This window comes from Maribacter corallii (assembly GCF_047345415.1).
Lineage (GTDB): Bacteria > Bacteroidota > Bacteroidia > Flavobacteriales > Flavobacteriaceae > Maribacter_C.
In genome coordinates, this window is the sequence record NZ_JBLFEP010000001.1 from 251,672 (window position 1) to 367,014 (window position 115,343).

113 protein-coding genes and 2 tRNA genes (2 of these 115 running past the window's edge) are annotated in these 115,343 nt (G+C 42.6%); 50 read left to right on the forward strand and 65 right to left on the reverse strand.

Going from position 1 to position 115,343, the window contains the following annotated elements:
• The 3 genes from rpsI to tsf form a co-directional block, all read left to right on the forward strand.
• Positions 1-297, forward strand: partial view of a 30S ribosomal protein S9 gene (gene rpsI / locus ACKWCA_RS01105; RefSeq protein ID WP_413976288.1) — the 3' portion only. Its footprint begins 90 nt before the window's first position; the window shows 297 of its 387 coding nt (coding positions 91-387); its start codon lies beyond the left edge, outside the window; it ends in the stop codon at positions 295-297.
• Positions 298-511: 214 nt separating this feature from the next.
• The gene (rpsB, locus tag ACKWCA_RS01110) at positions 512-1,687 is read left to right on the forward strand and encodes a 30S ribosomal protein S2 (RefSeq protein WP_413976289.1); all 1,176 of its coding nucleotides are present in this window, start codon (positions 512-514) and stop codon (positions 1,685-1,687) included.
• Between the two features lie 77 nt (positions 1,688-1,764).
• The gene (tsf, locus tag ACKWCA_RS01115; RefSeq protein ID WP_413976290.1) at positions 1,765-2,589 is read left to right on the forward strand and encodes a translation elongation factor Ts; all 825 of its coding nucleotides are present in this window, start codon (positions 1,765-1,767) and stop codon (positions 2,587-2,589) included.
• 57 nt (positions 2,590-2,646) lie between these two features.
• Here tsf and ACKWCA_RS01120 read toward each other — a convergent pair whose 3' ends face one another.
• The 6 genes from ACKWCA_RS01120 to ACKWCA_RS01145 form a co-directional block, all read right to left on the reverse strand.
• On the reverse strand, positions 2,647-4,092 hold the full coding sequence (locus tag ACKWCA_RS01120; protein ID WP_413976291.1) for a serine hydrolase domain-containing protein: 1,446 nt from the start codon (positions 4,090-4,092) through the stop codon (positions 2,647-2,649).
• Between the two features lie 92 nt (positions 4,093-4,184).
• Positions 4,185-5,000, reverse strand: a complete 816-nt coding sequence (locus ACKWCA_RS01125; protein ID WP_413976292.1) for a DUF4097 family beta strand repeat-containing protein — start codon at positions 4,998-5,000, stop codon at positions 4,185-4,187.
• Between the two features lie 70 nt (positions 5,001-5,070).
• The gene (locus ACKWCA_RS01130; RefSeq protein ID WP_413976293.1) at positions 5,071-5,940 is read right to left on the reverse strand and encodes a DUF4097 family beta strand repeat-containing protein; all 870 of its coding nucleotides are present in this window, start codon (positions 5,938-5,940) and stop codon (positions 5,071-5,073) included.
• 54 nt (positions 5,941-5,994) lie between these two features.
• Positions 5,995-6,804, reverse strand: coding sequence for a hypothetical protein (locus ACKWCA_RS01135; protein ID WP_413976294.1), 810 nt, complete (start codon positions 6,802-6,804; stop codon positions 5,995-5,997).
• A gap of 3 nt (positions 6,805-6,807) precedes the next feature.
• Positions 6,808-7,362: an RNA polymerase sigma factor gene (locus tag ACKWCA_RS01140; protein ID WP_413976295.1), complete on the reverse strand. Its 555-nt coding sequence runs from the start codon at positions 7,360-7,362 to the stop codon at positions 6,808-6,810.
• Positions 7,363-7,494: 132 nt separating this feature from the next.
• Positions 7,495-9,366: a M61 family metallopeptidase gene (locus tag ACKWCA_RS01145; protein WP_413976296.1), complete on the reverse strand. Its 1,872-nt coding sequence runs from the start codon at positions 9,364-9,366 to the stop codon at positions 7,495-7,497.
• Positions 9,367-9,540: 174 nt separating this feature from the next.
• Between ACKWCA_RS01145 and pyrH the strand changes: the two genes are divergently transcribed.
• The 6 genes from pyrH (at position 9,541) to ACKWCA_RS01175 (ending at position 17,201) form a co-directional block, all read left to right on the forward strand.
• On the forward strand, positions 9,541-10,248 hold the full coding sequence (gene pyrH, locus ACKWCA_RS01150) for a UMP kinase (RefSeq protein WP_413976297.1): 708 nt from the start codon (positions 9,541-9,543) through the stop codon (positions 10,246-10,248).
• Between the two features lie 62 nt (positions 10,249-10,310).
• Complete coding sequence (frr, locus tag ACKWCA_RS01155; RefSeq protein WP_413976298.1) at positions 10,311-10,865, forward strand: ribosome recycling factor; 555 nt, start codon at positions 10,311-10,313, stop codon at positions 10,863-10,865.
• Between the two features lie 147 nt (positions 10,866-11,012).
• Positions 11,013-13,418 carry an efflux RND transporter permease subunit gene (locus ACKWCA_RS01160; RefSeq protein ID WP_413976299.1) on the forward strand — a complete coding sequence of 802 codons (2,406 nt, stop codon included), beginning with the start codon at positions 11,013-11,015 and terminating at the stop codon, positions 13,416-13,418.
• 243 nt (positions 13,419-13,661) lie between these two features.
• Positions 13,662-15,095: an asparagine--tRNA ligase gene (gene asnS, locus ACKWCA_RS01165; RefSeq protein WP_413976300.1), complete on the forward strand. Its 1,434-nt coding sequence runs from the start codon at positions 13,662-13,664 to the stop codon at positions 15,093-15,095.
• Positions 15,096-15,138: 43 nt separating this feature from the next.
• Entirely contained in the window at positions 15,139-16,596 is a 1,458-nt protein-coding gene (gene rpoN / locus ACKWCA_RS01170) for an RNA polymerase factor sigma-54 (RefSeq protein WP_413976301.1), read from the forward strand.
• Entirely contained in the window at positions 16,593-17,201 is a 609-nt protein-coding gene (locus ACKWCA_RS01175) for a hypothetical protein (RefSeq protein WP_413976302.1), read from the forward strand. The genes rpoN and ACKWCA_RS01175 overlap by 4 nt, the downstream gene beginning before the upstream one ends.
• A gap of 31 nt (positions 17,202-17,232) precedes the next feature.
• On the opposite strand, the gene ACKWCA_RS01180 is transcribed toward ACKWCA_RS01175, so the two are convergent.
• The 10 genes from ACKWCA_RS01180 to ACKWCA_RS01225 all read right to left on the reverse strand — a co-directional run bounded on the left by ACKWCA_RS01180 (position 17,233) and on the right by ACKWCA_RS01225 (position 23,770).
• The gene (locus tag ACKWCA_RS01180) at positions 17,233-17,712 is read right to left on the reverse strand and encodes an ExbD/TolR family protein (protein ID WP_413977107.1); all 480 of its coding nucleotides are present in this window, start codon (positions 17,710-17,712) and stop codon (positions 17,233-17,235) included.
• Between the two features lie 12 nt (positions 17,713-17,724).
• Positions 17,725-18,336 carry an ExbD/TolR family protein gene (locus ACKWCA_RS01185; RefSeq protein WP_413976303.1) on the reverse strand — a complete coding sequence of 204 codons (612 nt, stop codon included), beginning with the start codon at positions 18,334-18,336 and terminating at the stop codon, positions 17,725-17,727.
• A 198-nt stretch (positions 18,337-18,534) separates the two neighbouring features.
• Positions 18,535-19,233, reverse strand: coding sequence for a porin family protein (locus ACKWCA_RS01190; protein ID WP_413976304.1), 699 nt, complete (start codon positions 19,231-19,233; stop codon positions 18,535-18,537).
• A gap of 77 nt (positions 19,234-19,310) precedes the next feature.
• The gene (locus ACKWCA_RS01195; RefSeq protein ID WP_413976305.1) at positions 19,311-19,793 is read right to left on the reverse strand and encodes an ExbD/TolR family protein; all 483 of its coding nucleotides are present in this window, start codon (positions 19,791-19,793) and stop codon (positions 19,311-19,313) included.
• Between the two features lie 26 nt (positions 19,794-19,819).
• Positions 19,820-20,425, reverse strand: coding sequence for an ExbD/TolR family protein (locus ACKWCA_RS01200; protein ID WP_413976306.1), 606 nt, complete (start codon positions 20,423-20,425; stop codon positions 19,820-19,822).
• A 13-nt stretch (positions 20,426-20,438) separates the two neighbouring features.
• The gene (locus ACKWCA_RS01205; RefSeq protein ID WP_413976307.1) at positions 20,439-20,882 is read right to left on the reverse strand and encodes a hypothetical protein; all 444 of its coding nucleotides are present in this window, start codon (positions 20,880-20,882) and stop codon (positions 20,439-20,441) included.
• Between the two features lie 25 nt (positions 20,883-20,907).
• Positions 20,908-21,693 (reverse strand): MotA/TolQ/ExbB proton channel family protein, encoded by a 786-nt coding sequence (locus ACKWCA_RS01210; RefSeq protein ID WP_413976308.1) that lies wholly within the window; start codon positions 21,691-21,693, stop codon positions 20,908-20,910.
• Positions 21,694-21,774: 81 nt separating this feature from the next.
• Positions 21,775-21,862, reverse strand: a tRNA-Ser gene (locus tag ACKWCA_RS01215).
• 67 nt (positions 21,863-21,929) lie between these two features.
• Entirely contained in the window at positions 21,930-22,967 is a 1,038-nt protein-coding gene (locus ACKWCA_RS01220; RefSeq protein ID WP_413976309.1) for an asparaginase, read from the reverse strand.
• 35 nt (positions 22,968-23,002) lie between these two features.
• The gene (locus tag ACKWCA_RS01225) at positions 23,003-23,770 is read right to left on the reverse strand and encodes a TatD family hydrolase (RefSeq protein WP_413976310.1); all 768 of its coding nucleotides are present in this window, start codon (positions 23,768-23,770) and stop codon (positions 23,003-23,005) included.
• Positions 23,771-23,806: 36 nt separating this feature from the next.
• On the opposite strand from ACKWCA_RS01225, the gene ACKWCA_RS01230 reads away from it, so the two are divergent.
• Complete coding sequence (locus tag ACKWCA_RS01230; RefSeq protein ID WP_413976311.1) at positions 23,807-24,250, forward strand: retropepsin-like aspartic protease family protein; 444 nt, start codon at positions 23,807-23,809, stop codon at positions 24,248-24,250.
• 97 nt (positions 24,251-24,347) lie between these two features.
• Positions 24,348-25,703: a cytochrome-c peroxidase gene (locus ACKWCA_RS01235; protein WP_413976312.1), complete on the forward strand. Its 1,356-nt coding sequence runs from the start codon at positions 24,348-24,350 to the stop codon at positions 25,701-25,703.
• Between the two features lie 151 nt (positions 25,704-25,854).
• Here ACKWCA_RS01235 and odhB read toward each other — a convergent pair whose 3' ends face one another.
• Both odhB and ACKWCA_RS01245 read right to left on the reverse strand, forming a co-directional pair.
• A complete protein-coding gene (gene odhB, locus ACKWCA_RS01240) occupies positions 25,855-27,069 on the reverse strand; it encodes a 2-oxoglutarate dehydrogenase complex dihydrolipoyllysine-residue succinyltransferase (protein WP_413976313.1) in 1,215 nt (404 codons plus the stop codon).
• A gap of 21 nt (positions 27,070-27,090) precedes the next feature.
• On the reverse strand, positions 27,091-29,877 hold the full coding sequence (locus ACKWCA_RS01245) for a 2-oxoglutarate dehydrogenase E1 component (protein WP_413976314.1): 2,787 nt from the start codon (positions 29,875-29,877) through the stop codon (positions 27,091-27,093).
• Between the two features lie 100 nt (positions 29,878-29,977).
• Between ACKWCA_RS01245 and ACKWCA_RS01250 the strand changes: the two genes are divergently transcribed.
• Complete coding sequence (locus ACKWCA_RS01250; protein WP_413976315.1) at positions 29,978-30,514, forward strand: alpha-ketoglutarate decarboxylase; 537 nt, start codon at positions 29,978-29,980, stop codon at positions 30,512-30,514.
• Here ACKWCA_RS01250 and ACKWCA_RS01255 read toward each other — a convergent pair.
• The 4 genes from ACKWCA_RS01255 to ACKWCA_RS01270 all read right to left on the reverse strand — a co-directional run bounded on the left by ACKWCA_RS01255 (position 30,511) and on the right by ACKWCA_RS01270 (position 34,471).
• Complete coding sequence (locus tag ACKWCA_RS01255; RefSeq protein ID WP_413976316.1) at positions 30,511-30,864, reverse strand: hypothetical protein; 354 nt, start codon at positions 30,862-30,864, stop codon at positions 30,511-30,513. The genes ACKWCA_RS01250 and ACKWCA_RS01255 overlap by 4 nt on opposite strands.
• Before the next feature lie 3 nt (positions 30,865-30,867).
• A complete protein-coding gene (locus ACKWCA_RS01260) occupies positions 30,868-32,142 on the reverse strand; it encodes a metal-dependent hydrolase family protein (protein WP_413976317.1) in 1,275 nt (424 codons plus the stop codon).
• 100 nt (positions 32,143-32,242) lie between these two features.
• Positions 32,243-33,259: a UDP-glucose 4-epimerase GalE gene (gene galE, locus ACKWCA_RS01265; RefSeq protein WP_413976318.1), complete on the reverse strand. Its 1,017-nt coding sequence runs from the start codon at positions 33,257-33,259 to the stop codon at positions 32,243-32,245.
• Positions 33,260-33,316: 57 nt separating this feature from the next.
• Positions 33,317-34,471: a DegT/DnrJ/EryC1/StrS family aminotransferase gene (locus tag ACKWCA_RS01270; RefSeq protein ID WP_413976319.1), complete on the reverse strand. Its 1,155-nt coding sequence runs from the start codon at positions 34,469-34,471 to the stop codon at positions 33,317-33,319.
• 16 nt (positions 34,472-34,487) lie between these two features.
• On the opposite strand from ACKWCA_RS01270, the gene ACKWCA_RS01275 reads away from it, so the two are divergent.
• From ACKWCA_RS01275 to ACKWCA_RS01290, 4 genes are all read left to right on the forward strand, one after another.
• The gene (locus tag ACKWCA_RS01275) at positions 34,488-35,813 is read left to right on the forward strand and encodes a 3-deoxy-D-manno-octulosonic acid transferase (protein ID WP_413976320.1); all 1,326 of its coding nucleotides are present in this window, start codon (positions 34,488-34,490) and stop codon (positions 35,811-35,813) included.
• A gap of 18 nt (positions 35,814-35,831) precedes the next feature.
• Positions 35,832-36,086 carry a hypothetical protein gene (locus tag ACKWCA_RS01280; RefSeq protein WP_413976321.1) on the forward strand — a complete coding sequence of 85 codons (255 nt, stop codon included), beginning with the start codon at positions 35,832-35,834 and terminating at the stop codon, positions 36,084-36,086.
• A 60-nt stretch (positions 36,087-36,146) separates the two neighbouring features.
• On the forward strand, positions 36,147-37,481 hold the full coding sequence (locus ACKWCA_RS01285; protein WP_413976322.1) for a sugar porter family MFS transporter: 1,335 nt from the start codon (positions 36,147-36,149) through the stop codon (positions 37,479-37,481).
• 138 nt (positions 37,482-37,619) lie between these two features.
• Positions 37,620-37,748, forward strand: coding sequence for a hypothetical protein (locus ACKWCA_RS01290; protein ID WP_413976323.1), 129 nt, complete (start codon positions 37,620-37,622; stop codon positions 37,746-37,748).
• A 174-nt stretch (positions 37,749-37,922) separates the two neighbouring features.
• Here the strand turns inward: ACKWCA_RS01290 and ACKWCA_RS01295 are convergent, their stop codons facing one another.
• The 3 genes from ACKWCA_RS01295 to ACKWCA_RS01305 all read right to left on the reverse strand — a co-directional run bounded on the left by ACKWCA_RS01295 (position 37,923) and on the right by ACKWCA_RS01305 (position 43,862).
• Positions 37,923-38,099, reverse strand: a complete 177-nt coding sequence (locus ACKWCA_RS01295; RefSeq protein WP_413976324.1) for a hypothetical protein — start codon at positions 38,097-38,099, stop codon at positions 37,923-37,925.
• Positions 38,100-38,864: 765 nt separating this feature from the next.
• The gene (locus ACKWCA_RS01300; RefSeq protein WP_413976325.1) at positions 38,865-42,953 is read right to left on the reverse strand and encodes a two-component regulator propeller domain-containing protein; all 4,089 of its coding nucleotides are present in this window, start codon (positions 42,951-42,953) and stop codon (positions 38,865-38,867) included.
• Between the two features lie 216 nt (positions 42,954-43,169).
• Positions 43,170-43,862 (reverse strand): T9SS type B sorting domain-containing protein, encoded by a 693-nt coding sequence (locus ACKWCA_RS01305; protein WP_413976326.1) that lies wholly within the window; start codon positions 43,860-43,862, stop codon positions 43,170-43,172.
• A gap of 701 nt (positions 43,863-44,563) precedes the next feature.
• Here ACKWCA_RS01305 and ACKWCA_RS01310 point away from each other — a divergent pair.
• The 3 genes from ACKWCA_RS01310 to ACKWCA_RS01320 all read left to right on the forward strand — a co-directional run bounded on the left by ACKWCA_RS01310 (position 44,564) and on the right by ACKWCA_RS01320 (position 48,086).
• On the forward strand, positions 44,564-46,330 hold the full coding sequence (locus tag ACKWCA_RS01310; RefSeq protein ID WP_413976327.1) for a serine hydrolase: 1,767 nt from the start codon (positions 44,564-44,566) through the stop codon (positions 46,328-46,330).
• Between the two features lie 5 nt (positions 46,331-46,335).
• Positions 46,336-47,541 carry a serine hydrolase domain-containing protein gene (locus ACKWCA_RS01315; protein WP_413976328.1) on the forward strand — a complete coding sequence of 402 codons (1,206 nt, stop codon included), beginning with the start codon at positions 46,336-46,338 and terminating at the stop codon, positions 47,539-47,541.
• Positions 47,542-47,702: 161 nt separating this feature from the next.
• Positions 47,703-48,086 (forward strand): DUF6597 domain-containing transcriptional factor, encoded by a 384-nt coding sequence (locus tag ACKWCA_RS01320; protein ID WP_413976329.1) that lies wholly within the window; start codon positions 47,703-47,705, stop codon positions 48,084-48,086.
• A 39-nt stretch (positions 48,087-48,125) separates the two neighbouring features.
• Here ACKWCA_RS01320 and ACKWCA_RS01325 read toward each other — a convergent pair whose 3' ends face one another.
• The 4 genes from ACKWCA_RS01325 to ACKWCA_RS01340 form a co-directional block, all read right to left on the reverse strand.
• Positions 48,126-49,217, reverse strand: a complete 1,092-nt coding sequence (locus tag ACKWCA_RS01325; protein WP_413976330.1) for a serine hydrolase domain-containing protein — start codon at positions 49,215-49,217, stop codon at positions 48,126-48,128.
• 142 nt (positions 49,218-49,359) lie between these two features.
• On the reverse strand, positions 49,360-50,286 hold the full coding sequence (locus tag ACKWCA_RS01330) for a YybH family protein (protein ID WP_413976331.1): 927 nt from the start codon (positions 50,284-50,286) through the stop codon (positions 49,360-49,362).
• A gap of 67 nt (positions 50,287-50,353) precedes the next feature.
• Complete coding sequence (locus ACKWCA_RS01335; RefSeq protein WP_413976332.1) at positions 50,354-50,953, reverse strand: hypothetical protein; 600 nt, start codon at positions 50,951-50,953, stop codon at positions 50,354-50,356.
• Positions 50,950-51,435: a Cif family virulence factor gene (locus ACKWCA_RS01340; protein WP_413976333.1), complete on the reverse strand. Its 486-nt coding sequence runs from the start codon at positions 51,433-51,435 to the stop codon at positions 50,950-50,952. The genes ACKWCA_RS01335 and ACKWCA_RS01340 overlap by 4 nt, the downstream gene beginning before the upstream one ends.
• A gap of 236 nt (positions 51,436-51,671) precedes the next feature.
• Here ACKWCA_RS01340 and ACKWCA_RS01345 point away from each other — a divergent pair, with 236 nt between their 5' ends.
• From ACKWCA_RS01345 to ACKWCA_RS01365, 5 genes are all read left to right on the forward strand, one after another.
• Positions 51,672-52,784: a sensor histidine kinase gene (locus ACKWCA_RS01345; RefSeq protein ID WP_413976334.1), complete on the forward strand. Its 1,113-nt coding sequence runs from the start codon at positions 51,672-51,674 to the stop codon at positions 52,782-52,784.
• A gap of 5 nt (positions 52,785-52,789) precedes the next feature.
• Positions 52,790-53,512, forward strand: a complete 723-nt coding sequence (locus ACKWCA_RS01350) for a LytR/AlgR family response regulator transcription factor (RefSeq protein WP_413976335.1) — start codon at positions 52,790-52,792, stop codon at positions 53,510-53,512.
• Between the two features lie 201 nt (positions 53,513-53,713).
• A complete protein-coding gene (locus tag ACKWCA_RS01355; RefSeq protein ID WP_413976336.1) occupies positions 53,714-54,733 on the forward strand; it encodes a helix-turn-helix domain-containing protein in 1,020 nt (339 codons plus the stop codon).
• A gap of 111 nt (positions 54,734-54,844) precedes the next feature.
• The gene (locus ACKWCA_RS01360; RefSeq protein WP_413976337.1) at positions 54,845-55,768 is read left to right on the forward strand and encodes an alpha/beta hydrolase; all 924 of its coding nucleotides are present in this window, start codon (positions 54,845-54,847) and stop codon (positions 55,766-55,768) included.
• Between the two features lie 24 nt (positions 55,769-55,792).
• The gene (locus tag ACKWCA_RS01365) at positions 55,793-56,584 is read left to right on the forward strand and encodes a cupin domain-containing protein (protein WP_413976338.1); all 792 of its coding nucleotides are present in this window, start codon (positions 55,793-55,795) and stop codon (positions 56,582-56,584) included.
• A 92-nt stretch (positions 56,585-56,676) separates the two neighbouring features.
• Here ACKWCA_RS01365 and ACKWCA_RS01370 read toward each other — a convergent pair whose 3' ends face one another.
• On the reverse strand, positions 56,677-57,159 hold the full coding sequence (locus ACKWCA_RS01370) for a hypothetical protein (protein WP_413976339.1): 483 nt from the start codon (positions 57,157-57,159) through the stop codon (positions 56,677-56,679).
• Position 57,160: 1 nt separating this feature from the next.
• A complete protein-coding gene (locus tag ACKWCA_RS01375; RefSeq protein ID WP_413976340.1) occupies positions 57,161-57,733 on the reverse strand; it encodes an RNA polymerase sigma factor in 573 nt (190 codons plus the stop codon).
• A 124-nt stretch (positions 57,734-57,857) separates the two neighbouring features.
• Between ACKWCA_RS01375 and ACKWCA_RS01380 the strand changes: the two genes are divergently transcribed.
• On the forward strand, positions 57,858-58,193 hold the full coding sequence (locus tag ACKWCA_RS01380; RefSeq protein WP_413976341.1) for a DUF6249 domain-containing protein: 336 nt from the start codon (positions 57,858-57,860) through the stop codon (positions 58,191-58,193).
• Between the two features lie 335 nt (positions 58,194-58,528).
• A complete protein-coding gene (locus tag ACKWCA_RS01385) occupies positions 58,529-60,247 on the forward strand; it encodes a serine hydrolase (protein ID WP_413976342.1) in 1,719 nt (572 codons plus the stop codon).
• A 277-nt stretch (positions 60,248-60,524) separates the two neighbouring features.
• Here ACKWCA_RS01385 and ACKWCA_RS01390 read toward each other — a convergent pair.
• Positions 60,525-60,606, reverse strand: a tRNA-Leu gene (locus ACKWCA_RS01390).
• A 168-nt stretch (positions 60,607-60,774) separates the two neighbouring features.
• Here ACKWCA_RS01390 and ACKWCA_RS01395 point away from each other — a divergent pair.
• Positions 60,775-62,166, forward strand: a complete 1,392-nt coding sequence (locus tag ACKWCA_RS01395) for a dipeptidase (RefSeq protein WP_413976343.1) — start codon at positions 60,775-60,777, stop codon at positions 62,164-62,166.
• 288 nt (positions 62,167-62,454) lie between these two features.
• Here the strand turns inward: ACKWCA_RS01395 and ACKWCA_RS01400 are convergent, their stop codons facing one another.
• Positions 62,455-63,033 carry a PhnA domain-containing protein gene (locus ACKWCA_RS01400; RefSeq protein ID WP_413976344.1) on the reverse strand — a complete coding sequence of 193 codons (579 nt, stop codon included), beginning with the start codon at positions 63,031-63,033 and terminating at the stop codon, positions 62,455-62,457.
• A 137-nt stretch (positions 63,034-63,170) separates the two neighbouring features.
• On the opposite strand from ACKWCA_RS01400, the gene ACKWCA_RS01405 reads away from it, so the two are divergent.
• The 4 genes from ACKWCA_RS01405 (at position 63,171) to ACKWCA_RS01420 (ending at position 67,676) form a co-directional block, all read left to right on the forward strand.
• Positions 63,171-63,716: a hypothetical protein gene (locus ACKWCA_RS01405; RefSeq protein ID WP_413976345.1), complete on the forward strand. Its 546-nt coding sequence runs from the start codon at positions 63,171-63,173 to the stop codon at positions 63,714-63,716.
• Between the two features lie 256 nt (positions 63,717-63,972).
• Positions 63,973-64,359 carry a BlaI/MecI/CopY family transcriptional regulator gene (locus ACKWCA_RS01410; RefSeq protein WP_413976346.1) on the forward strand — a complete coding sequence of 129 codons (387 nt, stop codon included), beginning with the start codon at positions 63,973-63,975 and terminating at the stop codon, positions 64,357-64,359.
• 2 nt (positions 64,360-64,361) lie between these two features.
• Positions 64,362-66,425, forward strand: a complete 2,064-nt coding sequence (locus ACKWCA_RS01415) for a M56 family metallopeptidase (RefSeq protein ID WP_413976347.1) — start codon at positions 64,362-64,364, stop codon at positions 66,423-66,425.
• A 150-nt stretch (positions 66,426-66,575) separates the two neighbouring features.
• Positions 66,576-67,676: a DUF4407 domain-containing protein gene (locus tag ACKWCA_RS01420; protein WP_413976348.1), complete on the forward strand. Its 1,101-nt coding sequence runs from the start codon at positions 66,576-66,578 to the stop codon at positions 67,674-67,676.
• A 107-nt stretch (positions 67,677-67,783) separates the two neighbouring features.
• On the opposite strand, the gene ACKWCA_RS01425 is transcribed toward ACKWCA_RS01420, so the two are convergent.
• Genes ACKWCA_RS01425 through ACKWCA_RS01445 form a run of 5 tightly spaced genes read right to left on the reverse strand, consistent with a single transcriptional unit; the run spans position 67,784 to position 73,226 of the window.
• Positions 67,784-69,598, reverse strand: coding sequence for a DUF5060 domain-containing protein (locus ACKWCA_RS01425; RefSeq protein ID WP_413976349.1), 1,815 nt, complete (start codon positions 69,596-69,598; stop codon positions 67,784-67,786).
• Positions 69,595-70,224, reverse strand: a complete 630-nt coding sequence (locus ACKWCA_RS01430) for a DUF998 domain-containing protein (RefSeq protein ID WP_413976350.1) — start codon at positions 70,222-70,224, stop codon at positions 69,595-69,597. The genes ACKWCA_RS01425 and ACKWCA_RS01430 overlap by 4 nt, the downstream gene beginning before the upstream one ends.
• Before the next feature lie 6 nt (positions 70,225-70,230).
• On the reverse strand, positions 70,231-71,232 hold the full coding sequence (locus ACKWCA_RS01435; protein ID WP_413976351.1) for a metal-dependent hydrolase: 1,002 nt from the start codon (positions 71,230-71,232) through the stop codon (positions 70,231-70,233).
• Between the two features lie 33 nt (positions 71,233-71,265).
• Entirely contained in the window at positions 71,266-72,357 is a 1,092-nt protein-coding gene (locus ACKWCA_RS01440) for a sialidase family protein (protein WP_413976352.1), read from the reverse strand.
• Positions 72,358-72,383: 26 nt separating this feature from the next.
• On the reverse strand, positions 72,384-73,226 hold the full coding sequence (locus ACKWCA_RS01445) for an AraC family transcriptional regulator (protein ID WP_413976353.1): 843 nt from the start codon (positions 73,224-73,226) through the stop codon (positions 72,384-72,386).
• 65 nt (positions 73,227-73,291) lie between these two features.
• Between ACKWCA_RS01445 and ACKWCA_RS01450 the strand changes: the two genes are divergently transcribed.
• Positions 73,292-74,287 (forward strand): dihydrodipicolinate synthase family protein, encoded by a 996-nt coding sequence (locus tag ACKWCA_RS01450; RefSeq protein ID WP_413976354.1) that lies wholly within the window; start codon positions 73,292-73,294, stop codon positions 74,285-74,287.
• Positions 74,284-75,759 (forward strand): sodium:solute symporter family transporter, encoded by a 1,476-nt coding sequence (locus tag ACKWCA_RS01455; protein ID WP_413976355.1) that lies wholly within the window; start codon positions 74,284-74,286, stop codon positions 75,757-75,759. Before ACKWCA_RS01450 ends, ACKWCA_RS01455 begins: the two co-directional genes overlap by 4 nt.
• Before the next feature lie 3 nt (positions 75,760-75,762).
• Here ACKWCA_RS01455 and ACKWCA_RS01460 read toward each other — a convergent pair whose 3' ends face one another.
• From ACKWCA_RS01460 to ACKWCA_RS01530, 15 genes are all read right to left on the reverse strand, one after another.
• Positions 75,763-77,535: a MutS-related protein gene (locus ACKWCA_RS01460; protein WP_413976356.1), complete on the reverse strand. Its 1,773-nt coding sequence runs from the start codon at positions 77,533-77,535 to the stop codon at positions 75,763-75,765.
• Between the two features lie 40 nt (positions 77,536-77,575).
• A complete protein-coding gene (locus ACKWCA_RS01465) occupies positions 77,576-78,052 on the reverse strand; it encodes a DinB family protein (protein ID WP_413976357.1) in 477 nt (158 codons plus the stop codon).
• Positions 78,049-78,405: an MmcQ/YjbR family DNA-binding protein gene (locus ACKWCA_RS01470; protein WP_413976358.1), complete on the reverse strand. Its 357-nt coding sequence runs from the start codon at positions 78,403-78,405 to the stop codon at positions 78,049-78,051. The genes ACKWCA_RS01465 and ACKWCA_RS01470 overlap by 4 nt, the downstream gene beginning before the upstream one ends.
• Complete coding sequence (locus ACKWCA_RS01475; RefSeq protein WP_413976359.1) at positions 78,402-78,944, reverse strand: GNAT family N-acetyltransferase; 543 nt, start codon at positions 78,942-78,944, stop codon at positions 78,402-78,404. The genes ACKWCA_RS01470 and ACKWCA_RS01475 overlap by 4 nt, the downstream gene beginning before the upstream one ends.
• Positions 78,945-78,947: 3 nt before the next feature.
• The gene (locus ACKWCA_RS01480; protein ID WP_413976360.1) at positions 78,948-79,271 is read right to left on the reverse strand and encodes a Dabb family protein; all 324 of its coding nucleotides are present in this window, start codon (positions 79,269-79,271) and stop codon (positions 78,948-78,950) included.
• Between the two features lie 82 nt (positions 79,272-79,353).
• Entirely contained in the window at positions 79,354-79,977 is a 624-nt protein-coding gene (locus ACKWCA_RS01485; RefSeq protein ID WP_413976361.1) for a DUF4230 domain-containing protein, read from the reverse strand.
• Positions 79,970-80,332, reverse strand: a complete 363-nt coding sequence (locus ACKWCA_RS01490) for a DUF4260 domain-containing protein (protein WP_413976362.1) — start codon at positions 80,330-80,332, stop codon at positions 79,970-79,972. Before ACKWCA_RS01490 ends, ACKWCA_RS01485 begins: the two co-directional genes overlap by 8 nt.
• Positions 80,332-81,069: a cyclase family protein gene (locus tag ACKWCA_RS01495; protein ID WP_413976363.1), complete on the reverse strand. Its 738-nt coding sequence runs from the start codon at positions 81,067-81,069 to the stop codon at positions 80,332-80,334. Before ACKWCA_RS01495 ends, ACKWCA_RS01490 begins: the two co-directional genes overlap by 1 nt.
• A 19-nt stretch (positions 81,070-81,088) precedes the next feature.
• Entirely contained in the window at positions 81,089-82,219 is a 1,131-nt protein-coding gene (gene hemW / locus ACKWCA_RS01500; protein ID WP_413976364.1) for a radical SAM family heme chaperone HemW, read from the reverse strand.
• A 141-nt stretch (positions 82,220-82,360) separates the two neighbouring features.
• On the reverse strand, positions 82,361-82,714 hold the full coding sequence (locus tag ACKWCA_RS01505; RefSeq protein ID WP_413976365.1) for a four helix bundle protein: 354 nt from the start codon (positions 82,712-82,714) through the stop codon (positions 82,361-82,363).
• Between the two features lie 82 nt (positions 82,715-82,796).
• The gene (gene ruvC, locus ACKWCA_RS01510) at positions 82,797-83,348 is read right to left on the reverse strand and encodes a crossover junction endodeoxyribonuclease RuvC (RefSeq protein WP_413977108.1); all 552 of its coding nucleotides are present in this window, start codon (positions 83,346-83,348) and stop codon (positions 82,797-82,799) included.
• Between the two features lie 5 nt (positions 83,349-83,353).
• Positions 83,354-83,833 carry an energy transducer TonB gene (locus tag ACKWCA_RS01515; RefSeq protein WP_413976366.1) on the reverse strand — a complete coding sequence of 160 codons (480 nt, stop codon included), beginning with the start codon at positions 83,831-83,833 and terminating at the stop codon, positions 83,354-83,356.
• 42 nt (positions 83,834-83,875) lie between these two features.
• Positions 83,876-85,036, reverse strand: coding sequence for a tetratricopeptide repeat protein (locus ACKWCA_RS01520; RefSeq protein ID WP_413976367.1), 1,161 nt, complete (start codon positions 85,034-85,036; stop codon positions 83,876-83,878).
• A complete protein-coding gene (locus ACKWCA_RS01525) occupies positions 85,033-87,039 on the reverse strand; it encodes a TonB family protein (RefSeq protein ID WP_413976368.1) in 2,007 nt (668 codons plus the stop codon). Before ACKWCA_RS01525 ends, ACKWCA_RS01520 begins: the two co-directional genes overlap by 4 nt.
• Complete coding sequence (locus tag ACKWCA_RS01530; protein ID WP_413976369.1) at positions 87,036-87,401, reverse strand: BlaI/MecI/CopY family transcriptional regulator; 366 nt, start codon at positions 87,399-87,401, stop codon at positions 87,036-87,038. The genes ACKWCA_RS01525 and ACKWCA_RS01530 overlap by 4 nt, the downstream gene beginning before the upstream one ends.
• Positions 87,402-87,523: 122 nt before the next feature.
• Here ACKWCA_RS01530 and ACKWCA_RS01535 point away from each other — a divergent pair, with 122 nt between their 5' ends.
• Entirely contained in the window at positions 87,524-88,036 is a 513-nt protein-coding gene (locus ACKWCA_RS01535) for a DUF456 domain-containing protein (RefSeq protein ID WP_413976370.1), read from the forward strand.
• Positions 88,037-88,047: 11 nt separating this feature from the next.
• On the opposite strand, the gene ACKWCA_RS01540 is transcribed toward ACKWCA_RS01535, so the two are convergent.
• The gene (locus ACKWCA_RS01540; RefSeq protein ID WP_413976371.1) at positions 88,048-88,602 is read right to left on the reverse strand and encodes a nitroreductase family protein; all 555 of its coding nucleotides are present in this window, start codon (positions 88,600-88,602) and stop codon (positions 88,048-88,050) included.
• A 40-nt stretch (positions 88,603-88,642) separates the two neighbouring features.
• On the reverse strand, positions 88,643-89,530 hold the full coding sequence (locus ACKWCA_RS01545) for a LysR family transcriptional regulator (RefSeq protein ID WP_413976372.1): 888 nt from the start codon (positions 89,528-89,530) through the stop codon (positions 88,643-88,645).
• A 79-nt stretch (positions 89,531-89,609) separates the two neighbouring features.
• Between ACKWCA_RS01545 and hutH the strand changes: the two genes are divergently transcribed.
• From hutH to ACKWCA_RS01560, 3 genes are all read left to right on the forward strand, one after another.
• The gene (gene hutH, locus ACKWCA_RS01550) at positions 89,610-91,190 is read left to right on the forward strand and encodes a histidine ammonia-lyase (protein ID WP_413976373.1); all 1,581 of its coding nucleotides are present in this window, start codon (positions 89,610-89,612) and stop codon (positions 91,188-91,190) included.
• Positions 91,191-91,228: 38 nt separating this feature from the next.
• Positions 91,229-92,467 carry an imidazolonepropionase gene (gene hutI, locus ACKWCA_RS01555; protein ID WP_413977109.1) on the forward strand — a complete coding sequence of 413 codons (1,239 nt, stop codon included), beginning with the start codon at positions 91,229-91,231 and terminating at the stop codon, positions 92,465-92,467.
• A gap of 166 nt (positions 92,468-92,633) precedes the next feature.
• Positions 92,634-94,634 carry a urocanate hydratase gene (locus ACKWCA_RS01560; RefSeq protein ID WP_413976374.1) on the forward strand — a complete coding sequence of 667 codons (2,001 nt, stop codon included), beginning with the start codon at positions 92,634-92,636 and terminating at the stop codon, positions 94,632-94,634.
• On the opposite strand, the gene ACKWCA_RS01565 is transcribed toward ACKWCA_RS01560, so the two are convergent.
• Both ACKWCA_RS01565 and ACKWCA_RS01570 read right to left on the reverse strand, forming a co-directional pair.
• Complete coding sequence (locus ACKWCA_RS01565) at positions 94,631-95,461, reverse strand: sugar phosphate isomerase/epimerase family protein (protein WP_413976375.1); 831 nt, start codon at positions 95,459-95,461, stop codon at positions 94,631-94,633. The genes ACKWCA_RS01560 and ACKWCA_RS01565 overlap by 4 nt on opposite strands.
• A gap of 1 nt (position 95,462) precedes the next feature.
• Complete coding sequence (locus ACKWCA_RS01570) at positions 95,463-96,185, reverse strand: phytanoyl-CoA dioxygenase family protein (protein WP_413976376.1); 723 nt, start codon at positions 96,183-96,185, stop codon at positions 95,463-95,465.
• Positions 96,186-96,274: 89 nt separating this feature from the next.
• Here ACKWCA_RS01570 and ACKWCA_RS01575 point away from each other — a divergent pair, with 89 nt between their 5' ends.
• Together ACKWCA_RS01575 and hutG are read left to right on the forward strand one after the other, a co-directional pair.
• Positions 96,275-97,162 carry an AraC family transcriptional regulator gene (locus tag ACKWCA_RS01575; RefSeq protein ID WP_413976377.1) on the forward strand — a complete coding sequence of 296 codons (888 nt, stop codon included), beginning with the start codon at positions 96,275-96,277 and terminating at the stop codon, positions 97,160-97,162.
• Positions 97,146-98,102, forward strand: coding sequence for a formimidoylglutamase (gene hutG / locus ACKWCA_RS01580; RefSeq protein WP_413976378.1), 957 nt, complete (start codon positions 97,146-97,148; stop codon positions 98,100-98,102). The genes ACKWCA_RS01575 and hutG overlap by 17 nt, the downstream gene beginning before the upstream one ends.
• A gap of 47 nt (positions 98,103-98,149) precedes the next feature.
• On the opposite strand, the gene ACKWCA_RS01585 is transcribed toward hutG, so the two are convergent.
• A complete protein-coding gene (locus ACKWCA_RS01585) occupies positions 98,150-99,307 on the reverse strand; it encodes a homogentisate 1,2-dioxygenase (RefSeq protein WP_413976379.1) in 1,158 nt (385 codons plus the stop codon).
• A 269-nt stretch (positions 99,308-99,576) separates the two neighbouring features.
• Entirely contained in the window at positions 99,577-100,854 is a 1,278-nt protein-coding gene (locus ACKWCA_RS01590; RefSeq protein WP_413976380.1) for an NAD(P)/FAD-dependent oxidoreductase, read from the reverse strand.
• A 65-nt stretch (positions 100,855-100,919) separates the two neighbouring features.
• On the opposite strand from ACKWCA_RS01590, the gene ACKWCA_RS01595 reads away from it, so the two are divergent.
• The 4 genes from ACKWCA_RS01595 (at position 100,920) to ACKWCA_RS01610 (ending at position 104,823) form a co-directional block, all read left to right on the forward strand.
• Positions 100,920-101,345, forward strand: coding sequence for a group III truncated hemoglobin (locus ACKWCA_RS01595; RefSeq protein ID WP_413976381.1), 426 nt, complete (start codon positions 100,920-100,922; stop codon positions 101,343-101,345).
• A 56-nt stretch (positions 101,346-101,401) separates the two neighbouring features.
• A complete protein-coding gene (locus tag ACKWCA_RS01600; protein WP_413976382.1) occupies positions 101,402-102,796 on the forward strand; it encodes a Gfo/Idh/MocA family protein in 1,395 nt (464 codons plus the stop codon).
• Positions 102,797-102,859: 63 nt separating this feature from the next.
• Positions 102,860-103,744: a nucleotidyltransferase family protein gene (locus ACKWCA_RS01605; protein ID WP_413976383.1), complete on the forward strand. Its 885-nt coding sequence runs from the start codon at positions 102,860-102,862 to the stop codon at positions 103,742-103,744.
• Positions 103,745-103,755: 11 nt separating this feature from the next.
• On the forward strand, positions 103,756-104,823 hold the full coding sequence (locus ACKWCA_RS01610; RefSeq protein ID WP_413976384.1) for a phosphotransferase enzyme family protein: 1,068 nt from the start codon (positions 103,756-103,758) through the stop codon (positions 104,821-104,823).
• 109 nt (positions 104,824-104,932) lie between these two features.
• Here the strand turns inward: ACKWCA_RS01610 and ACKWCA_RS01615 are convergent, their stop codons facing one another.
• The 3 genes from ACKWCA_RS01615 to ACKWCA_RS01625 form a co-directional block, all read right to left on the reverse strand.
• The gene (locus ACKWCA_RS01615) at positions 104,933-105,793 is read right to left on the reverse strand and encodes an ATP-grasp domain-containing protein (RefSeq protein WP_413976385.1); all 861 of its coding nucleotides are present in this window, start codon (positions 105,791-105,793) and stop codon (positions 104,933-104,935) included.
• 96 nt (positions 105,794-105,889) lie between these two features.
• A complete protein-coding gene (locus ACKWCA_RS01620) occupies positions 105,890-106,498 on the reverse strand; it encodes a hypothetical protein (RefSeq protein ID WP_413976386.1) in 609 nt (202 codons plus the stop codon).
• Between the two features lie 19 nt (positions 106,499-106,517).
• Positions 106,518-106,943, reverse strand: a complete 426-nt coding sequence (locus tag ACKWCA_RS01625) for an SRPBCC family protein (RefSeq protein ID WP_413976387.1) — start codon at positions 106,941-106,943, stop codon at positions 106,518-106,520.
• 381 nt (positions 106,944-107,324) lie between these two features.
• Here ACKWCA_RS01625 and ACKWCA_RS01630 point away from each other — a divergent pair, with 381 nt between their 5' ends.
• The 7 genes from ACKWCA_RS01630 to ACKWCA_RS01660 all read left to right on the forward strand — a co-directional run bounded on the left by ACKWCA_RS01630 (position 107,325) and on the right by ACKWCA_RS01660 (position 113,571).
• The gene (locus ACKWCA_RS01630; protein ID WP_413976388.1) at positions 107,325-107,735 is read left to right on the forward strand and encodes a response regulator; all 411 of its coding nucleotides are present in this window, start codon (positions 107,325-107,327) and stop codon (positions 107,733-107,735) included.
• Between the two features lie 23 nt (positions 107,736-107,758).
• Positions 107,759-108,178, forward strand: coding sequence for a response regulator (locus ACKWCA_RS01635; RefSeq protein WP_413976389.1), 420 nt, complete (start codon positions 107,759-107,761; stop codon positions 108,176-108,178).
• A 107-nt stretch (positions 108,179-108,285) separates the two neighbouring features.
• A complete protein-coding gene (locus ACKWCA_RS01640; RefSeq protein ID WP_413976390.1) occupies positions 108,286-110,385 on the forward strand; it encodes an ATP-binding protein in 2,100 nt (699 codons plus the stop codon).
• Positions 110,386-110,780: 395 nt separating this feature from the next.
• Complete coding sequence (locus tag ACKWCA_RS01645) at positions 110,781-111,608, forward strand: hypothetical protein (protein WP_413976391.1); 828 nt, start codon at positions 110,781-110,783, stop codon at positions 111,606-111,608.
• Between the two features lie 11 nt (positions 111,609-111,619).
• Complete coding sequence (locus tag ACKWCA_RS01650; RefSeq protein WP_413976392.1) at positions 111,620-112,528, forward strand: leucine-rich repeat domain-containing protein; 909 nt, start codon at positions 111,620-111,622, stop codon at positions 112,526-112,528.
• A 199-nt stretch (positions 112,529-112,727) separates the two neighbouring features.
• The gene (locus ACKWCA_RS01655) at positions 112,728-113,192 is read left to right on the forward strand and encodes a hypothetical protein (RefSeq protein ID WP_413976393.1); all 465 of its coding nucleotides are present in this window, start codon (positions 112,728-112,730) and stop codon (positions 113,190-113,192) included.
• Entirely contained in the window at positions 113,155-113,571 is a 417-nt protein-coding gene (locus ACKWCA_RS01660) for a response regulator (RefSeq protein ID WP_413976394.1), read from the forward strand. Before ACKWCA_RS01655 ends, ACKWCA_RS01660 begins: the two co-directional genes overlap by 38 nt.
• A 105-nt stretch (positions 113,572-113,676) precedes the next feature.
• On the opposite strand, the gene ACKWCA_RS01665 is transcribed toward ACKWCA_RS01660, so the two are convergent.
• The 3 genes from ACKWCA_RS01665 to ACKWCA_RS01675 form a co-directional block, all read right to left on the reverse strand.
• A complete protein-coding gene (locus ACKWCA_RS01665; protein ID WP_413976395.1) occupies positions 113,677-113,916 on the reverse strand; it encodes a hypothetical protein in 240 nt (79 codons plus the stop codon).
• A 371-nt stretch (positions 113,917-114,287) separates the two neighbouring features.
• A complete protein-coding gene (locus ACKWCA_RS01670; protein ID WP_413976396.1) occupies positions 114,288-114,647 on the reverse strand; it encodes a hypothetical protein in 360 nt (119 codons plus the stop codon).
• 62 nt (positions 114,648-114,709) lie between these two features.
• On the reverse strand, positions 114,710-115,343 hold the 3' portion of the coding sequence (locus ACKWCA_RS01675) for an alpha/beta hydrolase (RefSeq protein WP_413976397.1). The gene runs 176 nt beyond the window's last position; the window shows 634 of its 810 coding nt (coding positions 177-810); its start codon lies off the right edge, out of view; the stop codon is at positions 114,710-114,712.

Genomic DNA, 115,343 nt, shown 5'->3' on the forward strand with positions numbered 1-115,343 from the left:
CGTGACTTAAATGAATACTTCACCACGGCAACATTGCAATACAAGGTAAAACAGCCTTTTACTTTGACAGAGACCGATGGTGACTATGATGTTAATGTCAATGTATATGGTGGAGGAATCACCGGTCAGGCAGAAGCGGTTCGTTTGGCATTATCTAGGGTAATGTGTGAAATCAACGAAGAAAACAGATTGGTCTTAAAACCGGAAGGTCTATTGACAAGGGATCCAAGAATGGTAGAACGTAAAAAATTCGGCCAGAAGAAAGCCCGTAAGAAATTCCAGTTCTCTAAGCGTTAGAACAAGATTATCAGGTGTCTCTTCGAGGCACCTGTATTTATATATTAACAAGTTCATTGAAAGTTTTTCGCCATGCGGGAAACAATTAAAAATCCTTTGTGGTTTCTAAGCAGCAGAGGTAAATTAGTTTAGCATCTAAATGGTAGAGGCTATCGCACTAAGCGGTTACCACTCTGTCATTGCTAATTCATAAGAACGTAAACTAAATTCAAAAATGGCGAAAGTCGAAGTAAAACAATTATTAGAAGCAGGTGTGCATTTTGGACACCTTACAAGAAAGTGGAATCCGAATATGGCTCCTTACATCTACATGGAGCGTAACGGAATTCACGTCATCAACCTTTACAAAACCGTTGCAAAACTTGATGAGGCGAATGAAGCCCTCAGCAAGATTGCAGCTTCCGGTCGAAAAATTCTTTTCGTTGCCACCAAAAAACAAGCAAAAGACATTGTTGCCGAAAAGGTAGCGAATGTGAATATGCCTTACATTACTGAAAGATGGCCAGGTGGTATGTTGACCAACTTCGTCACTATTCGAAAAGCGGTCAAGAAAATGGCCATGATCGACCGAATGAAAAAGGATGGAACGTTTTTGACGCTTTCCAAAAAAGAACGCTTGCAAGTGGATCGCTTGCGTGCAAAGTTGGAAAAAAACCTAGGTTCGATTTCCGAAATGACCCGCTTGCCAGGCGCATTATTTGTAGTAGATACCATGCGTGAACACATTGCCGTGAAAGAAGCGCAAAAATTGAATATCCCTATTTTCGCTATGGTCGATACCAATTCGGACCCAAGACCTATCGATTACGTTGTGCCGGCGAATGACGATGCCTCTAAATCCATAGAGATTATCATGACCCAGGTGACCGATGCTATTGCAGCAGGTTTGGCCGAACGTAAGTCTGAAAAACAAGGAGAACGAGAAGGCAAGGATGAGGCAAAAGCGGCAACACCAAAAGCAGAGGCCCCTAAAGCTGAGCCAGTTGAAACAGAAGCTCCAAAGGCAGCCGTAAAGGCTGAGCCCGTAGTCGAAGAGGCACCAGCTGTGGAAAAAGCTGATGTCGCTGCAGAAGAGCCTACCAAAGCCGAAGCGCCGAAAGAAGAAAAGGCTGCACCTCAAAAGGCCAAAGCCGTCAAAGGTGACGATTTGACCAAAATCGAAGGTGTAGGACCCAAGGCCGCTGAAGCACTAAGCAATGCTGGTCTTGACACCTTTGCCAAGGTATCTGAAGCGGATGCCGATAAAATGAAGGAAATCTTGACTGAAGCGAGTTCTCGATTGGCTCATCTGGACACCAATTCATGGCCAAAACAGGCTAAAATGGCCGCCGATGAAAAATGGGATGAACTAAAAGCTTGGCAGGATAGCGTTAAAGGAGGCGTTGAATAACCCCTTTAAAAGAAAATAATACCACTAATTCTAGATTTTCCGAAGCTTCGGAAATGACATAAAATACAATTCAAATTATGGCAAAGATCACCGCCGCAGAAGTAAACAAATTGAGAAAGACCACTGGCGCAGGAATGATGGACTGCAAGAATGCATTGGTCGAAGCAGATGGGGATTTTGATAAAGCAATCGAAATTCTTCGTAAAAAAGGTCAAAAAGTGGCCGCTAAAAGAGCGGATAGGGAATCATCTGAAGGTGCGGCTATCGCAAAGGTCAATGATGCCAATACTGCAGGAGTTGTTATCTCTTTGAACTGCGAGACCGACTTCGTAGCAAAGAACGACAGCTTTGTTGCCCTAGCCAACGAAATGGCTGACTTGGCTTTAAACTATGATTCCAAAGATGCTTTTTTATCAGCTGATTTCAATGGGATTTCTGTACAAGAAAAACTAACGGAACAAACCGGTGTTATCGGTGAGAAAATCGAAATCGGCGGATTTGAAAAATTAAGTGCCGCTTTCGTGGGAAGTTATATTCACGCTGGCAACAAAATCGCCACCTTGGTAGGCCTTTCCGCCGCCGTTGATGGTTCTGCTGTTGTGGCCAAAGATGTCGCAATGCAAGCTGCCGCAATGAATCCGGTTGCCCTGAACGAAGAAGGTGTAGATCAGTCCGTAATCGATAAGGAAATCGAAATCGCTAAAGATCAGTTACGTCAAGAAGGCAAGCCCGAAGCAATGTTGGATAATATTGCCAAAGGAAAACTAAAGCGCTTCTTTAAAGACAATACTTTGGTGAACCAAGCATTCATTAAAGACAGTAAACAAAGTGTTGCCCAATATGTACAATCGGTTGATTCCGCCTTGGAAGTAACCGACTTCAAAAGGGTCGCTTTAGGATAAACCATATAGGCTAATTCGAAATGGAAACCGCTTCTCATAAAGAAGCGGTTTTTTTATTCATTTTTTTAATTGATCTATTTTATCCGTCATAAACGGATTATAGTTATACGCATTATCCGTATTGAGCTGGATGGCCTTTTCATAGAACTGGAGGGCCCTTGCCACATCACCTTTCTTTTCCAAACCTTCTGCATAACTCGCCAGCGCAACCCACCATTTTGAATTGACCTCGGCATTCAGTTGGTATACCGAGCATGCTTCTTCGATATCATCTGACCGAAGAAAGGTATTCCCAATACTGTTGATATTCCATCTTAGGTTATCGAAATCATAGCTCGGGTCTTGTAGCCTTATTTGGGCATACCTTGTTTTTGCATCCGCATACTTTTTTTCAAGAACCAATTTCATAACCTGTTGCTCAAGAAGGAGATCTGCATCTCCCTCCATTGGGAAAATGAGTTTTGAAAGATCATTGACAATGATATCATACCCCGGATGCTTATATCCGTTTGACAATACAATAATGGTGAGGTCATCAGCTACAAACTTTCTAAATGCGGAAAGATTACCCCCCGTAAATCCATAGGAGGTTTTACCACTGACCGCATAGCTGCCCCAACCATGTAGGAATTCATCTTCACTATTTGCGAATTGAAATGGGGTCCACATGTGTAACTTGGCCTTCTCCCGGATCAGCTCCCCATTATTCAAGCGCCTATTCCAGGCTACAAATTCATTCAGCGAAATATTTAATCCATTTCCAGGGTGCCCCCGTTTCCCTACATTTATGGTATCCTTACGAAATTCATTCTTACTGGCATCATAGTAGTATCGGGTGGCCCTATTATGAATTTCTTCTCTTGAATCAGAAGAGAAAAGCACCCCCTCCTTAGAAGCTGCAAACTGGTTTTTCAAGACATACGCATCAAAGGACAATCGCGTGGTTTTTTCGATTATTCGAGCAAGCAACCAATAATTGGTCTGGTTATAACGAAATTGATTCCCAGTTTGGAAATCCATTTTATCGTTGAACAATTCTTGCATCACTTCAGCATTGGATAGATGGCGCGGATATCTCAAATCAGGCAAGCCTGAAGAATGGGTCAATAAATGTTTAACTCGGACTTGCTCCCAAGCCTCTGGCAGACTGTCAAAGTGCTTGGAGATTTTATCCTCAAGTGAGATCTTCCCCTTTTCAACCAGTTGAAATATTCCGGTCGCCGTAATCAACTTGGTGGTGGAAAATACCCTGAAAATAGTTTTATTATCTACCGGCGACTCTTCTTCCAAAGTAGCGTTTCCTAGATAGTTCTCGTAAATGACATTTCCATCTTTTACCACCGCTACGGCCAATCCGGGAATATGATGGATCTCCATAGCTGAACGCACGTATTCATCAAGGCTATTTTTCTTTTCAATGGTGAGGTTCCCATTCCGTTTTCCAGTACATGAACCAACTATCAGCAGTAATGAGATCAGTATCCCTACGCTCTTTGTTTTCATTTTGCTTTGCTAAAAGGATATCATAGGATTCCAAGCGGATGAAGTCACATCCGCTATACAATTAAATCCGATATGATTGGTTATGAAAAGTTTTAGTTGGATCGAATGATGATATCACCGTTGAATGTCTTGAACAACATTTCAGGGCCACCACCATTGATTTTGCCACTCACCCACTGCTCTATTTCCACCTTGTAGGTACTCGACGATTTGTCGGTCTTGGCAATCGCCTTTTTCTTGTCGACCTGCATTTCGAAATCGGTGAAAATATCACCCTGTTCTGATTTCAGTTTCAAATCGGCCTTTGTTGAATTCGGAAAGGTGACATCAAGGTCGCCATTAAGGCTACTAAAAACCATGTTAGCATCATTGGTCACCGAAAGAAAATTAGCCTTGATATCTCCGTTGACCGTATCGGCCGAAGCGGATCCCCTGACATCTTCCATCGTAATCTCACCATTGACATTGCTGATCTCAAACTCCCCAGAAACTCCTTTAACATTGATATTACCTCTATTTACGGTCGCCAATTTAAGGGAGAACTCTTTCGGAACTTTTATCTCAAGGTTCGTGGTTTTATTCCACTGCTCATTAATGATTTGAACCACGTTGTTTTTTTCCTCACCGCCTATCTTCAAAGAACTATTTTGAATTCGTTTCAGCCCGTTCTTTTCCTTTTTATCATCTTTATAATGGGCCTTTCGATTTCCAAATGAAGCTTTGACAATAACTTCATTACCCTCATAAGAGATGACATCTATTGAACCCGCCAATTGCGATACGATCAGTTTGCCCGGCTCATTGGGGCTACTCAATGGTATCGAAAACAACTCGACACTTTCTTCTTGAGCCGTGTTCAGTAACGGCAATATTAGTAATAGGATACTTAGTAGTTTTGTATGTTTCATAATTCTTCTCTTTATTTTTTACCCCTGCCCAACGACAGTTATAGCGCAAAGGGTATTTTTTGTAAGGGTTTTATATTTTTTTAAGGATCACATTCCCGTTCAAGGTTTCAAAATCAAACGACAGGCCACCATTGCCAATTTGGACCACGGGTTTTGATTCATATTTGTACTTGGCATTTTTCTTTTGACCAGATTCGTTCTTCGTAGTTTTCGCATACTGTTTTGTAATATCAAAATCAGTAAACAACTCGCCGTTCATGCTTTTGAAAGCGATATCAGCCGACAGGTCTTTTTGATAGGTGATATTGATATCACCATTTAGCGAATAATACGTGGAAGTCGATGTCGGATTATCAGCATATGAAATGTTCACTTCCCCATTGATACAATGTACTTTTGTCTGTCCGGCAACTTCCAAGAGATCGATACCACCATTGATATTGTTTGCTTCGATATGACTGCCTCTCGTATTTTTGACCAACACCTCTCCATCATTGATAGCACCTACCTTCAGGTTGGTCCTTCTTGGCATTTTTACTTTAAAATTCAAGGTGTGTTCGTATGGGGATTCTTCCCAACGATTGCAATCAATGTTTGTGAATCGCCCATCCCTATAATGCATGTTTGGCACATCAGGATAAACAATAATCTTATCTCCTTGATTGATGACCTTTATTCCGATTTCCTTTTTACCAAGCTCCAGATTAGTGGTACTCCCTGCGCTAATGGTCTTTTCTACCGATACCAAAACCGTATTGCCCTCATAACCTTCTACCGTAATAGAACCGTTCAGGTTTTGAACTTCAAGCATTCGCTCTTCAACTGACCCTTCATAGGACAACTCTTTTTTAATGGTTTCCTTAAACTCTTTCCGTTGTGCGTTTGCACACTGTATCGCCAATGAACCGACCAATGCAATACATACTGCTACTCTTTTCATTTGATTTTGATTAATTGATTGATGAATAAACTCACCCTAAAAAGGGCTTACTGATTATATAATTGATTTAATCGATGTTTCTAGTTTTTGCTTTACCGAAGTGTCAAGCTCTTTGCTTCGCATTAAGGTCTTGAAGGGCTCGATAGACTTTTTTTCTTGCAGTGCTACCATCAGGTTCGCCAGGGTCACCTGTACGATAGGAGAATCTTGTTTTACGATAGACTGCACCAAACCTTCACGAACGGTCGGGTTTTCAAGGTAATTAGTAAGTGACTCAATAGCCGCTAAGCGTACATTGACATTGGTATCATTGTTAAGGGTCTGCAATAGCGCACCAATGACCTTATCATCTACTTTTTTGATTTTATTCACCTCACTGATACCCTGCAACCGTTTGTTGGCAGATGGTTGATCCAATAAGGTCAAGACCAATTGCTCCCTAACATTTTCCGTGTCCGAGTCACTGGCCATTTGCGTTTGGTTCACTGGATTCGGATTCGCAGTACCTTCATTAAAAAAATAACCTAGGCTCAACCCCATTACCAGCAACAACATTCCGTAAGCCACTTGGGGTCTCCATAAAATTTCGGCCAATGATGACAACCAACTGAGGGGTTTTCGCCCTGTACTTTCCTTTTTCTCTATTTCGCTATGTAGCATTGTAAAGAAGCGATCGTCCATTTTTTCAGAGGGTTCGGCCATATACATCCCATCCAATTGTCCCCAGGTTTCATTCAGTTTTTCAAACTGCTCTTTATACATCGGATGCTCATGGAGGAAATCTTCAAACTCCTTTCTTTCGACCTCCTCTAAACTGTCGGAGACATACTCCATCATCCAAATGTCGAACTGTTCTTGTTCCATAGTCTATTTTGTTTCCAATTGTAGAAAAATATTCCGTAAATCGTTTAATGCCCTATGGGCCTTCACTTTCGCTGCTCCTTCGCTGCACCCTAATATTTGACCTATCTCACTATATTTTATTCCCTTGTACTTACTTAGAATCAACACCTCTCTCTTTTCAGGAGACAAGTGCTTCATGGCCTGATTCAGTTGGGCAACTTCATCGTTCTTATTCATTTTAACATTTAATCCTGACTCATCTTCCAATTTGAACGCCACCGACGAAAGTTCTTTCTGATGAATTTCCCGCTTGTTTTTTTTGTAATAATCGTAATTCACGTTTCTAGCCGTACGGAACATCCATGCTGCAAAAGAACCTTCACCTGTAAACGTATGTCTATACTTCAACAAGCGCACGAACACATTCTGCACCAAGTCTTCACTTAGGGAAGCGTTGTGGTTCATATTGTAAAAGAAGCCAAACAATCGTTTTTTATGGCGTTCATACAGCAATCCAAGTTTATCAAGATCTCCTGATTTAACTTTTAGCATTAATACGTTGTCGGTCAGTTGGTGCATTTTCGCTTTCAGTGCTTCAATAGGGTTAACCGTGATTTTTGGGAAAGGTTACAAAAAAATTGAAATTTCTTTTAAGGTAAAAAAAAAACGCCGCCCAAGAGGCAGCGTTTATCTTAATGGATCTTGGTAGAATCACCCTCTCATCCAGGCTTCTCGTAGCTTCGCCTGTCCATCATTGGTGCCCTCCTTTACCATAATCGTTTGTGCATTCAAAAGTGGAGTTCCAACTTTTCCTTCGATAGCGATCTCCTTATCACCACGTTCTACGGTCATGTTGATTTCCGTTTCGGGGCTCCACCCAAAACTTTGTCCAATAATCGGTCGTATAGCTTCCAAATCGATGGTCGTACCGTTTATGGATTTGATGATATCGCCTCCTTGAACACCCAATTCGTTAAAAAAACTATTCAACTCAATGCCTTTTCGCACAAAAATAGCATTGTCATTTGCTTGGTCAACATCGATAAAGGGTACATCATCATCCAAAAAATAACCGGTCTGCTTTTCGACTGCCTTCGTTTCAAGGCCAACTTTACCCAAATAGGTATTGTAATCGATCGGAGTATCACCAATAACATGCGTATCAAAAAAAGCACGTATTTCAGGATAGGTCATCGCTACGATTTCGTCAATCAATTCATCGTCTTTGAACGGCGTCATATCGCCATACTTTTTGGAGAGCTCTTTCATTAGCCAAAGCACTCCCTTCTCACCACCACTCAATTCACGTAAGGCGATATCCAAGCACATATTGATCAGTGCACCTTTTTCATAAACGTTGGCATAGTTTTCTTTATATGGCTCTTCCAATATATTTTTACTCATGATCGTGAAAGACATCGCATCATCATAGCCTTTGGCGTTGTTGACCTTTCCCATAATACGCCCGTAGAATTCCGTCTCATCGATCAACCCCTGCTGAATTTGAAAAAGGTTGGCGAAGTACTCGGTCGTTCCCTCATACATCCAAAGATGCTGTGACATTTTCGGATCATTGAAATCAAAGTATTGCACTTCCTCCGAATGCACGTTCAAAGGTGTGACAATGTGAAAGAATTCATGTGAGACCACATCGACCATTGCCTGCTCCAAGGCTTCCTTTTCCATAACCTCTGGCAGCACTACTACCGTTGAAGTGTGATGTTCCAACGCTCCAAAACCGTTGGCATCGTCATCACCCATTTCCGATAAATACAATAGAATGTTATACTCTTTGGTTCCATCAATATCGCCTAAAAACGTTTTTTGGGCCCCCATCATTTTTTCCATACGCGCTCGAAGACTAGCGGCCGTATACGCTCCATTTGGTGAGTAGACACTCAGCGTCACTGAAATATCGTTGATCTGAAATGTTTCTCCATCGGTCTTAGCGTAAAGCATCGGATTATCTATTACTTCGAAATAACGATTGGCCAAAAAGGTCTCGGTAGTACGGTTTTCTTGCTCAACGGCCTTTTCTTTCAGTGAAGTAGTCGATTTTAAAGCCTCAGGCTTTGTTACAGTCAGCTCGTATGGCACCTCTTTCAGTCCCTCAAAATAACCGACGAATCCGTGAAGGTTCAATACGAAATTCTCACCGGCCAGAATATTGGTGCCCGCTGGCGAAAAAACAGCTTCGTCTTGTTCTCCTTCGCTATCATAGGTATCGTTGACCCAATAGGTAACTTTATCCAGACGTCTCGCATTGGTGATCTTCCACGTGTTGGCATCGGTCTTAGCAACCGCCAGATCATTACCCTCCGCATCAAGGGCCTTCAAGCCTTCGATATACTTTCCGTAGTCATCCGTGCTATATGTTCCCGGAACGGTTTTAGGAATTAAAAAAGAAATGTCTTCGGAAGTAAAAGCCCCCGGATTCACCGTGACCATTACTTTATCATCTTTCATATTGAGTAAATCGATTTGAACCAATACCGGGGCCTTTTCAGCCGTCAACAAAGCTTTATTGGAGCCGCAACCGTATATAAAGACACCTAGCACAAAAGCTACTACTATTTTTCTCATTACCATTCTTTTGTAGTTTATGAAACGCCCCATTTTAATTAGAGCCCTGCAAGATTATAAAATATTCAGAAGACCGCAGTACAAGTTAGGAAATAATTAAGGCCTGTACGCTAAGGAATTGAAAGGCGAATGCTAATAATTTTTGATTATTTTTGCCTCAAACTATCGCAAAATATGCAATACAAACGAATACTCTTGAAACTCAGTGGCGAAGCGCTTATGGGTGAAAAGCAATACGGAATAGACTCGAAAAGGCTTTCAGAATACGCAGAGGAAATAAAGCTAGTCGTTGATAAGGGTATTCAAGTTGCAATTGTTATTGGAGGGGGAAACATCTTCCGCGGCATGTCAGGAGTAGAAACGGGCGTCGATCGTGTTCAAGGAGACCATATGGGGATGCTGGCCACGGTAATCAACGGCTTGGCACTGCAAAGTGCGCTAGAATTAAAAGGTGTGGAGACCCGATTACAATCTGCAATAAAAATCAACGAGGTGGCCGAGCCTTTTATAAGACGGCGTGCTATTCGCCATCTTGAAAAAGGAAGGGTAGTCATTTTCGGCGGTGGTACGGGAAATCCATATTTCACCACTGATTCAGCTGCCGTTTTACGTGCTATTGAAATAGAGTCGGATGTCATTTTAAAAGGAACCCGCGTAGACGGCATTTATACTTCGGATCCCGAAAAAGACTCCAGTGCCACTAAATTTGACACCATCACTTTCAACGATGTCTTGCGAAAAGGATTGAAGGTAATGGATACCACAGCGTTCACCTTAAGTCAGGAAAACGAACTTCCTATTGTGGTCTTCGATATGAATAAAAAAGGAAATCTGCTGAAGATAGTAGACGGTCAAAATATAGGCACGGTAGTCAATCTCTAAGCCCGTTGGTTACTCTCCCGGTTTTGGTACGATTTATGTTCAAACTGTTTTAAATTAAAATTATGAACGAAGAAGTAAAATTCATTTTAGATGCGGCTAAAGAAAGTATGGATGCCGCGATTGTTCATTTGGAAAAAGAATTTATGAAAATACGTGCGGGCAAGGCCAGTCCGGCGATGCTTTCCAATGTAATGGTCGAATATTACGGTTCTCAGACACCTTTGTCGCAAGTAGCCAATATCAATACCCCTGACGCACGTACCATTTCGGTTCAGCCCTGGGAAAAGAATATGCTACAAGAAATAGAGAAGGCGATCATGATTGCCAACTTAGGCTTCAACCCTATGAATAATGGTGATTTCGTCATCATCAACGTACCCCCTTTGACAGAAGAAAGAAGAAGGGATCTGGTCAAGCAAGCAAAAAGTGAAGCGGAAGATGCAAAGGTCAGCGTGCGAACGGCACGGCAAGACGCCAATAAGGAGATTCGAGATTTGGACATTTCGGAGGATTTGGAAAAAAACGCGGAAACCGATGTACAGGAATTAACCGACGTTTATACCAAAAAAATAGACGCTTTCTTGGATAAGAAAGAGGTGGAAATCATGAAAGTATAAAAAACTATAGCCCTAGCTGAAAAAAGCGACCCTTTCGGTCGCTTTTTATTTGCGCAAATTTCAGCTGTCAGGGAAACATGGATTTCAAGACGGCATTCTTAGGAACACAAATGATCATTCTCTACCTTTGCCCACGATAAATTGAAAATGGCAAAAAAATTACCACAGGGTTTTTGGGCTATCACAGCCCGAATCATACTGCGCAATAGGGTACTTATCCTATTGCTTCTCGCTGCTTTTACCGTATTCTTGGGACTGCAATGGGAAAATATGCGATTTTCCAATTCGCAGGCGAATCTGCTTCCCGATGAACATCCGGTGAATTTAGAGTACCAGGCATTTCTTGAGCAATTTGGTGAAGAAGGCAATGCGGTGGTTTTTGCGGTAAAGGACGCCTCACTATTCACTCCGGAAAAACTTAATCGCTGGAACAAGTTCAGCAAACAATTGGTCGCCTTCCCTGAAGTAGATTTCGTTCTTTCCTTGGAAAACCTTTTAGAACTTAAGAAGGATAAAGAGAAACAAGAGTTCGTTTTAACACCCCTGATTCAATCCGAATTAAAAACGAAGGCGCAGATCGATAGTTTGACCCATCACCTGTTCAATGATTTGCCGTTTTATGAGGATTTGCTTTTCAACGCGGAAACAAGAACCGTCCGTACCGTTGCTAATTTGGATAAGGACATCGTAAACACCTCGGTGCGAAAAGACTTTATCCTAAAAGATTTGAGCACTTTAGTAGAGAGCTTTGAGGAAGAAACCGGTCTTGATGTTCGGGTATCGGGCATGCCCTATATACGGACCATGAACTCGCAAAATATCATCGACGAAATCGGGAAATTCATTCTAGCGGCCCTTGGGGTTACCTCGTTGTTGTTTTTCTTTTTCTTCCGCAGCTTCAGGGCTACTTTTATTTCGATGTGTGTCGTAATCATCGGGGTCATGTGGGCCTTTGGTATCCTTGGACTATTGCAGTATGAAATAACCGTTTTGACCGCACTCATTCCACCCTTGATTATCGTCATCGGAATTCCCAATTGTATATTTCTTATCAACAAGTACCAGCAAGAGGTCAAAAAGCATGGCAATCAGGCACTTTCACTCCAGCGCGTGATATCCAAAATAGGGAATGCCACCTTAATGACCAATGTTACTACGGCCTCAGGATTTGCCACTTTTATCGTAACAGACAGCAAGTTGTTAAAAGAGTTCGGTATAGTCGCCTCCATTAACATCATTGGTATTTTTATATTGTCGCTCTTGATCATCCCCATTGTGTACAGCTTTCTTTCAATGCCAAAGAACCGCCACTTAAGGCACCTGAACAAAAGATGGATCGATGCTTTTGTCAATTGGATGGAGCACATTGTTCGCAACAAGCGAATTGCGGTATATATCACCTCTATCGCACTGCTGGTATTTAGTATTATCGGAATTTATCAAATCAATATTTCCGGGAGCCCCATTGAAGACATGCCGAAAAAGGCCCAATTCTTTAAGGATATCCGGTTCTTTGAAGAAGAATTTGACGGAATCATGCCGGTAGAGATCGTCGTTGATACCAAACGTCCAAAAGGGGTATTAAAACCGGCTACCTTAAGGCGAATGGATCAATTGAGCACTTCGATCGAGGAAATTCCAGAACTATCCAAACCCGTTTCGGCAGTTAATCTGATCAAATATTCGAAGCAGGCTTTTTATAATGGGATACCGAAGTACTATCAATTGCCCACCTCCCAAGAGAATAACTTTATTATGAGCATGGCCAGTAAGTCTTCCGAAGACGGAAACTTATTGAAGAGCTTTGTCGACAGTACGGGTCAAACCGCACGAGTCTCCACCTTTATGAAGGATGTGAAAACCTCACGAATGGAAGAAATCGAGGCCAAACTTCAAGAGAATATTGACAAACTGTTCCCGTCGGATAAGTATAACGTCTATATGACCGGTAGCGCTTTATTGTTCTTAAAAGGAACCAAGTATTTGGTAAAAAATCTTGTTCTTTCATTGGCCCTTGCCATTGGACTCATTGCCTTGTTTATGGCATATTTGTTCCGGTCTTTCCGTATGATTCTGATTTCATTGATTCCGAATTTGCTTCCCTTGTTGATCACGGCCGGGGTAATGGGGTTTGTGGGCGTACCGATCAAACCATCTACGATTCTGGTATTCAGTATCGCCTTCGGTATTTCAGTGGACGATACCATTCACTTTTTAGCGAAATATCGACAAGAGCTAATGACCAATAAATGGCGTATTCAAAAATCGGTCTACGCGGCTTTGCGAGAAACGGGGGTGAGCATGTTCTACACCTCTATCGTATTGTTCTTCGGATTTTCCGTGTTCATCATCTCCAATTTCGGTGGCACGGTTGCCCTTGGGGCATTGGTATCGGCTACGTTAATGTTCGCCATGTTGGCCAACCTTATTTTGCTACCCTCACTACTACTTTCACTTGAAAGAAGTATCGCGAACAAGGAGGTCTTGAAAAAGCCTCAAATTGATATTCTGCCCAAAGATGAGGTCACTATCGAAAACAATACCGATGAATAACAACACTTTGAGCCCTCTTTAGGGCTTTTTTCTAGGAGTCGTGCCTATTCCGGTTTTGCACGATCACGCCTTTTGAAGCACTCTGTTATTTACTCTTTTTCAATGGCCTTTTCTTCGTGTTACGGCCTCAAAAGCGAAAAGGTAGGGATATGCATCAAAAAAACGCTTGTAAAAGAAAAACTCAAGACGAGTAAGGTGGCTACTTTTTGTCAAAAGGCTATCTTTGAAACTTAATTTTTTCTTATGCGATCCACTAGTATAAAAGAGATCCTATCTTCAGACCCTGCTTCACAAAACGTAGTGGTCAACGGATGGGTGAAAAGTTTTAGAAGTAATCGGTTTATAGCCTTGAACGACGGTTCTACCCTACACAATATTCAATGCGTGGTTGATTTCGAAAAGATAGACGAAGCCCTATTAAAGCAAATCAATACGGGCGCTGCGCTGAAAGTCACGGGGACTTTGGTGGAAAGTCAAGGAAGAGGACAAAAAGTCGAGATCCAGGTCAGCGAGGTTTTGGTTCACGGTGGTGCCGATCCGGAAGTTTATCCTATTCAGCCCAAAAAGCACTCCATGGAGTTCTTACGAGAACAAGCCCATCTGCGTGTACGCACCAATACCTTTAGTGCCGTAATGCGTGTTCGTTCTGCGCTTGCCTTTGCCATACACCAGTATTTTAGGGAAAACGGATTCTATTACTTCCATGCGCCTATAATCACTGGCTCAGATGCAGAGGGTGCAGGTGAAATGTTTCGCGTGACTACCTTAGATCAAAAAAAACCTCCCTTGAACGATGACGGTAGCGTGAATCACAAAGAGGACTTCTTCGGAAAGGAGACCAATTTAACGGTTTCCGGACAATTGGAAGCAGAGGCCTATGCCATGGGACTGGGCAAGGTGTATACTTTTGGTCCAACCTTTCGCGCAGAAAACTCGAATACCTCGAGGCATTTGGCCGAGTTCTGGATGATAGAGCCCGAAATGGCCTTTTACGATTTGAACGATAATATGGATTTGGCCGAGGATTTTATAAAGAGTGTTATAAAATACGTACTAACTCATTGTGAGGATGATCTGTCGTTTTTGGAAAAACGTTTGTTGGACGAAGAAAAAACCAAACCGCAAGCTGAAAGAAGTGAAATGGCCTTGATCGAGAAATTGAAATTTGTATCTGAAAACTCGTTCAAGCGTGTTACCTATACGGAAGCCATCCAGATATTACGCAATAGCAAGCCCAATAAAAAGAAAAAGTTTCAGTATCGCATTGATGAATGGGGTGCCGACTTACAAAGCGAGCATGAACGTTTCTTGGTGGAGAAGCACTTTAAGTGCCCGGTTATCCTTTTTGATTATCCTGCAAAAATCAAGGCATTCTATATGCGTTTGAACGAAGACGGAAAAACCGTACGTGCCATGGACATCCTATTTCCGGGTATCGGCGAAATTGTTGGTGGCTCTCAACGTGAGGAGCGCTTGGATGTATTAAAGGAAAAAATGGCCGCACTAGAGATTCCAGAAGAGGAATTATGGTGGTATCTCGACCTCCGTAAATTCGGTACGGCGGTACATAGTGGTTTTGGACTTGGTTTTGAACGCCTCGTGTTGTTTGCGACGGGAATGGGTAATATCAGAGATGTTATTCCTTTTCCCAGAACTCCTCAAAATGCCGAGTTTTAAATTGAATTCTTTAACTTTATAAGAAAGGTAGAATATAGCCCCAATGCTAAAACAATACTTACAGTTCAAACTATCGCAAAAACTCTCACCGCAGCAGATTCAGTTGATGAAATTGATTCAGTTGCCTACTCAAGCGTTTGAACAACGGTTAAAACAAGAGCTGGAGGAAAACCCTGCGCTTGAAGGAGGCAAAGAAGAACCCGATACGCTGACCGATGAATTTGATGACACTTATGAGAGCGAATTGGACAATGAAAGTATCAATGCGGAGGATATCAATATTGACGACTACCTAAGTGATGACGAAATTCCAGATTATCGCACCAAAGCTAATAATTACAGTGCCGATGATGATGAGAAAAGCATACCCTACGCGGCTGGAATATCTTTCAATCAGCACCTACTCAGCCAATTGAATACTTCATACCTCAGCGATGAGGAATGGACTATTGCAGAATTTCTAGTCGGCAGTGTGGATGAAAGTGGATATATCAGAAGGCCGATAGCGGATATTCTCGATGATCTGGCCTTTACCCAAAATACCTATACCGATGAAGAGACGATCGGAAAAGTACTGAGGGTTGTTCAGGAGTTAGACCCCCCTGGCGTTGGGGCCCGTTCATTAGAAGAGTGTTTAATCATTCAATTAAAGCGAAAAGAAGTCACGCCAAGTATTGAATTGGCCATCGCCATATTGGAAAAGTCATTTGATCAGTTTACCAAGAAGCACTACAAAAAACTATTACAAAAACATTCGATTTCAGAAGAGGAATTGAAAAGCGCGATTTCAGAGGTAGAAAAATTGAATCCGAAACCAGGAGGTTCATATGCCGGAAACAATCGTATTGTAGAACATGTAGTACCCGATTTTTCGATACGCATTGTAGAAGGTGAGCTAGAGCTCTCCCTGAATGGAAGAAATGCGCCTGAGCTTCATGTGTCAAAGGAATATAGTAATATGCTCAAAGGGTATAAGGATGCTAAGAAAAAATCGAAATCACAGAAAGACACCATAATGTTCATCAAGCAAAAGCTAGATGCCGCAAAGTGGTTCATAGATGCGATTCGACAGCGCCAACAGACCTTGTTTATAACCATGAACGCCATTATGCAATACCAAAAAGAATATTTTCTTACTGGTGACGAACGCAATCTACGGCCGATGATCCTTAAAGATATTGCAGATGAAATAGACATGGACGTATCAACGGTTTCACGAGTGGCCAATAGCAAGTATGTAGATACGCCCTATGGCACGCGTTTGATCAAAGATTACTTCTCGGAATCAATGAAGAATGACCAGGGCGAGGATGTCTCTACCAAGGAAATCAAAAAGATATTGGAAACCGTTATACGCGAAGAGGAAAAGAAAAAACCACTGACAGACGATAAGTTAGCCGCTATATTAAAGGAAAAAGGCTATCCGATAGCACGCAGAACCGTAGCCAAGTACAGAGAGCAGTTGGATATCCCCGTGGCGCGCTTGCGAAAACAAATATGATGAAGTTATTCCAACAGGTAATTTCATATGTTTTTCACCCCTTGTTCGTTCCTGTTGTGGGCACCATGACATACTTTCTAATCACACCAAAGTACAGCCCTATTGAAGAGCAAAGCGGTACTATTCTGCCCATATTCATTTTGACGGTCGTCATTCCCATGATATCCTATTTGATCTTAAAGAATGTCGGTCTTATACAGTCAGTATTCGCTCCCACGATAAAAGAGCGGAGGTATCCCTTTTATATTAGTCTGCTTTTACTGTTGACCGTAGTCTATAAGGTATTACCCAATAATTTCACACCTGAACTTCACTACTACTTCTTAGGGCTGATCGCAGCTACCTCCGCGTCGTTGTTCTTGTTATTTCTGAAATTCAAAAGCAGTATGCATTTAATGGGTATGAGTAGCTTGACCATGTATCTCACCTGCCTCAGTGTGCATTTTGAAATCAATATCACCATAGCCCTGGGCATACTGATTCTGCTCACAGGTTTGGTCGCCTCGTCGAGACTTTACCTCAAAGCCCACTCTAAAGCGGAATTGGTCATTGGCTTTTTGATAGGAGCCATCTCGCAACTGCTTACCGTAAAGTATTGGTTATAAACCTAACTTTTTCCAAACATGCCTAAACTACTCAACGGTTTAACAAGATTTCACCGTTTAATGTGGTATAATTGATTTTTAAGGCGTTCACTTTACGGAGTTCCTGCTTGACATCGGATATTAAGCCCATATTGGCATTTTTATCTACTTTCAGCGAGACGGTCGCATACGGCCTAATACCCTCTGGCATACTAGCAATGCGACCGAGGACGAACGAACCTACCTCCACTACATCAATAAACTTATCATCTACTTGTATTTTTGGTTCAGACCCTACAATGTCCTCCCATTTTTTTTGGGGCTTGCCGATATAAATCGTGATGATACGGTCTTTCTTTTCAAGCCGCTTCATCTCCGTGGCATTGGGCAGTTCATTGACTACCTTCAATGAATCATCTTTCATAACGGTTACCGTCATAAAAAAGAACAGTAACATAAACACAATATCGGGCAAAGAAGCGGTTGACACTTCCGGACTTTCCTCATTTCTACCTAGATTGAATTTTGACATCATAGTTCGTTTTTAGTTTCTTTCGGCTTCGGATAGGTTCAAAGGAAAAAGATCTTGAATATGCTTGATCTTAGGCTTCAGACCTTCTTTTACCGATACCGGTGTTTCAGGGCTTAGGTAAGCCTTCTCCATATCGGTATAGAGCCTTTTGTAGAGCCGTTGTGCTTCTCGATTTCTAAGGTCATTGTAAGCACCGACCAATTCATTTTGCACCGATATATAAGTGCCGTAACTCGTTTCTCTACTACTCAGAAGAGACACGACGGCTTCTGCTGGGCTATCCGATGATTTCGAGTCTCTTTCACCTCTACAGTAATCACAATACCTAGGGTCTTCCTGTGAAGCCCCACCATTATCCAAAAAGGCTATCGTAAGCTTTCGTAAATCTGCAAGATCTACTTGTTCGTCATCTACCAAAAGTGCTCCTTCGCCATTAATCAAAATAGGAAGAATGTTCTTCTCTGGAATGGGCAGTGGTGGTTTTGGATTAATTGCCGGTAACATTCTGGCCAAACCTGCGTCAGTTTCAATACTAGTGGTTACCAAAAAAAAGATCAATAATAAAAACGCAATATCCGCCATGGAACCTGCATTTACTTTGGGCACTTCATCTCTGTTAGTCATACATTACTTTTTTACGCCCATCGATCGACGAGCAAGTGAAACAAAATTTTATGCATAGCACAAAATTCGAGTTCAATCGAAGTTTTGAAATAGGGTGTGTTGGCGACTAGCCGAGAACGAAGTTGGTGGTACTATCAACACATCAAGATATGTGCCAAATCTTAAAGTAGTGTTAACAAAATTAAAGGAAAATCGTATTTAAAGAATGTAGAATATCAAACCCACGCGCAATGGCCTCATTCGAATGCTTTCTTGTTCGATAAAACTCGTATCATCTAAAAGATTCGTAAGGGAATAATAGACATGTGCATTAAAGCTATTGAATCCAAAATTGAAGGTAATACCATATTGTAATGTTCTGGCATCAGGATTACTAAAAGAATTCGTTACTTCTCCGGAATCGTCAGAGGGTACGAACTTGGATCTCATATCATAGACATAAGCGAACGTAATACCTGTATAGATCCGCCAAAACTTGTATTCCCTTGGGTTTGAATTTCGCCATCTGAACTCTATAGGTAATTCAATGGAATGGGTCTCCAACTTACTCCTCTTGTATGTCCTATTTGAATTGATAACAGCGTACTGAATACCGTCTGCCGTCTCCAATGCCTCCATATTGGTGTAATAGGTGTTCAAACCCAGACCAAGGCCTAGGCCCAGACCAATGGTTCGACTAGCGTTCAAAGGTATATCCTTGATCATACCTGCCCGAAGACCATAGGACAAATTCTGCTGTTTGACCTCCTCTGGTTTTTTCAGCAAGAAATTATAGGTAATTCCCAAATAGAATTGATCCTCGAAATACCTAGGGCTTACTTCAAGCGATTCACTGCCCGATTGGGCCTTGAGAACTGATGTTATCCCCAGAAGTGTTAAAATGAATAATCGCAACATCCCATCAAAGTTACATAAATAAAAAAGCTCCAAAAATCAATTTGGAGCCTTTTATAAGTTTGAAAATGTTCTAGTTACTACTCAAGATTAGTAAATGCATCACCACTTACTGTGGTGTAATTAACCTTTAAGGCATTTACTTTTCTCAGTTCTTCCTTAATATCGGATATAATACCCATGTTGGCATTCTTATCGACTTTAAGGGAGGTCGTCAATACATTTTGTAGTTCTTGGGCTTTTTTCGCTCTTTCCATTAAGATAAAATCCCCTACGTCGGAAGGGTCGGCAAACTTATCGTTCAACTGAATCTTAGATTCAGAGCCGAAGACCTTTGCGTACTCCGGTGTTGGCTTACCCACATAAATGGTAATAACTCTATCCTTCTTTTCGAGCTTTTTGATTTCGCTAGCACTGGGAAGGTTATTTTCCACTTTGAGCGAACTGTCTTTCATTACCGTTACGGTCATGAAGAAAAACAAAAGCATGAAAACGATATCAGGTAACGACGCCGTTGAAACCGCGGGTAAATCTCCGTCTTTTTTCTTTGCAAATTTTGACATAATCCTATAGTTATTTAAGACGTGTATTAATTAGATGAAGTCTCTGCTTCCGAAAGCTTCTGAGGGTACATCTCCTGTATCCTTTTCACCTTTTCCTTCAATTCATCCTTAAGGTCTTCATCGGTTTCCGGATTGAGGTAATCCGCTTCCAAGTCTACAAAAGGACGGTTGAACAAACGCATTGATTCTCTGTTCCGCAACTCGTTATACGCACCTACTAATTCATTCTGAACGGTGATGTAGGTACTGTACTTCGTTTCCCTATCATTTTTCAAAGAGATAATCGCCTTTGACGGATTATCCGATGACTCCGAATCTTTTGCGCCTTTGCAAAAACTACATGTGCCATCGCCATTATTGTCCAAAAAGGCTACCGCCTTGGCCCGTAAATCTTTAAGCTCGGTCAATTCATCATCGGCCAACAACTGATTGTTCTTGTTGATACTGACCTGAAAAATATTCTTCTGCTTAATGATAACATCAGTATCGGGCGGTTCGATTGGTGGCAACATACGATCCAAACCTGCATCTGTCTCAATGGTGGTGGTCACCAAGAAGAAGATAAGCAGTAAGAATGCGATATCTGCCATGGATCCTGCGTTTACTTCTGGTGCTCCTGCTCTTCTACCCATGATTTATCTATTTTTATTTACCTGTTGCCTTTTTGATAGCGCCCCAAGCGATTAGTCCTACAGCTACGACCAACATGATAAAAAACATGTTGATACCAGCTCCTACTTGCTTAATACCGCCTTCACTGGTCTCTATACCGGCCGAAGCCATTTTTTCGATCGACACATCCGTACCACTCGAAAGTCCATATGCTATACCTAAGAGTACCAAAAGACCTACAATTCCGAACAACGCCTTCTTCAACCCTCCTGGAGTAGAAACAACATTCTTCAGACCGAAAACTACAGTAGCAATTACAGCGATGGCCAAAAGAAGGTAGGCCAAGGCGAACATTACCGTAATTCCAGTGCTGCCCATTGCTTCACCCATTGGCATATCACTATCGGGCATCATGAAGAGCATAATAAATGCGATGATGCTGATGGCAATTAAACCGATTTTTACAATTTTATGCATTATACTTGATTTAAAGGTCCGACTATTATTTTTTGTGATCTACCAACATATCGATTAAAGAAATCGATGAATCTTCCATGTCATTTACAATGCTATCGATTTTAGCAATAATATAGTTGTAGAAAATCTGAAGTATAATCGCCGTAATAAGACCGAATACCGTTGTTAATAATGCCACCTGAATATCACCTGCAATAAGTGATGCACTCAAGTTACCGACCGCACTAATTTTCTCGAAGGCCTGAATCATACCGATTACCGTACCCATGAAACCAAGCATCGGCGCAATCGCGATAAACAGTGATAACCAGGAAACGTTTTTCTCTAACTGTCCCATTTGAACTCCTCCGTACGAAACAACCGCTTTCTCGGCAGCCTCAACACTTTCCCCTGCTCTATCGAGACCTTGGTAGTAAATTGAAGCAACGGGGCCTTTGGTGTTTCTACAAACTTCCTTAGCAGCCTCAACACCACCGGATGCTAACGCATCTTCGACCTGTTGTCTTAGTTTTGAAGTATTTGTACTAGCCAAGTTTAAATAAATGATTCTTTCAATAGCTACCGCCAAACCGAGTATCAAACAAATCAATACAAAGCTCATAAAGCCCGCACCACCCTTGATGAATTGCTCTTTAAGAACCTGTGTAAAACTTCTGTCCGCTGGAGCGGCATCATCTTGCACCAACATTGTAGTGGCTGCGATTGTTGTCAAATTTGATACAACCGATGAAGTGGTCGCTTTTGCATTTACCGTATTTGTACTTAATACAAATAACCCAGCTAGGGCCAGGATAGAGAATAATTTTTTCATTTTTTTCAAACTTAGGATTTCGATTAGTTAATTGTGTTAAAGATAAAAAAATTTAGTAATAATAAAAGTAAAATAAAAATGCAGAGAGGAAGGGATTCGAACCCTCGATACACTTTTGGTGTATACACACTTTCCAGGCGTGCGCCTTCGACCACTCGGCCACCTCTCTAGTTTAGCCTTAAAGGTTGCCCAAATAACAAAAAAAATATTAGTTGAGGAAATATAAGCCGTTATTTTTATTCCATCTCTCCCCGGATAGAAGTCTCAAAAATAGTTTTAAATGATGCCATGGAAACATCTTGTCCGAGCATATACATCAGTTTGGTTACGGCAGCCTCGGTGGTAATATCCTTGCCATTAATGATTTGCAATTTTTTTAAGTGCTGGCTCGTCTCATATTGACCCAATAGTACACTGCCCCCAGAACACTGTGTCACATTTACCAAAATCAATCCTTTTTGCAAGGCTTCTTTCAAGCTTTTTGTAAACCAATCATAGGTCGGCGCATTTCCTGCACCATAGGTTTCCATTATCAAAGCTCTTAATCCGTCGCATTGTAGTACATTTTTGAAAAAAGCTTCGGTAATACCGGGAAAGAGTTTTAAGACCCCTACTCTATTATCCATCACCTTATGAACGCGCAGTGACTTTGAGCGCCCCTTGGGGAGCAGATTCTCCTTATATATTTTAAGATGCACTCCAGACTCGGCTAAGGGCGGATAGTTTAAGGACTGAAAGGCCTCAAAGTGCTCCGCATTGATTTTAGTGGTCCGATTCGCCCTGTATAGTTTATATTCAAAATACACACAGACCTCCCTAATTATTGGACGACCTCTTTCTTGCGACGCCGCAATTTGTATTGAAGTAATCAGGTTCTCTTTGGCGTCAGTACGCAAATCACCTATAGGCAACTGTGAACCGGTAAATATCACCGGCTTTGACAAATGTTCCAGCATAAAACTCAATGCAGAAGCACTATAACTCATCGTATCACTGCCATGCAGTACAACGAAACCGTCGTGATCTTCGTAGCGGCCCTCAATAATCGAGGCGATATTGGCCCAGTGCCCTGGGTCCATATTGGAGGAGTCAATAGGGCAATCAAACGAAATGGTTTCGATAGCGCAATCGAGTTGATACAACTCTGGAATATTACTCTGCAGCTTATCAAAATCGAACGCCTTTAGGTTTCCAGTGGCGTAGTCCTTGACCATACCTATGGTACCGCCAGTGTAAATCAATAATATATTGGTCTTTCCAATAGTAGTGTTCATTGTTTTTTCGGTATTCAAAGCTTCGAGAGACACTTCTAAATCTTAAAAATATCCTTTGAGTTTTGTGTGGTTATCGTTGCGATTTCGGCCTCATCAACGCCATAAATGATACTCAACTTCGCAAGCACATTGATCAAATAAGCACTTTCATTCCGCTTTCCCCGATAGGGAACCGGAGCCAAGTATGGCGCATCGGTCTCCAGAACCAAATGCTTCAGGTCGATTTCCTTTAAAAAAGTATCGATTTTACCGTTCTTGAACGTGACTACACCTCCTATACCCAACTTCATATTATATGAGATGGCTCGTCTGGCCTGTTCAACGGTTCCTGTAAAGCAATGGAAAATACCATAAAGGCCAGGACCCTTTTCTTCTTCGAGCACTTCGAAAATCTGGTCAAAGGCCTCACGGCAGTGAATTACAATCGGTAGACCATGCTGCTTGGCCAACTGTATTTGAAACTTGAACGCCTCACGCTGCTGAGCGAAAAAGCTTTTGTCCCAATACAGGTCGATTCCTATTTCCCCTACCGCGACGAATACGTGTTCGTTCAACATTTGGGCTACATGAGCAAGTTCATCTTTGTAATTTCCTTTTACATGAGTGGGATGGAGCCCCATCATGAGAAATATATTGTCAGGATACTTTTCCTTCAAATCGAACATCGCCTCGGTATAAGAGGAATCAATGGCCGGAAGAAAAAAACGACGGATTCCTTTTGACATCGCATTCGCTATCACTTCGCTTCGGTCATCATCAAAGGCCTCACTATATAGATGGGTATGTGTGTCGGTTAAAACCATGTGGCAAAAATAGGTTTATCTTTGTCAAAAAAATCAATGTCGAGCTTGAAAAAATTCCTGAAAAAGAAAAAGTACATCAAGGTACCGTTGGTGCTCACCACGACCAATCACTTTGAAATAGTCGCCAAACTAAATGGTATTTCCGGAAGGTTTATCTTAGATACAGGCGCATCGAACACTTGTGTTGGATTCGACAAAATAGAATTTTTCAATCTCACCTCAAAAGAATCCAAAATCAAGGCAGCCGGGGCAGGCGCAACGAACATGGAAACCTTGGTTTCCACAAAAAACAAAATCAAAATCGGCGATTGGAGGAAAAACAAACTCAAAGTGGTCTTGTTCGACCTTGTACATGTGAATGAAGCACTGACCACTCATAAGGCACTACCGGTCGATGGCATCATCGGCGCCGATATTCTTAAAAAGGCAAGGGCAATTATCGATTATGACAAAAACTGTGTCTATTTGAAAGAAAAATAGCACTAAGGCCCAATTATCTACTGTTTGTCGACTTATTTTAAACTTCTCTACGTAACTGACTAAATTTGAGGCATATAACCCAACTATAACCTCATTTATGAATCTTTGGAAAAACCTAAAAAAACCGCTGTATTTATGTGGCGCACTGTTCATAGGCAGTTGTTCCGTGGATAGCGAGCTTCTGGACATTAAGGTCACAGCAGAAGACCTGGCTCTCAAAGAGCAACTTACCGAACTATCAGGTAGCCTAGACTTTTACATTTTACCGGAAAGTGATGATCTTGAAAACATTCCGGCGGACCCTAAAAATCCGCTGACCGCGGAAAAAGTGTTGCTTGGGCAATTGCTTTTTCATGAAACGGGCCTTGCGACCAATGCCAAACTTGAGGCGAACAAGGGCACGTATTCCTGTGCTAGTTGCCACCATAGAGCTGCCGGGTTTCAAAGCGGAATAAAGCAAGGCATAGGCGATGGCGGAAGCGGGTTCGGACTTTTCGGAGAAGCACGAAAGCTTACAGCCGATTATACTGCGGAAATGGCCGACGTACAACCCATAAAGTCACCAACGGTATTAAACGCAGCTTATCAAAAAGTCATGCTGTGGAATGGTCAATTCGGTGCTACGGGTCCGAACTTGGGAACGGAATCGAACTGGACACCTGACACACCCAAAGAGACCAACACCCTTGGATTCGAAGGTGTGGAAACCCAGGCCATAGCTGGCCTGACCGTACATAGAATGAGTGTTACAAAAGAATTTTTAGATGATAGCGGCTATACCTTCCTGTTCGATCAAGCCTTCCCTGATTTGCCCGAAGCCGAACGGTATACGCTGACTACGACAGGATTGGCCATCGCGGCATATGAAAGAACACTACTTGCCAATGAATCGAACTTTCAAAAATGGCTTAAGGGTTCATCAAACGCAATGTCCATTGAAGAAAAGAAAGGGGCGGCCTTATTTTTCGGAAAGGCCAATTGTTACGAATGCCATAGTGGTCCCGCGCTAAATTCAGAAGCATTCTATGCCCTTGGTTTAGGTGATCTCGCAGAACCTGCCGTGCCGATTTTAGTAGATGAAGCTACGAAAAAGGGGCGTGGAGGTTTTACTAAAAACCCATCTGATGACTATAAGTTCAAGGTACCACAACTCTACAATTTAAAAGATGTGAATTTCTTCGGACATGGAGGCAGCCTTCAATCGATAAAAGAGATCATCGTGTACAAAAACAGAGCTGTTAAGGAGAGTTTTGATGTCAGTGACGAACAGCTGGCAGATCAATTCATTCCTTTGAATTTAGACCTTGACGAAATCGAACAACTCACCCAATTTGTTGAAAACAGCCTTCAAGACAAAAATCTACAACGTTACGAGCCTTCTGGACTTCCAACAGAAAAGTGTTTTCCCAATGCCGATAGGCAATCAAAGGAAGATTTGAATTGTGACAATTAAGAAAGACCATCAAAAAATGACTGTTACCTTATCGTGGCAGGAGATCCAGTAGGAACCTCTCGGGTTCAATGACCCTGTCAATCAACGAAAAACGCGCTGTCATAGATTGTCTATGGCAGCGCGTTTCTTTCAAATGACCTTTCTGCGAAAGCTACATTTCCAGTGCTTTCTTAATATCATTGTCCATCAACAATTCTTCAGGACTTTCTAGGGCTTCTTTGACAGCAACCAAGAACCCAACGGATTCCTTACCATCGATAATGCGGTGATCATAGGACAAGGCCACATACATAATAGGGGCTATCGCTATGGCCCCATCTTTTGCTATGGGTCGCTCTACAATATTGTGCATCCCCAAAATCGCACTTTGAGGCGGGTTGATAATCGGTGTGGACAACATAGAACCAAAAACACCTCCATTGGTGATGGTAAAAGTACCCCCTGTCATCTCGTCAACTGTAATCTCTCCTTCCCTTGCACGAATCGCCAACCGCTTGACTTCGGATTCAATTCCTCTAAAAGTCAAGTTTTCGGCATTTCGGATGACCGGCACCATTAGGCCCTTAGGTCCTGAGACGGCTATGCTAATATCACAAAAGTCATAGCTGATCATTTCTTTACCATCGATCATCGAATTGACGGCCGGGTACATTTCAAGGGCGCGAACCACCGCTTTAGTAAAGAATGACATAAAACCAAGACTCACACCGTGTTTGGCTTTGAAGTCTTCTTTGTATTGCTTACGCAACTCGAAAATAGGTGACATATCAACCTCATTGAAGGTAGTCAACATTGCTGTTTCGTTCTTGGCCGAAACCAATCGTTCAGCTACTTTTCTTCGCAGCATGGAAAGTTTCGAGCGACGCTCTCCCCTACTACCGCCTGTTGGGGTTCCCATCGCAGGTACTGCCTTCACCGCATCTTCCTTCGTTATTCTTCCATCACGCCCTGAACCCTTTACGGTATTTGAAGCTATCCCCTTTTCATCTAAAATCTTTTTGGCTGCAGGTGAAGGTGTTCCCGAAGCATAGGTCTCCTTTTGGGTTATGGTAGCCACTTCCTTTTTCGGCTCTTCCTTAACCTCGGTTTTGGGTGCATCCTCCTTCTTTTCGCCTCCCTCGGGTTTGGCAGCACTAGTGTCGATCAAGCAAACTACGGCACCTACCTCAACAGCATCTCCAACCTCAGCTTTAAGGGTTATGATACCACTTTGTTCAGCTGGCAATTCCAAAGTTGCCTTATCAGAATCCACTTCAGCGATTGCCTGGTCTTTTTCTACGTAATCCCCATCTTCAACAAGCCATTCTGCAATCTCTACTTCGGTAATCGATTCTCCCGGAGACGGGACTTTCATTTCTAAAATCATAATACTCTATAATTTGCTCTATTATTTTTTCTTCGCTGGGCGCGTCATGTTGTCTTTGGTCTTATCGAACACAAAATCGATGACCTGTTGGTGCCTCATTTTCGAACGCACTGCACTACCGGCAGCTGGTGAGGCATAAAAGCGCCTTGACGCTACCCTGAACTTACTTGCATCTTTAAAATGCATCAGTAGATGACTCCATGCACCCATATTTCTTGGCTCTTCTTGAGCCCAAACCCAATCATTTGCGTTTTTATATTTTGCCATTACCGCCTTCATTTGGTCATAAGGCAAGGGGAACAATTGCTCCAAACGAACTAAGGCCACATCATCACGCTGTTGTTCTTCTTTAACGGCCAAAAGATCGTAATAAAATTTACCTGTACAAAAAACAAGGCTTTTTACTTTTTTCACATCGGCATTGACGTCATCGATCACTTCTTGAAAAGCTCCGGTCGCCAGCTCATCAACCGAAGAAACCGCCTTCGGATGTCTCAAGAGGCTTTTGGGTGTGAAAATAATCAATGGTTTTCTGAATTTCGCTTTCATTTGTCTTCTCAACAAATGGAATAGGTTTGCCGGCGTTGTGCAATCGGCGATGTACATATTATCGCGTGCACAAAGCTGTAAATAACGCTCCATGCGTGCAGAGGAATGTTCGGCTCCTTGCCCCTCATATCCATGGGGAAGTAGCATCACGAGCCCATTTTGCAACTTCCATTTATCCTCGGCAGCAGAGATATATTGATCGATCATGATCTGTGCGCCGTTGCTAAAATCACCAAACTGGGCTTCCCAAATGGTCAGCGTATTTGGGCTCGCCATCGCATAACCGTAATCAAAACCTACCACTCCATATTCAGATAAGAGGGAATTATAAATCTGAAAACTCCCTTGCTTGTCGGAAATGTGATTTAATAAGAGTACCTCTTCTTCGCTCTCCTCAACCTTCATTACTGCATGTCGATGCGAGAAGGTCCCTCGCTCCACATCCTGCCCTGAAATTCGAACACCATACCCTTCTTCCAATAGCGTTCCATACGCTAAGAGTTCACCCATGGCCCAGTCTAACCTATCGGTTTCAAAGAACATCTTTTTTCGATCCCCTACCAATCGTTCGACTTTTCTCAAGAACTTTTTATCGGTGGGAAGTTCCGTAATGACTTTCGCGATAGCACTCAATTTTTTCTTATCGAAAGTGGTATCGACCGCATCCAGCATTTCCCACTCTCTCACATTTTCAAAACCCTTCCATTCATCGGCCATAAAAGGCGTAATGACAGTTTTGTCTTCCTTACGCGAATCTTCCAACTCCTCTTCGAGTGACGATTTGTACTCTTCTTCTAATTTTTTCACGAATCCATCGTCAATAACCCCTTCCTCCAGTAAGCGTGCGGCATAGATATCCCTAGGGTTCTGATGTTTCGCAATGGCTTTATACAGTTTAGGTTGGGTAAAACGAGGTTCGTCCCCTTCATTATGGCCGTATTTTCTATATCCTAAAAGATCCAGAAAAACATCGCGATTAAATCGCATACGATATTCCAAAGCAAAAAGAGAAGCATGAACAACGGCTTCCGCATCATCTGAATTGACATGCAGTACAGGACTCAAAGTCACTTTGCCCACATCAGTACAATAGGTAGATGATCTGGCATCAAGATAATTAGTGGTGAAACCAATTTGATTGTTCACTACGATATGTATGGTACCGTTTGTTCTATAACCATCTAACTGCGCCATTTGCACGACCTCATAAATCAGGCCTTGCCCTGCTATTGCGGCATCACCATGCACGACTATCGGTAGTACTTTTGAAAAATCATCCGCATAATGGGCATCTTGTTTCGCTCTTGCAATACCCTCGACCACTGCTCCCACAGTTTCCAAATGCGATGGATTCGGCGCAATGTTCATCTTAATCTTGTTGCCATTATCCGATTTTCGATCTGATGTCCATCCCAAATGGTATTTGACGTCACCGTCGAAGATTTCCTGTTCGTAGTCCTTACCATCGAATTCACTGAAAATATCTTTCGCCGCCTTTCCGAAAATATTGGTGAGTACATTCAACCGTCCTCTGTGTGCCATTCCCATGACAAATTGCTCTACCCCCATTTCGGCAGCACGTTCGACCACAGCATCCAAAGCAGGTATCAAAGATTCGTTTCCTTCAAGGGAGAAGCGTTTTTGCCCAACATATTTGGTATGTAAAAAGCTTTCGAAAGATACGGCCTGATTCAACTTCTTAAGGATATGCCTTTTTCGCTTCTCATCGAAATTGGGATGATTGTCATTGACATTGATCCAATTTTGAATCCACAAAACACGTTCAGGTTTTCTGATGTACATGTATTCTACACCAATGGCACTACAATAGATGTTGGTCAGATGCTTGACGATATTTCTTAAACTACTCGACCCGAGACCCAATATCTCACCTGCGGTAAAAACCGTATCCAAATCGGAACTTTCCAAACCGAAATTCTCGAGTTCCAGGGTCGGTATATACTTGCGGCGCTCGCGCACCGGATTGGTCTTTGTAAATAGATGCCCCCTACTGCGATAGCCATCGATCAGTTTCAATACACGGAATTCTTTTTGAAGCGACTGCGGAACGGCAACGAGGCCATCACCTGTCATTGCATCCAAGTCAAGTTCATCAAGCGAGCTTTCCATGCCGAAATCATAGCCTTGAAAAAAAGCACGCCAACTAGGTTCAATGCTATCGGGACTTGTCAAATACCGATCATACAATTCTGAAAAGAAAGACGTATGTGCGGCATTTAAGAAGGAATATTTATCCATAAAACAGTTCTATGTGAACGATATAAAAGTTCATCAAAAATACAACATTTACCATATCTAGTAGTATCTTAGGGATGTAAATACCAGTCAAAGTCGAACAATGATGATTTTTGTAAAGCCCCTTAATCGCAAAACGTTCTTTTTAGGTCTTTTCTTGCTTTTTTCCATAGGTTTTTGTTTTTCCCAAAATCCACAGGGCAACGGCAATTTTTGGGACAAGATCCGTTTTGGTGGAGGTATCGGACTGAATTTTTCAAATGGTGGGTTCAATGGTGCCCTATCTCCAAGCGCCATTTATCAGTTCAACGAAATTTTCGCAGCAGGGATCGGGGCCAACGTCAATTTTTTCAAATTCAACGACCAGCAATTATGGGCATATGGACCGAGCGCAATTGTGCTCGTCAACCCCATACCAGAAATTCAACTTTCGGGCGAGTTCGAACAACTTAGGGTAAACACTTCGATACGTACTCTAGGGAGCACTGTTGAAGAAGACTATTGGTCCCCTGGTCTATTTCTCGGAGCAGGATACTCGACTAACTTTGCAACTTTCGGCATTCGATACAATGTCTTGCACGATAGTGAGGATAGTATCTATTTAAATGCTTGGGTACCTTTTATTCGGTTTTACTTTTAGGGGGTATACTTTTTCTTGTACCACACTTTCTGAAGTTCGCGTCGCAAGATGAGCAAGGTCATTTGTTCAGCGACCTCGACCACGTCGGTCATATGGATATGTTTGAAAGCCTTCTCCGGCACGTCAATCACATAGAGCAGCTGCAAGTATTCAAATTTTTCCAGAATCAAGTAATACACTTTTTCATGGATAAGAGACGATAGCGCCTTAGAATCGAGGCTATTCGGAATTTCAATAGGAATATTGGCCAATCCGAAATCTTTTCTCAATTGCGCCACTAACTTCGGAAAGAGCTGTTCACGAAGAGCAGCCTCAAGAAGCACATCGCTATTTGGGTAATCGAAAGTCATGCTTCATTCTTTGTAGACTACCCCTTCCTTCATTACGAAAATGGCTTTTTCAAGGGTAGCTACATTCTTTGTAGGGTCTTCATCAACGGCGACGATATCCGCTAAAAAACCAGCCTTTAATTGTCCTAATTCATTTTTCATTCCCAAAAGTTCGGCATTTGTGGTGGTAGCAGCCTGTATGGTCTTCATAATCGGCATTCCAGCTTCATGCATGAAGCCGAATTCCTTTCCGTTTTCCCCATGTGGAGAAACACCGGCATCGGTTCCAAAAGCGATGGGAACCCCTTTTTTAAAAGCCTTCCCGAAAGTCACTTGACTTACCGGCCCTATTTCGCGGGCCTTTTTTGCCACTACCGGCGGTAGGTATCCCGGAATATCGGCCATTTTAGCCGCTGCCTTACCCGCTGAAATGGTCGGTACCAGATAGGTATTATGTTGCACCATTAAATCCATGGTTTCCTCACTCATCAAGGTACCATGTTCAATGGTTTTTATGCCTCCTAAAACCGCCCTTCGCATGCCTTCGTCACCATGGGCATGGGCCGCGGTAAGAAATCCGTAGTCTTTGGCCGTTGCGGTAATCGCCTTGATCTCTTCAATAGTGAACTGTGGATTTTGACCGTTTTTAGCTACACTCATTACACCGCCGGTAGCAGTTATTTTTATACAATCCGAACCATCTTTGTAACGTTGTCGAACTGCTTTTTTGGCATCTTCGGGTGAGTTGACCACACCTTCTTTTGGGCCCGGGTCTCCCCGTAAATCTTCTCGCATTCCGTTCGTAGGGTCTCCATGACCTCCGGTGGAGGCAATCGTCTTACCGGCCGTGAAAATTCGAGGCCCTTTTACGATTCCTTTGTTGATGGCATTTCTCAAAGCGATATTCACGCCTGAGCCACCCAGATCCCTGACGGTAGTAAAGCCGGCCATAAGGGTACGTTCAGCATATACGGTAGCCTGTAACGCAACATCCGCAGGGTTTTTGGTAAAACGCTCTAAGTATCTACTGGGGCTTGATTCGCCTTCAATGTGCACATGCATGTCAATGAAACCGGGCAACACGGTTTTGCTCTTCAAATCGATGACCTGATCATCTCCAGAGCCCGAAGTGAATCCGTTTTGAATACTTTTGATCTTGTTTCCGGATACAACTATGGTCTTTTCCCTTAAGACCTTTCCGGTCTCGGTATCCACAATATTGCCGCACTGCAGATAAAGGTCTTGAGCGGAACTAATTGTCAACTGAAAAATAGCAATAAGGAACAGTATTCTTTTCATATCAGGGTTGGTTTTAAACAAAAATGCGAAGAAATATACAACTATTTCTTCGCACTCGCTTCTTAACTCGCCCTACAACTAAAATTATTTCAGTCTTTAATCAGTTTCTTATTTTTTGCTCCCAATCCCAAGCCGATTTCATCGCCTCGTCAAGGGTTGATTTGGCTTTCCATCCTAGAATATTATTGGCTTTTGTGGTATCGGCATAGGCAGATATAACGTCCCCTTGCCGACGGTCTACAATCTTGTAATTCAATTTATTTCCGGACACCTTCTCAAAACTATTGATGACCTCTAGTACTGAACTTCCCTTTCCGGTACCCAAATTATAAACCTCATAATTTGATTCGTTCGCTCGATTCAAAAGTCGCTGAAGTGCCACTACATGAGCCTTTGCAAGATCCACGACATGAATATAATCTCGAATACAGGTACCGTCGGGAGTTGGATAATCATCTCCGAAAACAGATAATTCTTTTCGCAATCCTATACCGGTTTGAGTAATAAACGGAACGAGGTTTTGAGGCACTCCTTTAGGAAGCTCCCCAATTTCAACGCTTGGGTGTGCTCCCATTGGGTTAAAATACCGAAGTGAAATCGCCTGTAAGCCCGTCGTGACCTTGCAGGTATCGGCAATAATCTCCTCACCCATCTGCTTGGTATTCCCATAGGGTGATTCGGCAGTTTTTACAGGCGCATTTTCGGTAATCGGCAACTCATCGGCTTGGCCATAAACCGTACACGAAGAGCTAAAAATAAAATTCGCCTGCGCTTTCTTTGACAGTTCGTTTAAAATATAGACCAAGGTGCCGATATTATTCTCGTAATACAATAGGGGCTTCTCAACACTCTCACCAACTGCTTTCGATGCTGCAAAATGAATGACTCCCTCAATATCATGATGTCTTTTAAAGAAGTCGACCACCTTATCTTTTTCTTTTAAGTCAAGCTTTTCAAATAGGGGCTTCTTACCGGTAATGGCCACGATACCATCGAGAACGTCTTCAGACGAATTGGAGCAGTCATCAATAATGACCACTTCGTAGCCCTCATTCTGCAATTCCACTACGGTATGCGATCCAATGAATCCTAAACCTCCTGTAACCAAAATCTTCATGTATTCGTTTTAAAGTGGGTATTTCTTTTGGGGGTCAAAACTAGCGATAAAAAAACATTAGCCGTTCACAAAATCGATTACGGTTGCAGTAATATAGTTAATCTGTTCGTCGTCAAGCTCGGTATGCATGGGCAGTGATATAACCTCCTTCACCAATTGATTGGTGACCGGAAAATCCGCTTCCTCATACCTGTCGTTCAGATACGCTTTTTGTCGGTGTAAGGGAATCGGATAGTATACCCCACACGGGATTCCCTTTTCAGCAAAGTGTTCCACTAGGGCATCTCGTTTTCCATTGGTAATCTTCAAGGTATATTGATGGAATACATGACAATCGCATGTATCGCATATGCCCTCACAGCCATTGACCGTCTTGGGGGTTACAATATGCATCTGAGCTGCAAAGGCTTCGTTGTATTTGCGGGCTGCATCTCTTCGCGCACTACAGTATTCATCTAGTTTTGGAAGCTTTGCTCTCAACACTGCCGCCTGTATGGAATCGAGCCGTGAATTGACCCCGACGACATCATGATGGTATCTTTTATACATTCCGTGATTGACCATACCCCTTAAGGTGTGGGCCAATTCATCATCATTCGTGAAAATCGCCCCTCCATCGCCATAACATCCTAAGTTCTTGGAAGGAAAGAAGGAAGTCGATCCCACGTGACCGATAGTGCCTGCTTTTTGTTTTTCACCATTGGTAGCCGTATAATTGGCTCCAATAGCCTGGGCATTGTCTTCGATGACATACAAATTGTGCTTTTCGGCCAGGGCTAAAATCGCATCCATATTCGCGCATTGGCCAAAGAGATGTACTGGCACAATGGCCTTTGTTTTTGGACCGATAGCACGTTCAATGGCCGCAACGTCGATATTGAACGTATCTGGTTCTACATCCACCAGTACAGGTGTCAATTGCAGTAAAGCGATAACTTCAACCGTAGCGGCAAAGGTAAAGTCCGCCGTTATTACCTCATCACCCGGTTTCAGGCCAAGACCCATCATAGCGATCTGAAGTGCATCGGTACCGTTCGCACATGGAATGACATGTTTTACGCCCAAATACTGCTCTAATTCCGTTTGAAAAGCTTTCACGTCCGGCCCGTTGATGAAGGCCGAGTTTTCTAAAATAGTGGAAAGGGATGAATTTACTTTTTCTTTTATGGCTTGATATTGACCGTTGAGATCCACCATTTGGATTTTCTTCATGGAGCTGTTCAATTAAATGGAAAGTCTTATTTCTCACAAAAATACGAAACGGACTTCAATCGGTTTTCATGGAAAGAAGTGTATTTTAGCGCCAAAGGATTTTCCATTGGCCATCATCTACAATCTTCTTGTTCACATTGCCTGGTTTTCTCTGAGGTTACTGGCCAAACTCAGTCCTAAACTAAAACTGTTCGTCGAGGGGCGCAAACAAACTTTCGCCATACTCGAAAAGTCGATTTCCCAGGACGATAAGGTTATCTGGATGCATGCCGCCTCTCTTGGGGAGTTCGAACAAGGGCTTCCAATCATCGAAAAATCAAAATCGGAATTCCCGGACTTTAAAATTCTGGTTACTTTTTTCTCCCCTTCGGGATATGAGATAAAGAAAAACACTTCCGCCGCTGATGTGGTAGTCTATTTACCAATGGATACAAAAGCCAACGCCAAACGGTTTTTGGAAACGGTCCGACCGGCGCTAGTACTGTTTGTCAAATACGAAATTTGGCCTAATTATTTGAAGGAAATTGAATCGAGAAACATCCCCACACTATTACTATCCGCGATTTTCAGAAAGGAGCAACTCTATTTTAAATGGTACGGTGGTCTGATGCGAAATGCCCTAGCCGCTTTTTCCCATATTTTCGTTCAGAATAAGGAATCACAAGAATTATTGGCCTCGATCAATATGAACAACTCCGTGGTTTCGGGTGATACCCGATTAGATCGGGTCACCAAGATTCTCGAAAGGGACAATAACCTGCCTTTGGTCCGGGCCTTTAAAGAAGATGCCCTTTGCCTTGTTGCAGGAAGTACTTGGCCCGATGACGAAGCACATTTGGTACACTTTATCAACACCTCTTCTAAAAGCCTGAAATTCATACTGGCCCCGCACAAAATAGAAAAAGCCCAAATCATAGCGCTATCGGCATCCATTAACAAAAATACCGTTCTCTTTTCCGAAGCTGATCTAGATACCATTGGCACTTTTGAGGTGCTCATCATCGATAATATAGGCATGCTCACCAAGGTGTACAGTTATGCCGATATCGCCTATGTCGGCGGAGCATTTTCTACAGGACTTCACAACACGCTTGAGCCTGCGGTTTTTGGCATTCCCGTGATTATTGGCCCAAACTACCAGGGTTTCAAAGAGGCTGAAGACCTGGTCGGCCTCAAGGGAATCCTTTCCGTACAAAATAAAAAAGAATTGAGTACACTACTCAACGCTCTGGTCGAACAGCCGGAATTACTTCAAAAAACCGGGGCTATTAATGCCACATATATCGCCAAGAATAAGGGGGCAAGCATCCAAATTATGGAGCACATCCGTACATTACTCTAACCCCATTGGCGAATCATTATGCGATATTTACAAATTACCCTGGTATACTTTGGCCTCATTCTTTTTCTAAGCTCCTGTAGAGAATCCATTAGCGAACAGCACAATTCACCTACAAAACAAAGTCATCCAGCGCCGTCCGCTCCGGAAAAAATAGGAACTCCCGTTCGTAAAGACTCCATCAAAACGCCTACGAGAACTCAAAAAGACCTGAAAATCAAAAAGGAAAAGAAGCGCGCGTCTGATACCCTTCGGCCAAAGGTGGCAGTTCTATAGCCTTTGTTGAGATTGCCTTTGTTTTTTTGTTAGCTTTACTCGAACCAACAAACCGACCTCATGAATTCCAAAATCTTTACTATTTCACTCATCGTGGCCTTGGCAGGCTTTCTATTCGGATTCGACACCGTTGTTATTTCCGGAGCGGAAAAGAAACTGCAGCTCTTATGGGAATCGTCTGATGCCTTTCATGGCACGGTAGTTATCGGTATGGCATTGTTCGGCACTGTCGTTGGGGCGATCCTAGGAGGAATTCCAACGAACAAAATAGGAAGAAAAAACACCCTGATCTGGATTGGTGTACTGTATTCCCTTTCCGCAATCGGGTCGGCCTTTGCAAATGACCCTGTGACCTTCGGTATTTTTAGATTCATAGGTGGCTTGGGTATTGGAGCCTCAACCGTAGCGGCACCAGCCTATATTTCAGAAATAGCTCCTGCCAAAAACAGAGGTCGTTTGGTAGGCTTTTATCAGTTTATGCTTGTTTTCGGTATTCTGGTGGCCTTCATCTCTAACTATGCCTTAAACGGATTGGGCGAAAACGATTGGAGATGGATGGTAGGAGTAGAAGCCTTTCCTGCGATTATTTATACCCTATTTGTTCTAAGCGTTCCCAAAAGTCCACGTTGGTTGGTTACCAAAAACAGGATGGAAGAGGCCGAAACCGTGCTTGCTACAATTAGTCCTGAAATTTCGATCACCCAATTGAAGGAAGACATGGAGGCAGATAAAACCAGCGCAACGGCATCAGAGAATATCTTTATCAAGAAGTACCGCTTTCCCTTAATGCTGGCCTTTCTCATCGCCTTTTTCAATCAATTCTCTGGTATCAACGCTTTTTTATACTACGCACCGCGCATTTTTGAAGCCGCAGGACTTGGGGAAAACACGGCGCTGTTGAGCAGTATTGGAATAGGTGTTACCAATTTGGCCTTTACTATGTTAGGCATATTCTTGATCGATCGACTCGGAAGAAGGCAACTCATGTATTATGGGTCTTTCGGTTATATCATTTCACTGGCCCTAGTAGCAGCAGCCTTTATCTTTTCATGGGAAGGCATTGCCGTACCGATTTTCCTGTTTTTGTTCATTGCATCGCACGCAATTGGCCAAGGGGCCGTTATCTGGGTATTTATCTCGGAAGTATTTCCTAATCATTTGAGGGGTTCAGGACAGGCATTCGGCAGTTCTGTCCATTGGGTACTCGCATGGCTGATTCCATCTTCGATACCCTTTCTATTCTCATGGATAGGCCCAGGACCCGTTTTTGCCTTTTTTGCCTTTATGATGGTACTTCAGCTTACTTGGGTACATTTCCTTATGCCCGAAACGAAAGGGATCTCCTTGGAGGAGTTGAGTAAAAAATTGAGTGGGCAAAAAAAGGGAGACCGATAGCCATCAAGTGTCGTTTTACCGATAAAACGAGCATTACATCGAAGGAACATACTAAAAATGAGTCAGTTAGTCGAATTGTTGCTTGATTAGGCCGCTTTTACCACACAATTTTGTAAATTAGAGGAAACTATACGAAAAATGGAACAGCAAATTACTCCGGGTACCCGGATATTGAATGGCTTCCTAAGTGTAATGGTGGTGGTATTGGTAGGTATTTTACTTTCCGTAGTCGTCGCACTCATACTTTGGGCCGTCGGTGTCTTTTAACCCAGCGACTTAAGTTCCCCAAAAAAATCTTAAGCCCTATTTATTCTTAAAATTATTTGACTTTTGCCATAAACCGGGCCCTTCAATATGAAGGGTCCTCTTTTTTTTGAGCACACAACAGAAATTCCCTATTGACCCGGGCTATAGGTGACCTTCAAAGATGTCCTTTTTAAACTAGAGTCCCGCAAGTTCCCGATCTAAATTCGGAAAGGTCTTCGTGAGGGCATCGAACAATTCATTCTGAATGTCGGTCGCATACTCGGTATACACTACGTAGCTAATCATTAGCAAACAAAGGGTCAAAGATCCGAAAAGAACCCTTGAGGCAAACAATTTTTCTGAAGTATTCATCGTGCTGGTTGGTTAATTAAGACCTTGAAAAATACCTAATTTTATTTAAATTAACAATTTTTTAACAACAAAGGTTCTTTACTCCTCATACAAAATAGGTGCCGCCCTGATATATCCGTCCCAGAAGTGAATCGAGCCATCTCAAAAGAAAACCATTTTTTAGTTTACCTTACAATTGGTCGCTTCTAATTTTTAGGCAGCTTGCAACCGTCATAGAATCAAAACGGCACCTTTTGGTGAAACGTCATGCTATAGGAATTTCAATAAATCCAAAAAAAGCGTTTTCTACAAAATCGAATGAGGAAATAGACAAGCGGAGAGAAGAATCGCTTGTATTTGAAAGATTGCCAACAGTGAGTTAATACAGAGGGACGATCCGTTATTGCTCGATTGTTTTTTTAGAGAAACCAAAATACATTTTACGGTTTGTCAAACTTGTAGAATTCGACTGTAGAAACCGCTACTTTTATATTTTAAGCGCCCCCCTGCATTATTGCCAATCACTAAAAAACTAGATGAAGCAAAATTGGGTAAATTTCCTTCTTAAAAAGGGGATATTTTAGGAAACAATAGGGTTCATTTTAAGAAATTACAAAAAAGTAACTTCTTAAAAACAAGGTATTTAAGTGGTTTTGAATGCTCTTTTTCGGAACATCAGCGCTATGGTCACATTTTCGGCAAAAATGGGGGTCATTTTTGACACTTACTCCATAAGGCCACACCGACCCTAAAGATTACTGGCCTTACCAAAATATGCCACAGACCTCACTCTGCAGGTACCTTCTTATATTCGGCAGGACTTTTTCCAAGTTCTTTTTTGAAGCATTTCGAAAAATACTTTACATCATTAAAACCGACGACATAGGCGGCATCAGCTACGGAATAATCCGTCTCGGTCAAGTACATGGCAGCCTTTTTAATACGCGTACTCCTAACGAATTCCACCAAGGTCCTACCCGTTAGGGCCTGGCATTTTCTATAGAGCGACGAGTGGCTCATATGCATCAGTTTGGAAAGCTCATCAACGCGAAACTCTGAATCTTCCATTAGAGTATCGATATGACCCACTAGATCGGTCAAAAAAACCTCGTCTTTCGATTTGACCGTTGGTTTGGATGGGTAAACAATCAAATCGGCCTTTATTTTCTTGACGAGACGCTCTCCCCTTGTAATGATATTGTGTGATTTCAACAACAATTCATTCGTACTGAATGGCTTGGCCATATATTCGATGACCCCGGCACGCAACGCGGAAACCCGGTTCCGCGGGTTATCTTCGGCCGTCATAAGGATAATGGGAATATGGGCAGTGGTCTTGGTATCACGTAATTCTTTGGCCAAAGTTATACCGTTCTTCTTGGGCATCATGATATCGCTTACGATCAAATGGGGAAGCTGCTCTACCGCTAGTTGATAACCTTCGACCCCGTCGCTCGCCAGAATGATATTGTAATATCCCCCAAAGAGATCCTTGAGATAGTCACGTAGTTCAAAATTGTCCTCCACGATTAATACGGTCTTGTCGAAGTCGCCATTTAATAGGGTATCATCTGCCTGCTGTATGTTGACCACCGGCCTGCTTATATCTGACTTATTTTCAATTTCAGGAGCGATAGTGGCTACCTCCGACGCTTGGATTTGCAAAGGCAACATCGCCGTAAAACAAGTAATCCCTTGGTTCGAATTGACCATAATAGTTCCCTGATGGAGCTCCATAAGTTCCTTGGAAAGGGCCAGGCCGATACCGGTACCCGATTCTTGGTCCTCCTCCCCTTGATAAAACATCCGAAAAATATACTTCTGGTCCTTTTCGGATATCGCAGCGCCCGTATTCGTAAAAGAAATCAAGGCATTCTCTCCCCTACTGTCACGTTTTAACGCGATTTCAATATTCCCTCCCTTAGGGGTAAACTTAAAAGCATTCGATAACAGGTTATAGAAGACATGTTCAAGCTTTTCCGAATCATAGACGGCACCCCAATCATTACCGTCCACCTTGAAGGTGAAGTTGATATCTTTACGGTCGGCCAATTCATCGAATGAGTTCTTCACTCGTATAAGGTCGGTTCGTAGGTCACTTTGGGCAAAACTGACTTTCAACTTTCCTATTTCCTTATTTCGGACGGCCGTAAGTTCAAAAACAATACGGGAGAGGCGCTTCACATTGTGGGAAATCATATGCAAACGCTTCTGCACTGGGGGGCTCTTCTTCAAAGTAGCTGATTGCAGCATATTCTCGACAGGAATCAAGATCAAAGACAAAGGCGTCTGAATTTCATGGGAAATCTTGGAGAAAAAGTCCATTTTCATTTGGTACAGTTGCCTATCTCCCTCATACTTCAGTTGTTGTAGCTCCACGTTACGTCGAAATCGCAACCACCAAACCAGGGCAATTAACAGACCAACGACCATTAAAACATATCCCAGATATGCCAACGGGTGTCTATAAATTGGGGGAGAGATCTGTATGTTGACAGTTCTTAGAGGGATATCCCACGACCCTGCCTCCGTACCGGCCCGTACCTGAAACTCGTAGGTACCGTCAGGCACCTTAGTATACGAGGCTGTTCTAGAATTCAGCGGTGTGACCCAGTTATCATCCAACCCTTTTAAACGATAGGAGTAAAAGTAATTTGGTGAAAGCACATCATCAAGGGCCAAGAACCCTATCGAAAAGGAGGACTGTTCGTAAGTGAGGGCAATTCGGTCGACATTGGCGATTCCATGGGTCAACTGATCCGGAATGACCGAGAGTGCCGGTTCGTTCAAGATCTGGATACCTTCAATAACCAGTTGAGCATCGGTATTGGCTTTTTCAAGCTTATCGGGATCGAAATAGTTAACTCCACTTAGGCTCGCAAAATAGAACCTGCCTTCGTCATCCTTGTACGAACCTGCCAAGAACCTTGAATCGAGAAAACCGTCGTTCTTGGAAAAAACACTATAGTCTCCCGTATTCGGATTCAAGCGCCAGAGCCCGTTGACTGCGCCCAGCCATATATTGTCTTTGTCCTGCGCTACAACGGATTGAAAACTGATACGCTCAATTGCCGTTATATGCGTATAATCACTATATTTCTTTGTATTCGTATCAAAAGAGTACAAGCGGCCATTATAACTGACCAACCACAACACTCCTTCATTATCCACGTCTATGATCCTGATTCCTTTAAATGCAGGATCCACTTCTCTCTTGCTAAAAATATCGTAGTATTCAAAATCCGATTTTTTAAGGTCGGTAGCATCCTCCTTAAATTTATAAACCCCATTTTTAGCACTGATCCAAAGCGTGCCCTCCTTGGTTTCGACCACATCTCTTCCTTGAGATCGATCTGTACTGAAAGACGCCCCACTATATTCTGCCAAAAGCACCCCTTTTTTCGAATACACGAAAAAACCCATTTCGGTCAATACCCAAACCCTATCCTTTCGGTCTTCATAAATTTCATGAATAATGGATGCGCGCATTCCTTGTTTATCAGCTATAGGAAAGCGACCCGCTTTCTTGCTCTTCTTATCGAACTCCCAAAGACCATCGCCAAGCGTCGCCACCCAAATCGTGTTCGCTTCTACTTCAAAAACCACTTGCACAGAAAGTCCACTGCTATAATCATCTGCTACGAGATAGGCCTCCTTACCACCAGTATCTGGATCCACTCGCAAAATTCCCCTACCTTCCGTCCCAAACCAGAGAGACCCGTCTTGTGATTTCAAAAGTGATCGTACCCGTGCAGGTTTGTTGTACAGTGCAGCGGAATAGCTGCTCACTTTCGAATCCGTATCCTCACTCAAAATCACGTTGATATCTCCATAATCACATGCAATCCAAAGATTTCGGTTATCGTCTTCATACAAATCACCGATCGAGTTGCTGCTCAGGGTGTTCGAATCAAAGATACTGTAGGTTAGGATTTCCAACTGGTTTCGTTCGGGGTCGATTCTGAACAATCCGTCCGGGTCGGTACCTAACCAGATATTCCCTTTAAAATCACAAGTGAGGACAAAAAAAGAGGTCTTGGTCGCCTGCAGAATTTCTTGGCTCAGAATCTCCTCTTGTATGAATTTTTTGCGTTCCGGGTCGTATATCAAAATCCCTAAATCTTTAGCTGTCGTGCCAATCCAAATCCGGCCGCGCTTGTCCAAAGCGATATCCGTCCAGAAGGTTGTTGGCATTTCTTTGGGCATCTCAATATATGCAGAGGTATTTGACTGAGTGTCATACATAATCAATTCTCCCGTTCTTTTGATCAAGAAAAGCTTTCCGGCCCCATTCTTCACCATTCTCATTATTCTGCCAAAACTATCAAAATGTCCAGGGAGGGGGTGTTCATGTTCAATAGTATCGTTATCTGAATCAAAGAGCAAGAGCTTCCCGTCGAGGGTAGCCATCCAGATTTTATTTCCGTCAGGAAGCATGCGCTTTATGCGATAGTCTTCAAGAGGGGCACCTTCAATGGACTGCGGGCTAAAATCTTCTTGGCTATTCATTCGGGAGACAAAACCTAATTCTGATCGGATCCATAGTACCCCGGTTTCATTCTTGGCGATACCTTGGACCATATCGTCCCCTATTTCTTGGTGAAAGATACTTTCATAAGGAATCGACTTGAATTCGTGACCGTTATACTTGTTGATTCCGTCGATCTTTCCAATCCACATATACCCAAGGGTATCTTGCACCATGGGAATCTTTTCGAATTGATGGGTAGGGATCTTATGTTCTAGTCGAAGTACCTTGGACTTTCGTTGGGCGTAAAAGATGGTCACATTTAAAAAAAGGTATACATAGAGCATACCTCTACTTATAAAAGCGACCTGTCCATTTCTACTGGAACCACCAGTTTTAACTATCAACTGTAGGGCATTTTAGAAGTCATTACGACAAGAAAATGATTAGATTTAAAAATAACAATAAGATGTCAAAATAAAAAATACTCTCCACTTTGCATAAGAACGGTTTGGTATCGATTCATATAGTTTCAATACATTCCCTAATTCAGGTGCCGATAACCATTTCGTTCGACCAGAGCACTGTCAACCCTCATTTTTTCTATATCATAAGCTATGATATTAAAATAAGTGACTTGGTAATAGCGCTCCCCTCTCGATAGTTACGCGACCATCGGAAAGGCCCTTAAATACGTTTCTATAGGTATCGCCGTCATCGGTTTCAAATATTTTCACACCCGATCTGTTGAAAATTTTCACCTTATTACTGATGAGATTCTTCATACCTTCAAGGTAGAAATAATCATTTCTATTATCATCATTGGGTGTGACTACAGTATAGGTTTCCAAGTTTTCAGGCTGGATACCCTCGTTCACCCTGACAAACGCAAACATTCTATAGGAGTTCCGGGCTACCGACTTAGATACCGTTTTACCATTCGTATCGACGATTCCACCTTCACTCCTCCAACGGCATTCGTTACTATTCCACCACGAAATGAGTATTGCGGTTTGTGGATTGGCTACTATTTCTGACCTAGTGGCAGTAGGTTTATCCCAACTCAGTGTACGTACTACACCAGTGGTGGTATTGGTATTGTATGCAAAAAGGCTCGTTTGAATTTCGGTGGCCGAGACGGGAGCGGCCGTGTCTAAATCGGCGATATTCAGTCGTGGAACAAGAACACCCTTGTCGTTCACTACAATATCCAACTCGGCGGAAGCATTTGGTAATGAGGTGCCAACACCCGCTTGGGCTCGAGAAAACAGCAGCCCGAAAATGAGGGCCAATAGAAATAAAAGGTTTGGTTTCATAGAAAACGAAATTGGAATATGACGATTATTCTGATTGCTTTCGGCGTTCGATTTAAGAGGACATTTGGTCTTGTAAAATAGAATCGGATACGTAGGTCTCCCTTTTGGAGTGTGCCCCAAGGAGGTATTTACAATTTGTATTGAAAAGATGCCCAGTCCCATTTATTTTTAAGTATTCACTCGAAAATCCAACACTTTAAAGCAGCTGGATCAAGCAAAAAATAATATCTGTGTTGGTTAGAAATTTATATTCAAGAGAACGCCTTGAATCCCAACGCTGTATAGGGACAGTGATTTAACCTTGATTAGGTTCAATGTAATCAATAACGAACTGTATTCCCCTTTATTCTATACCCAGTGCTTATTTTTGGTTGATGTTGGACAGGTTGGTCCATCTAATTGATCGCTCACATCCTACATAATTCGTTCAAATTCAATTTTTTGGAAAAAAATTTAGAGCACGCCCCAACCGATTGGCATCATCAGAAAAAAGTTCGTGTTCAAAGAAGATGGCGTGAATCTATTACTGAATTTTCAAACTGATCAATTGGAATACAGATTTCAACTCCATTTTTAGACGAAGTGGTTCCTTCTCCTTGAAATAGTTGATTTCAAGGCCATATGACACGAAGGTGACACCTAAATGTCGTGTATATTGCCAATGGATATCGCTAGCTTTGGACCAAACAAATTCCAATGCCATGCAAAATCAATCCCTAGGAAAAAACCTGATCTATCAAAGAAAGTTAAAAGGCTACTCTCAAGCCGACCTTTCCGCAAAGACCGAAGTCACGGTACGCACTATTCAACGTATAGAAAAGGGAGATGTCAATCCTCATCTACAAACCATAAAATTGTTAGCCTCTGCGCTTGATATTGAGGTGGATGATCTGTTGCATCTCGACAACCCAAAGGAAGAAGCCATACAAAAAAAGTGGTTGCTTCTATTGCATAGCACGCCTTTACTAGGTTTTGTACTCCCTTTTTGCAATGTACTTTTCCCATTGTTTTTATGGATTCACAAAAGGGAAGATAACCCGATATATGATAAACATGGTGTACAGATCGTCAATTTTCAGATTACGGCCATGATGTTATATGTGCTTTCATTTATTGCCTTATTGACCATAGAGAAATGGGGGTTTTTTCTATTCATTTCGATTATTCCCTTATGTCTCATAGTGATTTTGGCCAATATCATTTATGCGGTAAAATCGTATAAATGCTATTATCCGCTGGCTATTCCATTTTTACGTTTCAAAGGCAGAAAGAGTGCTGCCACTATACTGCTATTGCTCCTTTTAATCATCTTTTCAAACTGTTCTCCTCAAAAGAGAAATACCATTGTCCGTTTGGATGGCACTACAATCACAACGGATTCACTCACCTCAAAAATTAAGCAACTCGTCAAAGATGCGAAAGTACAGGGCATGGCGGTCGCGGTATTTAATAACCATCAACCGGTCTACCAAAACGTATTTGGCTACAAGGATTTTCAGAAGAAAACCGTTTTAACCGATTCGACTAATATCTACGGGGCCTCTTTGAGCAAGGCCGTTTTTAGTGTCTTGGTCATGAAATTGGTCGAGGACGGAGTTATTGACCTTGATACGCCCCTAGAATCATATCTACCCAAAAAAATATATGAGTATGAGCCGCAAACACGTTGGCATGATAACTATTCCGATTTAAAAACGGATTCCCTCTACCACAAAATCACGGCTCGGATGTGCTTGGCGCATACTACGGGATTTGCCAATTGGCGGTTTTACGAGTCGGACAGAAAGTTAAGAGTCAATCATATGCCCGGCAGCAAATACAGCTATAGTGGCGAAGGTTTTGTGTACTTGCAGGTCGTATTGGAAAAACTCACTGGAAAAGGATTGGAAGCGCTTGCCCAAGAGCTTGTTTTCAAACCTTTGCGGATGGAGAACTCTTCGTATCAATGGCTACCTCGGTTTGAACAAGATTTTGCCTATGGCCATAGAAAAGACGGGGAACCCTATCAGAAAGACACTGACAACGAGCCTCGGGCGGGTAGTACATTGGAAACGACCTCGGGTGATTACGTCAAATTCTTGACGGCCGTTCTTACCGAAGAGCTTCTAAGTGAAGCATCTTACAATGAGATTTTCAGTCCACAAATCCGCATTCATTCCGCAGCACATTTTGGACCCAACTCCACAACTACCACGACCAAGTACGAAGGTATTAACTTGAGCTGCGGATTGGGATGGATCTATCTCGATACTCCGTATGGAAAAGCGGTATCCAAGGGAGGCCACGGAGATGGTTTTCAACACTACTCCATTCTGTTCCCCGAGTCTGGAAAAGGAATCTTGATCATGACCAATTCCGATAATGGGGAAAGCATCTACAAAGCACTACTTGAGGTAGGTATAGCAGATATATATACGCCTTGGGAATGGGCTAACTACACCCCTTATTCTGTAAACCCCAACAACTAGATCCTATGAAAAGCATATTAATACTACTAGTATTCACGTTGTTTCATCTTAGCTGCTCGAACTCAAAAACTATTCTAATCGAACGTTTGGACGGTTCTAAAATCTCGGTTGCCGATTTAGATACACAGATTCAAAAACTAGTGGATACGGCCAACGTTACAGGTATCACCGTTTCTGTTTTCAATAAGGATACCCTAACCTATCAAAAAGCGTTCGGATATTCGAACTACGAGAAAAAAGACAGTTTAAGAATAGATGAAGTGTTCTATGGTGCTTCATTGAGCAAATCTTTATTCGGGTATCTTGTGGCACATCTGGTTGAAGAGGGTGTTCTTGATCTGGACAGGCCTTTACAACATTATTTGGACAAGCCTCTACCAGAGCTACATTTTGAAAAGGAATGGCGCGGTTTCAAAAACCTTCAAGACGACAGCAGACACGAACAGATTACGGCTCGAATGTGCTTATCACATACTACAGGTTTTCCCAATTGGAGGTGGATAAACAGAATTGGGGAGTTTCATGAGGAAGGAAAAATACAGATCTATAGCGACCCGGGAACCAGATACAGCTATTCAGGAGAGGGTATTCGTCTACTTCAAATCGTCATCCAAAAAATTACAGGAAAAGATCTTGAAGCCCTTGCTAGGACACTGGTTTTTGACCCATTACAAATGGATATGAGCAGCTATGTATGGCAAAAACGTTTCGAAGAAAAGTACTGTTATGGCCATACCGCAGATCAACAGGTCATTCCTAAGGACATAGAAGATGAGCCGGGTGCTGCAGGCTCCATGGAAACCACAGCTACGGATTATTCAAAATTTCTGGAACATATACTAGCACTGGAATCCCAAGATTCACCCATAACCCAACTCATGTTTGAACCGACCATTGAAATTACATCGAAAATGCAATTTGGACCGGAATCTCTGGAAACCTCTACCGAAAACGAAAAAATAGGTCTTAATTATGGAATGGCTTGGGGCCTCATGACCAAAACACCCTATGGAAAAGCGGTTTTCAAAGAAGGACACAGTGATGGATTCCAGCATTATTCCATTCTATTTCCAAAAAAAGATACAGGCGTACTATTGATGTCGAATAGTGACAATGCGGAACGTATTTTTAAAGAATTACTACAAATTACCATCGGCGATAGCTATACTTCTTGGAAATGGGAAAATTACATCCCATACAATGAAAAGTAATCTTCCGAAGTTGAGGTAGAACTAAGATCAAAAAAAGTCATCTTAACGAGATGGTTTTTTGGAGATTCCAGTCCAATCGATTTTCAGAAGGTCAATCTGCATCAAACCATATTAGACCAAAAATGACTATTTTATACAATTGAGAAAAAAAGTGGATCGATATGTTTGAGCAATCAAAACTATTTATGGCACTCTCTGACGATCATGTGTATTCTGAAGTGTATCCTTCAGAAAGCCTCCATGACTTTGTATCACTTTATTTCGAAACCAAAAACCTTTCCGATGAACCACAACAGGTGACCATTTGTCCTGACGGGTATTTCAAACTTATCGTGCAAGTACTCCGTGGAAAGATTACCGCTTTTTTTCTAACAGGACTCTGGACGAACGAGGTCGATATCGTCATTCCTCCTAAAGTAATAAGCTATGGTATTAAATTCAAGGTGATTGCGCCCGAGCTCATATTCCAAAAAAACAATGCCATAAATGATACCACTATGAAAAAAAAGCGCTGTTATCTTCCGCATTCAAACACAATAACTTAGATGCTTTCTCTAAAGCTTTTATAATACTCAAAAAAGCGATTATTGAATGAGTTCCGAAATCAATCGCCAGAGTTCATTATCAAAGCTTGAGGGGCCGAGAGTCGCATCTCCACTGTCTTGGCCCATACGTACGACGACCAAATTCTGACTGGGTACCACGTATAGTTTCTGATCGTTCTTTCCCAAGCCGGCATACAGGTCGGCTGGAGCATTGGGAATCAACTCCGTAGTAAAAACCAGCTGCGAGCCGGGGGCCATTGAGCTTTCTTTTCCGTTGAGCCACCACAAATAACCATAAGATTTGTTCAAATCTTGGGAAGTGTTTTTCATATCAGAAAGATAATCCGGGTCATTGAGTATGGGTGTGCCCTCCCAAACACCGTTATTCAGGTTTAACAATCCAAATCGGGCCATACTGCGGGCATTGCTCCAGTACGTATTGTTGCCACCATCGGAAACCCATTGACCGGTCATTCCTATTTTGTTTTTCAATTTATTTGTAAAATAACTCTCGAAAGTCGTCATTGACGCATTGGCAACCACATCTTGAATCAGGGTATAGGGGGCATTGTGATACGACCATCGAAGGCCCGCGTCATCGACGTAAGTCAAACAATCCGGTGTTTTACAGTCCCAAGTCGTCTCGTCCAAACCTGTAGTCATCGTCAGTTGGTGCCAAATGGTAATCAAATCTTCTTTCTCGCCGGGTATGCTTGTCCAACCCTTTCCTAGATAATCCGAGGTTTTATCAGATAGGGTTAAAATACCTTCTTCCGCTGCAATTCCAGTTGTAAAGGAGGTCAGTGTTTTTCCTGCCGATGCCCAATACCATGGGGTATTCGAAGTAAAGTTATCACCATACCATTCAATGGCTATCTTCCCGTTTTTCAATACGATAAAAGCCTTTGTTCCCTTTTCGGTCAGCAACGCAAATAGTTCTTGCTCGGCCGAGACATTCCAGTTTAATTCTTCAAGGGAAATTCCTTCCCAACTATCCGAATCAATAGGCGGAAAATAGAGGCTCTGCACCTCGCTTTCGACTGGCGTAACGGTTTCACTATCCGAATCTTTTGTACAATTCGCGACAAACAAGCTAAAGCATATGTAACCGAGTAGGCGTAGATTTTTCATAGCACTGTTTTGGTTATAGGACGTATAGTGCACGCAAAGGTTTAACGCAAAAACTACTGAAATCTTGCAAAAGAAGGGTTAGGCGGTTCAAGGGCATGATAGACCAACCCAAGAATAACGGGTTTTGGTGATCCAATTGGCCTCACTCTTTTTTTAAGGTCGGCGGCATACTGTGATTTATCATCTGACGATAAATCTCAACCCTTCCATCGGTTCTCCTTCTGTAAAGGGTCAGGCCTTTACCCTGTATATAATAGGGTTTGTTTTCTTGGGTCCATTCTACATAGTACTCACCGAATTTTAACGCGTAATCGCCTAATTCGACGACGTTTACAGCTCTGGTCATCAAAGAATCACGACTAGCCCCAGGATCGTAGTGTGCATAGTAGTACTTCGAAATTGCCTCTTTCCCTTTAAATGGTGCATCATAATAGGTCATATAAATGGCATCGTCAGCATAGGTTTCCAGCTGTTTTTTAGCATCCCCTAGTAAAACGGCCTCGTAGACATATCTGCGCACTTCGTCAATTTGTCTTTCCCATACGGTGGAAGGAACAAAAAACTTAGGATCATCGCCCTCAACGTTGACAAAATTGACGTTATCGGCCTCGAAATAGCTTGAAGCTCCCCAAATATGAGCTAGGATCTTTGGGCGGCCTCCCTTTGGTTGTTTCCAGTAAGTCATGTATTTTCCGTTGTAGTCAAAAAGATTTCCTTTGGGGGTTTTATAGCGATGTTCAAAAGTGCCCAATTCAAGGTATAGTTCTCCAATTTGTTGAATTTCAAAGGGTACTTTGGCGTACGAAACAGTCTCCGCTTTGTTAAAAAAAACAGCATAGTAATCGGAAAGGGTATCAAGTCCGTGCAAGGTTTGATGATATTCGGGCAAGAGATAGGCATCAGCATCAAAGATATTTTGTAGAGTTTCCAAACTTTCCGTTCGTAGGACCTCCGCAAACTTTTGACTTTGGCGGACGATAGGCTTATCCGTCTTTGGGTCGCAATTGGAAAAACTCAAAGTGTGCACGAACAGTGCTAAGAAGGGTAACGCGAATACGATTTTAATCATCGGACAAGGATTTATAGGGTTAAAAGATCATCTGTTGGGCTATTCAAAGGGTTGACAAGGAGCTTTTTCATTCGTCTACACTAGTCCTCATAGACTTTACTCGAACAAAAACACCTTCGTAAAAGAGTCCAGTGGGTCGGTTTTTAGCATCAAACTGAACGGAGCGCATTTTATACGCGTCTTTGGCAATCCAATTGTAGGTATACTTACGGTAGGTATGGGCCGGTTCTCCCTCAAAAGTTATTTTTAGTGACAGATTTCCTTCTTCATCTATCGTCCCATTCCCAATCCCTGTTCGAATCTCCCCAAAACTTGACAAGTGGGATACCGCTTTGGTGTTCGGGTTGTATGCCCAGAAAATGTGACCATTGGGTTCTGGTCCATCAATAATGGACAACAGGCTGTTTTCTGTATTCAATTGGCTCGAAATGGTGTGATGGTCCGCTATTTTTAAGGTGTCGGTGGCAGCACCCCAGTTTTGGATCCAGATGTCATTCGCTAAGGTCCATTCCCCCATAAATTTTTTGAAGGGGTTTCGGGAAGATTCAATTGTTGTGAGCAACTCCTTTTGGGAAGGTCTCCCATTTCGTTCAAATACAATCGAGGTCTTTTGTGCTAAGGCAAGACTCGAAACCAACGTGCAGAAAACTAGAGTGATGACCTTCATTCTTCAAAAGGTTGAATGATTTCGTGAAGTGTTGCCCATCCGGTAGGGCTTTCGTCATACCGCTGCAATACCAACAACGTTCTTCCCCTAAATACAAAAGGGTCATCCCCATTCTTAGGAACAAGTCGCAATGCAAAACGCATTTGCTGTATGACCAAGTCTCCTTGATAGATAAATTTTTCCTTTGCTCGCTCGTCTAGAAATTCCAACTCATAGTTGGCCATGGTTTCCTTTAAACCCCTCAATACTTCCTCGCGACCTTTTTGAAGGTTGGTATAGGACAGCGCTTTGGTCACCTGCGGATGATGGTACATCTTAATGGTTTCCAAATCTCCCGATTTAAAGGCTTCCCTCAAAGCCGATCCCGTCTCGGCGACCTGATGCCGCACTGCTTCTTCTTTCGTCAAGCCCGATGAACCGCAACTATAGAGTAGGGCAAGCAACAAAAAGCCCTTTACAATGTTCGTCAGTTTTAAAATCATATTTTTTATGTATTGTTTCCCCAAAGAAAGTAGAAGTTGTTGCTTCTTAAAACTACTATTGCCGAACGGCTTAAAGGAGTTGACAAGCAGGAGAAATTCATCCGTAAGAAGGGGAAGTCGAATGTTCGATCATAAAAATGTGTTTCGTCAAGTATTCTCGGCCTGTTGTCAATTCAAAGGCCTTGACCCAACCGTACTACAGCATTTTGAGTAACTTTAAGCGTTTAGCCGTTGCTATGGGAAAATCGATAGTTGCATTTGTCACCAAATACAAGTTGTACCATCTGTTGTTCTGGTTTCTATACCACTATTTCTGGTGGTCATTGACCAGTGGCAGTGTCATCGAGGCCGCTCAAAACATCTTATTTTCGCCCTACTCCACTAAGTTTCTCTTTTATGTGGTGATGCAGGCACTTGGCGTTTATTTCAACCTGTACTTCTTGATCCCGAAATTTTTGAAGAAAGGCAATTATCTGGTGTATATTCCAGCTTTATTGCTGACGGTCATTTTGACTTCTGCCGGAATTATCGGAGGCTATCATGTGAATGCCATGGTTGTAGGCATTCCCTTTGAGGAACTCTTTAAAATAGCTCCTTCGGAATTCTTCCAATTGTTCAAGGGCAATGCCTTACCTTCTACCTTGGCCAGTATGACCTTGGCCATGAGTATTAAATTGACCAAAAATTGGATGGCATCAGAACAGCACAGAAATACGATCGAAAAGGAAAAATTACAGACTGAACTCAAATTTCTTCGTTCGCAGTTCAACCCACATTTTTTGTTCAATACCATTAATTCCATTTTCGTATTGATACACAAAGACCAAGACAAAGCCTCTATGTCATTGGCCAAATTCTCGGAATTACTGCGGTACCAATTATACCAATGCAATGAACCTTTTATACCATTGGAACAAGAACTGAATTACGTCGAGAACTTCATTGAACTCGAAAAGTTGAGGCAAGATCTCAAAAACATGGAACTGCATGTCGAACTCGATAAATCAACGATGTCGAACCTGCAAATCGCACCTTTTTTGTTGGTTCCCTTTGTGGAAAACGCATTTAAACATGTTTCACACCATAAGACCTCGAAAAACTGGGTCAATATCAAATTAGATGTCCTAGAAAAAAACCTATGGCTCACCGTTTCAAATAGCAAAAATATTTTGACCTTGGCACAGAAGGAGGACGCTAATGGAATTGGTCTCGCCAACGTAAAACGTCGGTTAGAACTACTTTACCCTAATGTTCATAGCCTTGAGATCATACAAGACAACTTAGCACACAAAATACGACTGCAGTTGAAGTTAAGCGATAGGGCAGTTGAGAAAAATCAAATAGCCTGATCAATATGATAAACTGCGCTGTAATCGACGATGAGCCCCTTGCCCGCGAATGTTTGGTACGGTATATTCAAAAAGTGGATTTTTTACATCTGGTCGGCGAAGGAAGCAACCCCACCGAAGTGTACGGTCTCTCTAAAAAGCAGTCCTTGGATTTGATTTTTTTGGATATTCAGATGCCTGTTATGACAGGAATGGAATACTTGAAATCAACCACAGAACGCCCCATAGTTATCTTAACCACGGCCTATCCGAGCTATGCCCTAGAAGGTTTTGAACTCGACGTACTCGATTATATGGTCAAGCCCATCACGTTTGACCGCTTTTTTAAGGGAGCCCATAAAGCAAAAGATTATTTTTTACTTCGCAAGGCGGATGAAAAGAGCACGGAGAAGGAGACAGTACCCGACTACTTCTTTGTGAAATGCGAGCATATCTATGAAAGAATCATAATCGATGATGTGGAATATGTGCAGGCCCTCCAAAACTATGTCATTATTTATACCGCGTCTCAAAAGTATATGACCTTAATGCCCATGAAACGTATTGAGGTAATCTTGGGAACTCCAAAATTTATTAGGGTACACAAATCATATATCGTTGCTGTCGATAAAATACGAACGGTTGAGAATTCGAGCGTCAAATTGACAAAAGAAACGATACCAGTCAGTAGAAGTTATAGAAAAATAGTGTTTCAACATGTTGTCAATACCTCACTTCTGAAAAAATAAATGCGACTTTTATTTTTATAGTGTAGCACAGGGCACACCTAAAAACTTACGCATCATTCTATTGCCCTAACGCCACTTAAATTCATGCTCAATATTTGGATCGGGGCCATTAGTTACTAAAAAGTAATTATTTTTAGTACTGTCGAAGTTTACTTATGGTCTATGAGTAGAGCCGTAGCCCAATAATCCGTATCAGTACTAATGACGTATACCAATCTCCTGTTTTTTTTCGCCACCCTAGGGGTCTTCAATGTTGTCGTCATTGCTGCGACCCTTATCACAAGACGAAAAAATCGCGAGGTGTTCCAAATGGTTTTAGGACTTCTTCTTTTGAGTTTAGCCACACGGGTCGGTGTTTCGTGTTTTTACTTTTTCGAGCGCATCATCCATCCGACCATCATACAGATCGGTATGACAGCCAACGTGCTATCAGGAGTGCTATTGTATGTACTTATGGGAACGGGAAAAAGGAAGCTCAGGGAAATAGATAAACAACAGCTATTTTTGGTGCCCGTGTTATTGCTTGCCTTTGGTCTGATCTATCCTTTCTCGCAGCATTTTCAGGTTTGGGATTGGCGCATACGATTTCTTTTCCATGGAATTCTAACAGCCTACCTCATCGTGGCGGGATTACGACTCAGAAATCAAGATCGTCAGCGTACTAGTGCTTATAGGCCACGGACAAAAAAACTGATTTATATCGTCTTTGTTTTGCAATGCTTATCCTTTGCTACATCCTTATTTGTCAACTACATTCTAGGTCCGGTCTTGTTCTCCCTGATTTTTTACGCGGCCTCCATCTACTATTTTTTTGGAATCGAACAAAACAGAAGAGAAGTTGCCGACCGGTACGCTAACAAGAAAATAGCTGCCAAAGAAGCAACCGCTCTACTCGCCAAAATGGATTTGTTGATTTACGAATCACACTTGTACACGAACAAAAACCTGAAAGTGGCTGATTTGGCACAGCAGATGCAACTAGGCAGACATCAGCTTTCACAGCTTTTGAACGACAATTTGGGCATTGGTTTTTCAGATTATATCAATCGTTTCAGAATAGAGAAATCAAAGGATTTGCTTTTGACAAAAAGAAACCTTTCCATCGAAGGGATAGGGTATGAATCCGGGTTCAATTCAAAATCAACCTTCTTCACCACTTTTAAGAAGTACACAGGCTTGACCCCAAAGCACTACATCGAGAAAAATTCAGTTCAAGATTAGCATATCGAACTCTTTTTTCGAAGCTTTCCGTTTCCTGTCCTACAAAAAATAGTATCATTGAATAATGCGGATGATATCCTCAACAAAATGTAGATTTTTACTCCTGTCCCTATGAATTCAATAGTAAATTACGCCCTATGCCTTTTTACATGCTTATCGATTACTTGCGCCTCTTCGCAAGCAACCGATAGGGGTCAAATCAAACAATTTTTAGATGTAGACTATCTTGAACCGGCAATCCGAACTGATACGCTTCGTATGTTGAATCTCTTTATTCCCCAAAATCAGGAGCAGCCCCCCTTGTTCATATGGATAGGCGGGGGAGCTTGGTCGTATGGAAACAAGGATGAGGAAACCGATTTTGCCCTCAAATTGGCAGAAAAAGGAATAGCCGTAGCCTCTTTAGGGCATCGCTTGAGTCCTGCCATTTGGAGGGATCCTAAACTCAACAGCGGTGTTCAACACCCTGAGCATGCCAAGGATGTGACCAGTGCCATAGCTTGGCTCTGTGAAAATAGTAAGGACTACGGCTTTGACAGCGAAAACATTTTCATTGGCGGATATTCATCGGGAGCGCACTTAGCGGCCTTGGTCAGTTTAGATGCCAAGTATCTTGAAAGTAAGGGCCTATCCCCAAAATTGATCAAGGGTATTATTCCTATTTCCGGGACCTACGACATTGTTGACTACCGAAATGTATTTTTAAATGGGGATAGGCCCGAACTCGCCGTACAGCACGTGGAGGCCGTTTTTGGTGCTGATTACGAGAACTGGATGGACGGATCTCCGGTAAATTATTTGCAAAACCTCTCCAGCCCTATTTTTCTCATCTGCGATAATAGCCTGTACAATTACACCAAGCTGTTCGAAGATCGAATTCGAAAAACCGAATTTAGAAAAGTAACGGTACTGTATGCCTACGACCTGTCGCACGGAGAACTGTGGAGAAATCTTTCCCATTCCGAACGGAGTATTTATCGTGATGCTATTATAGGCTTTATTCAGGGACTATCCGATAGCACCAAAAGCGATTGAAGAACCAAATAGTTTAATATCCCTATGAAAAAAGCCTTAGTTTTCGTTACCCTATTCGTGTTGGGGTTCACTCCTGTAACCGGTCAGGAGACACCGGAGGAGCACAGCGCCGAGCCCATTCAGATCGACAAAGAGCTACTATCAGGTATCGGTCTTCCCAAGATCAAACTCAAGGCGCACCCAGAACGGGAATTCTTCCAGAAAAGGGTGCATCGCGGCCAAGAACTGACCGTTTTCCTACTGTCAAGTGAAACCGCAAAGAACACCTTTGAAAATTTCCCTTTAGAAGAATTTGTCTATTTCATGAACGGCAGGGCCGATATAATGCCTTCCGATAGCTTGGGGTATTCCTTCTATCCTGGTGATTATATTGTTGTTCCCAAAGGTTTTAAGGGCGATTGGACCAATAATGGAGGGAATCGCTATCATCTTGAACTTTCGGTAATTTCAAACGAACGAAGTGATTCAGCGGTAACATCACACCGGAATAAACCCTTTGTTCTGAACAGAGATGTGCTTGCTGGCACTGATATAACGTCAATTGAAATCGACCCATATGTTGACGAACTTTATGCTGGTGTCGAACTGGAAATCAAACAGGTATCAGAAGTCCCAAAAGAGGAGGCGATAAGCTTTCTCGAAAAGGAACAATTTATACACATCCTCAGCGGCAAGCTTGTCCTTACTAGCTTGAGCGGCAAAGAGCATATTTTTTATGCAGGAGACTTTTTTATACTCCCAAAAACCTTTACCGGGATATGGCAAAGTTATGGGGCAGACCTCTTCAGAACACTTAGGGTCACTCAGAAAGGGTAGTTAGTGGATTAGCATTTGGTCATATCATTAACTAAAGAGCATCAACCTTTCAACAATAGTAATTCGCACAAGGAGTCAATATAGCAAATAACTTATGGAACAAGATTCTTTTTCTCTTTAACGTTCAAGTCTAGTAAAAGCAAAATCGTCAGCGAAAAGACACTTATCCAAACTATTGTGGGAATGTTCAGTACCTCAATTAACCACGTTGCGCTAAGAAGTGATATATCCGCAACATAAAGTAGGTTCAAAAAAAGTTCGTCAAGTAATAGAAAACTATAGCCTACTGCAAACAGGATTATTACAACCGTTCTCGTCTTTTTAGAGACCAAGGGCTCAAAATCAGACGCCTGAAGGCGGTTTTCCAAGGCGTCCATTGTTTTCGTCGAAAAGTCATCACAAACTTCCGGGAGCACATTTCTTTTCAGATAATGCTTCAGTATCACATTCATCTCTTCAACCGGTGCAGCCTCTTCTTTTAAAAAGCTGATCACATTTTCCGTAAACTCTGGACTTGGGCCGTCTAGTCTAACAGACTGGATAAGTTCAATAAGGGGTTCGTCTTTTCGCTTCATCTTAAAGTATGGAATTTGATTCATCCCGTAATATGATCTTAAGCTTTTTCCTTAACTTTTTCCGAGCTCGAAATAGCTTTACCTTGATATTGGTTGTCGACAGGCTAGTGATGGCACTTATTTCTTGTATTGTATTTTCGTCAATGTAAAAGAAGGTGATTAAAAGTCCTTCCATAGGAGGTAACGAATCAATAGCTATTTTAATGAATTTTTGTTGCTCTCTGGTTTTAAAATCATCACTCTGCGAATTCGTAATGGTCTGAAATCGCTCTTCATCACTTAGCTCGATACGTCTAGTGTCAATGGCATTCCCACGCTTGTGATATAATGCCGACCTATAGGCAATTGTGTACAGCCATGTAGAGAATTTAGAAGCTTTTTTAAAGTCTCCTATACGCTGATAAGCCTTTATAAAACTCTCCTGGGCTACATCCTCCGCATCGGCAGCATTGCCCAAAACTTTTAAAGCGACCGCATATACCATCTCTTTGTATTTTTCAACGAGATACGTAAATGCGACCAAATCCCCATCTCTAACTTTAGCTACACATTCTAGGTCCTTCTCAAAACTCATCTTATCAATAAGATGCAACTCTTCACCTCTCGGTTACAGTTTTTACAGGATTAGTTTAAAAATAATTTTTATGGTTTTCTGTAACCTCAATCAGAATTCTTGCATCACATAGAAAAACAAAGTGATGAACGGAGACATTATTGTACCCATAACCTTTATAGCTGCCGTATTTGGCATTATTTATCTCTATCTTAAATCAAGACATCTTGAACGATTACACATGATTGAAAAGGGGGTGTCCTCGAATTCGCTGTATAGCAAAACGAAAACACTGGCCGTAACCTTGAAAATCGGTATGCTATGCGTTGGTATCGGCGTCGGAATTCTGATGGGTTATCTCCTCAACTCTATAACAAGCGTGCAAGAGGGGGATGTGTTTTATTCCATCTTCTCATTTCTTTTTGGCGGATTGGCGCTGATTCTAAACTATAAAATCGAGAAAAACAGGATAGATAGGTAGTAGTAGGTAATAAACCGTTGCTACCCTATAGCATGTTACCGCCACTACAGCTGAACGCCAAAACTGTTAAAGGGTTTAACCGTTCGGCAAGAACTATAACAACTCTTAAAAACGCAGGACGTAGCTGCTCTTGGTTTGGGCACTGTGTAGCACTCGAAATCGGCCCTTTACTATGCTGGCGGAGACGAAAGCATCCATACAATAGTGGTCTTAGTATCAAAAAGAGGAATCATCATACGGGTCAATGGAGATAAAGGATATTTACTATAAAAAATTTATCCCAAATCCATTTGATGTCGGCGCCGAAATAATCACAAGAATTCAAACAACAAAACATGAAAAGCAATCAATTTACACCACTTCTTTTAACCATACTACTTGTCATACAAAACACAGTTTCAAATGCTCAAGACAAAAAAGACTTTAGTCAAGGCTATAAAGTAGTCGAACAAGAAATCAATCATCTTTTTAAAGCTTGGAACACTAACAATACACCTGGAGCGGCCGTCGCTGTCATACTAGAAGACACTATCGTTTTTGAAGGTGCCTACGGATCCGCGAGCCTTGAATTTGGCATAAAAAACAGTTCCTCAACACTTTTTAACATTGCTTCAAATTCAAAACAATTTACGGCCTACGCCCTCTTACATTTGGTGGAAGAAGGAAAAGTAGATTTGGACGATGATATTAGAAAGTATATCCCCGAATTACCCGATTTCGGAGAAATGATCAAAGTGAAAACACTGGCGCAACATACACATGGCATACGAGGTATCACCTATCTATTGGGAATGGCAGGTTGGAATATCGAGGATGTGATATCCAGAAAAGATGTTTTAAAACTACTCAGGCAACAAAAGGAGTTGAATTTTTCACCCGAGACGGATTTCTCATATAATAACTCGGGCTACATGCTATTGGCAGAATTAATTGAACGTGTATCAGGGAAACCTTTTCATCAATATCTCGATGAACTCATTTTTATACCCTTAGAGATGAAAAATACTGTCTTGTTTGAGGATAACCAGAAAATCATTCCCAATCTTGCCAGTCCCTATTTTTTTGATGGCACAGGTTACAAAAAGGGAATCCGAAATTCAAAGGACATTGTTGGTAATACCGGTATACGCACGAGTATTGACGACTTATGCAAATGGGTCATCAATTTTGAGAAACCAAAAATAGGAAGTAAAGAATTATTGGATAAATTGGCTCATACGGCCGTTTTAAAAAATGGGGATACCTTGAACTACGCTTTTGGGCAGAAAGTATCTCAATACAATGGCAGAAAGGTTATAAGCCATGGAGGTGCTGATGCTGGTTATAGAAGTCAGGTTCTAAGATTTCCTGACCAAAAGCTGGCCATTATCGTGCTGACGAATGATGGATCATTGAATGCTGATGAAAAGGCATATGCTATTGCGGATATATATCTCGATAACAAAAAAATGCTTGACACCAATACGCCAATTGACGCAGCCCAAAAACCTTTAAGGGTTATCGCTAAAGAAACACTAAAAAAATACGAAGGTAAATTTGAGCTACAACCCGGTTTTATATTGGAGTTCAATGAAAGAGAAGAGCAACTGTACATAACGGCAACTGGTCAGGGAACCTTTCCATTGGAAATGCTTAATGAAGAACAATTTCAAATTAGAAGAATTAGCGCCACAATTACTTTTGTCAAAAATGAGAACGGTGACGTTGATACATTGACCTTTAATCGCAACGGTCAGGATTCTACTGGTAAAAGAATAAAGTTTCACATGGACAATTCGAAGCTCCAAGAATATATCGGTATGTACTATAGTCCGGAATTACGCACGTCTTATGAACTAAAAATTGAAAATGGAGTACTGACCGCTATACATCAGCGGCAGGAAATCACACAATTATCACCTCTTACCAAACAAAAGTTTTCTGGAAATACTTGGTTTTTTGGATCATTAGAATTTGATATCGAAGAAGGTAGTGTTGTCGGTTTTCAAGTAAGCTCCGACAGAGTTCATAATTTAAGGTTCAACAAAGTTGATAAACCATTCCCCTTTTGGTAAACAAGTGCAAATTAGAAACGTGTTTTAGTTCTTATAATGTATGGAAATAAGAAAACTAAAATAGTGCCCTTGAACTCACTTTAACCTAAAGATAGTTCATAGAAAAAGTCCCCTGTGACCCAGAAGCCTTCCGAAGCCCAAATTGAGCGGAGCCGAAATGCACAGGCGGAGAGACTCCCCTCGACTGCGCTCGGGATAAACTTCTCGTCTCTCCCGAGTCGTCTAGAACATGTCACAAACAAAAAAACCTCTCACGAAGAGAGGTTTTTTAACCAAGTACAGGCGGAGAGACTCGAACTCTCACACCTTGCGGCACTAGATCCTAAGTCTAGCGTGTCTACCAATTCCACCACGCCTGCCTATCAACAGGTAAGCTTGCTTGTCCGGACAGTATCCTTTCAATACATTACCTACCTGCAAATCCCAATAAATCGGGGTGCAAATATAAAGCAAAAAATCAATTCTCTAAATAGTTACCCTTCAAAAGTTCTTTTTCTTAAATTTAGTCCTGAAGTAAACTCTTTTTCATGAACAGTCCGAAAGAATATATTGCCCAAAATAAAACCCGTTTTTTAAACGAACTTATTGAACTCCTAAAAATTCCGTCAGTTAGCGCCGACCCTGCATTTTCACAAGATGTTCTAAATACTTCGAAAGCTGTTAAAACAGCATTATTGGATGCCGGATGCGATACCGTTGAAATCTATGAAACCGAAGGATATCCGATTGTTTACGGGGAAAGAATCATCGATGCGGCATTACCCACTGTATTGGTCTACGGGCATTATGACGTGCAACCTGCCGACCCCCTTGAGTTATGGGATTCACCTCCGTATGAACCCGTTATAAAAGAAACGGAAAATCATCCTGAAGGAGCGATTTTCGCTCGCGGTTCTTGCGACGATAAGGGGCAAATGTACATGCATGTCAAGGCGCTGGAATATATGACCAAAACGGACCAACTACCGTGCAATGTGAAATTCATGATCGAAGGGGAAGAAGAAGTGGGTAGCGATAACTTGGGAATCTATGTCGCCAATAACAAGGAAAAATTGGCAAACGACATTATCTTAATTTCCGATACGGGAATGATTGCCAATGATGTTCCTTCCATCACCACCGGTTTACGCGGATTGAGCTATGTTGAAGTGGAGGTGACGGGCCCAAATCGTGACTTACATTCCGGACTATATGGCGGTGCGGTCGCCAACCCGATCAATATCTTGACCAAGATGATCGCGAGTCTACATGATGAAAACAATCATATTACCATACCCGGCTTTTACGATAAGGTAGAAGAGCTCTCGACCGAAGAGCGCGCTGAAATGGCCAAAGCTCCATTTTCGTTACAAGGTTATCAAGATGCTTTGGATATCGAATCGGTATACGGGGAAAAAGGATATACGACCAACGAACGGAATTCCATTCGCCCTACCCTAGACGTAAATGGCATATGGGGCGGATACATTGGTGAAGGCGCTAAAACCGTCATTGCAAGTAAGGCCTATGCCAAAATATCAATGCGCTTGGTACCGCATCAAGATTGGGAAGAAATCACAACACTATTTCAGGTCCATTTTGAACAGTGTGCCCCAAAAGGTGTAAAAGTCAAGGTCACCCCACATCATGGAGGACAAGGCTATGTAACACCAATCGATACCGTAGGATATCAGGCAGCCTCAAAGGCCTACGAGACCACTTTTGGGAAAAAGCCTATTCCACAGCGTAGTGGAGGCAGCATACCTATTGTATCATTATTTGAGGAAGAACTCGGTAGTAAGACCATTTTGATGGGCTTTGGACTGGACAGTGATGCCATTCACTCACCGAACGAGCATTTCGGCGTTTGGAACTACCTCAAAGGAATCGAGACCATTCCGTATTTCTATCACTTTTTTACGGAAATGAAAAAGAGTTAAGAAAAAGGACCGCTTCGCTTTTAGAGGTAAGACCTAAGACCTGATTTGGCTGAAGTTCAATATGGTCTCTGCTGTTAGCTGTGCCGCTTAGGCATCACGCACCTTACCACCCACCCCGACTATATGGAAACCATAAGGCGAGAAACAAGACCGCTGTGCTCCCAGAAGTAAGATACAAGACAACAGGTGAAGTTCAATTATTTTCTACTGTGAGCGGTCCGGCTTAGGCCGCTGACTTCGAGCATCGCGCAATCAACTCCTAACTCCTAACTCCTAACTCCCAACCAATCAGATCTTTTTCACGTACTTGGTAATAATCACGATTTGTTGCGCACCCACCTTTCCTTCAATATATTCAGCGTTTTCACGATCCACGGATATTCTTCTAACAGCCGTGCCTTGTTTGGCAACCATACTTGACCCTTTTACCTTCAGGTCCTTTATCAGCACTACACTATCTCCATTTTGCAAGACCACTCCGTTGACATCACGGTGTATGATAACATCATCGGCATCTTCGCCCTCTCCCATAGCTTGGGCCCACTTTAAGGTATCCTCCTCTAAATAGATCATCTCCAGCAGATCTTGTGGCCATCCTTCCGATTTTAATCTATGGAGCATACGCCATGCAACGACCTTGACCGCCTCGTGTTCATTCCAGATACTATCATTGAGACAACGCCAATGATTGGAATCCGTTGTATCAGGATTCTCTATTTGTCCGATACAGGTTGGGCAGCCCAAGAGGCTACCATCAAGACCTCCTGTTGAAACCGGGGGAACTTCATACACCCTTAAATCATCGGTAGCCGAACACAATTCACATTTAGACCCACTACGTTCTTTTAATTGCTCGGTTACACTCATGACTTGATTTCGATTTTTGCAAACTTATCGCTTTAATTGAAAAGCAGCACCTGTTCTTGGGGGCTATATTTTCTTAAGCTGTACTATAACCCATATTTTTTCGTTATTGACCTACCTACTATGCAAACAAATTCCCAATGTCGATTTCAAAACAAAAAACGGCCCTGTTTTTCAGGTTGAGTATTTCCGTTACCGTATTTAGTGCACTCTTTAAATTCATGCCTTCCGCCTTGATTGTTCTGGGCGCCTTTGGTATGATGGTTTTTCTAAGCCTGCAATTGTATCAAAAAGACAAAAGAGAACCCTTGGATTACGTCCGTCTCCTATTGATTGTGGTCTTTTCAAGCAACTATGCATTCATTCTATTGGGCTTACCTTATGTACATGTACTTACACTGATGACCAAATTGGCCCTTATTGCCTTTCTACTACTTTACATTAAGCAAATCATCACGTCTTTTCAAGATATTACCCAGAACACTACGATGTTGTTAAGTAGTTTTAGCAGGGACGACCTGTCGTACCTACTTGCCGACCTTGCTACGGTCTACATTGTCATCGCCTCTTTATTCAAAATCCTCCATTGGGAAATAGGAATACTAAATGGCAATCTGCTATTGGCCATAGGGCTTTTTTCCGCCTTGATCTCCTTGATCGCCACTTCAAGGGAGTTAGGAAAGTAATGGGCCTACGAACGACATAATCGGGTTAAAATACGGACTATTGTAAGCTATGCTTGCATTCCACTGCTAGAATTAGACCGTATTCAAGGAAAATTTTTTTTATTTCAAAACACCACATAACGATATGTTTATCAGGTAGTTATAAGGTATCCAGGCTTCATATTAGCGAACCTATTTGGGCAATCATTGTACTCTACATTTGTAGAATTAAAATATTTGTTCTATGTTTGTAGAATAAGTTCTAAAAACGTAGAATATGCAATTGTCAAAATCGGAAGAAGAGTTAATGAACATTCTTTGGAAGCAAAAGAAAGCGTTCATGAAAGATCTTTTGGAAGCTTATCCGGAACCCAAACCTGCAACCACAACGGTCGCCACCCTTTTGAAACGAATGACGGACAAGGGCTTTGTCAACTACAAGGCGTTCGGAAGGTCTCGCGAATACTTTCCTCTGGTCAAGAAGAAAGACTATTTTTCGAAACATGTTAACGGACTGATCAAAAACTTTTTCAATGGTAGTCCGGGACAATTTGCCTCTTTTTTCACCCAAGAAACCAACTTAAGTAAAGTGGAATTGGAAGAGCTAAAGACTCTAATCGATAATGAAATTAAAAACCTGCCCAAAGGCAAGAAAACTGAATAATCATGTTGATCTATATCTTCAAGTCCGTCGCCTGTATGGCCATTTTATTTGTCTTCTACAAGTTACTACTGGAAAAGGAAAACATGCATGTTTTCAAAAGGTACTATTTGCTTCTGGCCTTGGGAGTCGCTCTACTCATACCTGCTCTAGTTTTTACCGAATACGTCACGGTAGACCCTGTACCCTATGTTGACATTCAGCAACCTACGTCGCCTGCCGATTACGCACCTATCGGTGTACCGGAGGCCCTAGAAAAAGATGTTCTGGATATTGCCCCCCTACTTTGGGGCATTTACCTTATCGGATTCGTTTTCTTCGGATTGCGATTCATCAAAAACCTCAGTCAGATTGTTGGGCGCATTCGAAAAAACCCGAAGCAGAAATCAACCCGTTTTGTTCATGTATTATTGCAGGAGCGCTTTCCACCACACACCTTTTTCAAATACATTTTTTTGAACCGGAAGAAATTGGAATCGAATGAAATTCCGAAAGAAGTGTTGTTACATGAAGAAACCCATGCCAAAGAACGCCATAGCTGGGATGTTATATTCATTGAATTGCTTCATGTGGTTTTCTGGTTCAACCCCCTGGTATACCTATTTAAAAAAGCCATCAAACTCAATCACGAATTCCTCGCCGATCGCGCGGTATTGAACAAAGACATTGACGAAGCCACGTATCAAAATACACTACTATCGTACTTATCACCCGATAGTGAGCACAAATATCAGTCAAAGATGGCCCATGCCATCAATTATTCATCCATCAAAAAACGTTTTACAGTCATGAAAAAAAACACCTCAAAAACATCGTTTCTTCTGCGAAGTTCACTTTTACTACCCCTACTGGCGTTACTGCTTTTAGGGTTTAGCGAAACCAAATTCATAGAAGTGCAGTCAACCGAAGCCATTGAATTAGAAGAAAAATCTTCCTCCGAAAAATCGCTCAAGCACGATGAATCGGACAGAAAGTATAATGATGTATCAACAGAAAATAGGACCGACTCTCTTTCGGAACCCCTGTATGACACGACGACCGAATCACAACGCCAAAATGTCGAACCCTTGACCGAGCAGCTGTCAAAGAACAGGACCCCAAAAAATGTCATTTTATATATACACAAGAATCAAATACTACTAAATAATCAGGCGGTTTCCTTAAACTCTTTTTCAGAAACTATAGATCAGCATACTAAAAACTGGGAAGAGACCGATTACACCTCCGCTATCGTTCAGGCCAATCATAGCGACACACCAGTTTCCTTTTTGCAAAAGGTAGAGGATGAGTTCAAAAAAACCCATCTTTCCAAAGCCAATTCGCAAATGAAATTATTCCCAAAGGGCTATAAAAGCGAAAGAGTTCAAGATGGCGCCTCACGAGAACTGATGAAGGAATACAACAAATTGGCAAAGCATTACAATGACATGCCTAGAAATCATATGAAAATCAAACAAAAGGATGTTGATCGTCTCGAGTACATCTACAGCCTGATGTCAGAGAAGCAAAAAGCGGATGCCGAACCGTTTCCAGATTTTCCCGAACCCCCTGCCCCACCTGCTGCCCCAAAGGCGCCCAAGGCCAAAAAAGAAGCAAAAGAGCATCATCCGCCAAAACCTATTGAACCCAAAAACGTAAACGAACGAGAAGAAGCAGCGATGGTCATTCAAAAAGTCATCGCGGAACAAGATCCGTACGATATCAATACGAACGTCGCCTATTTAGCGAAAAGTCCTAGCGCGCTCCCATGGGTACAGAATCATCCTACTCCTGCAGTTCTCAATTACCGTCGAACAGAACCAAAAATAGACAGTCAGTACTCTGACCAAATTCAACAGCCCGAAGGAATTCAACAACCTCCATCCCCACCAGAGCCACAATCACCGCTTGACCACGTTATCGAAATGGCGAAAAAAGGAGCTACCTTCTATTTTGAAGGTGAGAAGATCACGGCCGACAAGGCTATTGAGCTTTTGAAAAATAATAAAAGCCTCAATATCGATTCAAGGGGGCATAAGGGTAAAAATCCTCAAGTGCGGATTTCCAAAAACCCAATTATCATCGATTAAAAAACAACGTCACGAACTTGGTTACAAAGCTCTCATTTTGAGGGCTTTTTTGTAACAAAAAGGGACGCATATATACTAATCAATACAAAATCGCAGTTACCCTTATATATCCTTTCGGATACTAGTGTTCATCAATCAAAATCAACTGACATGCTTCAAAACTTCTTTATTCTCTGTTCAGGAGCCGATTCATCCATTTTAAAAAACTGTTCGGAAGGAGAACAAAATAAATATGCCGGAATCGGAGCCACCGTATTCTTTACGACGGTAATGGCCTTTATCGCAAGTAGTTATGCCCTTTACACGGTTTTTGATTCTCTTTTGGCAGCCATTTTCTTTGGATTGATTTGGGGCTTATTGATTTTCAACCTTGACCGCTTTATCGTATCCACCATCAAAAAAAGGGATGGTATGGGCAGTGAACTGCTACAAGCCACCCCGCGAATCATTCTTGCCGTTATTATTGCCATCGTCATCTCAAAACCCTTGGAGATGAAGATTTTCGAAAAGGAGATCAACCAGGTATTGCTGGAAGAAAAAAACGCAATGACCTTGGAAAACAAAGAACAACTGGCACTTCAATACACCCCCACCGTAGAAAAACTAAACCAGGACATCGCGGGTTTGAAAAATGAAATTTCAACAAAAGAAGCGGAGACCAATGCCCTATACGATACGTACATTTCAGAAGCCGAAGGTAGGGCAGGTACGATGCTCTTGGGCAAGGGACCGGTATATGCCGAAAAACGGGAAAAGCACGATACGGCCCTGGCCGAGTTACAGCAACTCAAGGAAGCCAATACGGTCAAAATTTCCGGAATTGAAGCTCAGATCGCATCGTTGAACACGGAATATGCCGAAGTGGTCAAAAATTCACAGCCGATTATCGATGGTTTCGACGGGTTAATGGCCCGAATAAATGCTTTGGACAAACTGCCTTGGCTGCCTTCTTTCTTTATTTTTCTACTGTTTTTAGCCATCGAAACTTCTCCTATTATTGCAAAATTATTAGCACCTAAAGGGGAGTATGACCTCAAATTAGAAGATGAAGAAAGTACCCTTAAAACTTGGGTGCAACAAAAAGTGCAGCAAAGAGAACAGGTCTTAGCAACGGACACCGCTTTAAACGTGAAAATCTATACCGAACTTAAAGAGGAAGAAGCGGTGTACGCCTACAAGAAACAAAAGGCCGAAGAGCTTCTAAAGCTTCAAGCCGATGCATTTCAAGAGTTACAGATCAAGAGCTTATAGCGATACCTTTCTTTATCGCCTTTTTCTTAAGTACCATCTAACATGAACAGGCCACGATTGCACCTGACATTCGTTGCCCTTTGCGGCACGCATAAGTCTTCCTTATTCTATTTTTTCGCTGTAAGTAAGGCAATCCAGTCTTGACCGGTCGCGGGTGGTAGCCCCAAGGAAACCTCGTTTCCACCCATTACCGTTTGTATGGATCCGTCTTGTAAAGCCCCCCCATTGAGGGGATCGAACCACTTCACCTCAAAGGTACTTTCGACTCCCATTAAATTTAGACGATGTGCTTCGGAATCTGGTATATATACGGCATAAATCGCTCCTGGTTTATACAAACAATACCCATCTGCGGGACTCACGAGAGAATGATCGGCCTGCATTTGCCAATACGGCAAATGGTTTTGGAAAAAGTCCATAGCGTGTTTGGTCAACTCCCAGAGTCTGTCTCGCGTCCTCCAATCTTCCGTATTCAGATCATTGTATCTATTGTTCGCCCCGAAATACCATTCCACTCCAGCGGCACCGGACAATAGTGTTCCCCAAAGCACATACCGTCGTAACGAATCGTGATTCGGTGTGATCGCATCAGCTTGTGCGCCGGTATGCCACATCCCGATTTCATCCATAGTAATCATCCAAGGATGTCCGGTATCGGAAGATTTTTGCTTCCATTCGGCGACAACCGCGGCAGCACCCTCCCGTTTATCCACTTGTAGGGAAAGCCCATCTAGGTTTTGAAATCCAACAATGGAATCGAGAATAAGGCTGCGATAGGGCTCGTGCGAATGGGTATGCAGCAAAATAGGATGGTCGTACGAGTCGATTTCCGTTAGAAAGTCGGTCATCGCCCTACGCTGTGCATCGTTCTGGGAAATAGGTGTAAACTCGGCATAGCCATTTTCCTCTCCCAAATTAAAGTGCATCCCCAAATGGTGTCCAAACCGTGCGACCAACTCCCGAAAATAGAGCTGTCGTAACGGCCCCGTATCGCCCCCATCGAGCATCGTTTCATTCTCCGTTTCCTGCAGTACCATATGCAATAAAATTCCCTTGGATTGCATATGCTGAAAAAGAATTTCCCATTGGTCTAACTTGCTTACATCAAAGCGTGTGAAATCATCAGGAGCCACATAGGGCCAGACATCCTTGCCATCACCTTTGATATTCATGGTCAAGAAATAGGCTACGTTCATTCCTTTTGAGGCCAGATAATTCATTGCCCCGATCAACCCCTTGCCCTTTCCGTTTTTCCAAGTCGGGTCACCTTCTTCCCAATCACCGATGTGCGGGGCATAACTATGTATGGTATCATTGGTTTTCGCTTCGCCATCTTCATTGGAACTTTGCAAACGATAGGTGTCATCAAAATCTTCGTAGGCCAATAAATTCTCCGGGCTATCCGCGCCTCCTTTGATCCAATACTTCCCTGAGCCCTTAAACCTGAAGTAGCCTTTATCGTTTACCAAGCGACCGTGTGCCCTAAGGTCATCTCCCGTTTTATCCGAAGGTGTTACCATAAACGCTCCTGAAGCATCTTTTACTTCGACTAAAGTTCCCCCATCTTCACTTAAAGCAATGCCATCACCTTTATGTAACTGTGCCGAGTAGCTCCATTTTCCAATCTTATCCGGTGTAAACCGTACCTGCCAAACGTTTCCTGAGCTGGCACTGGTCTCTGCCGCATTACCATCGGCCGCATAAAATCCTCGAATTTTATATTCGGCGCCTTCATGTTGAAAGATAACCGTAAGCCTATAGTCTAAAAATGGATTCTCTTCAGCGGTTTCAGAAGTTGCAGGGCCCTGAAAGGGTAAAGTTATGGTATGCCATTGCTGGTAATCCGTCAATGTAGTTTCCTTCTCGCCAGGGGCACAATTCAAAAATAGGAAGGCTAGTAAAAGCGTGCTGATCTTTTTCATACAAACTGATTTTTTTCATTTCTAATAGACAAAGAGGTAAAAGCGACCCAGCCTAATATACAGGTTTCAATTATTCTTTGGAACAAACCGATATAGGGACCGGTTGGATCCGTGAACAAAACCCAAACAAAAATGAGGGCTATGGTTCCACAGATGAGCGAAACCCTTGACAAAAGCGCTACTGAAGACACCCGTTTTAGGGAAACTCCGATACCGATCATGGCCAATGGTGCAACGATATAGGTAAAAAAAGCGGAAGCATTATGAATAACCTGGGCCAGGCTGACACCCTCTATATCTGTCGGGCAACCAAAGTCACAGGGAAATAGGGCGACCGTAATCGTACCTAATCCATAGAACACGGCGAACGCCCAGAATCCTATTCTAATGGATTTCGACTTGGGCAATACAGACGGCACTACAAGGCCGAAAATGAACAAAAGAAGGCCGCTGATGATATATATTACCCTTAAATAGCCTGTGTTCGGCACATCGGTCGCAAAACTTTCGCTGATGTATTGGCTTATAAAACTATAGCCTTCTATTTGCAGACCGCCCAAAATGCTGGACAGGGCGAAAAGGAACGCACCTAAAAATCCACATAAAAAAATAAGTTGTCTTTTCATTTGCATTCAATTTCCCAAAATTCGTCGCCATAGACTTTGCAAGAGGCCTTCGGCATCCGAAGGTCTCTTGGGCGTTTCCACAACCTTGAGCCCATTTGAGGTTTTCACAAGTTCGTACGAGAACGCGAACCGCTTTTCATCTTTTTTTAGGCTCAACAATCCGAAACGAAGGTCATTGAAAAAGAGCTTCCCATTTTCTTTCGAAACGGTATACCAACCTTCGGCAATTTCGATTAGACGAAGCACTTTGTCATTTTTTTTCAAATCGCCCAAGAGCTGACGGTTTTTGGGGTACGATGTAAATTGTATCGGTTTGGTATCGAAAAAAGAATAATTACCGATCAAATACGCATCTTTGACCGCAATGTTCGCCGTCCATAGCACGGTGCTGAAGGGCGCTGGCCGAATATCCATTTCTTCATAAGCAAGACCCTGAGCTGCGAGGGCGTTGCTAAATTGTTTAAAAGCAATCCCTTTTAAAAGAAGTGTGGTCACCAGATAAACACTACTTATAATCAAGCCCAAACGATTCAGCCTCCTTCTTTTAGGAGATGTCCTTTTTTGAAACATCGCCAGCACCAAAAAAATCAAAAAGGGAAGCGTATAAAGGGGATCAATAACAAATATATTCTGGAACGCCAATCGTGTTTTGAACGGCCAGAATAATTGTGTGCCCCAAGTGGTAAAAGCATCAAGTACCGGGTGGGTAAAAAGTCCCCAAAACATGAGCCGTGACCAGTCTTTCCAATCCGCATTCGATTTGGGGTTCAATTTCCAGATCAGCCATCCAAAAATGGGCGCGAACAAGATTGAAAAAAAGATAGAATGACTAAAGCCTCGATGCCATTCGGTCGCGGTAACCGTATCGACAAAGTAACGGGCCAATACATCCAAATCAGGAATAGTACCTGCGATGGCTCCGTAAAGCATGGCCTTGTTACCCACTTTCTTACCTAAAGTGGCTTCGCCTACGGCGGCTCCTAAAACTATTTGGGTCAATGAATCCATTAAACTGTTATGGGATGGTCAAGGTTAAAGAATTCATTTGAGTTTGTTGGGATCGAGCATTAGATATTTCACCGTTTTTCTATTCCAAGTATATACCATATGTACCATACCATCCGGAGCCTGAATTACGGTTGGATAGGAATACTCCTCATTTTCCTCATCGGTCGATTCCCGTAGGGGTTCTACGTCCAAAACGCGCTTCCAATTTTGTCCATCAGTGGATATACCGATGCTAAGCGGAACTCGATTGCCCCAATTTTTTTTAGTGGGATTGTAGATCAAAAGTTGTCTCCCATCTGTTAGCGAGGTCCCACCAATTCCGGAATTCGGGTTTGGCAGTGCTGTTTTTGTCATTTTACTCCACGTATGCCCCCCGTCCGTAGACCAGTTTTGAGATATCACTCCATTTTTCGTTCTGCTTAGAAGCTGTAATTTTCCATTTCCATAGCTGAGTATAACCGGCTGAATGGCGCCGAATTCCTTGGCATCATTTAAGGTTTCGGTTTTCGCCCATGTATTACCCGAATCGCCACTAACTTCCAAGTGAATTTTCCACCCCTCCGTGTTACTCTCTGTACTTGAAGGGGAAAGAATCTTGTCATCTTCTAATTGAATGGGTTGATTTTTAATAGGCCCTAAAATTCCGTCAGGTAGTTTTATCGGGTCGGACCAAGTTGCCCCATCATCAATAGAAGTCATATATAGACCCCACCACTCCCGAGGATTCGGACCCACTTTATAAAACAACTGTAGGGGTTGATTTTTTGGCTTGAAAAGCACCGGATTCCAGCACGGATATCGCGTACCGTCTTCTTGGACCCCATTTACAACCTCAATTGGGGTCGACCATTCTTTTGCTTCTTTTCGCGATACCCAAATACCCACATCTTTATTCTTTTCTTTCGTACCCCCAAACCAAGCTGCTATAACAACCTCATTACTAACCGCAATAGTAGAAGCATGACATTCGGGCGTAAGTGCGTTCTCAAGTTCATACACAAACTCCTCGATAACAATGGAAGAATGCTCAATGGGAGCTGGATCGGGCAACTTCGTTTCTTGGGCATGCAGCCCAAAAATCATGGCTATGGTTAAAATTGGAATTGAGAAAAATCTAAGATCCATTGTTTACTGAATTACATCGGAGAATTTTATGAAAAACTCCTCCTATACTCCGATGGGGTTTTCCCCATTATATTCTTAAAATAGAAGTTAAAGTTAGCCAAATTGTTATAACCGCTTTCAAAACAGATTTGAGTCACCTGTTTATCAGTTTCAGCAAGTAGTTTCGCCGCGATACCCACCCGTACCCTTTTCACATATTCCATAAAAGTAAGGCCGGTCTTTTTCTTGAAAAAACGGCAAAAAGAATTTGGGGCCATGTTTAAAACGGACGCTGCCGCTTCCAATTTAACGCCTTCTTGAATGTGCTGAAAAACATATTCATACACCTTGTTGATCTTCTCCAGATTTCTAGTGAAACTTCCTTCTTGGGCGATTGGATTTGATAATTTCTCACGCTCCTCGGTTTTTAGTAGTGTATTAAAAATCCGAAGTAAATGTATGTAATAGTCCAAGCCCTCCAGTTGTGTCATTTTTTCGAGCTCCAAACGCATCCTTTTACCCTCTTTAACTTTAAACCGAAGTCCCCGTTTCGATTCTTTCAAAAGATTGACTACCTTTTCCAATTCGGGCATTTTGAAGAAATCGGAAGTCACGATATCCTCCGAAAAATGGGTGACGATACAGAAGGCCTTCTGGTCTTCTTCCAATAATTCCCAACAATGAGGTAAATCTGGCCCCATTAACACCAAATCGCCTTTTTCGAATCCCGAAATATGGTCACCGACAATTCTTCGGCCAGCGCCTGAACTAATAAAATTAAGTTCAAAATTCTTATGCGAATGAACGCTGTCATTCGTTCTAAGCGGTAGTTTTCTAGTAATAAACGAATGCCTGTTCGGTACATTTATTTTTTCAAAAACAAATTCCATTCCCAACTATTTTAACGTGAATGCCTCAAATTACAACTATAAATCTAGAAAAAAGGTAATATTTAATGCATATCATACAAAATACTAGTGGCAAAAGAAACGCTGTTTTCCTTTATTTGAGTGTGCGTGAATCTTCTTTTACAAATAAACCTCTAAGGGGAATTATTCCACCCATGGTAACTCCATTGTTGGAAAATGGAAACTTGGACGTCATCGGGCTCACAACCCTTGTAAATTATCTCTTAGAAGCAGGCGTTCATGGTCTCTTTCTTTTAGGCACTACGGGCGAAGGCCCCAGTCTTGATGCTGAGCTTAAAAAACAATTGGTCACCCAAGTCTGCAGGATAGTCAAGAAAAAGGTTCCGGTTCTTGTCTGTATTACCGATACCTCCTTGGAGGATTCTGTTCGGTTGGCCGATCATGCTAAAAGTGCAGGTGCGGATTTTCTAGTAGTGGCCCCACCTTATTATTTCCCCATTTCCCAAAAAGAAATGCAGGAATACTTAGTTCAACTGGCCCCTAAAATGACGCTGCCCTTTTTAATGTACAATATGCCTAGCTGTACCAAAATGCACCTTTCCATTAGAACCCTTAAAAAGGCCAAAGAACTAGGCGCCATCGGAATTAAAGATAGTTCCGGAAACCAGAATTACCTCTTTTCGCTGATCGAGACCTTTAAGAATGACCCTTTGTTTTCAGTGATAACGGGTAACGAAGCATTTCTTCCTGAGCTAATCAAGAGAGGCGGGCACGGAACAGTCGCAGGTGGGGCCAATTTTTTTCCTAAGCTGTTCGTAGCCTTATATGATGCCTGTATTGAAAATGATATAGAGGCAATTACCGAGCACCTAGCATGGGTCAATTGGGTTAGCGACACCATTTATGATGTAGGCAAACAGGAGTCAAAATATATTAAGGGAACCAAGTCTTCATTATCATTAATGGGTATATGTCAAGACTACGCCAAGAGTCCTATTGGGCGTTTTACTGAAAAGGAACGCGCAAAGGTGGCCGCCTATTTGGCCCACTTTCCTTACGAAAAAGTGTATTTTCGACTATGACTTATGAGTTGAACAGCGTCGATATATTCATTATCGCTGCCTATGCCCTTATACTTCTAGGCATAGGCGTTTACTTCTTCAGAAGAAGTAAGACCTCGGAACACTTCATGATTGCTGGGCAAAGTATACCGTCATGGGCTGCGGGTATTGCTGTCATGAGCACCTATACCAGCAGTATCTCTTACATAGCCGTTCCGGGGAAGGCATTTGACGACAATTGGCATCCTTTGATCTTTGCTTTGACGGCCATTCCCGTCACTTGGTTTGTGACCAAATATGTCATACCACATTACCGCAAACACAAGATTATTTCAGTTTACAGTTACTTGGAAGAACGTATCGGAGGATGGGGGCGTATTTACGCCGCATTTTCCTTTCTGTTGTTCATGGTCGGCAGGGTCGCTGTGATTCTCTATTTATCTTCCTTATTACTTTCATCTTTTGTCACTACGGATATCGGTTCAATCATCATTCTAGTGGGCACTATTACCGTCATCTATACGCTCATGGGTGGCATGGAGGCCGTCATATGGACGGATGTAATGCAGTCAATCATAATGATCGGGGGTATTTTCTTTGTGAGCTACGTGCTCATCGAAGAGGTTTTTGCGCAACCGGCATATTTGATTCAAAGCGCATTCGAACACAAAAAATTCAGCTTGGGCAGTTCTGATTTTTCGTTTACCAATCGAACGATTTGGGTGATGGTCATTTACGGACTTACCGAAAACATACGCAACTTGGTAGCAGATCAAAATTATACCCAAAAATATAGTTCCGTAGGGACTGAAAAGGAAGCCAAACAATCGGTATGGATCGCCATGTTGATTTATTTGCCCCTAACCGCGATCTTCCTATTTATTGGCACGGCCCTATTTTCCTTCTACGGTGGAGATGCGCATTTTCTGAGTGAATCCGTTACCAAGGGGGATCAGGTATTCCCTTTCTTCATTTCCACAGAACTACCAGTAGGTGTCAAGGGTTTGATGATAGCGGCAATTATGGCAGCCTCTATGAGCACCATTGATTCGGCCCTAAACAGTTCGGCAACCGTATTTTACATTGATTTTTACAAGCAATTTTTCCAAGGTAAACGGTACTCCATAAAAAGTCTGACCATTTTAAGGGGATCCACTATCATTTGGGGTGTTTTAGGAATTTGCTTCGCCCTATTGATGATCAATGCCAAAAGTGCTTTGGATGTCTGGTGGCAGATTTCGGGAATATTCGGTGGGGGCATTTTGGGTTTGTTCCTCTTGGCCATATACAATGTGAAAATTTCCAAAACACAAGGAATACTATCGGTTTTCTTTAGTATTCTACTGATCATTTGGGGCACCTTTTTAAGAAATCTACCAGAACCTTTCACCTGGTTGGAATGTACTATAGATCCTATTCTTGTTGGTGCGATAGCAACAGCAGGTCTAGTCGCCTTGGCCCTATTGTTTGTACTGATCAATAAAAAAAGATGACGACTACTCCACGATCTCCATTTTCTTCAAAAGAAAAGAGGCATTCATATTCTGGCAAATTCCTTTTTTGAACTTATAGTCGAAATGCAGTTCGTCATCAATAATCTCCGCATCGAAATAGTAGTTTTTCACTTCGGGTAATTGCTCCACTACCTCACATAAACTTAAATCGTGGGTGGCGATAATACCGGTCGATCTAGAGGCGACCAATTTTTCTACGAATTTTCTTGACCCCTTTGCCTTATCCGTACTATTAGTTCCCTTTAAGATTTCATCAAGGACGATAAAATAGCGATCTTTTTGAATTTCATCAACGATAAACTTCAAGCGTTTCAACTCGGAAAAAAAATACGATTCATCATCTGTCAAAGAATCCGTCGTACGCATGCTCGTAATTAATTTTATGGGATTGTAAACCGCCGCTTCGGCACAAACCGGAAGTCCTACATTGGCCATCACTAGCTGTAGGGAAACAGTTCTTAGAAACGTGCTTTTCCCTGCCATATTGGCCCCTGTAATGATGAAAAACTCGTCGGAGTCAATTTCAAAATCGTTGCGGACACCTTTTTCAGGATCTAAAAGTGGATGACCTGCGGCCTTAGACTTTACGACTCGATGCGAATCTTCAATGGATGGAAAAGTGTATTTGGAATGATTGAACGCAAATGTTCCCAGGCTAATATAGGCATCGAAGAAGGCAATAACAGCAAACCAATCCTTGGCTGCATGTCCATGTCGTGAAATCCATTGTTCAATTTGATAACTCGTCGCAAGACCCCTCAGAAAATACCCATTTCCAAAAACAAGATAGAATACGTTGTTGTTTTGGTCAAGATTCCCCAAAAGTTTGGAAAACTCCCTTAAAACCGCAGAAGTCTTTTTGCCCTCTCGAATAATTTGTTGCTTCTTTTCGTTTAAAAGGGATGCTTCAAAATCAGTTTCCTCAATGATTTGAAGTAACTTGTCGTATTGCTCAAAGGTGCTTTGCATCTTAGAACTGACGTGTCCTAATCTGGTAATCTTTTTAGTGAAAACACCCGAAATCAGTAACCCGGCCAACAAAAGTATCACCAATACAAAACCGGGCAACCAGCCCATAAAATAGAGTAAAAAGGAACCAACCGACACGACTGAAAATACCAACGGGAGATACTTTATAAAAGCAGGCACAAAAGACGTGTAATTCGCCAACCAGGTCTCTATTGTAGTGGTCGTTGTCTGTGTCTTCACGAGGGATGCCACCGCTAAAAAATCCTGACGCCATTTGGGCATTTCAGAGAGCTCTCTAATGGCTTCTTGTTTTTGAGGTATCTGCTCTAACGAATTTTCTGCAAGTAGCTTGGCCAAAGCAACGCTTCCCTGTTCTAGTTGGGTGCGATTGGTATATTGGTAGAAAGACCCCCTTCCAAAGAGATCGATATCCTGACTGAAAGGGTGCATGGGATCCTTAAATTCCTTACCGTCGGGAAATTCATGAAAATCACGGTGCAATACTTTGATTTCCGATTCATTGATTTCCTTCAAGGCCAGTAATTTATCACGCTTATACTGTAGATCAGTATGTCGGGATACCAAGTAGAGAAATACCGCTATACCGCCTATAGCAAGGCTCAAAACCACTTTAACATTCCCAAAGAAAAAATAAATGAGGAATCCAGTAGCGACGAAGACCAATAAGCGAAGTGTGCTTGAGCCCGCCAATTGTTTTTTCACATCGGACAAACTTGCCTGGTGCTCTTCGACCTGACTTTGATAAAAAGAAAATAAATCCTGCATTCAGCGCTCCGGTTTTAGCCGGTAAAGATAGGTAATTCCCTTAGCTCTGATGCATGGAGTTCAGCATCGCTATTTGGCCCAGATGGTAAATATCATGTTGGGCAATACTGACGAGAATTGGACCAAAAACATACGCTTTACCGGGTACCTTTAGGGTTAGCAGGTCATCTGTTTCTTCCGACAATTTTTGAATGAGGGTAGCTTGCGTCTGTTGTAGTTGTTGCTTGAGCGAATTCCATTCTTCACTAGTGGCGATGGTAACTTGATCCCAATCATTTTCACCGTCGATTACGATATTGAACTCCACATCTCCTTCCAATTTACGTATGACGAACATACGCCAGTTAATGATATGCTGAACTAAAACCGCAATGGTCTTGGTGCCATAGGTCTCTTCATTGACAATTTCCCAAGGAATCTGGTCTAGCTTCTCCATTACCGGCATCCCATACCAGGGCTTGCCATCAAAAGATGCCTTTAGGTTTTCAATAATCGCTGCTAACTTATCCGTATTCATAGGGCTTTGAGTTCTTCCTTTAGTTTCTTCGTCAACTTGGAAACGACCAGGTCATACGAATGATCCACCAAATGGGTAACCAGTTTGGGGGGGACTTGATCCAAAATGACCGTATTCCAATGGACTTTGCTCATATGATACCCGGGAATAATCGCTCCATCATACTTTTCCCGTAACTCCACCCCATAATCGGGGTCGCATTTTAAATTGACCTGAGCTGGAAGTCGTTCAAGACCGGTCAAGGCAAACATCTTTCCCATAACCTTAAATACTAATGTCTGTTCATCAAAAGGAAAGCTTTCGGTCACTCCTTTTTTTGCCAAACAATACTCGCGAAATTCCTCAATGTTCATGTTTCCGTCTTTTGTGGCAAGTCTACAATCGTGTCCAAACTTTGCCAATAATATCTTGTCTTGACGATTTCTCGATCTCCAATATCAAAATCGTGCACGGTTTCCATGGGTACGCCTCCCAAGCGTCGGTAAAACCTTATGGCCTTCGTATTACTGGTCAATACCCATAAATACATCGACTGTTTGCCATTCGCCCTCAACAATTTAGCAACTTCGACCATTAACCGTTCGCCGATTCGCTGTCCGATACATCGGGAGTGTACATGAAGGTTGTCGATCAAGGTGCCGTAAGTCGGGTCTTTATCAAGATAGGCACAAATGAACGCTACCAATGAATTCTTGACTTCGGCGACATATACCCACTGATCTTCGTTCGGATTTGCCAAACGGTCTTTCCAGACCGTTAACCGATCATCAAAAACCGCATCATCCAAAAAAGTGTCACTGAACGTACCCCTATAATTTTCCTGCCAACTCTTCGCATGAAGGTCGGCAATCGCCTGACCATCTTCTTGGGAAGCATTCCGGAAGGATACCACGGATCAAATACTTTTTGAATCGTACACGATGACTTTGGTCCATAACCCACTTGATTCTTCGATAAAGAGTTTATGTGGGGCCTCGTCTTGATACTGCTGTTGGGCTTCCGCTGATTCAAATGTAACGATCAATGAATAGGTAAAGGAACCATCTACCACGTCGCGACTGGCCTTAGGGGGTTGTCCAATAAATTTGGTCTTGGCATAGCCCGAAGTATCCAAGAACTTTTTCAAAGATGTTTCAAAGGCGGTACGATCTTCTTCGCTATCCGGATTTTCCAGCCAAAAATATACCGTATGCGCAAAATTGGAATCAAATTCTTTCATAGTGTCTTTACTTTGCCCGTAGGCCGTCATTGTGAAGGTTAAAAATAATATAAAACAGATTTTTCTCATTTGTTCAAGGTTATTAATCGATTAATTTTTTCTTTTCGGCCTCCGGTATTTCCAAAGCGGTATAGTCGAGCTGCCAACCGATGGTCTCCACGATCTTCTCAATTAAAAGCACCGTCTGAAGGGCTTCCTTTTTGGCTGTTTCCATAAGACCGCTTTCCGGTATTTTCTCCCGTATATGCTTTTTGGCTTCTTGATTTAAAACGGTCAGGTCATCCGGTTTAAATGAGTTGAAAAAGCCGTTTTTAATATCATAAAACTCCAGTTCCGGCTCGATTGACAAAATTTCAGGTTCAGGAAAATTGGTCAAAACGATTTTCTTCTTCTCGTTATCGGAATGCATGAGTATTTTTTGAAGGTCATATCCGATTTGAGCCTTAGCGTTGATCACGACCAATGCCTTTTTCTTACTGCTGATCAGGCTCATAAAACGTTCTTTGGTATTCTCATACTTGTAGATCTCGGCAAAATCACCTTCGACCGAGATTAACTTGCATACCGTTTTAATTTTCTCCAACAGCACCGTTGATTGATGTGATGTCAATTCTTTGCTTTGCTTTTTTCGGAAAAACGTATACACCCAATAGGTGGCTATCGCTCCTAAAATCAATCCTAAAAATATATCTAAAAGATTATCCATTATTGTGGTTGCCTATTTCACCCAGATGCGTGTATTTAAACCCTTTGTCATATTTAAGTCCATAGCCCAGTATTCTATCGAAAGAGGCATGGGAAAAAAGAATCACTCCAATTAGCTGCACCATCGGACTGGTAAGATAAACCCCTAGAAGGTAAATTGCAATCGCCACACCCTTATGATGGAAAAAATTATAGGCAAAAGCACCCGTCTTATTACCAAAAAGATAGCCTATCATACCTATATCGGGAGCCAAAAGTAGTACCAAAAACCACCACCATTCATAGGGCAGTTGGTTGAATAGGTAAATGCCCAACCCGAACATGAACAGTTCCTCTATTTTTAAGATCCACCTCATCAATCTTCTATATTGTAAAGTACGGGTCTACTGGGGCTCGCATCATTTTCAAAGGGCGCCATCTGTAGGTTTAGAAAGTACTTGCCGTCTTTTATCGCATTGGGAACAAACACAAATTCAGTTATTGTAGCGGAGTACCGAACTTTCCCTTGCGTATTCCAAAAGGCATGATGTGCCAATAAAGCGCCGCCGTCTTTCTCCTTATCCACGGAAGGTAAATCGATAAGCAAATGTTCGACTCCCTTCGTAACCAAATACTCGGCGGCCTGCTCCAATAAATAGGGCGGATTCGTATTCGAATAGTGTTTTGCTAACTTATCCTTGAGGTTGGGCAGCGTTCGAATGACCAATGCCTCCCTTTTTTTATTTCCTAAGGCGTATTGCAATTGCTTTCTCGAGATTACAAAATCGTCTTGATACTTTTCCGGAGCTATCGTGATGACTTCAGCTAAAAAAAAATAGTGTTTTAGCCGCTGATTCACCGAATGAAAATCCTTCGTTATGTGTCCAACACACTCGGTATGCGTGCCGTGCGCATGCGGACTGAATTGAATTCTATTGAAATTGGTCGATGCGCCTTCAGAGACCTTTCCTACAAAATCACCATCAACATGCGGTGTTATAATTGGAGGTTCAACGTACCAGGCATTCACATTAGAGGCATCGCCCCGCAATGGAATGGAAATATCCAAGGGTTTGGACAAGTCGATAAAATCGTTTTTGATTTTTGCTTTCACACGAAACTTGTTTCAAGAATCACAAGTTAACCAAAAACAAATCTGCGGCAATACCATCAGCCAAAAAACGACCTTTTTTGGAGGTGAGCAGTCGATCACCGTCGTAATACAAGAGCTGCTCCTTGAGGTATTTAACGGCTTGGTTTTCTAAATATTCCAAGTATTTTTCACCGAATTCCAAGTGCACTTTTTCAAGTGAGACTCCCCAAATAGTTCGCAAACCGGTCATAATATATTCGTTGTATCGATCTTTTCTGGATAACGTCTCGATTTCAATTGGAAGCACGTCGCTCGAAATCGCCTTAATGTATTTCGGATTATTATTAATATTCCACCCTCTTCGTAATCCGTCATATGAATGTGCCGAGGGTCCGATACCGATATACTTTTTCTGCTGCCAATAGGCCGTATTATTTTTTGAGAAGAAACCCGGCTTTCCAAAATTGGAAATCTCATAGCTTTCAAAACCCGCCTTTTCCATTTCATTCAACAGGATATTGAAATGTTCTTGTGCAACTTCGTCTTCCACGGGGGCGACAACTCCTTTTTTAATAAAACTTGCCAGCGCCGTTTTGGGCTCTACCGTAAGAGCATAACTTGAGATATGCGGAACCTTGAATGAAAGTGCTTTTTCAATGTTTTGCCGCCAGCGCTTATTGCTCATACCCGGTATACCATAAATCAGATCTATAGAGATATTCTCAAAGTAGTTCATGGCCCCGCGGATACAATCCTCAGCCTCTGCAGCATTATGGGCACGGTTCATCAGTACCAGATCTTCCTCAAAAAAAGACTGAATGCCGATGCTTAACCGATTGATCGAACTATCATCAAGCGCTTTGAGTTTTTCTTTTGACAAGTCATCAGGGTTCGCCTCTAAAGTTATCTCCGGGTCTTGACCGACCGTATAGTGCTCGTAAACCATTGCAAGCAATCGATCGATTTCTTCAGCTGAAAGGACCGATGGTGTTCCACCACCGAAATAAATGGTCTCCACAACTTCCTCCTTGAACTCCTCCTTCCGCAATTCCAGTTCCCTACACAAAGCCGTAACCATAGCTTCTTTCTTTCCCTTAACCGTAGAAAAGTGAAAATCACAGTAGTGACATGCTTGTTTGCAAAAAGGGATGTGAATGTAGATACCGGACATTTCAATTAGCAATGTTCAATTTACAATAAGCAATACTAAGCTTTCAATTAGCAATGTTCAATTTACAATAAGCAATACTAAGCTTTCAATTAGCAATGTTCAATTTACAATAAGCAATACTAAGCTTTCAATTAGCAATGTTCAATTTTTGATTCTCGTTGTTTTCAGTATAGAAAACATAATTTTAGATAGTTCATCCGCATCGTCAATTAGAATATTGGCCTGTTCATCAGAAATATAATCGGAATCCCTCAACAAATTCAACCAGTATTTGGTCTCTAAACTTTCTTTGTAGGCAATAGAAATTTTCGATGAAAAATCCGCCTTAGAAATTGCTCCATTCGCTTCGGCAATATTGGCTCCTATCGAAGTACCCGATCTTAACAACTGCTTAGAGAGAATGTATTCCTTATACTCCAGTGTCAGTTTCTTAAATAGAGCAACTATTTTCAATGCAAAATCATAGGACTTGGTAGACAGGGGGTTTTCTTTCATTAATTTTCCTTGGATATTAGTTCATCTTAGTCAGTCAATAAGCATTGATCATTGTTCAGTATCCATTGTTAATTGCTTATTGTTAATTGACTTTTTTAGGATTTTGCTTCACAAAAGCACTCCAACCCGAATAGCTTTTACCCACCTCGACCCGACCTTGATTATAAAAGTGACACACTGCTGCGGCAAGACCGTCTGTACTATCCAGGTTTTTCGGAAGGGATTTCAAGCCTAGAAGACTTTGTAACATTCTAGCGACCTGCTCTTTACTGGCATTCCCGTTTCCGGTGATGGCCATTTTTATCTTTTTGGGCAGGTATTCCGTGATAGGCACCTGTCTTGAAAGACCTGCGGCCATGGCAACCCCTTGGGCACGACCTAATTTCAACATCGATTGCACATTTTTACCGAAAAAAGGGGCCTCGATTGCAATTTCATCAGGGTGGTACGTATCGATGAGCTCGATAGTCCGTTCAAAAATCAACTTTAGCTTGGTATAGGGGTCTTTGTATTTGTTCAGCAGTAATTCGTTCATTTGTATGAACTCCATTTTCTTGTCCGTCACTTTAATGAGTCCGAAACCCATGATAGTAGTACCGGGGTCAATACCTAGTATTATTTTTTCTTTGGCCAATTGGGTCATTGATTAACGTTTAAAACAATGGGAATTCGAAATTTCGCCTTTACGGGAATTCTATTTTTTATGGCAGGTGCCAAAGGAGGTATACGGAGTAGACTCTGACGGATGATTCCATCGAATTCGGGCATCTGTCGATCGATAGCCGTGTCTTTTTCAATACGGGTTACCGTTATTTTGCCTTCCTCATCCACCAAAAAATCAACCTGTACAATCGGGTCGATGCCTTCATCCAAGACAAATTCAAACTCGCTTAGGGTTTTTGAAAAATGCTCCAAAAGACCATTTTCGAAACATTCCCGCTGTTTGGTTTGGGTCCAATTTTCATCGCAGTTCTCAAAAATGGGATAGGCATCCACGGCATTCCAATCAATTTCGTTCAACTCTTTTTGAACCAATTTTTGGGTCTTTTCCTCTTTGGATTCGAAAAACCCACATGAGGTCAATCCGCACAAAACCAATACTATAACAAACTTGCGCATGAATCCGTATTCTTTGGCGGAAATTACGATTTTTTGGGGAGACTAATCCTTGGCAAGATGTATCTCTTCCTTTAATTCGGAAATACGCTTGGCTACTATTTCAGAAACATAAGGCCTTTTTTTACCCAGCCTTTTTAAAGAAGACTCGTAGCATTTCAGTTTTTCCCGAGGTGCTTTCGAAGTCTGATCGATCAATGCGCAAACCTGATAGTAGTTCATCGCGTTATCGGGGTCTTCTGCCAATGCCAGACGGTAATATTTCAAAGCTGATTTCAAATCGTCCTCCATTCTATACATATAGGCTAAATTGCCGTATTCCTTTTCAAAAGTAACTTGCTGTACCTCAATGGACTTTTGCACAAAGTACTTGGCGCTATCGACTTGACGGTTTCTGTAAAACACCTGCCCAAGGTTGAAATAAGTCTCAGGATTATCTTCATCCAATTGAATAAGGTGTTGATACATCGCTTTGGATTTTTCAAATTCCCAGGTTTTGAAATAGCAGTAGGCCAGTTTGGTATATACATGTTCTTTCTTCTCTCCTAAATCCAGTAACTTCTCAAATAGCGGCAATGCCTTGTCATACTCGTCATTGTTATAAAGTGCAAGTGCTTTCAAGTTAATAAAAGCAATCGCGTCGGGGTAAAAATCAAGGCCCCTATTGAGGTAGTTGAGCGCATTGGCTTTTTCTCTTGTAATTACAAAATACTTAGCCAATTGAAACAAGCTTCTCAAATGTGTACTATCGATATCGACCGCTTTTTTATACGATACCAAACTACTGGCCGACTGGCCCAACTCTCTAAAGGTCTCACCCAAATAATATTGATATTCCGGATTATCCGTATTTGTGGTCGACAGTTTGGAAAATAACCTTCTAGCCTCATCGAACGCCTTGCGCTTCATCAGTAGTTTTCCTAGTTCAAAGGATGCAATTTGCCAACTGGGGTTATGTTCAATTATGTGCTGGTATTGGATCGTTGCCTTTTTTAAATTCCCAATGGCATTATAGGCACGCGCAATTTGAAGACTAGCCTTTTGTGAACCCTCTTTACTATAGCTATTAATGGATTGGGTATAGTGACCTGTTGCAAACAGACTATCCCCAACCTCCAAAGCAGAACTTGGCCTAGCTCCGGACGAAGATTGCGACCAAACCATTTGGAGGTTCAATAAGAATATAAGCGCTATATTTTTTTTCAATCCTCCTTTTTCAACGTAATCTGTACGACCCCGTTTTTTCCTTTTTCGCCATATACGGTCTGCGCTGCTTCTCCTTTTAAAACCGACATTGATTCAATAGCATCAGGATTGATCATATTCAACTCCTCTTTGGAAACTTCTTTTCCATCAACAAAGTAGACAGGATCGTTCGAAATAAGCTTCATCATATCAAGGCCCTCGGTTTCCTTTTGTAGTCTAAATGAAATAGGAATAGAAAAAGGTACATCGACATTCTTACCCTTGTGACGCCCTGGTTTCATATCCGGTAAACGCATAATAATCCGTTTCGCTTCCTCTTCCAGCAATTTATCAGGCCCTCTCATGCGTAGGTTTTTGATCACGCCATCTTTGCCGATTGTAAACATGATATTGACTCTCCCCTGAATACTTTTTTCCTGGGCCTCCTTAGGATAGTTGAAGTTTTTAGAAATATGCCTTTGCATCGAAGCATTAAAACAAGCACGCTTATTCTCTTCATCTTCACAACCCGGAAAAACCGGTACCTGATCGACAATCCCAAATGGTACAGATGAATCGGCTCCATCTGTTTTGGGCATTTCCCCTTCGCTTTTGCCTAGTTTAAAGGAAATAGGTATGGAGTAAGTTACTCCCACGACTTCACCTTTGTGTTTCCCAGGAGACATTTTAGGTAGGCGCTTGATAATACGTTCGGCTTCCTCTTCCAAAAGTTTATGTGGTCCTCGTAATTTTAGGTTTTGTACCAACCCTTTTTCGTTAATCGTGAATAGCAAAGAGACCATACCTTGAAGTCCCTTTTTTTGTGCCGCTTTCGGATAGTTGAAATTCTTGGAAATATGCCGCATCATTTTTTGTTGAAAACAGGCCCTAGAATCCTTGGCGCCTTCGCAGCCCGGAAACACCGGTACTTCCTCAACTTTTGCAAATGGTACCGCTTCTTTGCTCGTAATCGTTTTCTGAAGACCAGCCAATTGCTTGTCAAGTTCAATCAAAACAGGGGCCTCCTTTTTCATGTCCAATTCGAGTCTTTTACGCTCTTCCAATAACTCCAAATACTTTTTTTCTGTCTTTACTTGATCCTCAAAACCATTATTTTCCGGTACCTCATCCTCAATTTCCTCAACCAAAATTCCATTTTCATTGGTTTCCTGCCCTTCTAAGGAAGTATAAAAAAGCATTCCCATTAGGATCGGCACCAACACTAAATACTTCAACTGATATATGTTCTTTGATCTCGTTTTCTGTAACATGACAATTCGTTTTTTGATTAATGAGGTTTTAAAAAATTGATTGATAAAGGATATGTTCTGGGTTTGAAATACCTGAGACAACAGTAGCTCGTACTGATCTTCCCTCTTGTTTTTTGCAACTTTTGCGTCCGCTATGAATTCATGTAACTCCGAAACCCTACTTTGATAGACGTAGGCCAAGGGATTGAACCAGGCTACAATTCGCATCATTTCAAAGAAGATCAAGTCGTACGAATGCCTTTGACGAATATGGACAAGCTCATGATCCAAAATCCTTTGGTACTCTTTTTCCAGAACCCGATCCCCTAAAAAGATGGACTTAAAAAAGGAAAAAGCCACGGTGCTATCTGGAATAGTCACTTCCGTAAAATCTTGATAGTAGCGTACCTCGCCGCTCTCTCGTAGTTTATAGATTTGAAACAACTTGTAGACCAAAAGACCTAATGCCAGTACCGCCCCTATGCAGAAGACCACGTAGGGCCATGATAGTCGAAACATACCTTCTTGAACCTCGATAATGGCTGTTGCAGCGTCACTACTATTCCATAAGTATTCGGGATAGCCATAAAATACCTCAGGAACCCGGGTTTTCAAGGCCTCGATTTTTATCCAAGGTAAGACCATGGACACCGAGTATGTGCCGATCAGATACCCACGGTTCCATTGGAAAAAGGTTTCCCGTTTTAGAAACAGATCATAAATAATCAGGAATACGAGCTGGAATGCAATACATTCTAAAAGATACGGTATCATGATCGGTCTTGTTTTTTTATCTCATTGAGTATGGATTCTAATTCTGAAAGGCTCATATCGTTCTTCTTCATAAAAAAAGACACCATGCTTTTAAAGGACCCTTGAAAATACCCGTCTACCAGTTTGTTGATACTTTGGTTGCTATAGTCCGATTTCTTGACTAGAGGAAAATAAAGGAATCCCCGGCCTTCCTGCTCGTGATCTACGAACCCTTTACTTTCAAGAATGCGAACAATGGTCGATACGGTATTATAGGCCGGTTTTGGCTCCGGCAGGTGTTCGATTATAGCAGCCACGTTACACTTTTCAAGTTGCCACAAGAGCTGCATAACCTCTTCCTCCGCTTTGGTCAATTGTTTCATTGAACTAAGTTTTTAGTTAAACTGAATTCAAATATAACTAAATATTTAGTTTAAACTAATTTTTTAGTTGAAAAAAGATGTAACAAATCCTCTTTATCTTCGTCCAATAGAAAAAATAGGGAATGGATATTGTGCTTTTGATTCTAGGCTTCTTACTCATGTTCGTAGGCATTCTGGGGAGCTTTCTGCCCGTTTTACCCGGTCCTCCAGTCAGCTGGTTAGGACTACTTTTACTCCATTTGACCACGGCCGTACCCGATGATTGGTGGTTTTTGGGTATAACAGCGGTCATCGCACTGATTATTTTTGCCCTTGATTATGTCATACCTGCTATGGGAACCAAAAAATTCGGGGGTACTCGAGCGGGAATGATCGGCACCACTATTGGATTGATCATCGGTTTGTTAGCTCCGATTCCCGGGGGGATTATCATCGGACCGTTCTTAGGGGCTTTCATTGGGGAGCTCACCAACAAAGCGGACAATAAAACTGCGCTAAAGGCGGCCTTTGGCTCATTTTTAGGCTTTCTGACCGGTGCTTTTATGAAATTTGTGGTCTCGATTATTTTTATGGGCCTCTTTATCGGGAAAGCTTGGGACTACAAGGCGGAATTGTTTCCTTACTTTGCCCAATAACATCGAGTGGCTTATTCCGACCAAACCACCTTGTCCGTGATAGGATTCCGCGTTACTTCGGGAAGTATTCCGTCGTAGTAGCCCATGTAGAAAAACCCCAAACACCGCTCTCCTTCTTCCATTTCAAAAAAATCATCCATGTACTTGATGAGCCCCGGGGAACTCCAATAACTCCCGATGCCCAATTCGGCACAGCAAAGCCACATATTTTGAACGGCCATAGCGGTAGCCGCGATTTCCTCCCACTCGGGAACGCTTTCCTTTGGATCGCGCTGCATGCAAATGGCAATGATCGCACCCGCCTTTTTCGGGTTATCGATTAATTTTTTGACCTTCATCTGTTTTGGCCGGTCTTCGGTTTCCATATATTTTAAGGAGAGAAACAAGCCTAATTTTTCCTTGGCTTCGCCCATGAGCACCTTAAACCGCCATGGCTCTGTTTTTCGATGGCTAGGCGCCCAATTGGCCGCTTCTAAAATTCTTTCGATATCCGCTTTTGCAATCGGTTTGTCATTGTATTGGGGTGGAAAGACCGAACGCCTTTTTTTAATGAGTTCAAAAATCATAGCTTGTATTTTAAGGTGCAAATTTAAGCATTCATCGGCACTACTTTTTCAGTAGTAAATCCATACAATTTTGAAGTGCAGGATTTCGGTTATCGGCTTTCCATATAACGGAAAGCACCGCTTTTTGGGGCACTTTCTTTAGTTCGATAAACTTGACGTCCATCTGAAAACCGTATTGTAAGGAAGTCGGCACGATTGCAATGCCAAGGGAATTCTCCACGAGTTTGAAAATGGTCTGCGCATGTACCGATTTATGCGAAACCTTTGGTTGAAAACCCGCATCCTCACAAATACTCATAACCGTATCATAGTACAGCGGACTGTATTCTTGCGTAAACAGGATAAACTCTTCTTCCTTTAGCTGCGCCATACTCTGAAAGCGCTTTGTATGCAACACATGGTTTTTCGGAAGCACAACCGAAAAACTATCTTCATGCACCGGAGCAATTTCAATTCCTTTGGGCACTCGAGCCAAGCGTACGAATCCCATATCCAGTTTATCTTTCATAAGGGCATCTACCTGAGCGCGGTTGGAGCGTTCTTCTAGACTGGTCTTTATTCCAGGATACGATTGTTTTAGTTGCAGTAACAATTCCGGGATGACCTGTTGCATGGCAGATCCTAAAAACCCGATGCGCACCTCTCCCTGATTTCCAGCGCTTATCGATTGTAGCTGTTTTTGGGTCAGCTCCAAATGGTTTAAAACAAACTCAACCTCTCCTTTGAGGTACGACCCGGCCGGTGTCAAGGCCACCCTTTTCTTGTCTCGTGTAAAAAGGGTCGTACCGAGAATCTCCTCCATTTGTTTGATTTGTCTGCTTAATCCCGGTTGCGAAATAAAAAGCTTTTCCGCTGCCTTTCGAAAGTGAAGTTCTTCCGCAACTGCTAAAAAATAGTTGAAATGTCGCAACTCCAATTGATAACCCATAGTTATTGATTATTGCTAATAATAGTATTATGAATTATTAAAAATACGATTTAAATTTATGGGAACTAAATCAAGACCTATGATTACTGCTCAAAAGTCCTTTTGTTTTGGCGAAGATCACCTGACCGCCGGAATAGCCATTGCCATCGCCCAAGGGCATACCCAAATTCAACTTATGGCACCAACCAGAAAAAAAGTCAGGGCGAGTTGGGAGAAAGTACGTCATATTGTATCGACCGGTCTCCCGGTATATGGTATCAATACTGGTTTTGGGCCGCTCTGTACCACCAAGATCTCAAAAGAGGACACCCAGATCTTACAGGCCAACATCTTACAGAGCCATAGCGTTGGTGTGGGCAAACCTATAGCATCCGAAATCGCTAAATTGATGCTGATCCTAAAGGTACACGCCTTGGCTAAAGGATATTCAGGTATAGCGGAAAGCACTTTAGATCGAATTATTTGGCATATCGAAAACGATGCGATACCCCTTGTTCCTTCACAGGGGTCCGTGGGTGCATCCGGTGATTTGGCTCCCTTGTCCCATTTGTTCCTGCCACTCATTGGATTGGGCAAGGTCGTTTTTCAGGGAAAAGAAATAGCAGCAGCCGAGCTATTGGAAAAAACTGGGTTGAAACCCTTGACTTTAGGCCCGAAAGAGGGGCTTGCCCTCATCAACGGCACACAATTCATAACCGCTCATGCGGTTAAGGTCATCGAAAGATTGCATAGCTGCCTCACCCAAGCCGATGTTATCGGCGCCATGATGATCGAGGGACTCCAAGGTTCGGTAAAGCCATTTTTCAATGAGCTACATGCCCTACGGCCCTATAAAGGCAATATTCATGTCGCCAAGCGTATCAAACGCCTATTGAAAGGGTCGGAAATCCTTGAAGACCATATCGACTGCGAACGCGTTCAAGACCCCTATTCGCTTCGTTGTATTCCACAGGTGCACGGAGCTTCAAGAAATGCGTGGTTGCATTTAAAGGAACTGTTGGAAGTCGAACTGAATTCCGTCACCGACAATCCCGTTATTATTGATGCGGAATTGACCATCAGTGGTGGTAATTTTCATGGACAACCCTTGGCCATGGCATTGGATTATGCGTGCCTAGCTGCTTCGGAACTTGGAAATATCTCTGACCGTAGAATCTATCTGGCTCTTGAAGGGAACAGTCCAGGGGTACCTAAATTATTGATGGATGATACCGGTATCAACTCGGGTTATATGATCTTGCAATATACGACCGCAGCTCTTGCAAGTGAAAATAAGGGCTTGTGTTTTCCATCGAGCGCAGACAGCATCCCAACATCTTTAGGACAGGAAGACCATGTGAGTATGGGATCTATCGGAGGAAGAAAAGCACTTCAAGTCATCGAAAACGTAGAAAAAATATTGGCCATTGAGCTTTTGACCGCAGCACAGGCCTTTGAATATCGAAAACCCATGAAGTCTGGCATCTTTTTAGAGGAAGTACATAAAGCAATCCGAAAGGAAGTGCCCTTTGCAAAAAAAGACCGCGTTTTTGCCGAAGACATCGAAAAGGGAATCGAAATGATAAAAAACAAGACGATCATTTCCGTAATCAGTACGGTCAAGAACGAAAAGAATATGAAATTTCAAGTACCTTACTCCGAAGAATTCGAAACGTACTAAAGGGTGCTTTGCACCACCTCCAAATAAAAAAACCAATGATGCAATTAATAGGACCATTTAAGCAGCTTATTCCGATGTCGGGTTTATCCATTAAAGGCGCTATATCCGATGATGATCTTTTGGTCTTTGAGGATGCCGGATTGTTGATCGATGGTGCGCACATCAAGGCCATCGGCAAATTCGACGAGCTCAAAGTCACTTATGACCATGCAGAAATACATGTATTAAAAGGGGACCATACCTGTTTACCGGGCTTTATCGATTCGCATACGCACATTTGTTTCGGAGGGTCTCGGGCCACTGATTATGCATTGAGAAATTCAGGGAAGACCTATCTCGAAATCGCCAAGGCCGGAGGCGGCATATGGGATACTGTGACACAGACCCGAAAGGCCAGCCAAGAACAGCTGGTCAAGAAAACCACAAAACTGGCCAATCGCCATATGAAAAATGGCGTCACGACCTTAGAGGTCAAAAGCGGTTACGGACTCTCCGTTAGCGAAGAACTGAAAATGCTACGCGCTATTCAAGAAGCAAACCGTGGTACTTCGACCGATTTGATTTCTACCTGCTTGGCCGCGCATATGCTTCCCAAAGACTACCAAGGAGATGCCACGGAGTACTTGATGGAAATAGCTGATACGCTCTTCCCTATCCTACAGCAAGAAGAATTGACCCACCGAATCGATGCCTTCATTGAGGATAGTGCCTTTTCCGAGGAGGAGATCCGACCGTATTTTCAAAGGGCAACGGATATGGGGTTCGATATTACGGTTCATGCCGACCAGTTTTCTACGGGTGGTAGTGCGGTTGCGGTAGCATGTGGCGCCATCAGCGCAGATCATTTGGAAGCAAGTACCCCGACCGAAATAGCCCTTCTGGCGCAAAGTGACGTAATCGCAACAGCGTTACCAGGCGCATCATTGGGGCTGGGTTGCAGTTTCACACCGGCCCGAAAAATCTTGGACGCGGGTGGTGCCTTGGCCATTGCCAGTGATCATAACCCGGGTTCGGCGCCTATGGGAGACCTGCTAACTCAAGCGGCCATTTTAGGAGCTTTTGAAAAATTGTCGAATGCCGAGGTTTTAGCGGGAATTACATTTCGTGCCGCTGCTGCCTTAAATCTCACTGATAGGGGCCAATTGAAAGAAGGGGCACTTGCTGATTTCATTCTATTTCATACCAGTGATTATAAAGAGATCTTATATAACCAGGGAAATTTCAAACCTTGTGTCGTCTTCAAAAAAGGCGTCAAGGTCTTTGATAAACATCAATAGGAGGTTTTCTGAGTTACGAATGCTGAATTAGGAGTTAGGAGTTAGGAGTTAGGACCTAATAAAAATGCTCGATGTTGGAAGCGCAGTACTGGAAGCAGGGTGCTAGAAGTATTGAGTACTTAGGCATCCCAGTAAACGCCAACAGCGAACAGCGAAAAAACAAACAATGACATTCAAAGAACAAATACTGCAGGGCATTCCCCATCAACTTCCCCCGAAGAAGGACTATTCGAAAAATGCGAATCACGCACCAAAGCGTAAAGAAATTCTAAATTTGGCCGAGAAAAAGTTGGCGGTACGGAATGCGCTACGCTACTTTCCCAAAGCCTGGCATGCCGAACTGGCACCAGAATTCGCTGATGAGTTACAGGCTTATGGGCGCATTTATATGTACCGGTTTAAACCGGATTATCAATTATACGCCCGCCCGATCCATGAATATCCTGCAAAATCGGTACAGGCGGCCGCTATCATGTTGATGATCCAGAACAATCTCGACCCGGCCGTTGCGCAGCATCCTGAAGAATTGATTACTTACGGGGGTAATGGCGCCGTTTTTCAGAATTGGGCGCAATACTTGTTGACCATGCAGTATCTGGCCATCATGACCGATACCCAGACCTTACATGTCTACTCCGGACACCCGATGGGGCTGTTTCCGTCTTCCGAAGACGCTCCCAGGGTAGTCGTGACCAATGGCATGATGATTCCGAATTACTCCAAACCCGATGATTGGGAAAAATACAATGCATTGGGCGTCACCCAATATGGACAAATGACGGCAGGCTCCTATATGTATATCGGACCACAGGGAATTGTTCATGGTACGGCCATTACAGTGATGAATGCTTTTCGGAAAGTTTTAAGGAAGGATGAATCCCCGGCCGGAAAACTATTCTTGACCGCGGGATTGGGCGGTATGAGCGGGGCGCAACCCAAAGCGGGAACTATTGCGGGATGCATTACCATTTGTGCGGAAGTAAATGCTGCCGCAGCGACCAAAAGACATGCTCAAGGTTGGGTAGATGTGCTTATTGACGATATGGATACGCTAGTCGAACGCACCAAAACCGCACTAAAAAACAAGGAAGTCGTTTCCCTGGCGTTTATCGGAAACGTAGTGGACGTCTGGGAACGTTTTGATCAAGAGGATATCTTCATTCATCTGGGCTCGGACCAGACTTCATTGCACAACCCTTGGGCAGGAGGATACTATCCGGCCGGACTGAGTTTTGAAGTGGCCAACCGAATGATGAGCGAGAACCCGGCCGAATTTAAATCACATGTGCAGCAATCGCTAAAGCAACATGCCACTGCCGTGAATAAACACACGAGCAAAGGCACCTATTTCTTTGACTACGGGAACGCCTTTTTATTGGAATGCTCGAGAGCAGGGGCGGATATCATGGCGGAAAACCAAATTGATTTCAAATACCCTTCCTATGTACAGGATATTTTGGGGCCGATGTGTTTTGACTATGGTTTTGGGCCATTCCGTTGGGTATGTACGTCCGGCAACCCCGAAGACCTTCAAAAAACGGATGCTATTGCGCTTGAAGTGCTAAAGACCATACAGACAACGGCTCCGGAGGAAATCCGACAACAGCTGCAAGACAATATCAAATGGATCGAAGAGGCCGAACAGAATAAACTGGTTGTGGGATCACAAGCTAGAATACTCTATGCGGATGCCGAGGGAAGGGCAAAAATCGCCGAAGCCTTTAATCAGGCGATCAGCACCGGGAATATTTCCCGACCCGTCGTATTAGGACGCGATCATCACGACGTCAGTGGTACGGACTCTCCGTTTCGAGAAACCAGTAATATCTACGACGGCAGTAAGTTTACAGCGGATATGGCCATCCACAATGTCATCGGAGATAGCTTTCGAGGCGCGACTTGGGTCTCTATCCACAACGGAGGCGGTGTTGGTTGGGGCGAAGTCATCAATGGCGGCTTCGGCATGCTATTAGATGGTTCGGAAGCGGCCTCTAGGAAACTGAAAAACATGCTCTTCTATGACGTGAATAACGGTATTTCCCGAAGAAGTTGGGCTAGAAACGAAGAGGCGCTATTTGCCATTCGACGCGAAATGGAGCGTACACCCACTCTGAAAGTAACCTTACCCCACTTGGTGGAGGAGGTCATCCTAGATGAGTTATTCTAATCTAAACGAGACCGTTTTTCCCATTCTTCCACGACCAAGTTCTTGAGAAATGTATTGGTTTCCCATTGATGTGCCATTGGGGTTTGGGTATTTTTTTGGTAAAGTCCATAGGGAAAAGGCCCTTGTTCGGGCACAAGGCTAAAGAACGGGCGTTTTTCCATAGCTGCTTTTTGTAGTATAGCCATCCACCATTGCATGAATCGGTCCAACTCGTGACGATAGTTCGTATCTCGGGGGTCTTGTACCTGTGAACTTTGTGAAGAGCCCACGCGCATGTGCAAATGATAAGTATGGGCGATACTTTGAGCTACCGCTTCTTCTTGGTTTTCCAGGAGTGATTCTGCAACACAGGTCCAGTGGGCGAAATCAGCGGTAAGTTTTAGAAAGGGCAATTCCGTCAGATACTCCAAACAAACATGAGAGGCAAAAGCGAATCGTGACCGGTGCGTTTCATGGGCAATCGGAACGCCGGTTTCTTGCTCGATTTTTTCGGCCAACTCAATCAATTCGATGTTTTGCGAAAAGGAGAAAAAATCCATACCGGTATGTGAATTTATCAAGAGCGGTTCCGTCTCCACAAGAGTGTAAAGATGCCTTTTATACTGCTCCTTATGCTCTTTGAAATTTACCGCTTTGGTCTGCCAATGTTGACCAATATGTTGCATATCGAAATCAGATAGTATCGAGAGTAATTCCTTGTTCTCTTGTGGCACTAGCGAAAAGCTTAACTCTACCCCTGAATACCCCTCACCTTTGATCTTTTGTAAAAATTTAGGCCAAGCCATTTGAGCACTCCCCCATCGTGGATAAAAAAGGATCAACTGCATATTATCGTTGTCTTACCTTTCGAGCTCCGGTATGGTCTACCCCTTGTTCGCGTTCTAAGGCGATCATGGTCTTGGGCCTAAAGTTCAAGATCAATGCCCTTCGTTGACTTTCCGTGCTGTTCCCTTTACTGAAATGCAGCGTAAAGCCGTCATGAAATGTGCAGCCTCCGGGGCTCAGGGGAATACATTCCGCTTGTTGCAAGTCCGTCACTTCACAAAACAGCGCACCCCCATTGGGCAATGCTTGATGCGGCTCAATGTTCGCACCCTTCGTTTTGGGAATAAACCACATACAGCCATTTTCCTCGTAAACCTCATCGAGTGCGATCCAAATACTCACGGATCGTTTATCGGGCAACCGTATCCAATAGGCTGCATCTTGATGCCAGGGGGTCTCCATATTCGTATAGGGTGCCTTATTAATGAGCATATCAAAATCAAGTTCCATATCCTCTCCCAAGAGTTCTTGCGCATATGTTCTGGCAATGGCATATACCGCATGTTCCTTCAAGTTAGGAACGATCATACTAGGTCTCATGATCTGGGTGATCTTTTCCACTTCATTACCATTGGTCGCTCCGCCGGCCAAATCACTGCGAAGATGTGCCGTTCGCTTTTTATCGCGCAATAGTTCATTATATATCCCCTGCAATTCTTCTACTTCGTCAAGTCCGATCAAGCGTTCGGTAGAGGCAAATCCCTTCCTTAGAAATGATTCTTTCATTTTTGTTATTTTAATGGTACAAGTATACTGTCTTCGTTACTTCCGATGCTTTTAAATTTGTCGTACCTTACTTTTTTATACAAAATACCATGCGTAAGCAAACAAATAAAAGAATGGTTTTTGACGTGAGGAATTTTGGCATTCCCAGATGTCCACAATTCGGTCACTATAAATACAACAATGCGACTTCAGGCCTGAAAGACCATATACATACCGATACCCTCGAAATCTGCTATTTTCTAAAAGGTGTCCAACGCTATACCATAGGCGATCAACTATTGGAATTGACCGGTAATGACATGCTCATTATCGCTCCTAATACGGCCCACAGCACGGGCATATATCCTGAAGACAAGGGGGAGCTCTATTGGTTACAGATTTCAACAGATCATACGCTAGGTGCCCTATGCCACTTGCCAAATACCTTTTCCGATTTACTGGTAAACGAATTGACCCGGAATACCCATAAGGTATTTAAAGGGGCTTTTCTTATGAAATCCGTTTTATCCAAATTGGAACAAGAGATTCAAAAGACCGAAAGTCTGATGCGGGAGGTACGCATCAACCAGTTGATCTATCAGATTTTAATGGAAACCATTACACTTTCGAAAAATCAGGAAGCTTCTCCGGTTTCCGATCGATTGCAATTGATCGATGATTTTATTGCCGAACATATGGACCGAACTATTTTTGTGGATGAACTGGCTTCCTTGATCGGGCTATCGGTACCCTACTTCAAAGAATGGTTCAAGAAAAAACAGGGAGTACCACCCAAAGAATATATGAATCGAGCAAAAATTGAACGGGCAAAGGCCGATCTTCTGCGCAAGTCATCCGTAACTCGAGTAGCCTTTGACCTGGGTTATTCCTCCTCACAGTATTTCGCCACGACCTTCAAAAAATATATGGGCATCACTCCCAAAAGCTACATCACCTCTGTACAAAAAGAAAAAACGTCTTATGAAACACTACGCTAAACCAAAACCGGAACTATGGCAGGGCAGGGTATCAAAAGCCCAGCTTTACCTGCATGAAAAAGTAGTATGCACCGAATTGGGTGCAACAGCACTCTCCAAGCCTGGTAAAAAAATCGGTTTGCTGGGGTATTCCTGTGATGAAGGGGTTGAAAGGAATTATGGACGGATCGGCGCATTAGACGGCCCTGATACCATCCGAAAACAATTGGCAAGACTACCCAATCATCTCGCGAACAATGTTCACTTGTATGACCTGGGCAATATACAATGTATGGACGGTGCCATGGAAACGGCCCAAAACCAGCTCTCTGAAAAAGTGGCCCAACTTTTAGAACAACAACTGTTTCCGATCGTACTTGGTGGCGGTCATGATATGGCCTACGGACATTATCACGGCCTAAAAAGGTTTTATGGTGGCGGTGCAACCATTGGCATTATCAACTTCGATGCACATTTTGACTTGCGTAACAACACCAATGGCAATACCTCAGGAACTCCATTTTATCAAATCGCGCAAGAGTGCAAGAAAGCGAATAGCCCGTTTCATTATCTGTGTTTGGGGATACGCCAGGATGCGAATGACGCCCTATTATTTCAGACCGCAGCGGATTTTGGAGTCACCTTTATCGAGAACATTCATTTTTCAATGAGCGAAGCGCAACATATTGTTCGCGTTCTATTGGATTTCATTCGAAAGGTAGATCACGTATATATGACCATCGACCTTGATGGGTTCTCTTCGGCTTATGCCCCAGGTGTCAGTGCCCCCTCACCGATGGGTTTTTCACCAAAAATCGTTATCGAATCACTGGAGTTGATCCTAAAATCTAAAAAACTGGTCGCCTTGGATATTGCCGAGATGAACCCGAAATATGATATGGACCATCAAACCGCAAAGCTTGCGGCCTCTTTGGTGCATTATGTGATGCATAGTCTCTAGATTCACCCCTTCAAAAGGCACTCAACCGAAGTGGTTCAAAAAAAGGGTTACTCCAGCCAGCTTTGATAATATTGACCATCATCGATATCCAAAGCGGTCTGTGTCAATTGCAATGGTTTAAACGTATCGACCATCACGGCCAATTCTTCGGTCCCTTTTTTACCGATACTTGCCTCATAAGTACCTGGATGGGGGCCATGTGGAATACCCGCAGGGTGTAATGAGATATACCCTTTATCGATGCCTTTTCTGCTCATAAAATCACCATCCACATAATAGAGCACCTCATCGGAGTCAATATTAGAGTGGTTGTAGGGCGCAGGTATGGCTTCCGGATGGTAATCATACAAACGCGGACAGAAGGAGCACACCACAAAGGCAGCAGTTTCAAAAGTCTGATGTACCGGAGGCGGTTGGTGCACCCTTCCCGTGATGGGTTCAAAATTATGAATGGAGAACCCGTAGGGATAATTATACCCATCCCAACCCACAACATCAAACGGATGAGTGGCATACACCATATGATGCAACTGTCCTTGTTTTTTGACCTTGATCAAGAATTCACCCTGTTCATCATGGGTCCGTAAATTTTGTGGCAACTTAAAATCGCGCTCACAAAATGGCGAATGTTCCAAATGCTGCCCAAACCAATTTCGGTATCGTTTCGGCGTATATATCGGGTGGTAACTTTCCGTAATCAACAAACGATTGTCTTCGGTATCGAATTCCATTTGATAGATCATCCCCCTAGGAATCAATAAATAGTCACCGTATTCAAAAGGAATTTCACCTAGTAGTGTTTTTAAGGTTCCCGTGCCCTGATGAACAAATAGCAGTTCGTCCGCGTCCGTATTCTTATAAAAATACGCGGTCATTGATTTTTTCGGAGCGGCCAAGGTCAAATGCACATCGGAATTGAACAAGATCGTTTTTCTGCTTTGCAGGTAATCGTCTTCCGGCAAAATGTTCAACCCTTTCAACAACCTCGACTTGATATTGTATTGCACTGCCGCCCGGGGTGCGATATCAAGCGTCTTTCCAACCTCTTTGACCTGAGTTGGTCGATGTAGGTGGTACATGAGCGAGGACATGCCATCGAAACCAATGGTACCAAAAAGTTGCTCGTAGTGTAGGCTACCATCTTCTTTTTTGAATTGTGTGTGCCTTTTTTGAGGCATTTTTCCGAGTTTATGATATAACGGCATAATAGTACGTGCTTATTTATACTTTAAAATTACGATAAATTGGGTGGTTTCGTGTACTTCAAATCGCAATATTTGCGGTCTCGAAACTGAAGAAAAGAAAGTGCTTTGGGCAAAAAAGAATAGCGAATGGCATGCATAAAAAAAGCCTTCCGTTATCCTGAAAACAATCAGGAGGAAAGCCTTTCATTGGCTCGGGTCAGTATAGACCTGAGACACAACACAACAAGACAAAGATAAGAAAGCTTTCTGAAATACAAACTGCCAAGACCTTATACTTTTCTGGTAAAGGGTCGAACAATAAGACGGGCTGCCTTATCATAATTGATATAATTATAGGCCCAATTGAAGAGTACGACCACTTTGTTGCGAAAGCCCACAAGGGCGGCTAAATGAACAAAAATCCAGATGAACCAAGCAAAAAAGCCACCGAATTTCAACTTCCCTAAATCAGCCACCGCACGGTTTCTTCCGATGGTTGCCAAAGTACCTTTGTCAAAATATGAAAAAGGTTTCATGTTTTTTCCTTGAAGCAAAAGGTTGAGATTCTTGGCCAGATGTTCTCCCTGCTGAATAGCCGGTTGCGCAACTTGCGGATGTCCCTTCGGATATTCCGCTGTTTCCATATAAGCGACATCGCCAATGGCAAAAATATTTTCAAATCCTTCTATCTGGCTAAATCCATTGACTTTATATCGGTTTAATCTATCCATCAGCTGGGCAGTTTCGAATCCGTCGATCGTTGCCCCCGTAACCCCCGCGGCCCAAATCAGGTTTTTGGTCCGCATGGTCGTTCCATCTTTCAATTGCAAGACATCGCCGTCGTAATCTTGAACAATGGTATGCACGTGAACCTTGACACCCAGGTTCTCCAAAAACAGGGATGCCTTTTTGGAAGAACGTTCACTCATGGGCGAGAGTACCCGCTCCCCTCCTTCAAAGAGATGTATCTCCATTTCGGATACGTTTAAATGACGATAGTCTTTTGGAAATACGTGCCTTTTCAATTCAGCAAAAGCACCTGCCAATTCAACCCCGGTCGGACCGGCTCCTACGATACAGAACCGTAGCAGGGCTTTTCGATCTTCCTCCTGTTCGCAATCGTCCGCCCTTTCAAAATTCTGCAGCATTAAACTGCGAATGTTCAATGCCTGCGGAACGGTCTTCATCGGCATGGCATTGGTCTCGATACGGGTATTACCAAAAAAATTGGTCTTTGTACCTGTGGCGATAACGAGATAGTCGTAGGTCAGCTTCCCGATAGCGCTGTGAATCTCTTGCTTAGCTGTATCTATATGTTCTACGGAGGTCAAGCGAAAATGGAAATTGTCCAATCTCTTCAATACTTTTCGAATAGGATACGCAATGGAATCCGGTTCTAGACCACTTGTCGATACTTGATATAAAAGCGGTTGAAAGGTATGGTAGTTGTGTCTATCAATGAGCACCACTTGAAGCGCTAGTCTCCCCAGTTTTTTTGCCAAGGAAATACCCCCAAACCCGCCTCCTATGATTACAATTCTTTTGGCACTCGTATCAGGAATATTCATCGTCAGGCTTTTTACAAAATTACGAATTGCCCATTCGAATCAAGCAATTCATATCCTATAAAATTATGATTACCTTCATACTGAAATACGCCCGGATGCAGCAAAGACCAGATATCGAAAATAGAGCTCATGTACGGATTTTGGTAGAAACCTTTTACTCAAAAATCAGGGTTCATGATGATTTGGGACCTATCTTCAATTCGCTGATTACGGATTGGGAAGGTCATTTTGAGCTGCTTACCGATTTTTGGGAAACACAACTCTTTCTAAAGCGCAAATACACGGGCAATCCTGTGACCGCTCATCAAGATGCGGATAGAAAAACGGGAAATTCCATTACCCCTGAACATTTTGGATTATGGCTTAACCTTTGGTTTGCCACAATTGACGAGCTGTTTGAAGGTGAGACTGCATGGATTGCCAAAAATAGGGCCCAAAAAATGTCGACCATGCTGTACCTGAAAATCTATGAAGGACGCACTGCGGATTAAATCATTATTTTAGAGGTCGAACTGCCAAATAGAACATAAAAACAATCTAAGGACATATGAAAAAAGAGGTTTCTAGAAGGTCATTTTTAAGGAAAGCAACTTTGGGCTCCGCGGCCTTTACGTCAGCTCCAATGATACTTGCGGCTTCGGCCAACAGGGAGAAGTTCTTGTTGAATCGGCATTATGAAAATCAAAGTTTTTCAGCCAATGATCATCTACAATTGGGTCTTATCGGCTCAGGTATTCAGGGCATTTACGATACCATGGCCGCCTTAAAAGTCGATGGTGTGAAATTAGTCGCGGCCTGTGATCTGTACACTGGCCGATTAGATCGTGCCAAAGAATTATGGGGAGCCGACCTGTTTACCACTCGTGACTACAGGGAACTATTAAACCGAAAAGACATCGACGCGGTAATCGTAGCCACTCCTGACCACTGGCATCAAAAAATAACCTTGGATGCCTTAAAGGCGGGCAAAGCAGTCTACTGCGAAAAACCTATGGTCCAGAATTTCGATGAGGGCCATGAAATCATCAAAGTCCAAAAAAATACCGGAAGCATATGTCAAGTCGGAAGTCAGGGTATGGCTTCCTTAGGAAATGAAAAGGCCAAACAATTGTACGAGGAAGGTGCCATCGGGGAAATAGTCATGCTAGACATGTACAACGACCGGTATTCGGCCGAGGGTGCATGGCAATACCCTATACCTCCTGATGCCGATCCTACTACGGTTGATTTCGATACCTTTTTGGGCAATGCCCCAAAAACACCCTATGAATTAAAGCGCTTTTTTAGATGGCGCAACTATCAAGATTATGGCACAGGGGTAGCCGGGGATCTTTTCGTGCATGCCTTTTCAACGCTGAACCATATCATCGGTTCTCATGGCCCGAGCAGAGCACTGTCAACAGGCGGACTACGCTATTGGAAAGATGGTCGTGACGTACCCGATGTAACCATGACCTTGTACGACTACCCAAAAACAGAGAACCACTCCGCTTTCAATGCCGCATTTCGCATTAATTTCATTGCCGGTTCAGGGGGTGGTGGTGGATTTCGATTGATCGGTACGGAAGGAGAATTGGAGGTCGGTCAAAACGCGGTTACGCTGAAACGTTCAAAATTAGGCATGGTACCCGGCGGCTATTCGATGATTGCCTTTACCGAGGAGACCCAACAAAAAATCAAGGCGGAATATGCTTCAAAAAACCTAGAGAATAGAGCTTCTTCCTTAGAGACCGGTACTACTACTTGGGAAGCCCCGAGAGATTATAAGGGAGGACATTACGACCACTTCCATACTTTTTTCCAAACCATTCGCGGGAAAGGAAATATAATTCAAGACCCCACGTTTGGTTTAAGAGCCGCTGGTGCAGCACTACTAGCCAATGAGAGCTTTTTTAAAGAACGCCCTATCAGTTGGGATCCAACTGCAATGAAACTGATTTAAATTCGTTCATATTCAAAAAAAATAAATCGAATACTTATTTTTACGCCTCAAAACCTATAATCAATGACCTTACTTCTTATGGCCGCGGGAAGCGGAAGCCGCTATGGAAAACTGAAACAATTTGACGATCTCGGCCCCGATGGCGAATTCTTAATGGAGTTTGCCATGTACGATGCCATCCAAAACGGCATGGATCATATCGTGGTCATCACCAAAAAAGACAATGTTTCCTTTCTGGAAGATCATTTGGCAGGTCGCTTGCCTTCAGAGGTCAGGTTAGACGTGCTTGCACAAGAAATTACCGATTTGCCTTACGGGGTTACCTTTGTGGGAGAACGACCCAAACCATGGGGCACCGCTCATGCGGTTTGGACGGCTAGAAACGTCATAGACCAGCCCTTTTGTGTCATCAATGCAGATGACTTTTATGGGCAATCCGCCTATGCCAATGCCGCCAAATTCATGCGAGACTACCCTGAGGAAGATCATTATGCCCTAATCGGCTATACCTTAAAGGATACGCTTTCAGAACATGGATCTGTTTCCCGTGGTGTCTGTACCACCGATGGAAATAACTTACTTTCAGTAGATGAGCGCCTCAAACTCGAGCAGCAAGGAGAACAAGTCATCGATACCGATTCGGGCCTAACGTATACCGGCGATGAATTGGCCAGCATGAATTTTTGGGTATGTCGCCCTGGGATATTCGATGTCATCGAAGAGGAATTTCGGGAGTTTTTGGAAGATGATCATATGATCAAAACCAGTGAGCTCTACATTCCGAAAACCATTCAAAACCTTTTACAGGAGGGTAAAGTAACCGTCAAAGTGGTACCTTCACAAGACAACTGGTTCGGAGTGACCTATGCCAGCGATCGCGAGGTAGCCGTCGCCAGTCTTCAAGAAAAAACGGAAAGCGGAAAATACCCTTCACCACTTTGGGGTTAAAGGCACAGCAAATGCATTCGAACGATGAGCTCATTAGAATACTGAAACAATTTCAGCTTGCCCATGAGCCGTACGAATTCAGTGCGCTCCATATCGGCTATATCAACGACACCTATTTGATGTCTTTGAACAATCGACCCAAATATATTCTGCAACGGGTGAACCATAGTGTTTTTGAGGATATAGATGGCCTAATGAACAACATGACCAGGGCCCTTTCACATTTGAGTGCTGAAAACTATAGTAAAATAGAAGTTGTTCAAACGCGTACAGGCAGGCCTTATTGGTCAGATGAAAAGGGCTATTGGCGCATCATGACCTACCTTGACAACAGCATCACGTTCAATACCACCACAGCGAAAAAAACCGCTTTTGAAGCTGGAAAAATCATTGGTATTTTCCACAAATTGCTCGAACAGGTCGAGAAAGATCCGTTCGTAGATACCATACCCGATTTTCACAATCTTGATTTGAGGGAAAGACAATTTAAACAAGCTTTATCGCAATCACCTTCAACTCGACTGGAAGTAGCATCGACCGCCATTGTTTTTGCCCAAAAGATGCTGTTGCGACTAAGCGAAATGGCTCCTAAGGGGATACCGGTCAGAATATGCCATAACGATACCAAACTCAATAACATTCTCTTTTCAAAGGAAACCGGGAAAGCACTCTGTTTGATCGATCTGGACACTTTGATGAAGGGTTATTTTCACTATGATTTTGGAGATGCTATTCGAACTATCGTAAACACGGCGCCAGAGGACGAAAAAGACCATCAAAAAATCACGTTTGAGCAAGACCTTTTTGAGGCTTTCATTGAAGGTATTGCCACCAATGGACCCTTCTTGACTTCCAATGAAATCAATGCCCTGCCCTATGGGGCTATCCTTCTTCCGTTTCTGCATGGTATTCGGGCCCTTACCGATTATCTGGAGGGCAATATCTACTATAAGGTATCTTATGAAAACCAAAACCTCGATCGTTGTTTGAGCTTGTTCGATTTTACGGATAAGGCGTTCAAGAACTTGGAATATATGCAAAACACGATTCTCGGCACATTGGTGGCAAAGGCTAACTAAAAGATTTTGATAATCACGGAAAGGGTATTCAACTTGCACATCGCCATGAACTTTAGACGGGCTTGAATACCGTGTAGAAAATGCGTGCGCTCTAGGTTATAGGGCGCTATTAGGGCCTTGCAATAGCCAAGGTAGCCTTTACGAATCTCCGGGCGGCTTCTCCATCATATTCCAAAAACAAGTCAGGTTCGATCAACTCTATTTCCATCAGTACAAATCTTCCGTTTCGTATCAGCCCATCGATCCGGGCGTATAATAGGGTTCCATCAAATTGGGAAAGTATTTCTTTTGCGGTTTCCATAATCGCTCTACTTGGGCGATAGACTGTAGTACTGCCCCCATATTCCGATTGCACCCTGAATTCTCCGGAGGTAGCCGTTTTCAATACGGTATGCGAATAGGTGCGATTGAAGAAAATTATGGACAACTCACCGAAATGGCGCACCTCAGGCATAAATTGTTGCACCAATAAGTCTCGTTTTTGCGCTATAGGGGCGTAGGTATTTTCAATATCCTCCAATTGTGTTATCGAAAAATTTTCGGTTAAAAAAGAGCTAGCCGAAATGGCCGGTTTGATAACCATTTGTTCCCATCCTGATTCGCGTATGAACGACAAGTCTAGGTTCATTGTTCGATCGACAAATTGGGTCGGTACAATGGCAATTCCTTTTTCTTGCAATCGCCTTAAATAAAACTTGTGTTGATTCGATCGGATAACCTGGACAGGGTTCAGGGTTTTGATGCCCTTATTTTCCAAGGTCGTTATCCAGTCAGTGAATGCGTCGTGATGCAGATGGTAATCCCAGACCGATCTGATAATCAAATAGTCGTAGGCTTTCCAATCGACGGTATCATCATTCCATACCACTGCTTTCGCTACCACACCCTCACGATGGAACAAGGGAATCAGCACTTGTTCACTTGCCGTTAATCCGCTTACTTCACTACAGGTCACTATACCTATGGTCATGATTTCGAAACTTTACGCCTTAGCCTAGTTTTGCAGTATACATGCTTTCTTTTACTGTTGATCATACACCTGAAGGGATGTACTTCTTATTCCGTTTTATTCACACGCGGACTGCTTCTTCTTTTGTTTCCATTGTATCCAATACTCCTGAAGTCCTTCCGGAGTAGTCTTCAGGTCGCTGATATTCAGGGAATGTCCTTTCATCAAAAGAGGATGAAGTTCTTTTTTTCTTCGTGATAAGGCCGGCTTATGGTTCCATCCCCCTACGTGATCAAAGGAAGTAAAGGCCTCACATTTCGTGGCTACGCGAACAAATGGAATGCTAAGTTCAAATTCGACCGTACCTGACCCCATACCCTTTGTGGACATCGAAATCGTTGAAAAATCCACTTTAGCATAGTTTCCTTCATCGTAGTGTTTTTTTAAATGGTCCCCTACTTTAGCTGCCATCGCATTCGAGAATTGATGGGCAACGTCTGCCCCATTTACAAATTCAGGACCGGTATAAATCCCTTCACAGCCTCCATCGGAACATGCGATGTTCTGACCTATTTTTTCTGCAACGCTTACCGCGGCCCATTCTTGAATGGCATCACCAAAACCAAAAACAAGGTTGAACATCAGTAGTACTACAATCGCTATCGCTGTCTTACCCACCGCGTTTGATTTTCCCTTTAAGGTATGCCTATTTTGAGTATCGTTCATTCAACTTTTTAAGGGTGGATCAATTATCGACGAAGCCCTGATCCCAAGTCCTGCCCGGATCGTGGTTTCTTAAATCAATTTGAAAGTCTATTGCCGCTTTCATTGTCATAAGCAAAGATACCCAGCCCGCATGAATTTCGTCGTACTCCTCTTCCGAGACCTGGGAATTCAGCAGTGTCAGATCCGTTCCTCCATTACCATCTTCTTTAAGGTTAAACTGCACAATCGACTCAAAATATTCAACCTGAAAATAGGAACTTGGTACTCTGGATAGCACCTTACTTTTGTATTGCTGACCATTGGCAAAGACAAACTCAATACACCCATCCACAACGGGGGCTGATTCAGCCCAATATTTTTCCCTGCCTTCTTGCGTGTCAAGAAAATGATATACCTCCTTAGGTTGAGCGTTGAAGTGAATTTTCCACTTAATGGTACGTGACATCTTGTTCTCGTATTGGAATACAGGCCTATAGCGCTCAGTGACCAAAGGCCTTTACCCCTTAAATTTAATCAATGTTGACCATATTCTTGGTCTTATTAGGTGTAGCGGCGTGAATCAATGCGGACCTCTAGGTCATCCGTATGGGGCATATCAACAGTCATAGCGACGAAGAAACCGTGTTAAAAATTCGACAAAATGTACTAAAATTCCGCCAAAATGCACTTTTTAGTAAATTCCTACGTTATAGTAGGACAAAAAATACAATTAATATGTAGTCAATAATCCAAAACTAACAGTTTTATCGCTGCCTTTCGTTCCGATATGTACGACAATTTGACCTGAGCACCCGGTTATAAATTAGCGCAAAACCCTCTAAAAACTATGAACCACTATTCCCAAATTTACCTAATCGACGATTTTGAAATGTCTAACCTCTTTCACAAGGTGTTGTTCAACAAATTGAAGATTGGTGATGAAATCAACGTTTTCACTAACCCTGAAAAGGCGCTTGATGATTTACGGCAAAAAGTGGTCGTTTGTGATCGTATTTTTATTCTGCTCGATTTAAATATGCCTGAAATGAGCGGTTTTGAGTTTTTGGATATTATGATAAAAGAGCAATTTTCGGAACAAATCGATGTTGTAATCGCCACGTCCTCCATCTCGGAAGATGATATGAAGAAAGCCGAGCAATATCCTATGTTCGTCAAGGGTTTTGTCACCAAACCTTTAAAAATAGACCGTTTGAAATCATTGCTGCACCCGCTACAGCAGGTCAATGACCTAGAATAGAAAACCATCTTAAAACCACGCCAATGTCCCTAACCAAACATACCTATAACACTGTCTTCATTATCGATGATAATGCCACCTCAAATCTTGTACAAAAGCATGTCTTGGCACGAATCGCCATTACTGAAACCATACGGACATTCACAAACCCGGTTGAAGGTCTTGATCAACTTCGTACGGAACTTCTGGACCCCGAAAAACGCATCTTGGTGCTCTTGGACATTCATATGCCCGAGATGAACGGTTTCGAATTCTTGGATGCCTGTTCTTGTTTCACCGAAAAACACGAGGTTTTGGATATTCTAATGGTCACCTCCTCCATAGATGATCGTGAACTCCAATTGGGTACGGAGTACACTTTGGTCAAAAAGGTCATATCAAAACCGTTGAAGGGTAATCAAATATTGGAGTTTATCACCCAGAATCATCCGGTATCGGCCTAAGAGGGCATACCATTGATGACTCGATTTGAACCTTATACCCCGCCCAAAGCGAATGGTTTCAAAATTGATGAACGACCTGTTTTTCATGATCTATAGGCTCGATAACTATGAAGTGGATTTTTTCTAAAAACAATAACAAGGCTTCTTTCTCCAGTATCAGGAAAACAATCATTTTCTGTTTGCTCTTATCTTCTTTCTTCGCCTTAGTCATCGCCCTATTATTGACCGCATCCTTCAATCAAGTAAAAAATGAGGCGGAGATGATCAATACGGCAGGTAGGCAGCGGATGTTCTCGCAAAAAATCGCTAAAAATATTTACAAGATTCAAGGCACCCATCTCTCGAAAGCGCAGATTGTCTCGGATGCCCAGTATTTAGACAGTATTCACGGAATACTTGGTCGCACGGACGATAAAATCAACCTCGTCATAAAAGATATACGATATGGTACCGACAGCATATTTGAAAAGGTAACGTTATACAAAGAATCGTTGATCAGCTTAAGTGCAGTAAGTAACCTTAATTCGCTGACCGAGCAACAATTGCTGGATGTTGACCGTGCTGAAAAAGCTTTTTTGGCACATATGGACACGCTAGTCAACAGTTACCAACGGCAGCATGAAGAAACCATCACTACGCTCAACTACCTCGTGGCGCTATCCTTAGGGTTGTTTATCCTCTTCTTGATTGGTCTATACAAGACACTCTTCAAACCTATAATCGCAACGGTACGCTCAAGTTTGGCCGAACGTCAAGATCAAGTCGTATTGCGAGAATCCATTCTAGAAAACACTTCAGATCTTATCTGGGCGGTCGATAAAAACTATCGTTTGATGGCCTGCAATTCATCTTTCCGAAATTCAATGGAAGAGGAAATAGGACGGACCATGGTCGTGGGTGAGAACCTATTGGGTTTTGAATATAAGCATATCAGTGCCAAGCGCAGAAAAAAAATGTACGATAGAGCACTCAGCGGAGAGCCTTTTGAGGTAGAACTCGAATACATCAAGAACGGACGGAAGGTGAATCAAGAGCTTTCATTCCATCCGATTTACGATGAGAACAATGCGATTACAGCCTGTAGTGTTTTCGGCAAGGACATCACCAAAAAAGTCAAGACGTACCGCCAATTAAGAAAGAGTGAAACCTATCTGAAGGAAGCCCAGGAAATAGCGAATATCGGGAACTGGAACTGGGATATGTTCAAGAACGAGATCAGTTGGTCTGACCAGTTGTATAAGGTATTCGACCGAAATCCGGAAACCTTTGAAGCGACCTATGAAGGACTCATGAAAGTCATTTACCCGGAAGACCAGGCCAGTTTCGGCATTCATATCGAAAACTGCTTGACCAAAGACGAACCGCTTGATATCATTCATAGAATCATCTTGACCGATAACTCTATTCGATACGTACATCAAAAAGGGAAGGCCTATTTCGCAGAAGACGGAACACCCATGCGAATGGCAGGAACCATTCAAGAAGTAACAGATCTAGAGAAGGCCCGACTTCAAAACCTGAAACAGTTCAACGAACTCCAAAATTTCGTTTACATTATATCACATAACGTTCGGGCACCCATTTCAACACTTCAAAGCCTAGTCGATATCATCGAACCCGGAAATGATGAATTAAACGCACAGATCCTTCCCACGATCGGAACCACAGTAGATACTCTGGACCAAACCATACGTGACCTTAACGATGCCTTGTCCTTAAAAAATGTGGACGAGAATATGTTTCAATATGTGAACCTGAATACGATATTGAAAAATATCGAACATCTTATTTCTCTGGACATCCACAGTTCAAAGGCAAAAATCGAATACGACATCTCCAAAGCGCCCACCGCCTATGGCATTCCAAGTTATTACACGAATATCTTGTTCAACTTGATTTTGAACGCCATTAAATACAGATCTGAGGAGCGCGTACCACACATCAAGGTACGCTCAAAACCCATAGCTGACGGTTTGGAAATCTACGTCGAGGATAATGGAATGGGCATGGAGCTCACCAAAGAAAAGCGAAAGCGAATATTCGACATGTACGGAAGACTAAGTGGTACATCGGAAGGAAGGGGTATGGGACTTTACTTGGCAAAGACCCAAATCGAGGCCATGCGCGGCTGTATTGATGTACAAAGTGTTCTAGGTGAAGGTACTACCTTCAAGTTGACCTTTAAAAATCACTTTTTTCCGGATTGATTCTTCAGTAGCACACGTCACCTGTACCAAGCGTAGGATCTACTCCATGGGCAAAACGCCGTGTTCTATCATGCCGGTTTTACCAAATCTTCACGACTTTTTTAAGAAACGATGTAGGGCAACCGGGCAGTAAACACTATGTTTGTAGCGGTAGTGCGTCGGTAGTAAATGACCTACACCACAGAAAAAAGCATGTTCACAACAAAATAGTGCATTTCATCGATATTTATTGCCCTTCATCGATGGTTCTCTTATATTTGTAAGGTTATTCATTAGTAATAACAGCTGTAATTTTATATGAAGTTATAGGAAAAGTTGATGATATGATGAACGTCCCGAACAGATTACTCTTCATCCTACCTTTGTTTTTCGTTTTGACCCAAACGATTCATGGTATGATTTCAAAAAAAGACCGCAACATTCTGATCGAATTATACGAAAAGACAGATGGTGCCAATTGGCATACGCCATGGGTATTGAACCAACCTGTCTCTTCATGGCATGGTGTTGGTCTGAAAAACGGAAAGGTGGTATCCATCTCGTTGTTCAACAACAATCTTACTGGGGAAATTCCACAGTCTTTTGGTGAACTCAAAGACCTACAAGAATTGAATCTTGCCTTCAATTCATTGGAAGGCCAAATTCCTGAAAGTATTACCGCTCTGAACAAACTCTCTGTTCTACGGATGGGTAGAAATCGATTATCAGGAGCTATTCCCGAAAAAATCGGTCAATTAAAGCGTTTGACCGTATTGGAGTTGTTCGATAACAAACTTGAGGGAGTTATCCCTACGAGTATCGGCGAGCTAAAGGAATTGAAAAAGCTGATCCTTTCCAACAATTTACTCTCAGGCACCCTCCCAGAAACCTTGGGCGGCCTATCGGTCTTGGAGCGGTTGGAATTGAGTGACAACGAATTTGAAGGTCAAATACCCACAAGCCTCTCAGGTCTTGCGAACCTTAAATCGCTGGTTCTTGCCGAGAACCGAATGTCTATTCATGTTTCTCAGGCCTTACTTGAGTTACCAAAACTTCAGGTCTTGTTTTTGCAAGGCAATCTACTCGATGCCCCCCTATATCGAGAATTGAATAAAGACGAACGCAACTTCTCCCTTTTCCAATTCGAAGGAAAGCTCTTTGACCCACGAAAAAGTTTGCACACGGCCTCAGAAAAAGGCCAGACCAGACTGGTAGACATCCATTTTGAAGATCAAAACGACTAAGCCGTCCTCTTATGAAAATAGATACTATACCCACAGGTTTCAAAAAAGGCATATGGTCTCTTTTCATGCTTTGCTGCATGATCCAAACCATCATAGGGCAGGTCTCCGAGAATGAGCGCAATGTGCTCATCGAATTATATACCCAAACAGGTGGAGCAGCGTGGGTTCACCAATGGGATTTGGAGGACCCGATCTCGAGTTGGTACGGTATTACCATCGAAAACCATCATGTTACTTCCATCAACTTGTTCAATAACAATCTGGTCGGCAATCTGCCCGAACGTATCGGGGATTTAAGTCATCTCAAAACGCTGAATCTCGCATTCAATACCTTAAGCGGAGAACTACCGCTAAGTATAATCGAATTGAGTAGACTACAAGAACTGAAATTGGAAATGAATCGAATCAAAGGCCCACTTCCAGAAGCTATCGGGCAATTGGAACAACTCAGGGAACTCTCCGTATTCAATAATTTTTTATCAGGGGAAATTCCTTCTTCACTAGGAAACATCAAGACCCTTAAAGTGTTGAACCTTTCCAGTAATAATTTTAAAGGTACAATTCCTGAAACGCTAGGAAAGCTTGAAAATCTGGAGGTCTTAGGGCTGTTCGAAAACGGATTGAACGGTTCTATACCCAATGAACTGGGTAACTTGGTCAAACTAGAAGAATTGGTCTTGGCCAACAATCAACTCAATGGCGGAATTCCTGAGGAATTTGACCAACTGGCCAGCCTCCGTGTTTTTCAAATACAGAACAACAGATTCGATTCTTTACAGAACCTTGACAAAATGAACTCCCAAGAATTTCTTGTTTTCGATCATGACCAAAAAGAGGAGGATCATCTTAAATTTAAGGACATCAACGCTGGAAAGACCCGTATGGCCGACACCAAATTCGAAGATGCCGACGACCACTAGCAGTGACATGGCATTCTATTTCGGATATTAAAAACCTTTATTCGTCTTACACTGTTTTTCCCACCCCTGTTGCTATTTGTACTATTTTCTATCATCGTTTATAGAATATAATCTGACTTTATAAAAATAATTCTTACCTTACCCCCGAATTATTTTCTTTATTCTCCCTTAGATAAAATTTTAATTCAACTAGCGTCCCATGGCCAAACCCAAACAGGGGGTTCCAGCAATCGACAACCGATCGATTGAAGTGAATTCCTATATAAATTATTACATCATTGCCGTGGACAATCATGTCGGCGGCCCGGCAGACTGCCGTCTGGTAGCAGAACCATTGCCTGTTCCATTGGTGTATTCCGTACCTCATGCAAAGCGTAAAGATACTATTGAAAGTCTCGAGAAGACCTCTGGACAGTGGTATTATCCCAAATTTTCCAGCAGTATTCGCACTTCTAAAAGTGGACTAAACGGGTGCCACAGAACCATTCAAAAATCAAATACCCTCGATGGTCTTCAAAAGATCGTCAAATTCAAACCAACTATTGAATCGCATACTCGAGAAATAGACCATCTCTTCGTATTCGGCCAAGAAAGCACGTTCCTCTTTTTACAGCTAAAAAAAACCAATGACCAAAAAATTAAATACCATCCTGTTATTGGATGATAACCCTGCAACTAATTTCATTCACCAGAAGTTCATTTCGAGGGTTGATTGCACCGAAGAAATCGTAACCTTTCAGGGTGGTTTCGACGCCTTGGATTATCTAGGGTCGAAAACTAAAAAAGCACTGGAATTGATGTTGGTCGACATCAATATGCCGATGATGGACGCTTGGGATTTTTTAGAGGAATTTCAAAAAATCGAAAATCCACATGTAAAAGATACCAAGGTAATTTTGCTATCCACCTCTGTAAGTGCAAGTGATTTTGAAAAGGCAAAGCAAATCCCCATCATTCGCGGGTTACGTCTAAAACCGCTTACGGTGAAAGCGGTGCATGAAATCATGGATGAGTTCTTTCCGGATATCGATTTGACCGAATAGTAAACAGTGAGCCTCAGGAGCTTCAGTAAAGGAAACACAAAGCATTTAATCAATAGGGTCGGCAATGATATTTCTAAAGGGCACCGCAGATTCGCCCCGTATTGACTACACTACTTTGGCATTGTTTTTCTTCGCCATAAAAGAAAGTGCCTTTTTGATACGCGAAATTCTGTATTTGTAGATACGTGCCATCTCGACCTTATTTTCCGTGTTATTTTCTTCGTTACCGTCGCTATAGGTTTCGGTTATTTCGACCGGAGCGACCGTTGGTCTTTCCGTATCGGCCTGCGCCTGAACGCCGACTCCGACAAGAAGAAAAAAAAGTAAGGTGGCAACCGTTTTCATGATGGTACATTCGTTATTCTTAAAACTTAACAATAGGTGCTGCCAAAGGTTTCATTCGATAAACGGTATCAAATAGTCGTTAAACGGTAATACTATCGACGAACTACCTAAAATCATCGTTTTTCCGACACAGCACAAAAACACTTTAACGAAGAAATCGTACCGTTCATCGATTTCATAGCAGCTCCGGAACCCTCATCGGGCGGTCTTTTCCAAATCGATTTTTAGATGATGACCAACATGTCTTCATCAATTTTCGGGGTTGCGGGCCAAATGCAACAACTTGCTACCGAAAGGTCAAGTTGTTCGGCAGACCAAAAATCATTAATGTTTGTATGGGGTTCTTTTTGTAGTGCACCTTCCTTGCGGTACTAATCCCTGACCAGGCGATCGGCAAGTCGCTGCGTTTGCTCATCGAAGGTATATTCAAACGTATACTTTCCTGAACTTAGCGGCTCTTCGCCAACATAATCGATGGGAAACCAGCCGTATGGCTCCCCCGCGATGGTCATGCTTACCGCCCCATAGGCATACGCCTTCTCGAAAGTTCGATACTCCGATTTTTCATTTGGAGCTAAATCCCCGAAATTTTCACCGTTAAAGGTCGCATCTTCGAAAGCGACCGAGCTGTTGTTCGCAAGCCGTATTTGTACTTCTGTTCCAGAAGTAGTGTCCTTCGTGCAAGATATAAGCACTACAAGGCCAAAGAAAAGGAGGGTTCTATAGATCATGATGCTTTTATCAACAAGAGCATGTCGAAGGGAAAAGGTTGCGTGCACATTGAATGGTACGCTTATTTATTCGTTTTGATTATACCCTGATAAAAACTGTCTAGAAACAAAGAATTATGGGTGTCATTGGGATACAGCTCTTTTGTCAAACGAATATTTTTCTTGCCCTCCAATACTTTAATGAGCTCCTCCACCTTGTTTTTATGGAACTCAGGAACCGGTTGATAGGTCAGATGGATTTTGAGGCTCTTTTGACTGTTACCCTCCCTCAATCTTCTAGTGACTTCCCCATTGCTGAACCAAACGGATGGGTCATACATATGGATGACTTCAAAAGGGTGTTCAAGCGATAAGAGGTACGCACCAAAATACCCTCCATACGAATGCCCGATCAAGGTTTCATGTTGATTGGTGGCATAGCTTCTATTGACATCAGGAATTAACTCCTTGGTCAGGTACTGATAGAATTTCATTCCCTGACCGGAGTTGGAGTCATTGTACCACGTAGCATCTACTGTTTCGCCGTCATATTCAATTCTCGACTGACTAAAGGTGAGGTCTTGCCCTCTTTTCGCTTTCCAGTCGATGTGGGGAATACCGATAACAATTGAATTTTCGATTTTCTTGTTCGCCCCAAGATCAAAAGTGATGTTTTTGACGAGATCAAACCGCCACTCGGCATCGAACACATAAATC

What these genes read in the sequence shown, in the direction of transcription:
- ACKWCA_RS01540 (WP_413976371.1), bottom strand. Translation starts at nt 88,602, where the DNA reads ATGATTTTTGAACTCATTAAAAAAAGGCGTTCGGTCTTTCCACCCCAA.
- ACKWCA_RS01420 (WP_413976348.1), top strand. Translation starts at nt 66,576, where the DNA reads ATGCTTCAAAACTTCTTTATTCTCTGTTCAGGAGCCGATTCATCCATT.
- ACKWCA_RS01605 (WP_413976383.1), top strand. Translation starts at nt 102,860, where the DNA reads ATGACCTTACTTCTTATGGCCGCGGGAAGCGGAAGCCGCTATGGAAAA.
- ACKWCA_RS01345 (WP_413976334.1), top strand. Translation starts at nt 51,672, where the DNA reads ATGGGAAAATCGATAGTTGCATTTGTCACCAAATACAAGTTGTACCAT.
- ACKWCA_RS01645 (WP_413976391.1), top strand. Translation starts at nt 110,781, where the DNA reads ATGATTTCAAAAAAAGACCGCAACATTCTGATCGAATTATACGAAAAG.
- ACKWCA_RS01590 (WP_413976380.1), bottom strand. Translation starts at nt 100,854, where the DNA reads ATGAATATTCCTGATACGAGTGCCAAAAGAATTGTAATCATAGGAGGC.
- ACKWCA_RS01330 (WP_413976331.1), bottom strand. Translation starts at nt 50,286, where the DNA reads ATGATTAAAATCGTATTCGCGTTACCCTTCTTAGCACTGTTCGTGCAC.
- ACKWCA_RS01460 (WP_413976356.1), bottom strand. Translation starts at nt 77,535, where the DNA reads ATGCAGGATTTATTTTCTTTTTATCAAAGTCAGGTCGAAGAGCACCAG.
- ACKWCA_RS01470 (WP_413976358.1), bottom strand. Translation starts at nt 78,405, where the DNA reads ATGAACATTGAGGAATTTCGCGAGTATTGTTTGGCAAAAAAAGGAGTG.
- ACKWCA_RS01445 (WP_413976353.1), bottom strand. Translation starts at nt 73,226, where the DNA reads ATGGAATTTGTTTTTGAAAAAATAAATGTACCGAACAGGCATTCGTTT.
- ACKWCA_RS01625 (WP_413976387.1), bottom strand. Translation starts at nt 106,943, where the DNA reads ATGTCACGTACCATTAAGTGGAAAATTCACTTCAACGCTCAACCTAAG.
- ACKWCA_RS01425 (WP_413976349.1), bottom strand. Translation starts at nt 69,598, where the DNA reads ATGAAAAAGATCAGCACGCTTTTACTAGCCTTCCTATTTTTGAATTGT.
- ACKWCA_RS01290 (WP_413976323.1), top strand. Translation starts at nt 37,620, where the DNA reads ATGGAACAGCAAATTACTCCGGGTACCCGGATATTGAATGGCTTCCTA.
- ACKWCA_RS01200 (WP_413976306.1), bottom strand. Translation starts at nt 20,425, where the DNA reads ATGGGTAGAAGAGCAGGAGCACCAGAAGTAAACGCAGGATCCATGGCA.
- ACKWCA_RS01665 (WP_413976395.1), bottom strand. Translation starts at nt 113,916, where the DNA reads ATGAAAACGGTTGCCACCTTACTTTTTTTTCTTCTTGTCGGAGTCGGC.
- ACKWCA_RS01315 (WP_413976328.1), top strand. Translation starts at nt 46,336, where the DNA reads ATGAAAAGCATATTAATACTACTAGTATTCACGTTGTTTCATCTTAGC.
- ACKWCA_RS01615 (WP_413976385.1), bottom strand. Translation starts at nt 105,793, where the DNA reads ATGACCATAGGTATAGTGACCTGTAGTGAAGTAAGCGGATTAACGGCA.
- ACKWCA_RS01295 (WP_413976324.1), bottom strand. Translation starts at nt 38,099, where the DNA reads ATGAATACTTCAGAAAAATTGTTTGCCTCAAGGGTTCTTTTCGGATCT.
- rpoN (WP_413976301.1), top strand. Translation starts at nt 15,139, where the DNA reads ATGCTAAAACAATACTTACAGTTCAAACTATCGCAAAAACTCTCACCG.
- ACKWCA_RS01405 (WP_413976345.1), top strand. Translation starts at nt 63,171, where the DNA reads ATGTCGATTTCAAAACAAAAAACGGCCCTGTTTTTCAGGTTGAGTATT.
- ACKWCA_RS01360 (WP_413976337.1), top strand. Translation starts at nt 54,845, where the DNA reads ATGAATTCAATAGTAAATTACGCCCTATGCCTTTTTACATGCTTATCG.
- ACKWCA_RS01285 (WP_413976322.1), top strand. Translation starts at nt 36,147, where the DNA reads ATGAATTCCAAAATCTTTACTATTTCACTCATCGTGGCCTTGGCAGGC.
- ACKWCA_RS01260 (WP_413976317.1), bottom strand. Translation starts at nt 32,142, where the DNA reads ATGAAAAGAATACTGTTCCTTATTGCTATTTTTCAGTTGACAATTAGT.
- ACKWCA_RS01225 (WP_413976310.1), bottom strand. Translation starts at nt 23,770, where the DNA reads ATGGTTTTAACCGACACACATACCCATCTATATAGTGAGGCCTTTGAT.
- ACKWCA_RS01350 (WP_413976335.1), top strand. Translation starts at nt 52,790, where the DNA reads ATGATAAACTGCGCTGTAATCGACGATGAGCCCCTTGCCCGCGAATGT.
- ACKWCA_RS01490 (WP_413976362.1), bottom strand. Translation starts at nt 80,332, where the DNA reads ATGAGGTGGATCTTAAAAATAGAGGAACTGTTCATGTTCGGGTTGGGC.
- ACKWCA_RS01160 (WP_413976299.1), top strand. Translation starts at nt 11,013, where the DNA reads ATGGCAAAAAAATTACCACAGGGTTTTTGGGCTATCACAGCCCGAATC.
- ACKWCA_RS01455 (WP_413976355.1), top strand. Translation starts at nt 74,284, where the DNA reads ATGACTTATGAGTTGAACAGCGTCGATATATTCATTATCGCTGCCTAT.
- ACKWCA_RS01140 (WP_413976295.1), bottom strand. Translation starts at nt 7,362, where the DNA reads ATGCACCAACTGACCGACAACGTATTAATGCTAAAAGTTAAATCAGGA.
- ACKWCA_RS01385 (WP_413976342.1), top strand. Translation starts at nt 58,529, where the DNA reads ATGAAAAGCAATCAATTTACACCACTTCTTTTAACCATACTACTTGTC.
- ACKWCA_RS01125 (WP_413976292.1), bottom strand. Translation starts at nt 5,000, where the DNA reads ATGAAACATACAAAACTACTAAGTATCCTATTACTAATATTGCCGTTA.
- tsf (WP_413976290.1), top strand. Translation starts at nt 1,765, where the DNA reads ATGGCAAAGATCACCGCCGCAGAAGTAAACAAATTGAGAAAGACCACT.
- ACKWCA_RS01450 (WP_413976354.1), top strand. Translation starts at nt 73,292, where the DNA reads ATGCATATCATACAAAATACTAGTGGCAAAAGAAACGCTGTTTTCCTT.
- ACKWCA_RS01660 (WP_413976394.1), top strand. Translation starts at nt 113,155, where the DNA reads ATGACCAAAAAATTAAATACCATCCTGTTATTGGATGATAACCCTGCA.
- ACKWCA_RS01370 (WP_413976339.1), bottom strand. Translation starts at nt 57,159, where the DNA reads ATGAAGCGAAAAGACGAACCCCTTATTGAACTTATCCAGTCTGTTAGA.
- ACKWCA_RS01250 (WP_413976315.1), top strand. Translation starts at nt 29,978, where the DNA reads ATGATGATTTTTGTAAAGCCCCTTAATCGCAAAACGTTCTTTTTAGGT.
- ACKWCA_RS01310 (WP_413976327.1), top strand. Translation starts at nt 44,564, where the DNA reads ATGCAAAATCAATCCCTAGGAAAAAACCTGATCTATCAAAGAAAGTTA.
- ACKWCA_RS01400 (WP_413976344.1), bottom strand. Translation starts at nt 63,033, where the DNA reads ATGAGTGTAACCGAGCAATTAAAAGAACGTAGTGGGTCTAAATGTGAA.
- ACKWCA_RS01480 (WP_413976360.1), bottom strand. Translation starts at nt 79,271, where the DNA reads ATGAAAGAATTTGATTCCAATTTTGCGCATACGGTATATTTTTGGCTG.
- ACKWCA_RS01560 (WP_413976374.1), top strand. Translation starts at nt 92,634, where the DNA reads ATGACATTCAAAGAACAAATACTGCAGGGCATTCCCCATCAACTTCCC.
- ACKWCA_RS01135 (WP_413976294.1), bottom strand. Translation starts at nt 6,804, where the DNA reads ATGGAACAAGAACAGTTCGACATTTGGATGATGGAGTATGTCTCCGAC.
- ACKWCA_RS01465 (WP_413976357.1), bottom strand. Translation starts at nt 78,052, where the DNA reads ATGAATACGGATAAGTTAGCAGCGATTATTGAAAACCTAAAGGCATCT.
- ACKWCA_RS01570 (WP_413976376.1), bottom strand. Translation starts at nt 96,185, where the DNA reads ATGAAAGAATCATTTCTAAGGAAGGGATTTGCCTCTACCGAACGCTTG.
- ACKWCA_RS01230 (WP_413976311.1), top strand. Translation starts at nt 23,807, where the DNA reads ATGTCGAGCTTGAAAAAATTCCTGAAAAAGAAAAAGTACATCAAGGTA.
- asnS (WP_413976300.1), top strand. Translation starts at nt 13,662, where the DNA reads ATGCGATCCACTAGTATAAAAGAGATCCTATCTTCAGACCCTGCTTCA.
- ACKWCA_RS01320 (WP_413976329.1), top strand. Translation starts at nt 47,703, where the DNA reads ATGTTTGAGCAATCAAAACTATTTATGGCACTCTCTGACGATCATGTG.
- pyrH (WP_413976297.1), top strand. Translation starts at nt 9,541, where the DNA reads ATGCAATACAAACGAATACTCTTGAAACTCAGTGGCGAAGCGCTTATG.
- rpsB (WP_413976289.1), top strand. Translation starts at nt 512, where the DNA reads ATGGCGAAAGTCGAAGTAAAACAATTATTAGAAGCAGGTGTGCATTTT.
- ACKWCA_RS01280 (WP_413976321.1), top strand. Translation starts at nt 35,832, where the DNA reads ATGCGATATTTACAAATTACCCTGGTATACTTTGGCCTCATTCTTTTT.
- ACKWCA_RS01585 (WP_413976379.1), bottom strand. Translation starts at nt 99,307, where the DNA reads ATGCCGTTATATCATAAACTCGGAAAAATGCCTCAAAAAAGGCACACA.
- ACKWCA_RS01505 (WP_413976365.1), bottom strand. Translation starts at nt 82,714, where the DNA reads ATGAAAGAAAACCCCCTGTCTACCAAGTCCTATGATTTTGCATTGAAA.
- ACKWCA_RS01120 (WP_413976291.1), bottom strand. Translation starts at nt 4,092, where the DNA reads ATGAAAACAAAGAGCGTAGGGATACTGATCTCATTACTGCTGATAGTT.
- frr (WP_413976298.1), top strand. Translation starts at nt 10,311, where the DNA reads ATGAACGAAGAAGTAAAATTCATTTTAGATGCGGCTAAAGAAAGTATG.
- ACKWCA_RS01205 (WP_413976307.1), bottom strand. Translation starts at nt 20,882, where the DNA reads ATGCATAAAATTGTAAAAATCGGTTTAATTGCCATCAGCATCATCGCA.
- ACKWCA_RS01515 (WP_413976366.1), bottom strand. Translation starts at nt 83,833, where the DNA reads ATGCGCAAGTTTGTTATAGTATTGGTTTTGTGCGGATTGACCTCATGT.
- ACKWCA_RS01535 (WP_413976370.1), top strand. Translation starts at nt 87,524, where the DNA reads ATGGATATTGTGCTTTTGATTCTAGGCTTCTTACTCATGTTCGTAGGC.
- hutH (WP_413976373.1), top strand. Translation starts at nt 89,610, where the DNA reads ATGATTACTGCTCAAAAGTCCTTTTGTTTTGGCGAAGATCACCTGACC.
- ACKWCA_RS01430 (WP_413976350.1), bottom strand. Translation starts at nt 70,224, where the DNA reads ATGAAAAGACAACTTATTTTTTTATGTGGATTTTTAGGTGCGTTCCTT.
- ACKWCA_RS01600 (WP_413976382.1), top strand. Translation starts at nt 101,402, where the DNA reads ATGAAAAAAGAGGTTTCTAGAAGGTCATTTTTAAGGAAAGCAACTTTG.
- ACKWCA_RS01145 (WP_413976296.1), bottom strand. Translation starts at nt 9,366, where the DNA reads ATGAGAAAAATAGTAGTAGCTTTTGTGCTAGGTGTCTTTATATACGGT.
- ACKWCA_RS01175 (WP_413976302.1), top strand. Translation starts at nt 16,593, where the DNA reads ATGATGAAGTTATTCCAACAGGTAATTTCATATGTTTTTCACCCCTTG.
- galE (WP_413976318.1), bottom strand. Translation starts at nt 33,259, where the DNA reads ATGAAGATTTTGGTTACAGGAGGTTTAGGATTCATTGGATCGCATACC.
- ACKWCA_RS01635 (WP_413976389.1), top strand. Translation starts at nt 107,759, where the DNA reads ATGTCCCTAACCAAACATACCTATAACACTGTCTTCATTATCGATGAT.
- ACKWCA_RS01340 (WP_413976333.1), bottom strand. Translation starts at nt 51,435, where the DNA reads ATGATTTTAAAACTGACGAACATTGTAAAGGGCTTTTTGTTGCTTGCC.
- ACKWCA_RS01410 (WP_413976346.1), top strand. Translation starts at nt 63,973, where the DNA reads ATGCAATTGTCAAAATCGGAAGAAGAGTTAATGAACATTCTTTGGAAG.
- ACKWCA_RS01245 (WP_413976314.1), bottom strand. Translation starts at nt 29,877, where the DNA reads ATGGATAAATATTCCTTCTTAAATGCCGCACATACGTCTTTCTTTTCA.
- ACKWCA_RS01435 (WP_413976351.1), bottom strand. Translation starts at nt 71,232, where the DNA reads ATGGATTCATTGACCCAAATAGTTTTAGGAGCCGCCGTAGGCGAAGCC.
- ACKWCA_RS01210 (WP_413976308.1), bottom strand. Translation starts at nt 21,693, where the DNA reads ATGAAAAAATTATTCTCTATCCTGGCCCTAGCTGGGTTATTTGTATTA.
- ACKWCA_RS01595 (WP_413976381.1), top strand. Translation starts at nt 100,920, where the DNA reads ATGATTACCTTCATACTGAAATACGCCCGGATGCAGCAAAGACCAGAT.
- hemW (WP_413976364.1), bottom strand. Translation starts at nt 82,219, where the DNA reads ATGTCCGGTATCTACATTCACATCCCTTTTTGCAAACAAGCATGTCAC.
- ACKWCA_RS01305 (WP_413976326.1), bottom strand. Translation starts at nt 43,862, where the DNA reads ATGAAACCAAACCTTTTATTTCTATTGGCCCTCATTTTCGGGCTGCTG.
- ACKWCA_RS01235 (WP_413976312.1), top strand. Translation starts at nt 24,348, where the DNA reads ATGAATCTTTGGAAAAACCTAAAAAAACCGCTGTATTTATGTGGCGCA.
- ACKWCA_RS01375 (WP_413976340.1), bottom strand. Translation starts at nt 57,733, where the DNA reads ATGAGTTTTGAGAAGGACCTAGAATGTGTAGCTAAAGTTAGAGATGGG.
- ACKWCA_RS01530 (WP_413976369.1), bottom strand. Translation starts at nt 87,401, where the DNA reads ATGAAACAATTGACCAAAGCGGAGGAAGAGGTTATGCAGCTCTTGTGG.
- ACKWCA_RS01525 (WP_413976368.1), bottom strand. Translation starts at nt 87,039, where the DNA reads ATGATACCGTATCTTTTAGAATGTATTGCATTCCAGCTCGTATTCCTG.
- ACKWCA_RS01220 (WP_413976309.1), bottom strand. Translation starts at nt 22,967, where the DNA reads ATGAACACTACTATTGGAAAGACCAATATATTATTGATTTACACTGGC.
- ACKWCA_RS01325 (WP_413976330.1), bottom strand. Translation starts at nt 49,217, where the DNA reads ATGAAAAATCTACGCCTACTCGGTTACATATGCTTTAGCTTGTTTGTC.
- ACKWCA_RS01630 (WP_413976388.1), top strand. Translation starts at nt 107,325, where the DNA reads ATGAACCACTATTCCCAAATTTACCTAATCGACGATTTTGAAATGTCT.
- hutI (WP_413977109.1), top strand. Translation starts at nt 91,229, where the DNA reads ATGCAATTAATAGGACCATTTAAGCAGCTTATTCCGATGTCGGGTTTA.
- ACKWCA_RS01485 (WP_413976361.1), bottom strand. Translation starts at nt 79,977, where the DNA reads ATGGATAATCTTTTAGATATATTTTTAGGATTGATTTTAGGAGCGATA.
- ACKWCA_RS01415 (WP_413976347.1), top strand. Translation starts at nt 64,362, where the DNA reads ATGTTGATCTATATCTTCAAGTCCGTCGCCTGTATGGCCATTTTATTT.
- ACKWCA_RS01275 (WP_413976320.1), top strand. Translation starts at nt 34,488, where the DNA reads ATGGAAAGTCTTATTTCTCACAAAAATACGAAACGGACTTCAATCGGT.
- ACKWCA_RS01395 (WP_413976343.1), top strand. Translation starts at nt 60,775, where the DNA reads ATGAACAGTCCGAAAGAATATATTGCCCAAAATAAAACCCGTTTTTTA.
- ACKWCA_RS01190 (WP_413976304.1), bottom strand. Translation starts at nt 19,233, where the DNA reads ATGTTGCGATTATTCATTTTAACACTTCTGGGGATAACATCAGTTCTC.
- ACKWCA_RS01365 (WP_413976338.1), top strand. Translation starts at nt 55,793, where the DNA reads ATGAAAAAAGCCTTAGTTTTCGTTACCCTATTCGTGTTGGGGTTCACT.
- ACKWCA_RS01180 (WP_413977107.1), bottom strand. Translation starts at nt 17,712, where the DNA reads ATGTCAAAATTCAATCTAGGTAGAAATGAGGAAAGTCCGGAAGTGTCA.
- ACKWCA_RS01640 (WP_413976390.1), top strand. Translation starts at nt 108,286, where the DNA reads ATGAAGTGGATTTTTTCTAAAAACAATAACAAGGCTTCTTTCTCCAGT.
- hutG (WP_413976378.1), top strand. Translation starts at nt 97,146, where the DNA reads ATGAAACACTACGCTAAACCAAAACCGGAACTATGGCAGGGCAGGGTA.
- ACKWCA_RS01185 (WP_413976303.1), bottom strand. Translation starts at nt 18,336, where the DNA reads ATGACTAACAGAGATGAAGTGCCCAAAGTAAATGCAGGTTCCATGGCG.
- ACKWCA_RS01130 (WP_413976293.1), bottom strand. Translation starts at nt 5,940, where the DNA reads ATGAAAAGAGTAGCAGTATGTATTGCATTGGTCGGTTCATTGGCGATA.
- ACKWCA_RS01440 (WP_413976352.1), bottom strand. Translation starts at nt 72,357, where the DNA reads ATGGATCTTAGATTTTTCTCAATTCCAATTTTAACCATAGCCATGATT.
- ACKWCA_RS01575 (WP_413976377.1), top strand. Translation starts at nt 96,275, where the DNA reads ATGCGTAAGCAAACAAATAAAAGAATGGTTTTTGACGTGAGGAATTTT.
- ACKWCA_RS01610 (WP_413976384.1), top strand. Translation starts at nt 103,756, where the DNA reads ATGCATTCGAACGATGAGCTCATTAGAATACTGAAACAATTTCAGCTT.
- odhB (WP_413976313.1), bottom strand. Translation starts at nt 27,069, where the DNA reads ATGATTTTAGAAATGAAAGTCCCGTCTCCGGGAGAATCGATTACCGAA.
- ACKWCA_RS01255 (WP_413976316.1), bottom strand. Translation starts at nt 30,864, where the DNA reads ATGACTTTCGATTACCCAAATAGCGATGTGCTTCTTGAGGCTGCTCTT.
- ACKWCA_RS01270 (WP_413976319.1), bottom strand. Translation starts at nt 34,471, where the DNA reads ATGAAGAAAATCCAAATGGTGGATCTCAACGGTCAATATCAAGCCATA.
- ACKWCA_RS01335 (WP_413976332.1), bottom strand. Translation starts at nt 50,953, where the DNA reads ATGAAGGTCATCACTCTAGTTTTCTGCACGTTGGTTTCGAGTCTTGCC.
- ACKWCA_RS01650 (WP_413976392.1), top strand. Translation starts at nt 111,620, where the DNA reads ATGAAAATAGATACTATACCCACAGGTTTCAAAAAAGGCATATGGTCT.
- ACKWCA_RS01195 (WP_413976305.1), bottom strand. Translation starts at nt 19,793, where the DNA reads ATGTCAAAATTTGCAAAGAAAAAAGACGGAGATTTACCCGCGGTTTCA.
- ACKWCA_RS01655 (WP_413976393.1), top strand. Translation starts at nt 112,728, where the DNA reads ATGGCCAAACCCAAACAGGGGGTTCCAGCAATCGACAACCGATCGATT.
- ACKWCA_RS01355 (WP_413976336.1), top strand. Translation starts at nt 53,714, where the DNA reads ATGACGTATACCAATCTCCTGTTTTTTTTCGCCACCCTAGGGGTCTTC.
- ACKWCA_RS01545 (WP_413976372.1), bottom strand. Translation starts at nt 89,530, where the DNA reads ATGGGTTATCAATTGGAGTTGCGACATTTCAACTATTTTTTAGCAGTT.
- ACKWCA_RS01620 (WP_413976386.1), bottom strand. Translation starts at nt 106,498, where the DNA reads ATGAACGATACTCAAAATAGGCATACCTTAAAGGGAAAATCAAACGCG.
- ACKWCA_RS01565 (WP_413976375.1), bottom strand. Translation starts at nt 95,461, where the DNA reads ATGCAGTTGATCCTTTTTTATCCACGATGGGGGAGTGCTCAAATGGCT.
- ACKWCA_RS01380 (WP_413976341.1), top strand. Translation starts at nt 57,858, where the DNA reads ATGAACGGAGACATTATTGTACCCATAACCTTTATAGCTGCCGTATTT.
- ACKWCA_RS01670 (WP_413976396.1), bottom strand. Translation starts at nt 114,647, where the DNA reads ATGATCTATAGAACCCTCCTTTTCTTTGGCCTTGTAGTGCTTATATCT.